The following is an 89,980-nucleotide window of genomic DNA, read 5'->3' on the forward strand; positions in this document are numbered from 1 at the left end:
GCATGGGAATGGGCGAACACGCGAAAAGGGTATGCCAGAGTAGCAAGTTCATTCATCATGTGTAGAGCGATTCCTAATAAAGTTCTAGAGAAAAGAGGATTCCTAGCAATGGAAACCCTCTATAAAAACAATTCTATATAAAATATACTGAACCGCCGTATACGGAACCGTACGTACGGTGGTGTGAGAGGACGATAAATAAAATAATTATTTATCTCCTACTCGATTATAGGTGAATTATATAAAAATGGTTTCATCAAAGAAATGAGATACAACATCAAACCCTTGGGTGAAAGCTTGATATCTATATTTTATAACGATATAATGTAGCTATATAAATCAGATTTATAAAGGAGAAAGTATATGGCCAAAACAGCATGGATTTTTTCATACAAAATTAAAAAGAATGTAACAGAAAGTGAGTTTACTGAGAAAACACAAAAGTTACATGATGAAGTGATTTCTAAAGCAAAGGGTTTTATATCTTGGGAACATTATGTACAGGATAATACATGGACAGATTTTGTTCTCTGGGAGAGCGTTGAGGATGCCAATCATGCGACAACCGTAGGACACGGCCATGAAGTAACGAAAGACTTTTATGCTTGTATTCAAATGGCTACTTGTAGAGCTTTGATTTCAAAGTTTGTTAAAAAGTATTAGTACTTTACAAAGTAGCGTTAGATAAAGGAGATTACATGTTTGTTATAAGACAAGCTATACCCAGTGAATTAAACAAAGTTAGAAAGTTTTATCATTCATTGATAGATGAAATGCAAACTTCAAGATATTCACCTGGATGGAAGAAAGACATTTATCCAGATTTTTTGTTATTGAAAAATTCGATTGAAAATAGAGAACTTTATATTGGTGAATTAGATGATGATATTGTATCAGTTATGATCATAAATCAGGAAGCCAATGAAGGCTATCAAACAATTCAATGGACATCAAATATTGAATCAAAGGAAGTATACGTGATTCATGCACTGGGTGTTCATCCTAAGCAATCAGGGAAAGGTTTCGCAAAAGCAATGATCGAAGAAGTGTTATCAATAGGAAAATGTAATGGGATCAAGGCGATTCGCCTTGATGTATTACAGGGAAATATTCCAGCAGAAAAGTTGTATGTCAGCATTGGGTTTAAATACATTGATATGATTGAGATGTATTATGAGGATACTGGATGGACAAATTATAAATTATATGAGTATGTCTTATGAGTAGGAGGCGATAGGGAAATGGATGTTTTATTAAATAGCACTGGCTATAAGATGTATCAAAAGAATATTGCTTATGCGAAAGGATGTTATGTATATGATAATGAAGGTAATAAATACCTTGATTTGGAGGCTGGAGTTTGGATACTACCGTTAGGACATTGTGATGAAGACATAAATAAAGCGATTCATCAACAGGTTGATACGATTGTTCACTGTGGTTATAAATATGGTCATCAAATTGCAGAAAAGTGCGCAGAGGAATTGTTAAATATTACAAATTGGAAGGACGGTAAATGCGTTTTTCTATCATCTGGAAGTGAAGCGGTAGAGTATGGGGTTCAACTTGCGAAAAATATACGTCCAAATAAAAAATGTGTTTGTTTGAAAGAACAATATCTATCTGCTTATGGGAATTGTATGCAAAAACCTAAACAAGAATGGGAATTTATTGAGTGGGATTATCGTGAGAATAAAAGTGTAGAGCAATACTATAAAGAAATATCCCTTCAAGTCGATTTTTCTAAAGTAGGAATATTTGTATTTGAACCAGGCAATAGTTCGGGTTTGGTTAAACTGCCTTCGAAGAACCTTGTGAGTGCACTTGGGATGTTATGTGTAGAAAATGATATTGTTATCGTGGTTGATGAGGTAACTTGTGGAATCGGGCGAACTGGGAAATGGTTTGGCTATATGCACTATGATTTGAAGCCACATGTGGTTGCTGTTGGCAAAGGTGTTGGAAATGGTTATCCAGTAAGTGCAGTTATCATTCATGGAGATACGGTGCTAGAAACTCAAAAAGTGGATTTTCATTATGCACAATCTCATCAAAACGATCCACTTGGGTGTAGAGTGGCCTATGAAGTTCTATCAAAAATCAAACGTGAACGATTGTTGGATAAATCAAATATTATGGCTTTTTATTTTATGAAAAAGTATAAAGAGTTACAACAAGACTATTCAATTATTGCAGAGATTAGGGGAATTGGATTGATGCAATGTATCGAATTGTCTAAGAGCATTTCTTCTCAAACAATGCTGGAAATAGAGAGAAGCTTGTTTGAGCTAGGGTTCATTATTGGAGTAAAGCCTAATGAAAGAGTGATTAGAACGTATTGTCCTTTGATTATAACAATGGATTTAATTGATGATTATATCATTGCTTTGCAAAAGGTTTTCGCATGTATCGCGATGCAATCATGAAGATATCAAGCATAACAAAGAAGTAGGTATAAGAATGAAGGACACCATTAGGTGTCCGTTTTTTTGCATGATATTAATTTCGTAATCTAAAAAAAAGACTGCCTTCCAGCAGTCGTGTTATCAAAAGATAACTGATCCAAGATTATTTCTTGAATTGAGGAAGGTAGTCTTTGTGTGCTTCCAGTAGTTCGTCAATTACAATGTTAGCTAATGCATCACTTGGACAGAGAGGATTCAAGTTTAGGGCAGTTATCGCAAGATTGCGGTCACCACGTATTGCGGCATCTACAACCATACGTTCAAATGATTTCATCATCTGGACATACCCATTAATTTGAACTTTAAGTTCACCAGTAGCCAGCGGCTTAGGGCCGTCCGCTGTGATACGGCATGCAACTTCTACCGCACTGTCATCTGGTAAGTTAGAAATAGCTCCATTGTTTCTTACATCTACATACTGGATGTCTCCGCTGTCATTATAGATGGACTGTATTAGATTGCAGGCAGCATCTGAATACTTGGCACCTCCACGTTGTTCCAACTGTTTTGGTTTCACATCCAAATCTTTATGACTGTAAAGTTCGAAGAGTTCTTCCTCTACTTTACTTACGACTTCACCACGAACCTTACCTTCTTTAAATTGTTCCAACTCTTCATTGAGTTGTTCTTGTGTAAAGAAATAGTAATTGTGATATGGGCAAGGAATCGCGTGTAATCCACGGATGAAGGAAGGTGAATATGGTAAAGATACAAAATTTTTCATAGCGATTGTGTCTTCTTCAGTTACATTGGCATAGCGTTCTACTGCTTCATCAATTACAGATACTCCATCAACAAAGACATCTGTTGCAAATATAAAGTGATTAACTCCCTGTAACTCCAACGTTACGCGGGATTCCTCTACTTGGAAAATATTTGCTAATCCGGCAACCATGTTGACTGGTACATTACATAATCCAATCGCTTTTTTGAAGTTTGTATAACGAAGGACAGCCTCCGTTACCATTCCAGCTGGATTTGTAAAGTTGATCAACCATGCATCAGGACACAACTCCTCCATATCTTTTACAATATCAAGAATGACTGGTATTGTGCGAAATGCTTTAAACATTCCTCCAGCACCATTTGTTTCCTGACCTATCATACCATGGCTCAATGGAATTCTTTCGTCTTCCACACGAGCAGGCAAGCGACCGATACGCATTTGCGTAGTAACAAAGTCAGCATCCTTTAATGCTTCTCTGCGATCATAGCTTAGAATGACTTTCATTGGGACACCAGCTTTGGCTACCATTCGTTGCGCTAAAGCTCCAACGGTTTCCAACTTTTGACGTCCTTCCTCAATATCAACTAACCACAATTCGCGAACAGGTAGTGTATCATAACGTTTTATGAACCCTTCTACCAATTCTGGTGTGTAACTGCTCCCACCACCAATCGTTACGATCTTAACTGCATCTTTCTTCATATAATACCTCCTTCTGCTTGGTCTAATGAAAATATAAAGTGGTCTAGACCTTTCTGGAACAACCATATATTTACATAAATGGTCTATACCAATTCTAGCACACGTTTGAAAGCGTGTCCATAATTTTGATAAAAATAAATATTTTTCGTATGTATAAATAAAAAAGTATCAAAAAAGCCTTTATTTATCTTGCTATATTATATATAGGGAGTTGGATGCTTAGTTTTTAAAACGAAATTATGTGAAAGAAAAAAAATAAAAGAAAACGGTTGCATTTTTAGAAATACATGGTATCATAAGTGTATAAAGTGGTATATACCAACTGGAAAGGAGGAATGAAGATGGTTAAAGTTCTGCTAGTTTGTTCTGCCGGAATGTCTACCAGCTTGATGGTGAACAAAATGAAAGACTCTGCGACAAAAAAAGGTTTAGAAGCCGAAATTTGGGCAGTTGCTGATGCGGAAGCGGCTAATAATATTGGAAAAGCTGATATTCTTATGCTAGGACCACAGGTTCGTTTCTTAGAATCAAAAATGAAGACATTGGCCGGTTCTAAACCTGTTACAGTCATCGACATGCAGGCATATGGACAGATGAATGGGGAAAAAGTTTTAGAGCAGGCGCTTAAGCTTCTAGGAATCGAATAAAGTTCCGAATTTAAATTATTGAAAGAAAAACACGTGAAAGGAAAGAAAAAAATTATGAACGGATTTATGAATTGGATGGAAAAGCACTTTATGCCAATCGCTGCCAAAATTGGTAGTCAGAAGCATTTAGTAGCTATCCGTGATGGATTTATCTCTATCATGCCAGTAACAATGGTAGGTAGTTTCGCAGTATTATTAAACGTATTCTTCCGTGATTTACCAAATACATGGTGGGGTGAAGGAAACAGTTTTACAACAGCAATGACGCAGGTCATTAACGTAAATGGTAACGTATACTTTGGTTCAATCGTTATCTTAGGTTTATGTTTCACATTTGCATTAGGTTATCACTTAGCAAAATCTTACGATGTTAACCCAATCGCAGGTGGTGTTGTAGCATTCGCTTCCGTTGTGGCTTGTATGAGTCAAGGTGTTACAGCTTCATTTAATATGACAAACATTGCACCAGATGTTGCAAAAGCATTAACCGATGCAGGTTTAACTGTAGGTGCGGCAAATGATGCAGGTGTTAGTGCAATTGGTGGCGTTGGAACATGGGGTAACTTAGGAAGTAGCTATACAGGTGCTGCCGGATTATTTACTTGCTTGATTGTTGGACTTTTATCTTCAATGATCTACATCAAACTGATGATTAAAAAAATTACTATCAAATTACCAGACACAGTACCTCCAGCAGTAAGCAACGCGTTTGCAGCAATCATACCAGGGATTATTGCAATCTACGTTTTCGGTATTATTACGCAGCTTTGTGTAGTATCTACTGGATTATATCCAAATGATTTAATCTTGAAATATATTCAACAACCAATGTTGGAAATGTCTCAAGGATTCTTCAGTGTAATCTTAATCGTATTCTTAGTTCAATTATTCTGGTTCTTTGGTCTTCACGGATCAAATGTTATGGCACCAATTATCGAAGGTATCTATACACCAGCATTACTTGACAACTTAGATGTATTCAACAAAACACATTCTACAGAGACTATGAAATATGTTTGGACTCGTGGATCATTTGATGCTTACGCTCAAATGGGTGGTTCAGGGGTTACCTTAGGTCTTATCATCGCAATCTTCTTATTCTCTAAACGTGATGATTCTAAAGCAGTTGCTAAATTAGCTGCACCAATGGGTGTATTCAACATCAATGAGCCTATCATCTTCGGTATGCCAATCGTGTTGAACCCAGTATACATTATTCCTTGGTTATTAGTTCCACCAGTATGTGCTGCCATCGCTTATGGTTTCACAGTTGCTGGAATTATTCCTCCAGTATTCGTACAAGTTCCTTGGGTTATGCCAGTAGGATTCTATGCTTGGATGGGAACAGGTGGAAACATCATGGCTGCATTAGTATCTATCTTATGTTTGGGAGTTTCATTCTTACTATGGACACCATTCGTAATGTTAGCAAACAGAATGCAAGCAAAAGAAGAAGCTGCTGCTGATGCAGTTGCTGAATAAGCAAAAACAATAAGCAGGGAGAGGGTTGTCCTTCTCCCGCTTTTTAAAAAAAGGAGATCAAGATATGGAAGGTATTGAATTAATTTGTTTCCAAATCATTTCAAGTGTTGGAATGGCAAGAGGAAGCTATATCGAAGCTATGGATTTAGCTACAGAAGGCAAATTTGATGAAGCAGAAGCGAAAATCAAAGAAGGTGAAGATTACTTCACAGAAGGTCATGCTGCACATGCAAAATTGATCCAAAAAGAAGCATCTGGTGAGAAAACAGAAATCGTATTATTACTGTTACATGCGGAAGATCAATTGATGAGTGCAGAAACCTTTAAAATTTTAGCAGAAAAATTTATTGCATTAAATAAAAAAATTGAAGCAAAATAAAAGGAATAAAAGAAAGAGGTAAATATTATGGAAAAATGGGGCAATTGGCAAGTTTTTTTAATCGGAATCGGATTCTTATTCATCGTCTTATCTCCAGTGTCATCAAGTAATGTTACACAACAAATGATTATGATTATCGGTGGTTTGGTAATTGTTCTTATTGGAGTTATCATTATGAAAAAGGCTATGAAAAAGGAAAGGAGAAAGAATGGGAAATGGTAACATTCGCTAAGGATTTCTTTTTTGGAAGTGCAACAAGCTCTACGCAGAGTGAAGGTGCACATACACCAGAAGATAAAGGAAAAGACATTTGGGATCTTTGGTATGAAGAAGAACCTTTTAAGTTTCATGATGAGATAGGTCCACAAGACACATCTACATTTTATAAAAATTATAAAGAGGATATCCAATTACTAAAGGAAACAGGACATAATTCTTTTCGTACATCTATTTCTTGGTCACGTATGTTTCCAAAGGGATTTGGTGAGGTTAACCAAAAAGCCGTTACTTTCTATACATCTGTATTTAAAGAACTAAAAGAAAATGGGATTGAACCATTTGTAAATCTGTTCCACTTTGATATGCCTGTAGAAATGCAGACGATTGGAGGATGGGAAAGTCGCGAGGTAGTAGATCATTATCGTGCGTATGCAAAAACATGTTTTACTTTGTTTGGAGATGTCGTAAAACATTGGTTTACATTCAATGAACCAATCGTACACGTAGAGTGTGGATATTTACAGTGCTATCATTATCCTTGTGTTGTAGATCCAAAAGCTGCTGTTCAAGTAGCTTATCATACAGCTTTAGCTAGTGCATTAGCAATCCAAGAATATCATGCATTAAAACAAGGTGGAAAGATTGGAATCGTGTTGAATTTAACACCAGCATATCCTAGAAGTTCACATCCAGCAGATGTGAAAGCAGCCACAATCGCAGAGCTTTTTGCGAATAAGAGCTTTCTAGATCCATCTGTAAAAGGAAAATATGATCCAATGCTGATTGATATCATTAAAAAACATGATATAATGCCTACATACACGAAAGAAGATATGGATATTATCGCAAATAATACTGTAGATTTCTTAGGAGTAAACTATTACCAGCCAGTACGCGTCTGTGCAAAAGCAGATATGCCAAATCCAGATGCACCATTTATGCCAACCTATTACTTTGATCCTTATGTAATGCCAGGAAGAAAAATGAATCCATATCGTGGATGGGAAATCTATCCTAGAGGGATTTATGACATCGCAATCAACATCAAAGAAAACTATGGAAACATCGAATGGATGATTACTGAAAATGGTATGGGTGTAGAGAATGAAGACCGTTTTAAAGTAAATGGGCAAATTCAAGATGATTATCGTATAGAATTTTATAAAGACCATTTAAGATGGTTAGCAAAAGGAATTGAAGAAGGAAGTAACTGCATCGGCTATCACGTGTGGACGTTTATCGACTGCTGGAGTTGGTTGAATGCATATAAGAATCGTTATGGTTTTGTGGAGTTAGATTTAAAGACACAAAAACGTACGATCAAAAAATCAGGTTACTGGTTTAAAGAAGTAGTAGAGAATCACGGTTTTGAATAAATAAACGCTTGAGAAAAAGGAGAGATTAACAATGGTAGTAGTTCAAGAAAAACTATATGTGAGTGCAGAGGACTTTTTTAACTGTGTTGCAGAATCTGTTGCATACGATATAGCAGACATCACTGGGAAAAGAACACGTGTAAGTCAAATTCATAAAGGTTTTACTTATACAAAGGTTATGAAAAATAAAGTGAAACGTAAAGGTGATGTAAAAGTAACCATTACAGAATGGAATCCACCTCATGATTATAGTGCGATATTTGATTCTGTTACTGGACAAAACACGTTATCTTATAAAGTTGAAGATTTAGAAGATGGCTACATTGGAGTTACTTATAAAGAAGATTTTATGGGTACTACAAAGAGTAAAGACTTGAACTTCAAACTTGTCAATCTATTCTATAAGAAAAAAGCGACAAAAAGAGCAGTAAAACTTCTTCGTGCAATTGAAAAATATGTACAAGAAGAAAAAAGTAGAAAAGAAATTGAGAAAGAACAAGAACAAACAACTGCAATCGAAAATGACTAAGATTTATGCGTAAAGCATGAAACTCAAAGGAGGCTAATCATGGCTAGATTAGGAATTTCACTTTATCCAGAGCATTCGACTTTGGAAAAAGACAAGGCTTATGTAACACAAGCAGCGAACTATGGATTTAAACGTATCTTTACTTGCTTGTTAAGCGTTGAAAAAGAACGAGAAGAAATCTTAGCAGAATTTCGTGAATTGATTGATCATGCACATTCCTATGGAATGGAAGTGATATTGGATGTTGCCCCATTTGTCTTTGATAAATTGAGAATATCTTATGATGATCTTTCATTTTTTGAAGAAATGCATGCGGATGGAATTCGTTTAGATGAAGGTTTTGACAGTCTTAAAGAAGCAATGATGACATACAATCCTCAAAACCTTAAAATAGAAATCAACGCAAGTTTAGGAACAAAATACTTAGATAACATTATGAGTCATTATCCAAAACTGGATAACATTATCACATGTCATAATTTCTATCCACAACGTTATAGTGGAATTAGTTATGAACATTTTGAGAAATGCAGTCAGGATATCAAGAATTTGAATATTAAAGTAGCAGCATTTATTTCTTCGCAAGAATCTGGGACATTTGGTCCTTGGGCGGTGAATGAAGGCTTGTGTACTTTGGAAATACACCGCGATTTACCAATTGATGTAGCTGCAAGACATTTATTTGCGACTCGTCTAGTAGATGATGTAATCATTGCGAACTGTTATGCAAGTGAAGAAGAATTAGCGACACTTTCTAAAATAGATCCAGGAAAGCTGACCTTCAAAATCGATTATGAAGCAGAATTACATTCTACAGAAGAAAAGATATTATTTGAACACCCTCACTTTGTCAGGGGAGACATGAGTGAGTATATGGCAAGAAGCACGATGCCTCGTGTGACCTATGTCAATGAAAGTGTTCCACCAAAAAATACACGTGATCTTAAAAGAGGGGATGTGGTAATCGTTAACGACAATTACCTACGTTATAAGGGTGAAGTGCACATTGTATTGAAAGATATGCCGAATGATGGAAGAAAGAATGTTATTGGGCATATTCCAGAAAATGAAACCATGTTGTTGGATTATATCAAACCATGGAAAACATTTGGTTTCATGCGCTAAACATTCTATTTAAGAGGAGGTGAATGATTTTGGCTGTCCCTAGATACTTAGAAATCAAACAACAGATCAATGAAGAAATTCAAGGGAAACCAGTGAATTCACCAATCGCCTCTGAACGCGATCTTGCGGTAAAATACGATGCGAGTCGTATGACTGTAAGAAATGCAGTTAACGAATTAGTTGAGGAAGGCGTCCTTTATCGTGACAAAAATAAAGGAACGTTCGTCGCAGATCAAAAACTTATCAAGAAAAATACCGCAACTGAAATACTTCAAAATAATGAATCTACGGACTACAATATTATTTATTTCAGCTTAAAGAATGCGGAAGATGCTGCGCCCTATTTGGATATCAGTTCTGATGAACAAATCTTGCGTATCGTTCGATTGAATAAAGTGGAAGGTCGTCCTCTGAGTGTTGAAGAAGTCTACTTCATTAGAAGTTTATATCGTGATGAGGATGTAAACGATCTTCGTAGTCTTCTAGATATTGATGCTTTAATTGAACAAGGTACGGTTACACAGCGATTTCACGCAGTGATTGTACCAGCACAGTACGCAAATCTATTGCATTTAAAGATTACTGTACCAGTCATTATGATTGAAAGCATCATACGTAGTAAGAATGGGAAACCATTGGTATTTATTAGAGCTTACAATAACCCTTTCGAGAAAACGATAGAAATAACTACTTAGTGCTTGAATACAAGCACTTTTTTAAAAAATATGAGGAGCAACGCGAATACATCTATCATCCACAGAGAAAATCTTGTATAATATGAATATTACGCAGGAGGTAAAAGTAATGGAAAAAACATTATTAGAAAAATATACAACCACATTTGGATGTCGTTTTACACGCTCTCAAAAGAAGAAATTTTTGAGTGCATTGCATGAAGATATGTCCGCATTAGGCTATTCATCAGAGATGATTCTTGGGAAGAAATTAGTTTCTAGATCAAATTCTTATTTATTTGGAAACTTGAAACAAGCGAAGACACTCATCGTGGTTCCTTATGATACACCAGAAAAAAAGTTTTGGAATAAGGTTCTTTATTTCCCGATGGATGGAACGAAAACGGCAAGTAAGACAATGATGGCTACGTATGTTCCTTTATTGATTGTATTTGCTTTTGTATTTGTTGGAGTATATCTAGTTCAACCAAGACTAACATCCAACATCGCGAACTTTTCATTATCACTCGTTATGTTTATATTAACATTTACTTTGGTATATATGATGTTGCATGGTTTTCGAAACAAAAACAACTTTAATAGAAACTCCGCAAGTATTGCGGCAGTTGTAGAAATTGCCAGAAAATTGGATAAAGATGAACGAAGAAAGGTTGCCTTTTTGTTCACAGATAAGAATAAGTTGCATTTTCTAGGGGCGGATTCTAGTATGAAGTATTTCACTGAAAATGGAAAAAATCCAAATCTTATTTGTTTTGATTGTATTGCTAATGGTTCACAAACACGCATCGGATACAATCCACAAAATCGTAAACTAGCTGCTGATATCGTGAAGCATTTTCCACAAAAGAAACATACTGTAGAAACTGTTAAATTAAGCGAAGATATGCGTATGCAATCTGCGATGTCTTTCTTTAAAAAAGCTGTTTTAATCTCTTCAGGTGAAGTTGATAAAGATGGAAATCTATATGTTTTAGGTACTGGAACGGGGAAAGATACAGTGATTGACGAGAAAAAGCTTGATGAAATTACAGAAATGATGGTACGTTATTTACATAATGAAAAATAATGGATAGGAGGAAAGAAACATGATTCGTAAGATATTTTCACTTTTACATAATAAAATTGTGATTATAGGCGTGCTGATTTTAATTCAGCTCGTTGTATTTCTTGAAATTGTGTTTCAGTTAAGCGAGTACTTCGTCTGGATATATTTCATATTAATAGCATTAAGTTTTTGTATGAGCGTATATATTATCAATAAAAATGATAATCCTACCTATAAGATAGCATGGGTATTGTTGATTATGGGATTACCTGTTTTTGGTGGATTGATTTATCTGCTGTTTGGTGGTCAAAAAGTACCAAAAGAACTACGGAAAAGAGATACAGAAGCAATCAGTATTTATCAAGAGATTGCTTGGCAGAATGCAGAAATCATGGCAGAATTGGAAAAAGAAAACCCAATTGCGCATAAACAAGCTAACTACTTATGGAAGAATGCCATCTTTCCTATTTATAATCATACAGAGACGACGTTCTTTCCTTTAGGTGAAGATAAATTTGACGCAATGATTGAAGAATTGAAAAAAGCTGAGAAGTTTATTTTTATGGAATATTTTATTATAGCTCCAGGGTATATGTGGGATACAATTTTGGATGTTTTAGTAGAAAAGGTGAAACAAGGAGTAGAAGTACGTGTTATGTATGATGACTTTGGTTGTATTACCTATCTTCCTACGGACTATTACAAAATATTGTTAAATTTGGGCATCAAAGCAAAAGTATTTAATCCTATTAAGCCCCGTTTAGCAATTCAGATGAACAATCGAGACCATCGTAAAATCTTGGTGGTAGATGGTAAAGTGGCGATGACAGGAGGAGTTAATCTTGCGGATGAATACATCAATCGTAAGAAACGCTTTGGTCATTGGAAAGATTGTAGTGTAATGATCAAAGGTGAGGCAGTTTGGAACTTTACCTTGATGTTTCTACAATTTTGGAACTACGATGAAAAAGAAAAAGATGATGTCTATACCTATAAAGCGGATGTAAAAGAGTTCGTGGATATTCAAAATGATGGATATGTACAACCTTATAGTGATAGTCCAACAGATGAAGAAAATGTTGGAGAGTACACACACATCAATATGATCAATGGAGCTTCCAAGTATGTGTATGCAAGTACCCCTTACTTGGTCATTGATAATGAAATGAAGACAGCTTTATTATTAGCGGCAAAAAATGGAATCGATGTACGAATTCTCGTGCCTCATATTCCAGATAAGTGGTACGTGTTTGAATTAACACGTTCCAATTATAAAGATTTGATCGAAGGTGGAGTTCGTATTTATGAATATACACCAGGATTTGTACATAGCAAAACCTTTGTGGTGGACGATGAAATGGCAATTGTGGGAACTGTCAATATGGATTATCGTTCGTATTATTTACACTATGAATGTGGTGTTTGGTTTTACAAGAGCAAAGTGGTTATGGATGTGAAAAAGGATTATATGGAAACGCTGGAAAAAAGTCATTTGGTGACAATGGAAGAGTGTTGCAATGTTTCACTACGAGTGAAAATAATGCGTGCTGTCCTAAATTTATTCTCGCCAATGATGTAAGAACCTCGAAGGGGGATTCCATATGGGACTTAAACATGAAATGTATATTACGCTGTTTCAAGATTTTTCGATTACCTACCAAGATGAAACTATTCATTTAAATGATTATCTATCGAAACATACTTCAAACTTGTTAGAGGTACTCATTCTACATCATGGGAAAAGCGTTTCAAAAGAAAAACTCATAGATATCCTATGGGACAATAACGATAACCCTGATAGTGCATTGAAGTTTCATATATGTAGGTTGAGAAAGATTTTAAAGAACATTCCATTATTTAGCACATTAGATTTGATAAAGACGGATAAGAATGGATATTGTTTTCATCCAAATATGTTATGGGATAGTGATTGTCATCAATTTGAAGAATTACATCATACCCTCGCAATGAAACAACAATATCAAGCATGTGATTATCAAAACATTAGAGAATTGTTCTTATTATATAAAGGAAAGTTATATTATAGTGGTAGTATTGTGTGGTTTTTACAAAAAGAAGAACAATATCGTTGTAGTTTCTTACGCTACATTGCGCCTGTTTGTGAATATTGTTTAAAGGATTCTCGCTATGATGATGTGAAAGCTTTAACATCAAAGGCGATGTCGTTAGAACCTAGCAATGAAGATATATATTACTACCAAATTCTTGCGTATGTGAAAGAGGGAAATCTTGCACAAGCAAATGAATATTACCACAAAGCTACAAATCTATTAGTATATGTATATGAATTAGAGCTTTCAAAACGAATGAGAGACCTTCATAAAGAGATTATCGATTGTAATGAACAAAAGATAGAACCAGAACAAATCATGATGTACTATCAACAACGTACATTTGAGAATGGAGCTTTCTATTGTACAACAACAATTTTTGACTCAATCTTTGAACAACGGTTAAGAGATGCCAAACGAATGCATACACAGTACTATTTGTATGTGTTTGAAATCGATACAAAAGATTCCTCATATACCGATGAGTATATGCAAAAATTAAAAACAACAATGATCAAAACACTAAGAAGTGGGGATGTATTCACAAAAGTGAATCGGTCTCAATATATCGCTTTACTCGTTTGTCCAACAAAAGAAATTGCGTTTGATATAGCCCAGAGGGTATGCAATGCATTTCGTACAAAGGTAAAGAAAAACGATGTTCGTATACATTATCATTTACAACAAGTGAACACAAAAAATGTCTAGTCTTCAAGATAGATATTTTTTATTTTATTTTGACAAAAACTAACCATTTTCTAATTTTCTAACCGTATAATGTAATATGGACGTGGTATAGACCATGTAAGAATTAATAGAAAGTGGAGGGAGAATATATGAAAAAGAAATTTTTACAATTTCTAATTATCTTAGCGATGAGTGTACAACTATTACCAGATGCCTTTGTACGTATAATCGCAGAAGATACGAGCATTATTCATAACGAATATGTAACTGTGCAAACAGAAAATGCACCTGATGCAACTTTGAATGATACAACACAATTACCAGAAGGTGTTGCAATATTGCATATGAATATTCAGTTAGAGAATCAAATGAAGGAAGAGAAGTATCTTGTTTTTCAAGGGAATAAACAACCAGGGAAATTGAGTGTAAGTGCACTTGATGGTTATAAAATAGAATCTATAACAATAGATGATAAAGTTTATGAAAATGAATCTATTCTTTTTGACTATGAAGCAGGAATGTTAGATAAGAAGGTAACCATTCATGTTGTTAAAATAGAAAATGAAACATCTGATATAAAACAACCAACTTTAGATGACGCTAAAAAAGAAAGTATAAGTAAGAAAAACGATACAAAGAGTATGTCATACCCTTATACTCCAGATGGAGCTAATTATCAAATCGTAAGTGGTAATGGTACGTCTACAGATCCATATTTTATTGATATAACAGTTGCGGATATCTATTTACCAGGAGATGCAGCAATTACAGATACTTTGAATAATAATAATAGCGATCAAGACGATCGTTTTCGCTATACCTTTGATGAGAAGTATGATTATATTTATGAAGCTATGTTAAACATGGGAGGAGATGGATATACTCTATTACGTACGTATGGAATAAACGGTTTTGAAAATGGAAAAGTATATAAAGTAATAGACCCAATGGCAGGAAGCTCTCTTGTATATGTAGACAAAGGAGCACTTGCATCAGCTATTGTAACGTATGATAGTGTGAACACACATAAAAAAGATGGATTAAAAAATAAATGGCAACTACATTATGCTCACTATACGGATGCTATGAAAGTTAATATTCATTATGTATTAGATGGAAAAGAGCATGATGAAATGACACGTGCCATGAAAATTAAAAGTGGCAACAATACAGTTAATGATTTAAACTTGTTAAATGAAATTAAATTGAACGGGACCTCCTATAGTTATGATAAAACCAGCTTTTCAATAAATGGAGAGGGTATCAAAGAGTTTAATGTTACTAACAATAAGCTAGATTTATATATTCATTACTCTCAAAGAATAAATGTAGTTTTTAATCCTAATGGAGGCTATTTCAAAGATAATCAATCCTCTCAAGAGAGGTCTTTTGAAATAGGTAAGGGTGGTAAGGTGTTGGATACAATACCGGATGCTACAAAGAAATATGGATTGCTCAATTATAAATTTTTAGGATGGTATACTGATAAAAATGTGAAATATGAAGAAGGTATGACGTTTCTTGCCAATACAGTGTTCTATGCAAAATATGTTGAGCCTTTTAAATTAACTCTTACTGTTAAAAATGGAGATGCCGTTTATGATGGGAAATCTCATGGATTAGGGGAAAAAGTATCCGAAAATGCGAGTGGATTTGAATATTCAAGTGATGGTGGTGAGACATGGACTAAAAAAGCTCCATCTTATAGTCAAGTTTTATATAATGATGAAAATAAAGTAACTTCATATCCTGTAAAAGTTAGAGCTTATTTTGATTACTTTTTAGGAAAGGATTATTCAAATATTGTAGATGCAAATATCACGATTTCTCCTCGTCCTCTTGAAATTAAAGCAGCTTCTGAGGAATTTACCTATAATGGAGAACCACAGAAAAATAGTAACTATTCTTATACTTTATTTGATGAAAAGGAGCAAACTGGTTTATTAGAAAACCAAATAATAGAATCTGTAAAAGTAAAGGGTGTTGTTACAAATGTTGGAGAAAAGGTAGACAATGTAGCAAGTGATGCTATTATAAAAACAAAAGAAGGCTCCCTAGATACAACCAAAAATTATGATATTACGTATGTAAATGGAATATTAAGTGTAAAACCTGCATCATACGATAAGAACACAGTAACAGTGAAACCATCGACAGAAGTATATGATGGAGAAAAGCATACCGTAGGAGAAGTAGAAACATCAGTTAAAGATGCGGAAGTATACTATTCTGTTGATGGTAAAGAGTGGTCAAAAGAAAAACCAACCTTTACTGAAAAAGGAGATTATACTGTATATGTTCAAGCTAGAGATAAGAACTATCATGATTCAAAGGTATTTGAAGCTAAGGTATCAATCACAGCCCGCCCAATCACTATTACAGCAGATAGTGAAGAACGTGATTATAATGGCATAGCATTGACATCAAACAAATACACCGTATCCAAAGATGGCTTAGTAAAAGGACAAGAAATTGGATCTGTAGAAGTGGTTGGTTCTATTACAAATGTAGGAACAGCTGAAAACACTGCTAAAAATGCACGTATTGTATTTGGAAAAGATGATACAACAGATAACTATAAGATTAAATATGTAAATGGGATTCTAAAAATCACTCCAGCAGAAGCAAGTAAAAATGCAGTAACTGTAGTTGCAGGTACAGCAACTTATGATGGAGAGAAGCATGGCTTAAAAAAGGTTTCTTCACTTATAGAAAAAGGAACTACATTCTATTATGCAACAAAAGCGGATGCTAAGCCAGAAGAGTGGACTACAAATGCACCACAATATGTAAATGCAGGAACTTATCCTGTATTCGTAAAGGCAGTAAATCCAAATTATAAGACAACAGAGCCTGTGGAAAGTAGTATTGTCATTAACAAAAAAGAAATACAAATTAAACCTAAATCAGCAACTAAAGTATATGGAGAAGAAGATCCAAAATTAGAGGCAAGTGTAGAAGGATTAGTTAAAGAAGACAAAGCAACCTATACTATCGTAAGAGATACGGGCGAAGATGTAAAAGAGTATACAATTGAAATTCAAAATGCAAAAGCAAGTGCAAACTATACGATTAAAACGGATACAGCAATTTTCAAAATCACTCCAGCAGAAGCAAGTAAAAATGCAGTAACTGTAGTCGCAGGTACAGCAACTTATGATGGAGAGAAGCATGGCTTAAAAAAGGTTTCTTCACTTATAGAAAAAGGAACTATATTCTATTACGCAACAAAAGCGGATGCTGAGCCAGAAGAGTGGACTACAAATGCACCACAATATGTAAATGCAGGAACTTATCCTGTATTCGTAAAGGCAGTAAATCCAAACTATAAGACAGCAGATCCAGTAGAAAGTAGTATTGTCATCAATAAAAAAGAAATACAAATTAAACCTAAATCAGCAACTAAAGTATATGGAGAAGAAGATCCAAAATTAGAGGCAAGTGTAGAAGGATTAGTTAAAGAAGACAAAGCAACCTATTCTATCGTAAGAGATACGGGAGAAGATGTAAAAGAGTATACAATTGAAATTCAAAATGCAAAAGCAAGTGCAAACTATACGATTAAAACGGATACAGCAATTTTCAAAATCACTCCAGCAGAAGCAAGCAAAAATGCAGTAACTGTAGTCGCAGGTACAGCAACTTATGATGGAGAGAAGCATGGCTTAAAAAAGGTTTCTTCACTTATAGAAAAAGGAACTACATTCTATTACGCAACAAAAGCGGATGTTAAGCCAGAAGAGTGGACTACAAATGCACCACAATATGTAAATGCAGGAACTTATCCTGTATTCGTAAAGGCAGTAAATCCAAATTATAAGACAGCAGACCCAGTAGAAAGTAGCATTGTCATTGATAAAAAAGTTGTGACTATTCAGCCTATAGAAACATCTAAGATATTTGGTGAAAAAGACAAAGAATTGATAGCTCAAGTAACTGGTATGGTGCAAGGCGATACTATTGCATATGAAGTGAAAAGAGATGCAGGTGAAAATGCTGGTAAGTATACAATTCATATCAAAAATGTAGCAATCAGCGATAACTATACTGTGGACACAAAAACATCGACATTCACTATTCACAAAGCAAGTGCAGATGGAAATCGAATCTTCGTTAAAAATGTAAATAAGGTATACGATGGAGAGAAACTTAAAGCACAAGAAGCAAAAGCATTAGAAGGAAGCAAAATTGAATACAGCATTGATGAAGGAACAACTTGGAAGGAAGCCATTCCAACACGCACAAATGCAGGAAAAACAATCGTTCAAGTTCGTGCAACACATCCAAACTTTAAGGAATCCATAGCAACTGAAGAAATTGTTATTACAAAATGCATCGCAACAATTCAAGCAAATCCAGCTCAAAAAGTATATAAAGAAAGTGAACCAACACTTAGCGCAAAACTAAAAAATGTGGTAAGTGGAGAAGAAGCACAATTTGAATATACAGTAGAAAGAAAAACTGGAGAAAATGTAGGAACTTATGATATCACAGTAACAAATGTGAAGGAATTAGGGAACTATGAAATTAAAACAGAAGGTGCTAAATTTACAATCAACAAAGCATCAAATGATACAAACAAAGTTTCAGTAGAAGATACAAAAGCTACGTATGATGGAGAAGATCATACTGTAGGCAAAGTAGAAACCACAGTTGATGGCGCAAAAGTATATTACTCATTAAATGGTAAAAAATGGTCACAAGAGAAACCACAATTTATCGAAGCAGGAGAATATACAGTTTATGTACAAGCGAAAGATGATAATTATGAGGATTCTGCAGTAATCAAATCAAAAGTAAATATCGCAAAACGTGATATGACTATTACTGCATCAAGTTCTAAACGTGCATACAACAAAGAAGCGTTAACTAGTAAAGAATACGGTGTATCCAAAGATGGTTTAGTAAAAGGTCAAGAAATTGGATCGATTGAAGTAGTTGGTTCTATTACAAATGTAGGAACAGCGAAAAATGTTGTTAAGGATGCACGCATTGTATTTGGAAAAGAAGATACAACAAATAACTATAAAATCCATTATGTAGAAGGATTATTAGAAGTTGTAAAAGCATCAAATGATACAAACAAAGTATCAGTAGAAGATACAAAAGCTACGTATGATGGAGAAAATCATACTGTAGGCAAAGTAGAAACTACAGTTGATGGCGCAAAAGTATATTACTCATTAGATGGTAAAGAATGGTCACAAGAGAAACCACAATTTATCGAAGCAGGAGAATATACAGTTTATGTACAAGCGAAAGATGATAATTATGAGGATTCTACAGTAATCAAATCAAAAGTAACTATCGCAAAACGTGATGTGACTATTACTGCATCAAGTTCTAAACGTGCATACAACAAAGAAGCGTTAACTAGTAAAGAATACGGTGTATCCAAAGATGGTTTAGTAAAAGGTCAAGAAATTGGATCGATTGAAGTAGTTGGTTCTATTACAAATGTAGGAACAGCGAAAAATGTCGTTAAGGATGCACGCATTGTATTTGGAAAAGAAGATACAACAAATAACTATAAAATCCATTATGTAGAAGGATTATTAGAAGTTGTAAAAGCATCAAATGATACAAACAAAGTATCAGTAGAAGATACAAAAGCTACGTATGATGGAGAAAATCATACTGTAGGAAAAGTAGAAACTACAGTTGATGGCGCAAAAGTATATTACTCATTAGATGGTAAAGAATGGTTACAAGAGAAGCCACAATTTATCGAAGCAGGAGAATATACAGTTTATGTACAAGCGAAAGATGATAATTATGAGGATTCTGCAGTAATCAAATCAAAAGTAAATATCGCAAAACGTGATGTGACTATTACTGCATCAAGTTCTAAACGTGCATACAACAAAGAAGCGTTAACTAGTAAAGAATACAGTGTATCCAAAGATGGTTTAGTAAAAGGTCAAGAAATTGAATCTATAGAAGTAGTTGGTTCTATTACAAATGTAGGAACAGCGAAAAATGTCGTTAAGGATGCACGCATTGTATTTGGAAAAGAAGATACAACGAAAAACTATGAAATCCATTATGTTGAAGGATTATTAGAAGTTGTAAAAGCATCAAATGATTCAAACAAAGTATCAGTAGAAGATACAAAAGCTACGTATGATGGAGAAGATCATACCGTAGGAAAAGTAGAAACTACAGTGGAAAACAGTGAAGTTCTATATTCAAAAGATGGTAAAGAATGGTCTAAAAATATTCCATCCTTTACTGAGGCGGGGACTTATGAAATATATTTAAAAGCAGTAAATGAAAATTTTCAAGATTCAGAAGTATTTACAGGACATGTAGTAATTGCAAAACGAGCTATTACAGTCACTGCCCAAAGTGCCTCTAAGGTATTTGATAATGTAGCACTTGTTCAACCTGGTTATACTCTTTCTGAAAATGCTTTAGTAAAAGAGCAAACGATGGAAGTTGAAATAACGGGTTCACAACAAGCGGTTGGTACAAGTGAAAACAAAGTTAGCAAAATTACAGTTTTTGCGGGTGCGAGTGATAAAACAAGCAACTATGAAATTCAAACCATATCAGGAATATTGCGTGTAACTGCGACTATTACACCAGTTACTCCAATTCCTCAATTACCGCTGACTCCACCATTTATTCCAGGCGTTGTTGTGGTGAATCCTGAGGTACAAGTACCAAATAATACGACTCCAAAAACCGATGGGAAGGAAGTTGTGAAGAAAAAAGAAACTCCAAAAGCTGCGGATAAGGGAACATGGGCATTATTAAATCTATTATTAGCAGGGGGAACATTAGTTCTAGCAATATTCCTTTTAGTATCAAAACGAAAGAAAGAAGACGAGGAAGAGGAAGAAGGAAAAGATCATATTATTTACACACGTAAAACATGGTTGAAACTTACTTCTAGCGTCATCGCAATACTTTCTGTAATTGTATTCTGTGTTACAGAAGACATCACGCTAAAAATGGTGTTTGTGGATACATGGACATTATGGATGGTAGTATTCTTCATTGTTCAAGTAGGTACTTTCTACTTCGGAAGAAAGTGGAAAGAAGAGGCTGCTAAACAGGAAGACTATATAGTAGAATAACGTAAAGAACAGCGAAAGCTGTTCTTTTTCGATACATAGGTGTAGTTAAAAATAAAGGATGAATTATAAGATAATGAGAAGATGGATTTTTGATGAAAAAAGGATGAAACGTAGAGATTTATGTTTCTTTTGATTATTCTTTACGATTGAAGTAAGAAATAGTATAATATTAACATTGAGGTGCTTAGATTATGAGTGATAAAATAGGATTAATATGTGAAGGTGGAGGGACTAAAGCTGCATATACTTGTGGTGTTCTTCAATGCTTCCTTGATGAGAATATAACATTTCCGTATACGACTGGTATTAGTGCTGGTGCGGAGGTATTGTTACCATTTGTTTCTGGACAAAGAGAAAGACTTAGAATTACAGGGGTAGACTCTGCAAGTGATCCTAAGGCGATAGGATTATATCCATTGTTTACCGAACGTGGCGTGTTTGGAATTCATCATGTATGTAAATACATAGAAAAACATGCACCACTTGATTACAAGGCATTTATGGAGAATCCAACGCAACTAGATATTGGTGTTTATAACATGAAAACCAATGCTATTGAATATTTTCCAAAGGAAAGTTTTGACCCTGAAGAACAGCGCTTGATGCGTGCTTCATGTTCTTTGTTTTTATTAACAAGACCTGTGGAGTTTCAAGGGCAAAAATATATGGATGCCGGATTGATCGATATGATTCCAATCGAACAAAGCATACGCCAAGGTATGGAGAAGCATGTATTCATTTCTACAAAGGAAGAGAATTATGTGCGTAAACCTGCCGCAAGTTGGCAAATTAAATTAGCACGTTTGATGTATCCTGGAAATAAAGAGGTGCGAGATAATTTGCGTATTCGTCATTTGAATTATGAAAAACAATGGGGGATTATACAGAAACTTGAAAAAGAAGGTAAAGCTTTGGTGTTAAGACCAAGTGCAGATTATGGCGTAACACGCTATACACAAGATAAGGAATTATTACAACGATGGTTTGACTTGGGGTATGAAGATACAAAGAAACGTATTCCAATGATTAAAGAATTCATGAAGAGTGAATAGAAGAAAGAATACATGAAGGTTGTTCATGTAGGATATAGTAGAATAAAAATGGCTTTCTCCCGCTGGATGAAAGCCTTTCTGCCATAAGGAGGTCTTTATGGAACTTACATTAGAGAATTTTACAAATGAAGAGATACTTCATTTTATAGGAAATGCAAAAAGTAAGCCTGATGAACAAATGATGAAAGAAATCGAGGATATGAAACAAAAAGTGATTGCTTTATCGATGCCTCGTTTTATGTATCGTGAATTTGCATGGGAAAATCAACAACTGATAGGGGCAGAGGTTGTACTAAGTGGAGACGATATTAAGAGGCTTTTAAAAAAGAGTCATCATTGTCTTTTGTTGGCAGTCACATTAGGAATCAGTATTGAGAAAGAAATGCGAAGATTACAACTAGTAGACATGGGGAAAGCACTTATCTTTGATTGTTGTGCGAATGCTGCTATCGAACATGTTTGTGATCAGTTGCAACAGCAGTTAGAAATAGAATATAAGAAAAAAGGAAACTATCTAACAGATCGTTATTCTTGTGGATATGGAGATTTGCCTATCACTATTCAAAAGGATTTATTGAATGTTTTAGAGACATCAAAGAAAATAGGGTTATATGTGAACGAAAGTTCTGTTTTACATCCTATGAAAAGTGTGACAGCGATTATTGGGATTGCGGATGAACCACAACCTGCTATGTTAAGAGGATGTGGGTATTGTTCATTACGTGATCGATGTGAATTTCGTAAAGGAGGAACAACATGTGGAAGTGAAAACTAGAGAGATTATATTTTTAGATGGGGCAATGGGAACGATGTTGCAGGCACGAGGGTTGAAACCAGGAGAAATTCCTGAGATTTTTGGACTTCAACACCCTGAGATTATAAAAGAAATACACAAGACTTATATCGATGCAGGAAGTGAAATCATTTATACCAATACATTTGGGGCGAATATAAAAAAACTTTCGAAGACAGGATATAGTGTTCAAGAAGTTATTTCTGCGGCTGTTTTACAGGCAAAATCTGTAGCGCAAGAACATACGAAGGTAGCACTTGATATAGGACCCATAGGAGAGATGTTGGAACCTAATGGCTATCTAGCATTTGAAGAAGCGTACGATATCTTTAAGGAACAAGTATTAGCTGGTCAAGAAGCAGGTGCAGATCTTGTTGTATTTGAAACAATGAGTGATTTATATGAAGTTAAGGCAGCCATTTTAGCTGCGAAAGAGAATACGAATTTGCCTATTTTTGTGACCATGAGTTTTGAGGCAGATCATCGTACATTTACTGGGTGTACGGTCGCAAGTTTTGCCTTACTTGCACAAAGATTAGGAGTAGATGCAATTGGAATCAATTGTTCATTAGGACCTGTTGAAATTTTACCAATAGCTCAAGAAATGGCGCAATATACAACGTTGCCTTTGATCATTAAGGCGAACGCAGGATTGCCTGATCCTAAGACGAATCTCTATGATATTGATGCGTCACAGTTTGCTTCTTTATTAGAAGGGTTTACAAACTTGCCGATACAATATGTTGGAGGATGTTGTGGAACAACACCTGAGTTTATCAAAGAGTTAAAGAAACACTTAAAGATATCAAAATTCAATATGGTTGAGAATACGAAATCGTATGCATGTACACCAACGAAATGTTTAGATATTCAACATGTTCAAGTCATTGGGGAAAGAATCAATCCAACTGGAAACAAGCGAATGAAACAGGCATTGTTGGAACATGATTTAGATACCGTGTTGTCCATTGCGATGGAACAAGTAAATGCAGGGGCAGATATTTTAGATGTTAATGTTGGGTTGCCTGGTATTGATGAGTTGGCTATGATGGTTGCGGTGATTAAAGAACTTCAAACCATTGTAGATTTACCATTACAAATCGATTCTACAAATCCAGAAGTGATTGAAGCGGCACTTAGAGTTTATAATGGTATACCAATTGTGAACTCCATCAATGGAGAAATGGAAGTGATGGAACGTATTCTTCCTTCTATCAAGAAGTATGGTGCGAATGTTGTTGGGTTAACTATGGATGAACAAGGAATACCTGAACAAGTAGATGGACGTTTTGAAGTTGGAAAACGTATTATCGAAGTTGCAAAATCATATGGCATTGAAAAGAACAGAGTATTTTTAGATTGTTTAACACTGACTGTATCTGCACAACAAGAAGGTGCACTACAAACACTTTCTACACTTGAGCGAATACGTGATGAACTTGGCGTACATACCGTGTTGGGGGTATCTAATATTTCTTTTGGATTGCCTAGACGTATGGTGTTAAACCAAAACTTTTTAACTATGGCAATGCAATCCGGATTGAATATGCCAATTATGAATCCTAATCAAGAAGCTATGATGGACGCGGTTCGTGCATATCGAGTATTATATGGAATCGATCAACATTCAGAAAAATATATTGCACATTATAGTGAAGCGAAAGAAACAACCCAAGTTGTACAAAGCGAGCATATGAGTATTCAAGAGGCAATTGGACGTGGATTAAAAGAAGAAACAAGGAAGATGACAATTGAACTCTTACAAAAGGAAACTGCATTACATATTGTCGATCATTATTTGATTCCTGCTTTGGATATTGTTGGAAAACGATATGAAAAGAAGGAGATTTATTTGCCTCAGTTAATCAATGCCGCAACCGCATCCCAGATGGCATTTGAAGAAATTAAGAAGTTCATGTCCGCAAAAGGGGAAAAGACGATATCCAAAGGAAAAATCATTTTGGCTACTGTAAAAGGGGATGTACATGATATTGGAAAGAATATCGTAAAAGTTGTTTTAGAGAATTATGGATATGATGTGATTGATTTAGGTAAAGATGTACCTATCGAAAAAGTGGTGGAAACGGCAATAAAAGAACAAGTCTATTTGATAGGTCTTAGCGCGTTGATGACAACTACCTTGCCTGCGATGAAGGATACTATAGAGGCACTTCATCAAGCGGGACATGATTGTAAAATCATGGTAGGTGGTGCTGTTGTTAGTGAGGAATATGCACAAGAGATACATGCAGATTATTACGCAAAAGATGCGAAGGAAAGTGCAGATATTGCGAAGGAGGTGTTTGGATGATAAAAGATAAAGATGGATTCTTGTTTGATGGTGCATTTGGAACCTATTATGCGTCTTTATATGATGGAGATATTAACTGTGAACTCGCAAACATTAAGCATCCACAACGTGTTCTAGAGATTCATCAAGAATATATTCGTGCAGGTGCCCAAGCAATAAAAACAAATACGTTTAATGCGAATCCTGCCAAATTAGAATGCAGTATGGAAGAAATACAAAACATTATTATTGAAGGATATCGATTGGCAAAGGAAGCTGTAAAGGGACATGATTGTAAAGTGTTTGCGGATATAGGACCTTGTCTTGAACAGAAACAGTTTTCGATGTTTGAACAATTGAAAGTTATTGTAGATATCTTTTTGAAGGAAGGGGCAACCCATTTCCTATTTGAAACTTTTCCAAATGATAAAGGTTTAAAAGAAATTGCACAGTATATAAAGACACAATGTGAATACAGTAAGATTATTACATCCTTTGCGGTGAGTGCAGATGGATATACGCAACAAGGTTTATCAGGAAATAAATTGATAAAAAATATGGTGGAGTGCGAACATGTAGATGCTTATGGATACAACTGTGTATGTGGTCCTATGCATTTACGTAGACTGTTACAAACACTAGATCGTAGTAAGCCAATCTTAATCATGCCAAATGCAGGTTATCCTACCATTATGGCAAATCGTACTTTTTTCAGAGATAGTAGCACGTATTTTGCGAATGAAATGCAGGCGATTGTAGAAGATGGAGCGAGTATTGTTGGGGGATGTTGTGGTACAACACCTGTGTATATTGAAAAGATTGCGCAACTGCTTAAGCATCATAGCGAAGCACGTAGTCAAGTTTCAAGTTCAAATGAACCAATGGTGAAAATGACACAAGAACTAAATCCCTTACATGAGAAGATGAAAAAAGGGAAACATATTATAGCGGTTGAATTTGATCCTCCTAATAATTGTGATATTGAAAAGTTTATGAATAACGCAGAATATTTGCGCGAACAAGGTATCGATGCGATTACCATTGCGGATTGTCCCATTGCACGTGCACGTGTTGATAGTTCCATGTTAGCCGCAAAATTACGAAGAGAAATGAATATGACAGTCATTCCACATATGACATGTAGAGATCGTAATATTAATGCGACTAAGGCATTGTTGTATGGTTTAGGTATTGAGGGAATACATAATGTACTTGTAGTTACAGGAGATCCAGTTCCTAGTGCAGATCGTGCAGAGGTAAAGGGTGTATTTAGTTTTAATTCTCAAATATTAGCAAGTTATATCAAAGACTTAAACGATACCATCTTTCCTCATCCATTCTTGATTTATGGCGCACTAAATGTAAATGCCACAAATTTTGCACAAGAGCTTGCGAAGGCAAAGCGCAAAGAAGAACATGGAGTAGATGTATTTATGACCCAACCCGTGCTATCAAAAAGAGCGCTAGAAAATATAAAGGTAGCCAAACAAGAGTTGAAAGGAAAAATCTTAGGGGGAATCATTCCAGTTGTATCCCATCGAAATGCAGTCTATATGAACAATGAGATTTCTGGAATTGATGTAGATGAAAACTATATTGCAATGTATGAGGGAAAGACAAGAGAAGAAGCAAGTGAACTTGCGGTATCCCTGTCTTGCGATATGGTGGATCAGCTTATGGGGATTGTGGATGGATATTATTTAATTACGCCATTCAATCGTGTGGAAATCATTTCACAAATCGTCGAGCATATTCAAAAAAGTGATGAACTTGTCAGATAAGGAGAAATATTATGACACAGAAAACATTTATGATGTTAAAACCAGATGCTTTTGCTTCTAATAATGCACAATCCGTACTCAATGATTTAGAAAAAGCAGGACTACATATTGTAAGGGGACAAAAACTAGAAGTTAATATGGAAATTATGAAGACTTTGATGGAACACTATTCTGGTGTGATCGATTCTATGGATAAGGGATTTAATTTCCCAGGAAAATTGTTTAATTCGTTTTATTATGAGGGTCCACATCATATTATGCCAATGGAAATTGCATATGATGGAAGTGAGGATATTATCGAATATAGTAGAGCGCTTGTGGGAAAAACAAATCCACAAGATGCTGCAGAAGGAACGATTCGCCATTTATATAGTGATGATAACTATGATAAGGCAACTGCAGGAGTACGTCTAGTAAACAATGTTATACACGCCTCTGATTCCCATGAGAGTGCACAAAGAGAATTAGAAATTTGGGAAGCTTATTTGAAATAAGGATGTATATGAAAAGAACTAGCGATTTTGCTAGTTCTTTCTTATCTTATTTGTTGGATACCCATTTACCATAAATTCCACAAGGTAATACCGTGTTTGATTTTGTAATAGGAAGTCCAATTTCACCTGCAACGATATCTCCATTTGGAAATTTCTTTTGGATTGTCGCATGTAACAAGTTTTGTAAAGCAGTTGGAGGGAAGCCTGTTGTATAAGAATTTACTAGGAAGAATAGGGGATCATCATCCAAAATATCGATACAAGCAGATATAAGTGGATATAGTTGTTCTTCAATTTTCCAAATTTCTCCATTCGGTCCTCTTCCATAACTTGGTGGATCCATAATGATTGCGTGGTATGTACGTCCACGTCTTTTTTCTCTTGCGACAAACTTTAATACATCATCTACAATAAAACGTATTTTCTTATCTTCTAGATGAGAGAGTTCCATGTTTTCTTTTGCCCAAGAAACCATGCCCTTACTAGCATCTACGTGTACAACTTCACTTGCCCCTGCATATGCACAAGCCATAGTTGCTCCACCTGTATAGGCAAATAAATTCAATACACGAATTTCTCGATTGGCATGTTCAATCTTATCCATCATGAAATCCCAGTTCGCAGCCTGTTCAGGAAATAAACCAGTATGCTTAAATCCAGTAGGAGATACTTTGAAGCGAAGCTCTTTGTAAGAGATAGTCCAGCTTTCTTTAAATTTCTTTTTATATTCCCATTGACCACCACCACTTTTGGAACGATGGTAATGTGCATGTGGGTTTTTCCAATCATTGTCAACCTCATCGATTGGCCAAATAACCGCTGGATCAGGTCGTCTTAAAATGATATCCTTCCATCTTTCTAACTTTTCACCATTGCCTCCGTCAAGGCATTCATAATCTTTCCAATTGCTCGCTACTTGATTCATACTATTCACTCCTGTCATTGGATACTATTATAACATGATTTCACATAGTATATAAATGAGTTTGATGATAAAAAAGGAAGAAACTATGGTAAAATAGAAGAAAATATACTGTAGAGGAGGATACAGACATGACAAATAAATTGTATGATAATTGTTTCACTACGGAACTTAGTACAAAGGTTGTGAAAGTAGAAGAAGAAAACGGTTGTTATTGGCATGCGTGCAAGGACACTATCTTTTATAAAGAAGGCGGTGGAATGGCGAGTGACATTGGCATGATCAATGAACACATGGTGCTTGATTTAAAGTATAAAGATGGGTATTTGTGGCACTTGTTGGATGTGGAATTAGAAGGCAATGTATTTATGAGTGTCAATCTTCATGAGCGTTTCCGTAAATGCCAAGTGCATACAGCACAGCATTTAATCAGTGCGGTTTTGGGAAATGTGTACAAGGTAAACACATTAGCTCATCATACTGGCGATGATGAAAATGATATTGAATTTGATTTTGAAGAATTTACAGATAAAATGGCATTTGAATTACAGGTATTATGTAATGGATTGATTCGTGATGATTTAGAAGTTACTGTACAGTATCCTACCCCAAGTGAAGCAAAAAGACTTGCGATAAAAGGGGATGTAAATCGTGATGATGTAAGAGTTGTACGTATTGGGGCATTGGATTATAATCTTTGCGGATGTCTTCATGTACCTTCTCTTCGTTACTTACAGATGTTGTATATTTCTGGGTTTGAGAAAACTACGAATGGTTATAAGGTAAAATACTTAGTTGGGGATCAATTTTTGGATTGTGTAAGTCGCCGTTATCAAGTATTAGATGAAGTGAGTCGTACATTAGCAGTTCCTCATTTATACGTTGGTACGGGAGTAAATCGCATCATCAATGAGAATAAACAGCTGAATAGAGATGTGGTTGTATGGAAACAAAAATATTATGAAATGTTTGGTCGTGAACTAGCAGAGAGTGATGAAGAAGTTATTGTACAAGGTTTTGATGATATTGACGTCAAATCTTTAGCAGCAATGGCACAATTTATTACTAGTAACTACAAAAAAGCAGTTATTTTTGTTGCGAAGGTATATGATAATGTTCATGTCGTGGTTGCGAGCAATAAAGAATTGGCTTTTGATTCAGAAAAGACATTCAAAGAAATTTCAGAGAAATATCATCTAAGAGGTGGAGGAAACAAACAACTTTCACAGGGTGGTGGCATATATAATGAAGAAATTCTTACATTTGTCAAAACATATTCTGTATCTTAAAGGACTAGATTAGTTTTTATATAATAAATGGAGGATTGGTTTCTGTATTTCTATAGGAATTGATCCTTTTATTTTAGGAAAAGTTATGGATTTTTATAATCTTGAATAAGAAGACAATAATGTTTCTTAAATTGCAGGAGAAGTAAAGAAAATAAAGCAAAAGTATAGTATAATAACGAGGAGGTGATTTTGTGTCGTTTTTAGATAAATTAAATAAGCATCAATTAGAGGCAGTTACATGTACAAATCAGCATTTGCGTATCATCGCAGGAGCAGGTAGTGGTAAGACAAGAGTAGTAACGACCAGAATCGCATACCTGATTGAAGAATGTCATATTTACCCGAATAAAGTTTTGGCAATCACCTTTACAAATAAGGCTGCCAAAGAAATGAAGGAACGTGTAGAAGCATTCCTTGGGGATATTGCACATGCGGTCAACATATCGACGATTCACTCTTTTTGTGTACGTCTTCTTCGTGAAGATATTTTAACGTTAGGATATCCCCGTAACTTTACAATTCTTGATTCAGATGATCAAAAAAGTATTTTAAAAGATGCGTATAAACAACTACATATAGAAGTTAAGTCATATAGTTATAATAGTATGTTAGGTTATATTAGTGCGAATAAAACAAATTTTATAGACGCAACGATGGCGAAAGCAAGCGCAGGACATTGGGAGGGTGAAAAGATTAAAGCCGATGTATATGCGTTCTATGAGAAGCGTCTCAAAGAAATGTATGCACTAGACTTTGATGATCTTTTGATTTTTGCGTATCGTATTTTAAATGGAAATGAAGAAGTACGCGCAAAATGGCAACGTCGTTTTTCCTATCTGCATGTAGATGAGTTTCAGGATGTGGATGCTTTACAATACAATATTATCAAGTTGTTGGTAAAAGAAGACAGCTATTTATGTGTTGTAGGAGATCCCGATCAAACCATCTATACATGGCGTGGTGCCCAAGTAGACATCATTATGAATTTTGAAAAAGATTTTCCAAATAGTAGGACAGTTGTTTTAAATGAAAACTATCGTTCTACACAACCAATCTTGAACGCAGCGAACGCATTGATTAAGAATAATAAAAATCGTATTGATAAAGATTTATTTACACAAATTGAAAGTGACGATAAAATTATACATTTTACTGCGATGGATGACTATAATGAACCAGTATGGGTAGCTAGTAAGATTCTTACGATGAACCATAATGGTGTGAACTATCATGATATGGCAATTTTATATCGCTCCAATTACCTATCAAGAGCACTAGAAAAAGCACTCTTGGATTTCCATATTCCATATCGTATATATGGAGGGATCCGTTTCTATGATCGAGCGGAAATCAAAGATGCATTGAGTTACCTAAGATTATTAGCACCTAAAACGGAAGACGATGAAAAAGAATTATATAAGAATCTAGCAGTAAAACGGGTTATCAATTCGCCAAAGCGAGGCATTGGCGCAAAATCAATTGAATCCATTGAAGAAGAAGCATTGCGACAAGATACAAATATGTATGAAATCTTGAAGAGTGCAGATATTGGAAAAGGGAAAGCAAAACAAAGCATTCTAGAATTTGTACGAGTAATTGAAGAATGTCGTGCTATAAATGAAGCGATAAGCATTGATCAATTATTGACAAAGGTATTAGAAGACAGCGGATATTTAGAGATGCTTCGTGAAGATAAAGAAATCGAACGTTTAGAAAATATAAAGGAACTTATATCAGATATTTCCAACTATGTGGAAACAAATCCAGAAGGTACATTGAATGACTATCTTCAGGAAATATCCTTATATACAGACAAAGAAGATTTAAGTGATGGACAATTCGTACAATTGATGACCATTCATGCCGCAAAGGGATTAGAGTTTGATAATGTATTTGTATACAGCTTATGCGAAGGAATTTTCCCAAATGAAAAGTCCATTGCGGAAGGTGGACATGAAGCATTAGAAGAAGAGCGAAGACTTGCATATGTTGCCTTTACACGTGCGAAAAAACAATTATACTTATCGGATTCTTATGGGTATAGTTATGTACTTGATAAGTTAAAAACAACATCGCGCTTTATCAAGGAAATACCAGAAGATTGTATGTTGGATGTAGGCGCAAAACCAAAGAATACTTTTTCATCCGATGTGGATACCTTTAGTGGAAGTGATTTTATATCACAAAGTACAACTTTCCAAAGAGATACTACGCAAAAATTCCACACTCAAAAGCCACAAGTTTCAAAAGAAGATACACAAGAGGATATACCTGTTAAGAAAAAGGGTAAAATACGTAAAGGGGATTTAGTTACACACGAGATATTCGGTGATGGTGTAGTTATTAAACTGGAAGATGATTTAGCAGTCATTGCTTTTGATAAAAAATATGGAATACGAAAAATTGTTACCAGTCATCCTTCCCTAACAAAAAAATAGGAGGTCTCTATGAGTCAACAAAGAATTTTAGAATTACGCAGAATATTAGATCGTTTTGCCTATGAATATTACGTATTAGATAAACCAAGTGTAAATGATCAAGAATACGATCGTTATTATCAAGAATTGGTTCAACTAGAAGAAGAATTTCCACAATATCAAGACCCTAACAGTATTACACAACGAGTAGGTGGAGTAGTCCTTGATGGTTTTGTTAAGGTACCACATAAGAGTCAAATGTTATCGTTAGGAAATGCGTTTAACTTCGAAGATTTAAAGGCGTTTGATGAACGTGTACGTGCAGTTGTGCCACATGTGGAATATGTTGTGGAATTAAAGATGGATGGATTAGCAATTTCTTTACACTACCATGATGGACGTTTCGTACAAGCATTAACGCGAGGGGATGGAGTGATTGGAGAAGATGTAAGTTCCAATGTACGTACAATTCCTTCTATTCCAATGCATATTGATATCATGGGAGATGTCGAAGTTCGTGGTGAAGTGTATATGCCTAAGAGTAGCTTTGAGGCATTAAATATAGAACGAGAAAAAAAGGGTGAAGAACTCTTTGCGAACCCAAGAAATGCCGCTGCAGGAAGTATTCGACAGTTGGATAGTTCCATTGCCGCAAGTCGAAAATTAGATGCCTATCTTTATTACTTTGAAGATGCGTTAAGCTTTGGTATTCAAAGTCATGAAGAAGCACTTAAAACCATGGAGAAGATGCACATCAAAGTAAATCCACTACGTAAAGTAACTTCTACCATTGAAGAAGTATGGGAGTTTATTCAAGAAATGAGTGAACAACGAAATACACTACCTTATGAAATTGATGGAATGGTTATCAAAGTAAATAATATTTCTTCATGGAGTACCTTAGGTACAACAGTAAAAGTTCCACGTTATGCCATTGCCTATAAATTTCCTGCAGAAGAAGTGATTACAAAATTATTAGATATTGTAGTTACCGTAGGAAGAACAGGTAGAATTACACCCAATGCAGTGTTGGAACCTGTTCGAGTGGCTGGTACAACTGTAAGTGCAGCGCAGTTACATAATGAAGATATGATCAAAGAAAAAGATATACGTATTCATGATGATGTAGTTGTACGTAAAGCCGGAGATATCATTCCCGAAGTTGTACGTCCACTCATTGAAAGACGAGATGGTACACAAGGTGTCTATCATTTTCCAACCCATTGTCCAATTTGTGACAGTGCGTTGGTACGTTTTCCAGAAGAATCTGCCCATTATTGTATTAATCAAGATTGTCCCGCAAGAGTTGTGGAGAGTATGATTCATTTCGCATCTAGAGACGCCATGAATATAGATACCTTGGGTGATAAGAAAATAGAATTTTTTCATAAACAAGGCTTGTTAAATACAATCGAAGATATATATCATTTACAGGACCATAAAGAAGATATTTTACAAATGGAAGGATTCCAAGAAAAATCCTATCAGAAAATGGTAGATGCGATAGAACTAAGCAAAAATAATCCTCTTGAAGATATGATGTATGGTTTAGGAATTCGACAAGTTGGAAAGAAAGCTGCGAAGATTCTAGCAAAGCGCTTCTTACACATTGATGCATTGATGAGTGCCTCTATAGAAGAACTTAAAATTATCAAAGATATTGGTGAAATAACCGCACAAAGCATTGTTGCTTTCTTTGCTCAACCCCAAAACATAGAACTCATTCAACACTTAAAAGAATATGGTTTACGTATGGACAGTGAAAAAGAAGAAGTGCGTGAAAGTATTTTTACAAATAAAACTGTGGTATTAACAGGAACTTTGACACAATTAACGAGAAATGATGCCAAAGATATGTTAGAATCATTAGGAGCGAATGTGAGTGGCTCTGTTTCAAAGAAGACAGATATTGTTATATATGGAGAATCTGCGGGCAGTAAGCTTACGAAGGCAAGAGAATTGAATATTTTAACGATGGATGAGGAAACCTTTATGAAAGAGGTGAAAGGTAATGAAGAATAAAGTAAAAACCTTAGGTTGTTTACTGATGTGCGCTTCCCTATTCGTAATAGGGGGCTGTAAAGATGACACAGAGAGTAAAAAAGGAGAAACATTAAAAGCGGTAAATGAGAATGATTATGCCTCTTATATGCCATATCAACCAAGTGATGCAGCACAAAAGCACGCAAGTGTATCCACTGATTTAACACAAACATTTAATATTGGAAATCAATTGATGGAACTTAGCAAGGAACACTTTTCACCAGATACGTACACATTTCGTGAAAGTGAATACTTAGATTATGATACTTTGGATGCATATTCGGGCGGATCGGGATTATTAGGAAGATTTAACAAAGAAAACAATCCCTATGGTATGAATCCGGTGGTAGGTACAGCTTTTCCTGCGGAAGATGGCGGAGAAGTGAAAATTGATAGTACCGATGTATTGTTATTGGATATATATGAATTTGATTGGTATAAAGGAGATGAAATTAAAGGCATATCCTTAGCTTTCGTATTGAATGATAAAATTGGAGATGCGATTAATCCCTCTACTGTGAAAAAAGAAAAACTTCAAATTTATGCAGAAGAAACTGCACGAAAAACTGTAGAGTACTTGCGTAAGAAAGTTCCTGCAGTTGGACAAAATCTACCAATTTATGTAGCATTATACAATACCTCTTCTACTGATGAGACATTGCCTGGCTCTTTCTTTAGCGATGTATATTATAAATCAAAGGTAGATGGAACTTTCCAATCTATCAATGAACAATGGGTATTATTTCCAACAGAGGCTGCAACTACTTTAGATGGAACAACGGCAACAAGCTTTTCACGCTTTAAAGCTGCATTTAAAGATAAGATGCCATATGATGTAGCCATTGTAGGAAAAGGGCATTATTTGAATAATGCGATCGATAAATTAGAAATCACTGTTACCTTGCATGCACGAAGCAGTGGAGAAGTGAAATCCGCAATACAGATGATCAATGATAAGTTGTCCTTATTTGCGACAAACTTTGAAATCACAGTGGATATAAATAGTGATACTACTCATGCAGCAGTTATCAAAAGAGAAAAAGGTTCAAGTAGCACAACCGTAATTACATTAGTATAAGGAGGCAACGAATGGAAAACTTTAGTACAGAGTATTTTAAAAAACTGGCAAATGGTATCATGTTTGATATCAATGATCAAGAAGCAGAAGAATTAAAAGAAGAATTCAAAGTATTGTTAGATCAAATTGATGTGTTGAATGAAATTCCAACAGATGGGGTAGAAGAAATGGTATATCCTTTTGAATTAGAAACATCATTTTTACGCAGTGATGAAGTCGATCGCGTAATTTCACAAGAAGATGCATTGGCAAATGTGAAGAGCGTAAAAGCAGGACATGTACATGTACCTAAGGTGGTGAAGTAAGATGGATATTAAAACAGCAAATAAATTGAATGTGAATGAGCGTATCGCAAAAAGTATTGAACAAATGAAGGCATCTCAACCAAACCTGAATGCAGTTGTGAACTTTATCGATACACAAGAACAAATAAAAGAATTAGACTCTATAGATAAAGATGCTTTATTGTATGGAGTGCCTGTGGTATTAAAAGATAACATCAATACAGCAGGAATACCAACCACTGCATCATCACGTATATTAAACAATTACGTGCCTATTTATAATGCACATATCGTAGATAAATTAAAGGCTGCTGGAGCAATCTTTGTGGCGAAAGCAAGTATGGATGAATTAGGTATGGGTGGTACTAATAAGAATGCTTATACTGGAAAAGTAAACAATCCCTGGGATACGACTCGTATCTCAGGCGGTTCTAGTGGAGGTAGTGCAGTTCTAGTCGCAAGTGGTGCTACACCGTTAGCTATTGGAACTGACACTGGAGATAGTATTCGTAAACCTGCTGCATATAATGGAATCATTGGGATGAAACCTACGTATGGTAGAATTTCTCGTTATGGTATCATTCCTTATGCATCTAGTCTTGATCATGTAGGGTATTTTACTACATCTATGAAAGATGCGGCAGTTGCTTTAGAAGTACTTGCAGGACGTGATGATCGTGATATGACAAGTTCTTATAAAGAAGTAGAAAACTATAGTGCAAATATCAACGCAGATATCAAGGGGAAAAAGATTGCGATTCTAGATAATGTACAAGTTGGAGTACGTAAAGAAATTCAAGAAAATTTTGATGATTTAATGGATAAACTAAAAGCACGTGGAGCTATCGTAGAACGTGTGAATATGGACGATAAACTGATGAGAGCACTATTGCCAACGTATTTTATTATTTCAAATGCAGAGGCAACAGCGAATCATTCTAATTTAGATGGTATCCGTTTTGGAATGCGTGAAGATGGTGAAAGCGTAGAAGATGTGATGATTCATTCTCGTACCAACGGGTTTTCATCTTATGTTCGTAAACGCTTTGTCATTGGAAGTTATTCCTTATTCGCAGAAAATCAGGATAAAATATTCCGTAAAGCACAAAAAGTTAGACGCTTAATTGTAGAAGAAGTAAACAAAGTGTTAAGTTCTTACGACGTTATCATTGCGAGTGCTAGTGGGGATATTGCGCCACTGAGTGAAGCGAGCAAAGATGCATCCTTAGATTCAAATGCTTTAGTTACAGAAAATCATATGGTTCTTGGTAACTTTAGTGGATACCCAAGTATCACTATACCAACTGGATTTGTAGAAGGTATGCCAATTGGTATTAATATGACTTCAAAAGCATTCGATGAACAAACATTGTTCAATATTGGTAGTGCAATTGAAGAAGAAACAGGACTAGTAGGAAACGATGTGGAGGTAGACGAATGAAATACGAAACAGTCATTGGGATTGAAATCCACTGTGAATTAAAGACAAAGACAAAAATGTTCTCTTCCGCTCCAACATCTTTCGGAGAAGTTGCGAACACTTGTGTAAATGAAATCGATTTAGGACACCCAGGTACATTACCTTGTGTAAATAAAGAAGCGTTGCGTTTGGCTATTTTAGCCGCAACAGCCTTGCATTGTGAAATTGATCCACTTGTGAAATTTGATCGTAAAAACTATTACTATTCAGATTTACCAAAAGGATTTCAGATTACACAACAATTTCATCCTATTGGATCAGGTGGAAGCATCACCATAGAAACAGAACAAGGAAAAAAAGAAATTCGAATCAATCGTATGCACATGGAAGAAGATACTGCAAAACAGTTTCACTCTGATGCAGGAACTCTTATCGACTTCAATCGTGCAGGGACTCCTCTTATAGAAATTGTAAGTGAACCAGATATTAGAAGTGGCGCAGAAGCTGCGGCTTACGTAGAAAAATTAAGAACAATGTTATATTATCTAGGCGTAAGTGATGTAAAAATGGAAGAAGGAAGTATGCGTTGTGATGTCAATGTATCCATACGACCGGTTGGTAGTGATGTATTTGGTACAAAAACAGAAGTGAAAAACTTGAACTCTATTTCCAATGTTCAAAAAGCAATTGATGCAGAAGTAGAGCGTCAAACTGCAGTATTAGAAAATGGAGAAAAAGTAATACAATCAACGCGTCGTTATGATGAAACCCAAAAGACGACTATCCTAATGCGTAAAAAAGAAGGAGATGTTGATTACAAGTTCTTTCCAGAACCAAACATTCCTCCGATTCGTATAGCAACTGATTGGATCAAAGAAATACAATCCACGATGTTGGAATTACCGGATGAGCGTAAAGCACGTTATCAAGAATCCTTTGGCTTAAATGATTACGATGCAGATGTATTGGTTGCCAATCGTGAACTTTCTGATTTTTTTGATGAAGTTGTGAAATTCACAGACAACTATAAGAAAGCAGCAAACTGGGTTATCGTTGAAGTTGTTGCTGCCTTAAACAAAGATAATATCAAAATCGTGGATAATCCTTGTAAAGCGCAACATCTAGCAAATATGATTAATATGGTAGATAAAGGGGAAATATCAGGTAAACAAGCGAAAGAAGTGTTTGAAGAAATCATGAAGGGAAAAGATCCGAAAACAGTAGTAGAAGAAAAAGGCATGAAGCAAATGAGTGATTCTTCTCAGTTATTGGATATTATTACGAGTGTGCTCGATAGTAATCCTCAATCCATTGAAGACTTTAAAAACGGAAAAGATCGTGCCGTTGGTTTCTTAGTAGGTCAGGTTATGAAAGCATCTAAGGGACAAGCAAATCCTGCGATGACGAATAAAATGATTCAAGAAGAGTTGAAAAAGCGTTAAGTTTACAAAATTGTAAGATGAAGAAACTTTATTTTTCCATGTTTTGTGTTATACTAAATAGTGTGTTATACTAATTTCATACGTGAAAAATAAGTGTTAGGAGTGCAATTATGAGCAAATTTAAAAACCTTAGTAAGAGCAGTAAAATATTATATACTGTAGCGGGAATTGTAATTCTAATCCCACTTGTTTTACTGATTTATATTTATTTTGGTGCAAAAGATAATGCTGGAAAACCAACCGTTGGAGATCGCTTTGAAGATTCATTGAATCCTGCGATTACCGAGAAACAATTAGGTGAGTTGAAAACAGCTTTAAAAATCGATGGTACTGAGAAAATAGAAATCAATTTAATCAGCGCAACATTACGCGTGAATATTGATACTGCAGATGATGCGAGTGCGGATACGATCACAAGCATTATGAATCAAGCATACGATAGTGTAAATAGTATATTACCAATAGAAACGTATTTCACAAACAATAAAAAATCAACAAAGATGTATGATGTGGAAATTAATGTTTATAACTATATCCCTGATGAAACAAAATCCGCGGATGGTCAAATATATATGATTAAGACAAAGACTGCGGCAGCATCAGAGCCAAATGTTTCCGTTCCAACAACTGCAAAGAATGAGGAAGTTGCGAAGAAACTGCTGGAAGAACAAGCAAACGCAGAAAAAGGGCAATAAGCCCTTTTTTATTCAGAGGTGAGAATATGAAAAAGAATGATAAAATAATTGCGGAATGTAGTGGATATACACATGATGGAAATGGTGTTGTCAAAGTAGATGGATTTCCTTTGTTTGTAAAAGGTATGTGCAAAGGGGAAACAGGAGAAATCATTGTCACTATGGTGAAGAAGACATATGGTTTTGGTAAACTTTGGCGCATCCTTAAGAAAAGTGAAGAGCGTGTAACACCATTATGTCCTATTGCGAAACAATGTGGTGGATGCCAACTTCAACATATGTCCTATAAAGAACAATTGCAATATAAAAAACAAAAGGTACAAGATGTCATCACTCGTATTGCGAAAGTAGATACAGTTGTAAACGACGTACTAGGAATGAAACATTACAGCAATTACCGCAACAAAGGCCAAGTTCCAGTTGGGTGTGTTGACAACAAGGTACTTACTGGTTTTTATCGTATTAATAGTAATACGATCGTAGATACAGACACTTGTATGATTCAAAGTGAACGCATCAATGAAGTATTAAAAGAAATGCGTACACTCTTAAGTAAATATCAAAATGCAAAATACTTCCGTCATCTCTTAATTAAGGATGGGTTTGCAACAGGTGAAGTTATGGTTGTGTGGATCGTACGTGCAAAGGATTTCCCACATCAAAAAGAAATGTGCAAAGACCTATGTGATGCACTCCCTTACATTAAGAGTGTAGTACTCAATCTAAACACACGAGAAGATAATGTAATTCTAGGGGAGAGAGAAACCCTTCTATTTGGAGAACCAACGATTACTGATAAAATACATGATCTAAAATTCCATATCTCTTCCAAATCCTTTTACCAAGTGAATCCAAAGCAAACAGAAGTCCTCTATGGTAAGGCTTTAGAATTTTGTGATTTAAAGGGAGATGAAACAATCATAGACTTATATTGTGGAGTTGGAACTATCTCTATGTTCCTTGCGCAAAAAGCTAAAAAAGTAATCGGTGTTGAGATTGTGGAAGCTGCGATTCGTGATGCGAAAAAGAATGCGGATTTAAACAATCTGAAAAACATTGATTTTGTATGTAGTGATGCATCAACGTATGCGGACATATTACAGAAACAAGGCTTACAACCTAATGTAGTGGTAGTAGATCCGCCAAGAAAAGGTTGTGATAAAGCAACACTTAGTAGCATTGTGAAAATGAATCCAGCAAAGATTATCTATGTATCCTGTGATCCTGCAACTTTAGCAAGGGATTTAAAATATTTGCATGCACAGAATTATTGTATCGATATCATTCAGCCTGTCGATATGTTCCCATTCAGTTTTCATGTGGAGAGCATCGTGAAATTAGTAAGGCAGAAATAGGGAAACAAATTGGAATTTGTGGGGTGATTATATCAAAAATTCGGCTAATGTCATTACATGTTCGCGTATTGTATTTGCAATTCTAATGGTTTGTTCTCCGGTTTATTCAGCTACTTTTTGGTTGTGCTATTTGTGGTGTGGCATTAGTGATATACTCGATGGTTTTCTTGCCCGAAAGTTTGGGCAACAAAGTGCAGTAGGAGCTAGATTAGATAGTATTGCCGATTTTGTTTTTGCGATTGCAATTCTAGTTGTTGTTGCAAAAAACATTCATCTCCCTATGTATCTATGGTGGTGCATTGTTACAATAACATTTCTACGGTTAATTAGTTATAGTATTGGTTTTTATAAGTATCGTACATTTTCATCGCTACATACTTTGATGAATAAAGTCACTGGTGCTTCTATCTTTACATTTCCGATACTCAATATTTGTTTTGGGCTTGATTTTGCAGCAATTATGATATGTATTGTGGCTTTTCTTTCTTCCCTTGAAGAAATGGCAATTATGATAAAATCAAAAGAATTAAACTGTGATATTAAAAGTATATTCATGTGATAACTTCCAGTTTGTTTAATAAAGAATAAGTTTAAAATGGAATAGGTGTTCTTCAATATTTTTTGATTGTAGCTAGAATGCATAATCAAAAAAGACGCATTTCTTCAATGGGATAAGTCCAATGATATAATGTCTAAAAGTAACATACAGTCCATGTGGAAAATGTTATACAATTATCTAGAGCTTAAGCCCGTAATTATGCGGGTTTTTTTAATACATATTAAGTTAAAATATCTATAATTACGCCCCTTAATCAAGGTTGTAGTAACTAGTACAGTATGATATGATAAACAATAGAAATAGGATTGTTGAGTATTATGAAACCATTTACGTTCTATGGTGTGAACTGTGCAAAAAGTATATGTCATCATTTGGACCCATGTGATACTGGTTGAAAATTCAAACGAATTATCAAAGGTAATCAAGAACACTTTTAAAGATTAGTTTTCTTTTTATGGTTTAACTAAGTTCAATAATCGTAGTTTAGCAACGCATCAATACGAAAGAATAGGGGATGAATTTTATGAAAAAATTCGCATAACAGATTGAAGAAATAATGAAAGAACGTTTTGGTAAAGATACAATTCTCGCGCTCGCAACGATAGACAATGAAAAGCCTTATGTACGAAGTGTAAATGCATATTATGAAGATGGTGCATTCTATGTTATTACGTATGCACTTTCTATCAAAATGAAACAGATAGAGAAGAACCCAATCGTTGCGATATCTGGAGAATGGTTTACGGCGCATGGAAAAGGAATTAACTTGGGTTATTATAAAAAGAGAGAGAATCAAGAGATTGCGGAAAAACTAAACGTTGTTTTCGCTGAATGGATAGGGAATGGACATAATGATTTTGATGATGAAAATACCATAATATTATGTATAGAATTAACGGATGGAGTGCTACTATCACATGGCACAAGATATGAATTATAGTACGTTAGATGAAAAATGAAAATTAAGAAATAGGTAAAAGTTTGATTTATACAAAGAGGGTGACCACAATGAATACAGAAGAAACTACAACATTTATAATTCTGCTTATTCTATCTCTATGTGCCTTTATTATTTGCTGTTATCAATTCAAAGGAAAAGGTTTTTTGTTCAATAATGAATATTTATATGCCTCTAAAAAAGAGCGAGCCATGATGAATAAAGATCAGCATTATAGACAATCTGCGATTTTATTCCTTTTCATAGGCATAGTATGTTTGCTTTTTATGGTGAAGATTTTATTTCATATTGAATGGCTATATGTACTTATCATGTTTATCATATTAGCAATTATTATATTTGTGGTTATATCTTTCATTCAGATTGAAAAAACAAAAGAATAATATGAAGATATAATTATTCCTAAGAGGAATCAAATATTGGAGGATAAAATGAATATATTTGGTAAAAAAACGATGCTAGCGATAAAAGTAAATCGTAATAGCGTTTGTATGGGTGATGATTGTGATGATCATCGTAAAACTTATAATATTGATGCTAAAACGACTGTTTCAGAATTTATCTATACACTTTCCAATTACCTTCCTCAAATGAAAAGTGTAATTTGGTCAGTTTGTTCTGAAGATGGAATTTGTGGCTACTTAATCACTGATGAAAAAGGAAAGGCAACAGTTGAATTGTGTGTAGAGGACACCGATATGGCTAAAGCAGGTATCAGTGAAATTATGTGTATTTACTATTATCCTTCAAAGTTTTCATATATATATGGAGAAACTGGAGAGCGGGTTAATCTTTATCCTGAATGTAACACTTTTTTAGAAAAGGTAAAAATGGCTTCTAAAACAATATTATAAGTATACGAAAACACAACTTCATAAAGCTAAAAGAAATAGAAAAGGAGAGCAGGTTATGCTTACGCATATAGGAACACAAACTTGAGAAACAGAAAGATTGATACTAAGAAAATTTATGAACGAGGATAGCATTTCGATGTTAGAACATTGGATTGCGGATGAAAAAATACAATCTATGTATGCAGAACCTGTATACACAACACAATCTGAAGTGAACAAACTTCTAGAAAAATATATAAAATCATACGAGATGAAGGATTATTATCGTTGGGCGATTATTTCAAAAGATACAATGGAGTGCATTGGTCAAATTGCGTATTTTCTAGTGGACAGTAAAAATCATTTTGCGGAGATTGAATATTGTATCGGTTCGAAGTTTTAAAAAATAGGATTAGCAACAGAAGCAACTCGTGCGATTATTGCATTTGGATTTCAACAAATAAACCTGCATAAAATACAGATTTGTCATAAATCTATAAATATGGCTTCAAAAAAAGTCATTGAAAAATGTGGCTTTACTTATGAGGGAACATTACGAGATTATTTTTATATTGATGGAAAATATGTAGATCGATTATTTTATTCCATTTTAAGGAGTGAGTATGTTCTATTGTGAGAGAACTATTTTTCACATCAGTTCAAAAATAAAAGGATTGACTTATGTAACCGTTTACCATATAATGGATTTATAAATAGGATAGTTATTGTTTAATTACAAGCTCGACCTGTTGAACCTCTGAATGCTATATATTTTGTTATATAGTTTTGTGTTTGACGGGTTTTTTGTTTGTAGAAGGGAGAAATTGCATGATATTTAAGAAGCGTTTAAATAATAATGTAGTACTTGCGGTAGATGAGCATAATGAAGAGCAGATAGTAACTGGGAAGGGCTTGGGTTTTCAAATGGAGCCTGGCGCGAAAATTGATGATGCAAAGATTGAAAAGATTTTTACGTTGAAGGATACAAGTGCTAGTCAAAGATTGCAGGAGTTATTTAAAACTATACCGTTGGAACATATCGTATTAGCAGAAGAAATTATTGCTTATGCGAAAATGCATATTTCTCAAGAGATAAATGAAAATGTAATCATTTCTTTATGTGACCATATTTATATGGCTGTAGAAAGAAAGAAACAAGACATAGAAGTAAAAAATATTATGTTATGGGATATACAGAAATTTTATCGTGATGAATATAAAGTTGGTGAATATGCTATTACCCTAATATACGAGAAGTTTCACGTACAACTAAATGATGATGAAGCAGGCTTTATAGCATTACATCTAGTAAATGCACAAATGGATGTGAAAACGAAATCTGTAAAGGAAATCACGAAAGTAATGCAGGATATCGAGAAAATAGTAAGGATACGATTTTCCATCAACATTGATGTAGACTCCGTATACTATTATCGATTTATTACACATCTTAAATTCTTTGCGGAACGAGTTTTTTCTGGAAAGATGTATGAAGGTGGAGATGTAGAAAGTATGCTCTCTTTGGTAAGGACAAAATATCCCAAAGAGTGTGACTGTGTTGAACGGATAGGTGAATATTTGAAAGAAAAATATGAGTATGTATTGAGTGATGAAGAAATACTTTACTTAAGTATTCATATTTCTCGCATTGTACAGGTAAGTAAATAGTAGTGATGAAACCAAGAGAGGAGTGAGGTGTTGGAAAGTCTAATTGATTTTGTAGTACAAGGATAGTTACATTAAGTTGGCTCGACCTTCAAATTGAAAATGGAGGAAACTAAAATGAAAAAATATCAAGCTTTAGCAAATGAAATTGTAAAACATGTAGGTGGAAAAGAAAATGTAGTATCCCTTACACACTGTATCACTCGTTTAAGATTTAAATTGAAAGATGAATCAATTGCACAAGATGAAGTGTTACAAAATATGGATGGTGTTGTGACAGTTATGAAAAGTGGTGGGCAATATCAAGTGGTCATTGGGAATCATGTACCTGATGTTTACGAAGAGGTGTTACCTTTACTAGATATCGACGAAAAGAGAGAAGATACATCAAAGAAAAAGCAAAGAGTGCTTGATCGTTTTATTGATGTCATTTCTGGGATTTTTCAACCAATTTTAGGAATCATGGCTGCTTGTGGTATGATCAAAGGATTTAACATACTATTTGTAACAATTGGTTTGTATAGTGATACATGTGGAGGTTATCAAATATTGAATGCAATAGGAGATGGACTATTTACATTTTTACCGTTATTCTTAGGTTATACATCCGCAAAGAAGTTCGGTTTAAAGCCAATGCTTGGGTTGGTCATAGGTGCTATCTTATGCTATCCGGGTATTCAGAATTCTGCGTTGTCAGGTTCACTAGAACCAATGTACACGCTATTTAAAGGGACCGCGTTTGCGTCTGATGTATATATTGATTTCTTTGGAATTCCTTTGATTTCAATGGACTATACTTCCACAGTGATACCTGTTATATTTGTAGTTTATTTCGCTAGTAAATGTGAAAAATTCTTTAATCGTTATGTGCCAGATTTAATAAAGTTTTTCTTTGTGCCAATGTTAACGTTGATGGTGGCTTTACCAGTGGGATTCTTACTAATTGGACCTATTGCAACATTTGGTTCTAAAATTATCGCAGAGTTCATTTTGACCATTCGAAATTTCTCTCCACTACTAGCAGGAGCTATTGTTGGTCTTACTTGGCAAATACTTGTGATATTTGGATTACATTGGGGATTTATTCCAGTGTATTTGAACAATATGCTAATTTATGGATTTGATAATGTTATGATGCCGTTCTTTGCTTGTACCTTCGCAACATCAGCTGTAGTTGCCGCAATCTTTTTCAAGACCAAAGATCGCAAATTAAAAGAAATGTGTTTACCAAATTTTATTTCTGGTATCTTTGGAGTAACAGAGCCTGCTATTTATGGGATTTTAGTACCATTAAAGAAGCCGTTTATCATCAGTTGTATCGCTGGTGGAATTGGTGGTGCATTTTATGGGGCATTTAATTTCCGTAAATTCTCTACGGGAGGAATGGGGATCTTTGAATTTCCTGCAATGATGAACCCAGATGGGACTTTCGATAATTTAATTGTCGCAATTGTAGGTGTTGTAATTACAATGATTATTGCCTTTGTAATGATGTATGTAACATTCAAGGATAAAAATGAAATACAAAATCAAGAAGAAAAAAAGTTAAGTACAGTAGCTTCAACTACAAAGCCATTGATTGAAAATGCGAACATTGTTAGTCCGATATCTGGCACATTGATTCCTTTAGAAGAAATAGAGGATGGAGCATTCTCTTCAGGTGCATTAGGAAAAGGAATTGCGATCGAACCAAGTGAAGGAATTGTATATGCACCAGTGGATGGAGAGGTTATGACATTATTTCCAACACTTCATGCAGTTGGCATTGTTGCTGATGATGGAGTAGAGGTATTGATTCATATCGGTTTAGATACTGTTCAATTAGGTGGAAAAGGATTTACTTCGTTTGTACAACAAGGAGAGAAGGTAGTAAAAGGACAGAAACTTATCGAGTTTAATATGGAAGAAATAAAAGAAGCTGGGTTTATATTACAGACTCCGGTTGTAATTACAAATTCTTCTAATTATTTGGATGTATTATTTGAGAATAAAACACAAGTACTTAACGGTGAACCTTTGTTAAGTGTTCTGAAGTAGGTGAATGATATGGGATTTCCTAAGGATTTTTTATGGGGAGGTGCAACCGCAGCCAATCAATGTGAAGGCAGTTACGCGGAAGATGGAAGAGGATTAGCAAATGTGGATGTGTGTCCGCAGGGAGAAGATCGCTTTTCTATCATACAAGGACATAAAGAATGTTATACATGTGAAGAACACTATCATTATCCTTCCCATAAAGGGATAGATATGTATCATCACTATAAAGAGGACATTGCATTATTTGCACAGATGGGTTTTAAAGCATACCGTTTAAGTATTGCATGGACACGTATTTTTCCAAAGGGGAATGAAAAAGTTCCTAATGAAGCTGGCCTTTTGTTTTATGAAAGAATATTTAAAGAGTGTCAAAAATATCAAATAGAACCAATTGTAACCATTACTCATTTTGATTGTCCTATGTATTTAATTCGTTCCATAAAAGGATGGCGTGATCGAAAGATGATAGATTATTACTTAGATTTATGTAATGTTTTATTTACCCGATATAAAAAATATGTCACGCATTGGTTGACATTCAATGAAATTAATATGATTCTTCATGCTCCATTTATGGGAGCAGGCTTATTCTTTAAGGAACATGAAAATGAAACCGCAATAAAATATCAGGCTGCCCATCACGAACTAGTCGCAAGTGCTTTAGCAACTCGATTAGCACATGAAATTAATCCTGAAAATAAAGTGGGATGTATGTTTGCGGCTGGAAGTGCATATCCATATACTTGTAAACCAGAAGATGTATTAGAGGCATTACAGGTGGATCGAGAAAACTATTTCTTCATTGATGTACAATCTCGTGGTGAATATCCAAAGTATGCAATAAAAAAACTTACAAGAGAAGATTGTATGCCTATTTTTGAGGATGGAGATAAAGAAATATTAAAATCCAACACAGTAGATTTTGTAGCTTTCTCCTATTACAATAGTCGTTGTGTAGCTAAACATTCTAGTGCAGAGGATATTGTGGAAGGTAATTTGTTCGCGTCTGTTAAAAATCCATATGTTAGCTATAGTGATTGGGGTTGGCCAATTGATCCGTTGGGACTACGTATTACATTAAATCATGTATATGATCGTTATCAAAAGCCGCTATTTATCGTGGAAAATGGATTAGGTGCAGTAGACATACCTGATAAAGATGGGTATGTTGAAGATGATACACGTATTGCCTATTTAAGTGCACATATACAAGCTATGAAAGATGCGATAGAGTTAGATGGTGTTGATCTTATGGGGTATACAACTTGGGGACCAATTGATTTGGTAAGTGCTTCTACTGGGGAAATGAAGAAAAGATATGGATTTATATATGTGGACTATGACGATATGCAGAACGGTTCAGGTAGAAGAAGCAAGAAGAAATCCTTCGATTGGTACCGTAAAGTTATTCAAAGCAATGGAGAAGATTTAACTTTTTAAATAAGTAAAGGATCATATTCTATAAAATAGAGATGATCTTTTTTAAAATTTGAACACAAAGATAGGAGAGGTTCTAACAACATGTTATGATATTCATACAGGAGGTTATTTTTTATGGTATATGAAGTAGTCGATAAACATAGTATTGCATATTTATTTCATGGTTGGCAGGAAAGTCTTATCACTTCCTGTTTACAAGATTGTATGGGAAAAGCATACTGTGATGATGTACACCAACCTAAAAGTGCAATGATTATTGTAGATGTGTTTTGCTTTTTCGCAGGAAAGGTAAATGATGAACTCATACAAACTGCTTATCAAGATAAAGAGTTTATGATTCTCACACCTCAAAATGAAGAATGGGAAAAACAAATCATCCATATATGTAAGGATCAGGCGCATAAGGGTGTGCGTTATGCGATAAAGAAAGAGGGAAACATATTTAATAAGGAAACTCTTGTTCAATATGTAGAACGCTTACCAGAAGGTTATAGTTTGAAAATAATTGATAAAGAATTGTATCATCAAGTGATGAGTCAAGAATGGTCGAAAGATTTATGCTCCGTATTTCGTGATGTAGAAGAATATTTATCATTTGGACTTGGAGTAGTCGCAATAAAAGAAGATGAAGTTGTATCAGGAGCTTCTTCTTATGTGTATTATAAACGGGGTATTGAAATAGAAATAGACACAAGACGGGATGAAAGAAGAAAGGGATTGGCTTTCGCTTGTGCAGCAAATTTATTACTGCTTTGTATAGAAAAAGACTGGTACCCTAGTTGGGATGCACAGAATAAAAATTCAGTCGCTCTCGCAGAAAAATTAGGTTATCATTTTGATAAAGAATATGTTGTATATGAAGTATATAAATAAGGCATAGCTTGGAATCTGCTATACCTTATTTTTGTTCGCTTTATCAGCTTTTTTGTTTTCATACATCAACGCATCAATTTGATTGATAAACTCAAAGATACTGATTTGTGGTAAATATTTACCGATTCCAAAAGAGAAATCTAAATGTATTTTATTCATTTCAACACGAGCCTGTAGAATACCATCATTCACTTTTTCAAGATTATCTTTCTTAGAAAGGACTACGAATTCATCTCCACCAATACGATATAAGCTACAAGATGGAACATGTTTACTCATGATATTTGTAAATGTGATTAAGAATCGATCACCTGCGTCATGACCATAAGTGTCATTGATAACTTTCAAATCATTAATATCTAATAAAGCAATAATGCAAGATGAATGCGAGTGGATGCGATCCAAATCTTTCATATATACAGAACGATTATAGGCACTAGTGAGAGGATCTAGTATAGAATGATTAATATTCAATAACAGATAATACATCGGTAAGGATAGAGAAGCCGCAACCCATGAAAGAAAAAAATATCCAAAAATGATTTCCGTTATCATACCGAAGATAAGCAGAGTAATGACACTTGCAAGGAATAGCCTTTCAAATGATCTTCCTTTTAGCCTTTGTTTTCCTGTATAGAATATGAGTATACACATATAAAATATCGTAGTTAAGAAAGGCAAGAAAAAAAAGGGTCCTCGTCCATATGTGTTAATAGTACTAATGTCAAATACAAAACCACCCCATATGGAAATAAAACAAATGACTACATTTGCAATCAAAGGAATGTAAAGTGCATTGGAAGATTTTTTCGCAATCGCAATTTTATATAAAAATAATGGTACAAGAGGGCAAACTGCAAAGTTAATGAAACTTGTAATCCGTCTTACATACCAGATATTCCACAAGTTTTGAGATAAATAATCAATGCTAATTACAACGAGCATAAATAAAAATGTCAATGCAGATGCGACAAAGTAAGATTTTTGTTGCTTGTTAAATATAGGGTTATAAATAGCAAGTGCAAGAAAAATAAGTAATATCAAAAAAGGAAATAAGTTACTATACATAATGATGTCCATCTTGTACCTCCTTGTCATAGCCTTGCTATTTTATTATAACATATTTGTAAGAAGTGGTTACATGATAGGACGTATAAATTTTACTTTCATATGTGGGTAAGATAGGGTAAAATAGAACTAGAAATGCAATGCATGGAAAAGGATTTGGAGTATATATGAGTGAAAAAGATAAAATGTTACTGGGTCAATTATATGATGCTGGAGCGGATAAAGAATTAGTGAATGATCGTAGAAAGTGTAAGGATGTATGTTTTGCGTACAATAATTTATTACCTAGTGATTCAAAAAGGCATGATGAAATTCTTGAAGGATTGTTAAAGGAAAAAGGAGAAAGAGTGGAAATCATACAACCTTTTTGGTGTGATTATGGCTATAATATCACCCTTGGTCATGATGTGTTTATCAATCATAATTGTACAATTTTGGATTGTGCGCAAGTTGTGATAGGGAATCATGTATTTATCGCACCTGATTGTGGTATTCATACGGCGGGTCACCCCCAGGATATTGAACAACGTAATGCAGGTTTGGAGTATGCCTATCCAATAACCATTCAAGATAATGTATGGATTGGCGCAAATGTTACAATTTTACCAGGTGTTACAATTGGAAAAAACAGTGTGATTGGTGCAGGTGCTGTTGTTAATAAAGATATTCCTGAAGGTGTGATAGCTGTTGGAAATCCTTGCCGTGTATTAAAGAAGATAAAGGAGGAATCATAAATGTTCTATGAACAAGTAAAAGAGTCCACAGATTATCTAAAGAACCATATACAAGGCAGTGTGGATACGGGAATCGTACTAGGCAGTGGATTAGGTTCTTTAGTCGATGAAATGAGTGAGAAAATAATCATTCCATATAATGAAATTCCACATTTTCCAAAATCAAAATTGGAGGGTCATGCAGGAAATCTAGTATTTGGTGTTTTACAAGGACGTCATGTAGTGGCAATGCAGGGGCGTTTTCATTATTATGAAGGATTTACGATGAAAGAAGTTACGTATCCTATCTATGTTATGAAACTACTTGGGGTAAAGGAATTGATTGTGACAAATGCTTGTGGAGGTATCAATCAAAGTTTTCAACCAGGAGATTTAATGATCATTGAAGATTTTATCAATTCTGTTTGTGTGAATCCTTTGATTGGTGATAATGATGAACGATTTGGTCCACGTTTTCCAGATATGTCTGAACCCTATGCCAATCGCTTACGTGCACTTGCGAAAGATGTTGCACAAGAATTAGAGATACCCTTCCAGGAAGGCGTCTATACGTTCTTTCAAGGACCTTATTATGAAACGGCTGCAGAAATACGCTTTTATGCAAAAGGTGGCAGTGACGCGATAGGAATGTCTACTGTGCCAGAAACCATTGTCGCAAACTACCTAGGAATTGAAGTACTTGGTATCGCATGTATTACCAATATGGCAACTGGTATTTGTAAAGAGAAACATAGTCATGCAGGAGTATTAGAAACAGCAAATCGTGCAAGTGATCGATTGTGCAAATGGATCAAAGGTATACTTAAACAGCTTTCTTAAATAAAGAATGGAAGTGATACAATGGAACAAGAATCCTTATTTTATCATCAAGAATCCATGGAACCTTTAGCAAATCGACTTCGTCCAGAGACCCTAGAACATTATGTTGGACAAAAGCACCTTTTAGATAAAGGAAAAGTTTTATGGAATCTAATCGAAAAAGATCAAATATCTTCCATGATATTTTGGGGTCCACCAGGTGTTGGTAAAACTACCTTAGCAAGAATTATTGCAAATAAAACACAAGCGAAATTCATTAACTTTTCTGCGGTTACTAGTGGAATCAAGGAAATTAAAGAGGTAATGAAAGAAGCCCAAAGTGCTCGTGTCTTTGGAAGAAAGACAATTGTATTTGTGGATGAAATCCATCGTTTTAATAAGGCACAACAAGATGCTTTCTTACCTTATGTAGAACAAGGCAGTATCATCCTGATTGGCGCAACTACAGAAAACCCTAGCTTTGAAGTTAACTCAGCCCTTTTATCACGATGTAAAGTATTCGTATTAAAGGGTCTTCAACAAGAAGACTTAGTAGAATTATTAACCCATGCCCTACAAGATGAACGTGGATTTAAGGATCTAAATGTACATATTAACAAAGAAATGTTATCGCTCGTCGCATCCTTTGCGAACGGAGATGCACGAAGTGCCCTAAACACTTTAGAAATGCTGATCCTAAATGGAGAAGAACAAGAGGATGGCATTTATATCTCACAAGAAACATTAAAACAATGTATTTCTAAAAAATCTTTGTTGTATGATAAAACTGGTGAGGAACATTATAATATCATTTCAGCCCTTCATAAATCGATGCGTAACAGCGATGTCGATGCGGCAATCTATTGGCTAGCACGTATGATAGAAGCTGGAGAAGATCCTTTATATGTCGCAAGAAGACTCATTCGTTTTGCGAGTGAAGATATTGGTATGGCAGATAGTAGAGCACTCGAAATTTGTGTCGCTGTATATCAAAGTTGTCACTTCTTGGGAATGCCCGAATGCAACGTACACTTAACACATGCCGTTACGTATCTATCCTTAGCACCAAAATCCAACGCATTATATATGGCATATGGAGCCGCTAAAGAAGATGCTCTAAAGATGTTATCAGAACCAGTTCCTCTACAAATACGCAACGCTCCAACAAAGCTGATGAAAGAGCTACATTATGGAGAAGATTATCAATACGCGCACGATAGTGAAGACAAATTAACCAATATGCAGTGTATGCCAGATTCTTTGTTAAATCGCACCTATTATCATCCAACGACACAAGGTTCAGAGGCAAAAGTAACACAACGTCTTCAACAAATAAAAGAATGGAAAAAAACTCATCAAAAGTAAGATGGAAGGAGTACTACAACACTCCTTCTTTTTATATATTAAAAACACATAAAGATTTTATAAGGGGGCTTGTAAAAAATAGTCAATGCGTTAAAATGATATTGACCGTAGAGTTAAACCGACTTGGTCAATATAGGAGTTCGACTATGAATGAGAAATTTTTTAAACTATCAAATGAAAAGCGTACAAATATTATCAACGCCGCAATGGAAGTCTTTGGTAAGCATGAATATAAGCGTGCTGTTACGGATGAAATTGCCTCAAAAGCAGGTATTTCTAAAGGACTTCTCTTTTATTACTTTCACAATAAAAAAGAATTGTATATCTATGTTTGCCAATATTGTTTTGAGCTTATGAAAACGTTGGTAATCGATGAACACTTTGATGAAATCACAGACTTCTTCGACTTAATGACGTATGGAGCTAATAAGAAAGTAGAACTCTTGCATAAGCATCCAGCAATTATGGAGTTTGTAATGCGCGCATATTATTCAAAGAATGAATCGATCAGTGATGATGTGAATAAAGATGTACAGAGTGAATTGGGAAAAAGTTATGAAACCTATTTTAAAAACATTGATTTTTCTAAGTTTAAAGAAGATGTCGATCCACAATATATATTTCAAATGTTGGTATGGATGAGTGATGGCTATCTTCATGAATTGCAAAAAAGTAATCAACCAATTGATTTAGAACAGATTATGATAGACTTTAATAAGTGGAAAGAAATATTTCGTACCATCATATACAAGGAGGAGTTTGTATGAGTACAATCATTGAAATAAAAGATTTAACTAAGAGCTATGGGAAACATAGAGGAATTGAATATGTGAATTTAACGATTGAAAAGGGAGAAATATTTGGATTTATAGGACCGAATGGTGCAGGGAAGTCTACTACCATTCGTACCTTACTAGGACTGATTCATCCAACGAGTGGTACTGCAACAATTTTTGGAAAAGACTGTATTGCATGTCGTGATGAAAATGCGAAAAACATAGGATACTTACCAAGCGAAGTATTCTATTATGATCATATGAAAGTAAAAGATTTATTGGCATATTCCGCATCTTTCTATAAAAAAGATTGTAGTGCACGTATCAAAGAACTATGCGAATTATTAGAACTTGATGTAAATCGTAAAATAGAAGACTTATCTTATGGGAACCGTAAAAAAGTAGGAATTGTACAAGGGTTGTTGCATAGTCCAGAGCTTATTGTATTAGATGAGCCAACAAGCGGATTAGATCCCCTTATGCAAAATAAATTCTTTGAGCTTATTCGTAAAGAAAATGAAAAAGGAGTTACCATTTTCTTCTCTTCCCATATCCTTGGAGAAGTGCAAAAGATGTGTGATCGAGTAGGCATTATCAAAGATGGAAAAATACTAAAGATTGAAACGATGGAAAATTTACGTATGAACACATATAAACGAGTGGATGTTATGTGTAAAGAAGACTCCATTTCTCAGATACAGACATTAACTGGAGTTTCACAGTTTGTAAAGAATGAGGATCTATATTCCTTTATGTATAATGGAAACTTAAATGGATTATTGAAAGAACTTAGCAAACATACACTTGAAAACTTGGAAATACACGAACCTGATTTAGAAGATATCTTCATGCAGTACTATGAGGAGGAGCGTCTATGAATATCTTTCGCTTTGAATGCCGAAGATATTTCATATCCACTCTAATATGGGCATTGTCTTTAACGGTTTTTGGATATATATGCATACAATTATTTGTTTCATTTTCTTCCGATGTGAAGTTCTTTGAAACAATGTTGAATGCGTATTCACCAGAAATGCTAAAAGCATTTGGAGCACAGCTTTCTACCATTAAAACCTTGCCTGGATTTTATAGTTTTTGTTTTATGTATATCGTTGCGGCTGCGGCATTTCAATCTACGTACTTGGGATTACATGTGATCGGCAAGGAAATGAGTGGGAAATCAGCGGACTTTATATTTACAAAACCATGTACACGTCAAAAAATTCTTACATGTAAATTAGCTAGTATTCTTTTATGTTTGTTGTTAACGAATCTTATTTATAGTACTGGAAGCATAATAAGTGCGAGTCAAACAGGATTGCAGTTTGATACAGGTATGATGTGGATGTTGAACCTTTCTATGTTGTTAACACAGTTGTTGTTTATGGCTTTGGGATTTTTATTGGCTTGTGTGATGAAAAAGATTAAAACACCACTAGCTTTAACAACAGGAATTGTAAGTGCATTTTTCTTATTACAGATGGTAGTGAATTTAGAACCTGATGGAATCTTATCTTATGTATCCTTTCTAAGCTATGTTTCTGCCGATTCTATTGTCGCGAATCAGGGATTTGAAATAGTGAAATTAAGTATCTTAGTAATCCTAACCATCGCATTTTTATCTGCTGGATATCTCTTTTTCAAGCGTAGAGATATTCATGCATTGTAGGAGGTTTCTATGAATATAATTTTGAGAGAATGGAAATCGTATGTACGTCAAACTACGTATTGGATGATTGGTTTGTTTTTACTTCTATTTATTTCGTTTTATAAGATGGATGGGTTATCAAGTACACCAGGAGGAATTCAAACGATTCTAGAATCGTTACCTCCAGCGTTACAAGTATTCTTTGGATCAGCAAGTGATATGGGAACAGGGATTGGTATTTATCAAATGATTCACTTGTATTTAGCAATTGCCCTATCTTTGCATGCGGTGATTTTAGGAGCGCATATTTTTGCGAAAGAAGAACATGATAAAACTTTTGAGTTCTTATATGTGAAGGGTGTGAAAAGAATACGAATCCTTTGTGATAAGATTATCGCGGGCGTTGTGATTTTACTTGTATTAGATGTCGTATGTGTACTAGGTGTCTATATGTCTATTGCGATGATGAATATGAGTCTATCCTTTATGGATTTACTTCCTTATATGAGTGCACTTTATATGATGCAACTCTTCTTCTTTTCGATGTCGTTACTCATCAGTTTACTTATGAAGCAAAATCAAAAGGCAGGAGCGATTGGATGTGGTATTGTTTTTGTTATGTTTATGATTACGATGTATGGAAAAATGGGAGGAAAAGTAGAAGTACTTGATAAGTTATCCTTATTTCATTATACGGATGCTAGCTATATTCAAGGAAATGATATGTTTTCCATTCCAACCTTATGCATTGCAATACTAATATTGGTAGGATGTATAGGATCACAGTGGATTCATGAACGTAGAGATTTATTGTAAAGAATGTAAGGTATGACTTGGCAAGTCATACCTTTTTCTGTATCATATCAATATACAAAATATGTATAATTCGACAAATAGATACACGGATTACTTTTAATTATTCTATACTGGCGAATATTCCATAAAATTCCATTATAATTATGTCGAAGTTGGTGAGGAATTATGAAGAAAGTTACAGAAATCAATCTGACTGTAGGAAAAGCCATTCGTGATGGTCTACAGCACAAAAAGTTAACACAAGGGGATTTAGCAAACATTGTTGGTTCAACGCAACGTTCCATCTCATCTTATGTAAATGGAACTGCACAACCACCACTAGACATTTTAGTAAATATCTGTCGTGCATTGGAAATCAATCTCAATCAGATTTTACGTATTCCAGATTATGAAACGCCTTATCGTCTATTAACAGACCCTAAAGAAATCGCCTATCTGAAAATATTAAGCGGTATTCCAGATGAGCGAAAGGAAGAATATCTAGAGATTTTGTTAAGAATTCGCGGTTTACTGAAATAGTAAATCGCTTTTTTTTTGAAAATATGACGTACTGGTCTTTTTATATTATAAATCGTATTTACAAATCTTTCTCATGGTTTATACTATATATAGCAAAGGTTGGGATTAAGATGGAAGAAAAAGTACAAATAGAAGTAAATCAAGAAGAATATAGTATCATAGAATTTTATCGTCAGCTTCCTGAAGCTAAGCAAGATAAGTTCATGAAACTGTTATATTCCTTGCGCAAAGTCTTATTAGAAGAAAAAGATATATAAACTCTTTTAAAATGCCACAAGAACTGTTACAATAACTATAATTGATAAGCAGAGGTAATGTATATGAATGAAAAAGATATCATCGAAAGCATTGGCTATTGTGGACGCGTATGTGCCTTATGTAAGGACGCAAAGTATTGTGAAGGTTGTAAGTCGAGACATGCGACAAAGTCAAGACATGAGAATAGTGAAGGGTGTTACCAGTACCAATGTTGCCATAAAAAGGGTATACAAGGTTGTTGGGAATGTGATGATGCTCCTTGTGATAACGATATGTTTTCTACACAACGAAATTTACGTTATCGTGCATTCATAAGATTTGCGAAATATGAAGGTGTTGAAGAGCTTGGAAAGTGTGTATTTATCAACCAAGTAAGTGGTATTAAATATGGAGATGATAAGGATTATGATCATTTTCAAAAAGAGAGTGAAGTTGTTGGATTGTTAACGAAACATTATTTAGTAAATGATTGATATAAAGGCCATGGTTGTCATGGTCTTTTCTTTTGAATGAAAGAAAATGATATGATTACATAAATAATGAAAATATTTCATAAGAATGATTGACATTTTCATTAATAAGAGATAGTATATATACATATACAATGCAATGATAAGAAATAGTAGGAATATGGACATTCAAGAGAGTTTTCGGTTGGTGTAAGAAAACATGGTAAGTATTGTGAACACATCTTTGAGCAGTAAAGGCGAAATGAGTAGTCTTTATCGGAATCCCTGCACCCGTTATCGTGCTAGAGTATGATAGTACTCGAAGAGGTTGATATCGTGAGGTATCAATAAAATAAGGTGGAACCACGTAAGGTAACTTTCGTCCTTTGGATGGAAGTTTTTTTGTATATAAAGAGGAGGAAAACTTATGAAACAATTTCGTATACCAGAGGGTACAAGAGATTTAATTTTAACAGAAAGCAAGATGAAAAGAATACTAGAAAGACGCATTGAACAAGTCTTTGATAGTTATGGTTTCCAAGAAATCATTACACCATCCATTGAATACTATCAAACCTATCAAACGGGATTTGAAACAGTAAAAGATGAACAGATGTACAAATTCTTTGATCATAATGGAAGCATTCTTACATTGCGTATGGATATGACTGTACCTATTGCTCGTGTAGTTACTACAAAATTTAAAGATCAAAAGCCACCATTTCGTTTTCGTTATTGTGCAGATGTATTCAAAGTAAAAGAATACTTTGCTGGAAAACGTAATGAAGTTAGTGATTGTGGAGTAGAACTCATAGGACTAGAAGATTATGAAAGTGATTTAGAAATGCTTGTATGTGCATTGGAAGTCATGGATGCGATGAAACAGGATTCCTATACTCTAGAAATCGGTAATGTAAACTTTTTTATGCAAGCATGTAAAGACCTTTCTTTAGCAAATGATACAATAGAAACATTAGCCGATTTCATCGATCGAAAAAGTATGATAGAGCTAGAAGAATATTTGACATCTCTAGATCTTAACGAGGGAGATAAAACGTTCTTCTTACAGCTTCCTTGGCTATGTGGAGATGGTGCTATCTTAAAAGATGCGCAAGCCTATTGTTTCAATGAACATTTAAAGGCAATCTTAGAAAACCTGCAACTGATTGATGCTCAACTATGTGAACTTGGCTTTGAAGGAAAATTTACCTTTGATTTAGGAAAGGTTCCACATTTAAATTATTATAGTGGCATCATATTTGAAGGCTTTGTAGAAGGTATTGGAACATCCGTGTTAAGTGGAGGTCGTTACGATACTTTATTAGAAAAGTTTGGAGAAGCAATGCCTGCCATTGGGTTCTCCGTAAAGCTTGATTATGTATTGCCTGTACTTAAACTAGAAGATGATGAAAAAGAGACCGTGATATTATGTTATCCAGTCTCAAAGAAAGTGGAAGCACTTCGTTTAGCAAGTGAAATGCGGAAACATAGTCGTGTACAATTATTGACACAAGATCGAGAAGACATAGTCATGATCAAGGAGGAAAACGTATGAGTATATCTATAGCTCTAACAAAAGGTAGATTAGAAAAAGATACTGTTAAAATATTAGAGAAGAACGAATATGGTATTGCCTGCTTGAAAGATAAAGGAAGACAACTTGTATTTCAAGATTCTAAGAAGGACATTCGTTATTTCCTTGTGAAGGCAAACGATTGTATTACGTATGTTCAACATGGTGTCGCAGACATTGGTGTTGTTGGAAAAGATACTTTATTAGAAGGAGATAGTGATTACTATGAGATGTTAGATCTTGGAATTGGTAAATGTAAGTTTATCGTCGCAGGACTAAAAGATCAAAACCCATTTGATAAAGTAGGACATATTAAAATAGGAACGAAGTATCCACATATCGCAAAGAATTACTTTCTTGAAAAAGGATTGGATGTAGAATGTATCAAAATCGATGGTTCTGTAGAACTAGCTCCTATCTTGGGGTTATGCGATGGAATTGTCGATATTATGGAAACAGGCACAACCTTAAAAGAAAACGGGCTTGTTGTATTCGATACTGTGTGTGAAATTAGTGCACGAGTAATTGTGAATAAAGCGAGCTTTAAATTGAAGAGAAAAGAAATTATGGAGATTTTAGAAGATTTAAAGAAAGGGGCGTAAGGCATGTTAAGCAAGATGGATGTAAATGATGCGCTTGGATTAAGTGCATATCTAGAAAGTCGCAGTGAAGATGTCGATAGTGAACTGATTATGAACGTTAGCAAGATTCTTGCGGATGTGAAGAAAAATAAAGATGAAGCTCTCTTTCGGTATACAAAAATGTTTGATAAAATCAACTTAACAACCTTGCGAGTAAGTGATGAGGAAGTTAGACAAGCCGCATCGAAGGCCGATGCTTATTTTGTGGAGTGTATAAAGAAGGCTGCACAAAATATTGAGTTTTTCCATCATGCGCAAAAACAAAATGGCTATCATTTAGAAAAAGAAATGGGAATCTATCTTGGTCAACGTGTACTACCATTAGACAGTGTTGGTATTTATGTGCCAGGAGGTAGAGCGCAATATCCTTCAAGTGTTTTAATGAATGCAATTCCTGCACGTATTGCGGGTGTAAAGCGTATCGTTATGATTACACCACCTTCTGCAGATGGTAGTTTACATCCCAATATTGCGGCGGCGGCGTTGGTTGCGGGAGTGAGTGAAATCTATAAGGTAGGAGGAGCCCAATCGATTGGTGCACTTGCCTATGGAACACAGAGTATTGCGAAGGTAGATAAAATTGTTGGACCTGGAAATATCTTTGTCGCAACTGCGAAGAAGCTCGTCTTTGGAACGGTAGATATCGATATGATAGCGGGACCAAGTGAAATATTGGTGATCGCAGATGAAGGGGCAAATCCGAATTATATCGCAGCCGATTTATTATCACAGGCAGAACATGATCCTTTGGCAAGTTCAATCCTAGTTACTACAAGCGACACCCTTATCGATGAAGTAAATATAGCGTTGCGTAAGCAGTGTGATGTCTTACCAAAGAAAGAGATTGCGCAAGCATCCTTAAAAGATTATGGCAAGTCGATTCTTTGTAGTAGCATCGAAGAATGTATCGAAATTAGCAATGCCATAGCTCCAGAACACTTAGAACTTATGATACAAAATCCGAAACAGTATCTGGATCTAGTGAAACATGCAGGGAGTGTATTCCTTGGTTATCAAACATGTGAAAGTATTGGAGATTATTATGGTGGTACTAACCATGTGTTACCAACGAGTGGAACTGCACGTTTTTCCAGTGCATTGAGTGTAGATAGTTTTATTAAGAAATCAAGTTATCTTTACTATACAAAAGAAGCGTTAGATTGTTATGGGAATGATATCATTGAAATCGCCCAACAAGAAGAATTAGAAGCACATGCGAATGCAGTGAGAGTGAGGATGAAATCATGAAGGAAGTAGAAACTTACACAGCCAAGCAAACTGGCAACATCATGTTAAATGCAAACGAACTCTATCAAGATGTAAGTGTATCAATCAAAAAAGAAATCATGGAAGAACTAATGCAGGTTCCCTTTCATCGCTATCCAGATGAGCGCAATCAAGCATTGATTGAAGCCTATAGTAAAGTTATCAATATCCCTTGTGAAAATATTATGGCAGGGAATGGTTCCGATGAAATGTTAGGCTTGATGATTGGATATTTCCTTGGAAAAGATAAAACGTTATATACGTTAACACCAGACTTTTCTATGTATGACTATTATACGAGCATGCAGGAAGCAAATATCTTAAAGTTTAAATGTGAAGAAGATGGAAGTTTCAATATCCTAGATTTTATTGAACATGGACGCCGTAATAACGTTCATATGATCCTATTTTCGAATCCAAACAATCCAACAGGACACTACTTGGACAACGCATCATTGAAAGAAATTGTAGAAGCATTTCCTACAATTCCTGTTATCATCGATGAAGCGTATAGTGAATTCGCAAAGGAATCGATGGTTTCTTATATTGAACAATACCCAAACCTCTACGTTACTAGAACGTTATCAAAAGCATATGGTTTAGCTGGTGTACGTTTAGGATTCCTCATGGGAAATAGTACAAATATGAAAAAGCTTCGTACCAAGGGTGTTCCTTATAACATTAGTAGTATTGACCAAAAAATTGGTGAAGTCGTACTACGTTATGTTCAAGACTATCAAGAAACGCTCAAAGAAACTATTGCACAACGAGATGCATTCTATGAGAGAGTGAAAACTTTAAAACATGTTACTTTTTATCCATCTCAAGCAAATTATGTATATGGAAGAAGTAAACATAAAGAAGCATTGTTAAAAACGCTAGAAGACGCTGGAATCATCATTCGAACATATGCAAATGATACATTCCGTGTTACCATAGGTTCAAAGGAAGAAAACGCACAAGTATTACAGTTATTGATGGCGTTTGACAAGGAGGTTATCGCATGAGAACAAGTATGAAAAAACGTACGACAAAAGAAACAGATATTTCATGTACTATAAATTTAGACGGGGTAGGAACTGCGAACATAGATACAGGAATCGGGTTTTTCGATCATATGTTAACACTGTTTGCGTTTCATTCAAAAATGGATATCGATGTAGTTGCACGCGGTGATTTAGATGTGTGTGATCATCATACAGTAGAAGACTGTGGAATTCTTTTGGGTGAATGCTTAAAGGAAGCGTTGGGTGATAAAAAAGGAATCGAACGATACGGTTCTATGAATTTAGTAATGGATGAAACTTTGGCAAATGTATCCTTAGATATAAGTGGTAGAAGTTTCCTTGTGTACAACTGTGAATTGAAGCGTGAACAAATTGGAACCCTCTCTTGTGAAATGGTAGAAGAATTTCTTCGTGCGGTTGCCTTTCAAGCAGGAATTACCTTACATGTAAATGTATCCTATGGAACTAACGATCATCATAAAGTTGAAGCTATTTTTAAAGCTTTTGGGCGTGCATGGAAACAAGCGATTGCGATTACTTCCGATGAACTGCCTAGTACGAAAGGCGTACTATAATGATTGCGGTGATTGATTATGGGATGGGAAACTTACACAGTGTGATCAATGCATTAGAAAAGATTGGTGCACCTTGTGTATTAACAAACGATCCCAAAGTTTTAGAAGAAGCCGATAAGTTAATTCTTCCAGGCGTTGGCGCATTTCCAGATTGTATGAAGAACTTAGAAGCACATGGTTTGATAGAGGTACTTCATAAGGAAGTCATTGAAAAAAAGAAACCTTTATTAGGTATCTGTTTGGGGATGCAAGCTCTTTTTGAAGAGAGTGATGAAATACAACTTACAAAAGGACTTGGATTTTTACCTGGACGAATTGAAAAAATGGAAGATACAGAGGTAAAGATTCCACATATTGGCTGGAATTTATTAGAAGCAAATATGTACCATCCTATCTTTGATAGAATGTCCACATCGCCATTTATGTATTATGTACATTCTTATGTTGTACAAGGGTATGTAGATGCACATGTATTGGGATATTCACATTATGGTTCTTTAAAGATACCAGGGTTACTACGTAAAGATAATATATTAGGTGCACAGTTTCATCCTGAAAAAAGTGGAGAGGATGGACTTTCCATCTTAACCTATTTTAAGGAGGAGTTTGTATGATAATTTTACCTGCGATTGATATCTTGGATCAAAAGCCAGTACGTTTATACCAAGGAGACTACGCAAAACAAGAATGTGTAGGAGAGAGCATTTTAGAGATTGCGAAAACCTTTGAAGCAGAAGGCGCTGACTATCTACATATGGTAGATTTGGATGGAGCTAAAGAAGGGAAAAAAGTAAACCAAGCATGTATTGTGGAAGTCGCAAAGAAACTATCCATTCCGGTGGAAGTTGGTGGAGGTATCCGTTCTATGGAAGATGTAGATTTCTATATCGAACAAGGAATTGCACGTGTAATTCTTGGAACTGCGGCAATCGAAGATCAAAGTTTCTTAAAAGCAGCGATTGAAAAATATGGTGATAAGATTGCGGTTGGAATCGATTGTAAAGATGGCTACGCCTATGGACGTGGTTGGTTAGCAAGCAGTGAAAAGGAATATGTATCGTTCGCGAAAGAATTGGAAGCTATGGGTGTTTCTACCATTATAGTTACTGATATTTCAAAAGATGGTACGATGATGGGACCCAATGTAGAAATGCTACGTAATCTAAAACAAGAGGTTTCTATGAACATTGTTGCCTCTGGTGGTATTAAAGACATTCATCATATTAAGTTATTAAAACAACTGGATATTTATGGTGCCATTACAGGAAAAGCAATGTATGCGAAAACACTTTCTCTTCCTGAAGCAATTCAAACTTGTAGGGAGGATTAGTATGCATACAAAACGAATTATTCCCTGTCTTGATGTGAAGGATGGAAAAGTTGTAAAAGGTATCAATTTCGTTGGATTAAAAGAAGTTGGTGACCCTGTAGATTTAGCAAAATCGTATTATGAACAAGGAGCTGATGAACTTGTATTTCTAGATATTACTGCTACGCATGAACAACGAGATACGATGGTAAAAGTTGTGAATGCCGTTGCGAAAGAAATCTTCATACCCTTTACGGTAGGTGGAGGAATTCGTAGCGTTGAGGATATTCGAAAGATGTTGTTGGCTGGTGCGGATAAAGTATCCTTAAACTCCGCTGCTGTACACAATAAGGAATTGATCAAAGAAGGTGCAGATATGTTTGGCTCCCAGTGTATCGTTCTAGCAGTCGATGGAAAAAAACGTGAAGATGGAAGTGGTTGGAATGTCTTTATCAATGGTGGACGTTTAGATACAGGTATGGATGTACTTGCGTGGATTAAAGAAGGAGTTGCGTTGGGGGCTGGCGAAATTCTACTAACAAGTATGAATGCCGATGGAACCAAACAAGGCTTTGATATTGAACTGTGTAAAGTGGTTCGAGACATGGTGGATGTCCCTGTAATTGCAAGTGGAGGATGTGGTACATTACAACACTTCGCAGATGTATTTGAACAAGAGGCAAGTGATGCGGCTTTGGCGGCTAGTATGTTTCATTATGGAGAGGTTACCATACAAGAAGTGAAGAAGTATCTCCAAGAGAAGGGAGTACCAGTACGTTTATGATAGAAATAAATTTTAAAAAAGGGAATGGACTAGTTCCAGTCATTGTACAAGATTACCAAAGCAATGAAGTGCTTATGTTAGCCTATATGTCTAAACTCAGTTTGGATATGACCATACAAACAAAAAAAGCGACCTATTATAGTCGCAGTCGAAATCGATTATGGATCAAAGGTGAAACAAGTGGACATTATCAATATGTAAAAGACATTCGTGTAGATTGTGATAACGATACAATCTTATTAAAAGTAGAACAAGTAGGAGCTGCCTGTCATACAGGCCATATTACATGTTTCTACCGTAATATGGAGGGAGAAGAAGTATGCGAGAACTAGATGTATTATATGAAACGATTTTAGATCGTAAAATAAATGGTGAAGAGGGTTCCTATACATCTTATCTGTTTGAAAAAGGTTTGGATAAAATACTGAAAAAGGTTGGTGAGGAGTGTACAGAAGTCGTAATCGCCTCACTTACACAAACCAAAGAAGACCAAGTGAATGAAATTGGAGATTTGTTGTATCATTTAACAGTCCTTATGGTAGAAAAGGGAATTACGTTAGAAGATGTAAACGCAGAGCTAGAAAAACGTAGTAATAAAACGCATAATCTTAAAGCAGAGCGTAAACCAATTGAAAAACTATAGCCGATGATTCGGCTTTTTTCTTTGTAGAATAACACCTTTGATGAAAAATGATACATAATTTTCTGATACAATAGTAGTTGAAAAGAGGTGTCCTATGAAAAATCAAGAATGTATACATTCATTATTATCTTATATAGAAGAACATCTATATAAACCTCTCACCATAGAAGAGCTAGCGAAACAAGTGGGGTATTCCACCTATCACTTACATAAACTATTTACGGGAGCATTTGAAATGAGTATCCATACATATATCGTTAGAAGAAGATTGAGTGAAGCCGCGTATTTCTTGGTACAAAGTGATATGAGTATTATAGAAATCGCCTTACAAGCAGGATATGAATCCCAACAAGCATTCCATAAAGCATTCAAAGGATTGTATCATAAAACTCCTGCTAATTATCGAAAAAAAGGGAGCGGTTTTAAAGTACAAATGCCACTTACCTTATCAAATCCAACAACATTACCAACCTCCTATGAAATAGATGTCGTGGAGCTGGGGGCCTTAAAATTCGCTGGATTTCAAGGGGATTGCGCAAAAGGTTTTCAAGTGATCAGAAAATGCCATCATAATTTACATAAGTATAAAGATAATATTAGAACTAGAGTAAATACAGATTTTTATGTTGGTATCAATGATTATACAAACGCGAACTTTGATACAACACAACCTTCATTCCTCTATTTCACAGGGATACAAATACAAGAAGAACTTCAGAATTCAATGTTTTATATAAAGGATATTCCCGCATCTCGTTATCTTCGTTTTCGCTTCTACGCAAATCCGAAAAATTCCATGGAGCCCATAGCATATGCCATATATCACGAGTATCTTCCTTATACAACCTATTGTTGTAGTGAGCATTGTCCAATGGATATCATCTTTTATAAAGAAGTACATGGAAAAGAAAAGGAAGTAGAAATAGCTTATCTTGTAGGAATTGATTGAATAATTTCACATAACTTCTATAAAGTTTGTTATAATAAGCGTAGCTATGAAACTTTACGAGGAGGATGTTTATGAGTTTGAAAATCGAAAATTGGAAGTTGCTTGTATTATCTATTTTCTATGTTATATTTTCTATTTTATCCTATATGATTACAAGAGATCAGTTCTTGAACTTCTTTATGATTGCGGGTATTTTATTAGCGCTTGTAGGATTATTTCAAATCTTGGTGTATTTCTTCAAGAAAGAGTATATGAAACCCAATGAGTATAGTTTTGCGTTTGGTATTCTATATGCGATTGCAGGATTGATTGTTGCCAGTAAGCCTGATGTTATTGTGGATAATTATCCTATTGTCATCAGTGGACTGATCGTACTAGATAGTACCCTTCGTCTACAATATTCTATGAATCTATTCCGTTTACAAAATAGTCAATGGAAAGTAAATGCATTGTTGGCAGTGGTACCATTACTTCTTGGTATGGTGTTAATATTAGTCGATATGGAAGAAGGCTTCTTACATAATTATTTTAGTTTCTTATTGATTCTAGATGCAATCTCAAATTTCTATACGGTTATATATTACAAGAAGATTGTGAAAGAATTTAGTAGTAAGGGATATGATATGGTTAAAAATGAGGAACAAGAAATCCTTGATGTAGAAGAAGTAAAATAAAGAGCCAGGCAAGTCTGCCTGGTTTTATAATATAAAAAAACGTATGAATCTCATCATACGTTAATGAAACATATCTTTTTTCTTGAAAATCCAAGTTGCAATAAACATAGCAATCACAGCAACGATTGTTGGAAACCACCATTGCGGAATAGGAAGTCCTGCAACATTCATACCATAGAAACTAAAGATAATATTAGGAATCGCCATAACGATGGTAATGGCCGTTAAGATTTTCATTACGATGTTAAGGTTATTGGAAATAACAGAGGCAAAAGCATCCATAGTTCCAGATAATATATTAGAATAAATATTACACATCTCAATCGCCTGATGGATTTCAATTAATACATCTTCTAATAAATCCTGATCTTCTTCATATAGTTTTATCAAACGTCCTCGACTAATTTTATTCAACGTAACTTCATCTGTTTTTAATGAAGTAGAGAAATAAACGAGTGATTTTTCTAATCCTAACATTTGAATCAATTCTTTGTTTCTCATGGATTGATGTAACAAATGTTCTGTACGAGAAGATATACGGTCAATTTGACGTAGATAAATCAAGAAGCGTTGAGAAATGCGTAACAACAATAATAATAAAAATCTAGTTTTCATATCGGTGTTCATTCCACGAACTCTACCTCTTGCCATATCTTCTATGCTAAGGTTGTCGTATAAGGAAATTGTTATAATATACCCTTTCATAATCACAACACCAATTGGAAGTGTGGTATATAATAAGGTATTTTCTGTAATATTATCATCTTCTTCTGCACTAGGATAATCGACAATTACCAATGTTTGATTCACATCATCATCATAATCAATATGTGAGCTTTCTTCTTCATCCAGTGAAGATTTGATAAACTCTGGCACGATGCCAATATCATTGATAAGATAATCGATTTCTTCCGTAGTAGGGGAAACTGCGTTGATCCAACAACCATGTTGTGGCTCTTCTATTTTTTTTGTGACATTATCAAAGGTCTTGTAAAATTCAAGCATATTTTTACCTCCTTTTTACAGGAGATAACGTAGGTAGTCTCCTGTAAATTGATTTTGAATGATATGTTGACCCGCGGGCTCTGGAGACATGACCTACACCTTCTTTCTATTTGCTTGTTAATTATAACACAATCTGTTTTTTAGGGATATGGAAAGAAAGTAAAAAATGAAAAAAAGGAATCCATAATAGATTCCTAAGGGTTAAATTTTGCGTTCAAAGCGATTTTTACCATTTCTTTTGGCAAGGTATAGAGCTTCATCAGCTTTACTAAGTAAGTTTTTGTAGTGTGTGTTTAATTCTATACGAGGCATAGACGCACACCCTATAGAAATTTCAATCTTTGTATCTTCTAGTGCATGATAAATTTCATTGATGTAAGACTGTATTTGTTCGTCTTCTTTGTTAATCGCCACACATAGAAATTCGTCTCCTCCGTAACGATAAGGTATAATTTCATGATCTGCTTTTTCTATTAAAATTTCTCCGAGTGTATGTAAAGCCTCATCTCCATATAAATGGCCCAATGTATCGTTACACTCCTTGAAATTATCAATATCACACATGAGGATACTTATGGTATGAACGTTATTATTATTGAGAAGTTCTTTCATATCTTGTTCAAAAGAATTTCTATTTTTTAAACTAGTAACACTATCGTAGGTAGCACTTAATTGAAGGCTACTGTTTATCTTCATCATCTTATCCAATAAGAGTTGATCACGATAAGAGTCCGCTTTATCTTTTTTCATACGTTTTTCGCATTCTTCATTAACGATATAATACTTGTGATATAATTCTGCTAAATCATGTTCACTAGTGAATTTCTCAGTATACTTTATATAGTATTTCAATAAGAAAAGGTTTTCTTCTGTATTTTCAATTTTACATATCGATGCGAAAGTCTTCATTGCGTGTATTGCCTGTTCTTTTGTGCCGATGGTCATCATGAGAAGTAAGATGTCTTCGTAAATGGTATACATCAGATGTGCTTCCATGGATTCTTTCTCTAAAACTTGCATCGTTTTTTCAATGGATGCTAAAGCTTCCTTATCATTTCCTTGCATATGAAAAACGATTGCCTCTAGGCCCCAATACATGGCAGGATAGATACTTACTTCTTCCATTATCTTTAAATACTTTTTCGCATCCGTTAGATTATGTGTCTCTACGTAACATGTAATAATATTAGCAAGGATAATGGTTGAATTACGACGAAGGAAATGGGTCGCATATTGAGTCATTAGTTCATAGGATTCAATATAATAGTGAAGTGCTTCATGATAATCTTCGCATTGTTGAAAGACAAGAGCGATATTATTTAAAAGTCCAGCTTTGCGTTCATAATGATTAATTTCCTCACATATATGTAATGACTGGCAATAATAACTTATGGCAGTATGATAATCGGACATCATATTGTAATAGATTCCACATAGCATATATAACTGGGAAGTCTCTTCTTTATTATGTTCCACTTTATGAGCTAATGCTTCATACATGTATTTATGACAGTCTTTGTTATCACGTTTGGCGACAGAGTAGTCCAAAAGATATACATAAGCAATGTAAATCCCTTCATAATCCTGATTTTTACGGGAGTCATCCAAAAGCTGAAGGCAGAGCGTTTTTTCTTTTTCAAGATCTTGAAAGCGTGCATCTTTTAAATCAGTTTTAAACTGTTGGTAATTTGATTCCTCCATGGTGGAACCTCCTTTATCTGTGCTTTAGTAGTAGATAGATTCTTTTATCTTCTTACATACTTTTTGGCCAGCTAGTTTTTCGATTATAAGGAATGCAAAGTCTATAACTGCCGCTGCAGATCTTCCTGTAATTAGGTTCCCATCACTTACAGCGTATGTATCAATATATGTTCCTTGGAAATCTTCGTTCATAGATGTAAAGCATGTATAGTTCTTACCTTTTAGGTAACCAGCTCTACCAAGTATGGTAGGGGCAGCACAAATCGCAGCGACCATTTTATCTTTTTCTATGAATTCACGAAGGATATCCATTACTTGTTCATTTGACTCTAAACATTGATAGTGAGGGCCTCCTGGCAAAAACAACATGCCATATTGCGAAGTATCCACATTTGTTAAAGAATGCAAATTGCTTAAAGTGATATCTAAACGTCCAGTTGCCTGTACATTATCGATTGCATATACATCGATTTCAATACCTGCTCTTCTCAATAGGGCAATGGTACCTACTGCCTCTAATTCCTCAAAGCCATCACTCATAATACATAAAACTCTCATTTGAAAACACCTCTTTCTATATTTATTATACACCCATTTTTTGTGACTTGGAATTATTCCATAGAAGAAAAGAATATAGTAGTGTAATGGAGGTATATAATGGATAAGTTAATATATATGAATGAGGTAGCAAATTCTTTCGTATGGGGAAAATATATGATTTTGTTTTTATTGTTCATTGGGGCGTTGTTGATGATAAGAACACGGTTTCTTCCATTTTGTCATATGCGTTTGATCATAAAAAAGACATTGGGTTCGTTAGGGAAGAAATCTCATAAAGTAGGAGTGACTTCCTTTCAAGCGGTGTCTACCGCATTAGCAGGAACTCTTGGTGTGGGAAGTATTGTGGGAGTTGCGACTGCCATAACAATGGGTGGTTCTGGGGCTTTGTTTTGGATGTGTATCAGTGCGATTCTAGGTATGATGACCAAATATGGGGAAGTGGTGCTTGCGATCATCTATCGAGAAAAAACGCCAGAAGGATATTTAGGGGGACCGATGACAACCTTAGAAAAAGGATGTCGATTACCTTTTTTGGGAATTCTCTTTGCGTTATTTTGTATCTTTGCCTCTTTTGGTATTGGCAATGTAACGCCTGCCAATACCATCATGGAATCCATACAAGCATATCTTGATGTACCTACCTTGCTTGTAGGTCTTATGATTGCGGTTGTTGTTGCGTTGGTGATATTTGGAAAAGGCAATGCGATTATGCGCTTTAATGAAATAATGATTCCCCTAATCTCTATCGTATATATAGCTGCGTGCATATATTTGATCGCAATCAATGGGGATAAAATTATTTCTGTTTGTTGTTTGATATGGGAAGATGCTTGGAATCTTTCATCAGGAGTAGGAGGCGTAGGAGGGTTTGCGATTAGTCGTGCGATTCATTATGGGATTGCACGAGGTGTTTTTTCCAACGAGGCTGGTATGGGAAGTTCTCCTATATCACATGCAGCTGTTGCTGATGTGCATCCTGTAGAACAAGGGTTTTGGGGAATCTTTGAAGTATTCTTCGATACAATTGTGGTATGTGTACTTACAGGATTTATGATTTTAACGAGTGGTCTATATGAGAGTGGGTATGATGGAGTGGCCCTCACCATTCAATGTTTTGAACAAGGATTTGGTTCCATTGGTGGGATCCTTTTTGCGATTTCTATCTTATCATTTGCGATTCCATCCATTGTTGGTTGGTACTATTATGCAAGTGAATGTATCCGTTATTTATTTACTGGGAAATGGATGTTACATGTCTATCAATTCATATTTTTAGCGTTGTTAATCATTGGTCCACAGCTAGATTTAAACTTTGTTTGGAACGTTGCGGATACGTTAAATGGCTTTATGGCAATCCCTAATTTACTTTCTATTTTAATTTTGAACAAAGATGTGGTAAAATGTACGCAAGAATATATTGCCCAGTATAGGAGTGATTAAATGAAGGTTATCATTGCTTGTGACTCTTACAAGGGCTGTATGACATCCAAGGATGTCGCTATGCAGATAGAAGATGGAATCCATGAAGTAGATCCTACGATTGAAACCCTTTCCTATGTCATCGCAGATGGCGGAGAAGGAACCGTAGAAGCATTTTATGAAACAATGCATGGAGTAAAACAGCCAGTAAATACCACAGATGCATACGGAAAGAAAATTAAAAGCGAATACACAATCATTGAGGATGGTCAAACTGCTGTCATAGAAGTTGCCAATATTATTGGTTTAAACATGTATGAGCGAGAAAAGCGCACACCTTTTTTTGCGAGCAGTTATGGAGTAGGTACTGTTTTGTTAGACGCAGTGGAAAAAGGTTGTAAGAAGATTATTATAGGATTAGGAGGTAGTGCTACCAATGATGGTGGTATGGGACTTTTACAAAGTCTAGGTGCTAGATTTTATGATATGAACCATAAATACTTATCTCCACAGGCAATCAATCTTGAAAAGATACGATACATTGATTTTCATCGATTGAATGACTTGAAAGATATTGAGTTGATTGCGGCATGTGATGTGAAAAATCACCTATTAGGTGAAGAAGGTGCAACCTATATATTTGGTAAACAAAAAGGATTCTTTCCAAATCAACTAAAGAAAATTGATCAAGGAATGGAAAATTATCGTTTTCAAATTCAACGTTATACAAATATAGACATTAATTCTTTTGAAGGTGGAGGTGCCGCTGGTGGTATTGGCGCAGTGCTGATAGGCTTGTTGCATGCGACTATGCATCCAGGGATTGAATTGTTATTGAGCTATAGTGATATGGAAGAACAAATCAAAGACTGTGATTTGTTAATCACAGGAGAGGGACAAAGTGATCAACAGACTATGTTTGGAAAAGTTCCTGTTGGTATTTTGAATATGGCAAAAAAACATGAGAAACCATGTGTTTGTATTAGTGGGGCATTGGGTATCGGGTATCAGAATTTATATGATTTAGGGTTCATTGGAATCTATAGTATTGCGGATCGTGCAATGACTTTTCAACAAGCACTAGCAAATGCACCAGAAAAATTAAAGAATGCAACCTATGCAATCATGAAAACAATTTTGTATTATGCAAAGTAATCATGATTGTTTTTAATAATCTATGATGCGTAGAACATATCTATGAGTTGTAGGTAGGTACTTTGTGTATCTTCCTATATAATAGAAATAGAAAGAGGGTGTGTATATGGATAAATTTATATTTGCGAATAAAGTAATGGAATTACGAAAGAAACAAGGATTGACTCAACAACAACTTGCGGATAGATTACATGTTACAAATAAGGCAATCAGTCGTTGGGAAACGGGAGAAGGATTTCCTGACATCATGTTATTAAAACCCTTGAGTGAAGCACTTGGTATTAGCTGTGATGAATTGTTAAGTGAACACGTTAGCTATACAGATATTAAGAAAAGTGATATACAGAAATATATACCATATGGAGTAGCTGCATTATCATTGTTGTTCTATTATATTTTAGGTAAGCTTAGTGTGCCTTTTATCTTATCATTCTTTATATTGTTGGCAGGACTATGGGCATCTTGTTATTTAATGATTCATCATACAAATAAAGAGAAGTTACCTAGTCTTATTCGCTTTGATGCAGTGATGTTATATTTCCCAGTGGTATCCCTGTTTCAAACAATCACAATGATATGGTATCTCTTGAAACAAAGTGGATTTTCTCTACAAGGGTTATTTTTTAACTTCAATATGATAAATTATGGCTCAGATATTTTAGGTGATTCTATGGAGATGATTGACAATACTGTTCTCATTTATATATTTGGTTATATTGGTGCGCTTGTAAGTATCCTAGTTCTTTACCATTTGATGAAAAACTATAGCATTCAACATTATGAAATTGCATGGTATGGAATAAGGATAAACAAAAAAGATGGTAGTGGCTGTTTTAACCAGTTACAGGATTCCACAGAACGTAATGTAAAAAGAGTTTGTTATGTGCTGTGTGCAGTTGTCTTTCTAATGATCATCGCAACGATTATATATCAATACTTTTCTCTAATGAATTTACAGTTTATCCCTAACCAACTGGATGGGGGATATGGAAATCGTGAAGTTGCTATAGAAACTATGGCAGTTTGTAAACGGTATTTATATTTACTTGTTGGAGTAAGTGGAATTGTGCCATTGTTTGGACTTGTAAAATGTAAAAGGAAACTTATATATAAACTTGCACTTATATGGCTATGGGTATACTGTACTGGTATCATCTTCCTTACAACATTAGAGAAAGATATTTATGTAAAAGCTCCTATGTTGTGGATGATTGCGGGTATTGTGATTGTAGGAATGATTTGTGTGTATCGATTTCGAAGGAGGAACAAAAAAGTATAAATAAGAAGGTCTTATACAATCTTGAATTGTACAAGGCCTTTTTCGTATACATAAAATTAAATATTCGATATATGAAAACAATGATAAAATAAACATAGATATTTATACTTATTTGGTTGATGGTAATACTTCTATCCAAGATTGGAAAAAATCAATTTCTGTATCTGTGATTAAATATCTTCCGATGATTGAACCAATGCATTTTTGTTGAGTATGCAAATCATCAAGGATAGGTTGAATGTCTTCTTTCATAACCATTCGATCTTTGACTCTAATAAGGCAAGGAATATATGTAGCGTTCTTATTTTTTGTCCATAAAATATTCGAATCCTCGCATACTTGTTGTTGCGTTAGTCCATAGTGGTTTAAATGAAGATGTTGTTCATCAAATACGATTGCTAAAAGATTTTGATCGTTTAAGTATGCTTGAACTGTATCGTGTTTTTCCATATGAAGATGCTGGATTTGCGAGAAGGGAATAGGCGCATCTATCATGCTTTCTGTTGTTAAAGAGTCGTAGAGTTTAATGGATTCAATACGTCGAGATATTTTTTCTTGTATAGAATACAGTGCTTGTATTTGTGCTTCAATTGCATCATAAGATTGCGTTAGAAGTTGATGCTTTTCCGGAACAGATTGAAGATACAAGTTTTTTAAAGCTTTGATTGGAAGTTGTAAACTACGGTAAAAAGCGATATCACCAATCACAACCAACTCTTCTGTTGTATATTCACGATATTCGTTTTGTTCATTTCTTTTGGAACGGATAAGACCTTCTTTTTCCCAATAACGTAAAGTTGACTTAGGAATATCAAGCATTTTAGATACTTCTTTTAAAGAATATGTTTTCATAAAATCATCACCAAATATAGTATAACAAAAAAAATATAAAAAAATACATGAAACCGCTTTACATTAAAGTTACTTTAAGGTTTATAATGTGCATGAAGTCAGGAGGAACAGTATATGTTTACAAAATTTCAAAGCTTTTTAGAAAAGATGGTTGGACCATTGGCACAGAAGATGTCAGAGAATAAAACCATTCAATCTCTTACCAATGGGATGATGGCAGTATTGCCAGTTTCATTAGGTATCGCATTTATTGCCATTATAGGTAACTTTCCTTATGCCCCTTGGCAATCTTTATTACAGGATTTAGGTTTAACACAAATTATTCAAGATTTCATCAATATTACAAGTGGATTGTATGCTATTTATATCGTTGTAACAATCGCTTATGAAACCGCAAAAATAGAAGAAATCAATCCTATTACTGCGATTATTCTAAGTTTAGCATTCTTCTTAATCTTAGTTCCACAACATCAAGTGAATTTCGGTATGGAACCAAGTACTATGATCAAAACTTCTAGTATCGGTAGTGATGGTATATTTGTTGGGATGCTGGTAAGTTTATTAGTAACAAAATTTTATGGATACTTGATGAACAAGAATACTCTTGTGATCAAACTTCCATCTTCCGTTCCACCAATGGTAGCGGATTCTTTAAGCCCAACATTCGTGGCTATGATTATCTTCATATTAGCATTCATTATCAAAGCAGGGTTTGCCTTCACACCATACCATGATGCCATGACCTTTGTGAACACCTTGATTACAGCGCCTATTACAGCCGTGGGTTCATCTCCATTATCTGTTATTATTATCTTTACATTTGCGAACTTGTTATGGTTCTTTGGAATTCATCCAGCCGCAATCATCAATTTGTTCTATGCAGTTACAGCACCAATCTTTGTATACAACATCAATGCATTCTTAGCTGGTCAAACACAACCTTATTTAGAGTTTATGTTTATGTTAAGCATTATTATGGTTGGAGGAACAGGAAACACCATTGGACTTGCGATCAATATGATACGCGCAAAATCAGAGAAGTTCAAAGCATTACGCAAATTGGTATTAATTCCAAGTGTTTTCAATATCAATGAACCAATTATTTTCGGTGTTCCAATTATGTTAAATCCAATCTTCTTTATTCCATTGGTATCTTCTGTGGCAGTATCAGGGGCAGTCATTCATCTATTCTATTCAACAGGTTTCTTGAATTATATGGATCCTACAATCGAACTTCCATGGGTAATGCCACCTGTTGCACAACAATTTATTTATGGAGGAATCGCATTCGCAATAGTTATGGTTGTAGTTATCGTTGTATTAACATTGTTATATCTACCATTCTTTAAAATAGCAGACAAAAAGGCTTTAGAAGAAGAACTTGCGAATGCTGTGAGTGAGAATGAACATGAAACTATCGGATAAGTTTCTTTGGGGATGTGCGATATCTGCTCATCAAAGCGAAGGTGCTTATGATACGCATGGAAAAGGTTTAAATACAATGGATATGTTAGGGATCCACAAAGTTACAAAAGAAAGAAAAATATGTAAGGAAATTGATTCTAATTACTATTATCCAACACATGATGCCATTGACTTTTACCATCATTACAAAGAGGATATTGCTTTATGCGCAGAGATGGGTATGAAATGCTTTAGATTTTCCATCAATTGGTCAAGAATATATCCTCATGGGGATGAAGAAAGTCCTAATGAAGAAGGATTACAGTTTTATGATCATGTACTAGATGAACTAGAACGTTACGGTATCACACCTATGGTAACCATTTCTCATTTTGAAATACCTTTACACCTAGTAAATACCTATGGTTCTTGGAAAAACAGAGATATGATAACGTTTTATAAACGTTATTGTAAAACTTTGTTTGATCGATATAGCAAACGAGTAAGTTATTGGATTACCTTTAATGAAATAAATATCATTACGTATAAACCATATATGACAAGTGGTATAGAAACAAAGGATATGCAAGAGATTATGCAAATGGCACATCATCAACTCATCGCAAGTGCAGAAGTAACAAAGTATGCGCATATGATGTATCCACATATGAAAATTGGAATGATGTTGATGTATGGACCAACGTATCCTCATGATACTAATCCAATTCATATCTTAGAGGCAATGAGAGAAGACGAAGCATCCTTCTATTTCTCAGATGTACAAATACGAGGGATGTATTCTCAGAAATCTTTACAGTATTTACGTAGCATTGATGTTCAAATACAATTGGAAGAACACGATGAAAAAATATTGAAAGAAGGTTGCGTTGATTTTATGGCATTTAGTTACTATATGTCATGGACCACAAGCAATGAAAAAGTAAAGGGGAATATGTCCGAAGGTGGATATAATCCATTCTTAGAAAGCAGTGAATGGGGTTGGCAAATTGATCCTGTAGGCTTGCGCATTTCCTTGAATACGTTATATGAACGTTATCACATTCCTTTGTTTATAGTCGAAAATGGGTTAGGAATGCGAGATGAAATGAAAGAAGATAAGATCCATGATGATGTACGCATTTCCTATTTAAGAGATCATATACAACAAATGAAACTTGCCATACTTGAAGATCAAATTCCAGTGTTAGGATACACGTTATGGAGCTGTCTAGATTTGATAAGTGCAAGCAGTGGAGAAATGTCCAAACGCTATGGAATGATCTATGTAGACTTGGATGATGAAGGAATTGGCACAAGAAGAAGGATTAAAAAAGATAGCTTCCTTTGGTATCGCAACGTCATAGAGAGTAATGCTGAAATACTATAGAAAGGTTGAATTATGAAAAAAATAGTAGTTGCATGTTTAGCATTGTTATTGGGATTTACACCCACTATAACACATGCTAAAGAGCAAGAAGAAAACACATATAATGTAGTGATTGAAGGAGAAGACTGGGGACCAATGATTACAAAAGTAACATTGCCCTATGAAGATTCCTCGACACTACTTGCACAAGACTATGCAGTCTCTATTAAAAAAGGACATGTAGAAGGCAAAGATATGGTTTGGGATGAAAAAGATGCCACCATTCAAAAGGTTTACGTTTCAGATGAAAAAGGAATGGATACAAAGAAAGACCATTTGACTTTAGAGTTTGAGATTCATCCTACTTATGAGTATTTATCCCCATTCTATTTTGACTATGAAGCATTCGCAAACTCATGGGCAGAAATGGAATTGAAAATTTCATCAAAAGATGGAACTACTTGGACAAAGAAGGGCAAAGAATTTCGTTTAGGTGCAGATGAATTTGATATAGGAACACATGTCTATAAAGATGAAGTATTTGAAGATATCGAGTTGACTTATGCATCTTATGAACCAGAAAAGAAACAAGAAAAAACACCTTTGATTATTTGGCTGCATGGAATGGGAGAAGGTGGAACAGACCCAAATCTCGTACTGTTAGGCAACAATGTTACAAATCTTGTAGAGGATGAAATCCAATCTTACTATAATGGAGCTTATGTATTAGCCCCACAAACGCCAACATTTTGGTTGAATCAAGGCGATGGAAATATGACCAATGATGGTAGTAGTATGTATACAAGTGCCCTGATGTCACTGATTGAAGCATATGTAGAAAAACATCCAGATATTGATATGGAACGCATTTATATTGGAGGTTGTAGTAATGGTGGATATATGACCATGCGTATGGTGATTGATTATCCAGAATATTTTGCGGCAGCATTCCCAATTTGTGAAGCCTTATCAGATACATTTATTAGTGAAGAAGATATTATGAAAATTCGTCATATGCCTATTTGGTTTACACATGCCGTATACGATGAACTTGCCCCTGTTGATAAAACAGATATTCCTTTATACAAAAGATTGAAAGAAGCAGGAGCTAGCAATGTTCATTATACGATGTATGATGAAGTCATAGATGAGAGATATATGTTGGAAGATGGAAAGACACCTTATACTTATGACAGTCATTTCTCTTGGGTTTACACATTGAAGAATGATCCAAAAACTGATTTTGATGGAAAAAGTGTAACAGTTGATGGTAAAGAAGTAAGTATCTTTGAATGGTTGTCTCTACAAAAGAAACAACCTTCTAAATATGAGAAACCCTCAATTATGAAAACATATGGTAGTCTTTTCGCTGCGGCGGGTTTATGTCTCATAATTGTATTCGCTACAACTAGATTAGGAAAGAAAAAGAAAGAAGAGGAGTGCAAATGAAAAAAATAATACTTTTATGCAATGCCGGAATGTCCACAAGTCTTCTGGTGAACAAAATGAAGGAAGCAGCAGATAATAGTGGTTTTGCTTGTACAATTCAAGCACATCCTATATCTTCAGCGTCTGTTGTTGCGAAAGATGCAGATGTTATTCTATTAGGACCACAAGTAAGATTCGCGCTAGCGAAAGTACAAAAAGAATGCCCTAATATTCCATGTGTATCAATTGAACCTTCAGCATATGGAACAATGAATGGAGCTGCAGTAATCGAACAAGCTAGAAAGTTGGTTGAATAATGGAAGGTATGGAATTGTTATGTTTCCAATTGATTAGTGCTGCAGGTAGTGCAAGAAGTTTCTATATAGAAGCACTACAAGAGGCAAAAGTTGGACATATAGATGAAATGAACCAGTGTATTCAACAAGGTGATGAAGCATTCCTTGAAGGACATAAAGTCCATGGAGAACTCATCGCAAAAGAAGCAAATGGAGAAGCATGCCAAGTATCCTTATTATTGGTACATGCAGAAGATCAACTGATGAGTGCAGAAAGCTTTAAAATCTTAATTTTAGAACTCATCGAATTACACAATAAACAATAGTAATATAGGTAAAAGCACATCCTTGCGATAATACGAAAGGGTGTGCTTTTACTCATATATACATATTGAAATGACATGTGTTTTCCAAGGCGATATTACAATGGTGACAACAAAAAGCAATTGAAGGGAACCTACGCAGTGACTTCTTTTTTTCAATTATGAACATATTTTCATTTCTGTTTTTTTATGATTTAAATAGTTTACATTTAGAGGGGGTTGTCATATAATACGTATGAACAGATGTTCATATGTTGAAATGAGGCGAAGATGATGACAAAAGAAATGCCAGTATGTGGCGAACATAACGTACATGAGGATGTAGTAGAACGTATACAAAAGATGATGAGAAGTGAAGATGAATACAATCGTCTAGGAACATTATTTAAAATGTTTTCAGACCCTACTCGTCTAAAAATATTAAGTTTATTGTTTCAAGAGGAGTTGTGTGTTTGTGATATTTCATGTCTACTAGACATGAGTCAATCCGCAGTATCGCATCAATTGAGTGTATTGCGAGCGAGTCGATTGATCAAATACCGAAGAGAAGGAAAGAATATTTTTTATTCATTGGATGATGAACATATCCAAAAAATCTATGATGCTGGATTATCTCATATTTTAGAGTAAATTGTTCGTTTGTTGGAAAAAGAAGAAAGGATGCGATATATATGGAAAAGGTATATCTATTAGAAAATTTAGATTGTGCAAATTGCGCAATGAAAATAGAATCAAAGGTTGGTAAATTAAAGGGCGTACACCAGTCAAGTGTAGACTTTGTGCAAAAGAAAATGTATGTTACATTCGATGGTGATGTAGAAGAAGCAATTAAGGATATCGTGATAGCTTTAGAACCGGATGTAAACGTAGTGGATATTACAAAGAATAAAAAAGAACATCACGATCATGAGCATAGTCATTGTGGGTGTGGTCATGATCACGAAGAACATCATCCTGATCACTGTGCATGCGACCATGATGAACAACATGAACATGGAAAATGTTGTGGGCATAGTCATGAAGAACACGAGGAGCGTGTGATGACAGGAGCTCATAAGCTCTATATAAAAGGTTTGGATTGTGCAAATTGTGCGCATAAAATAGAACAACATGTTGCACATATGGAAAACGTAAAAGATGCTAGCTTGAACTTTTCCAATGGCGTACTATTTGTTGAATTAAAAGATCATACACTTGAAAAAGATAGTCTAGATAAGATTGCAAAGGCAGTCCTTACCTTGGAAGATGGCATAAGTGTAGAACGTGAGAAGACAACAGTAGAAGAAAAGAAGCATTCCTTATTTTCATTCTATGAGAACTGGCGTTTATATATGGGGATTTTATTATTTGCTATCGCCATTATGTTGGAGAAAGAAAGTTATTCTCTTTGGATTTTTATTGTCGCTTATATCTTTGCGGGTGGAAGAGTTGTATATATTGCGATCAAAAACATCTTACGAGGAGAAGTGTTTGATGAAAACTTCTTAATGAGTGTAGCGACTTTAGGTGCGTTCTTTGTACAGTCTTATAAAGAAGCAGTAGCCGTTATGATTTTTTATGAAGTGGGTGAAATGTTTCAATCTTATGCAGTTCAGAAATCTCGTACTTCCATTTCTTCCTTGATGAATATACGAGCAGATCATGCCAATAAGTTAGTCGATGGAAAAGAGATGGTTGTAGATCCACAAGAATTAAAAGTAAGTGATATCATCGTATTGAAACCAGGAGAACGTGTGCCAATGGATGGTGTTGTAATAGAAGGTATTGGTGCTATGGATACTTCTGCTTTAACAGGAGAGTCAATGCCAAGGGATGTTCAAGAAGGGGATGAAATCTTAGCAGGTGTAGTAAACTTGAACAGTGTTTTAAAAGTACGTGTTACAAAAGAGTATGGAGAATCCACCGTATCTCGTATTTTAGAACTAGTAGAGAATGCAAGTAGTAAAAAAGCACCAATGGAAAAATTCATTACAAAGTTTGCGAGAATCTATACTCCAGTCGTGGTTGGGTTGGCAGTCTTATTAGTCGTACTTCCAATGGTATTTATAAAGGATGCTGTGTTTTATGATTGGTTGTATCGTGCGTTAACCTTCCTTGTAGTTTCTTGTCCTTGTGCACTTGTTGTATCTATTCCATTAGGATTGTTTGCTGGAATTGGTGCGGCGAGTAAAAGAGGAATTTTGATTAAGGGTGGAAATTATTTAGAAGCCTTGCATAAGATTGATACCGTTGTTTTTGATAAAACAGGAACATTGACCAAAGGTGTATTTGCACTACGTGACATCTATGTACAAGACGCAACAAAAGAAGAAGTATTACAGTTAGCTGCATATGGTGAAAGTCATTCATCCCATCCAATTGCGTTATCTATTGCGAAAGCATATGGAAAAGAAATTGATACGACACGTTTATCACAATATGAAGAAATTGCTGGCCAGGGGATTCAAGTGAAGCTAGATGGAAGCATTGTCCTAGTAGGAAATCATAAGTTGATGAAAGCCAATCATATTGAATTTCAAGATACCAAAGAAACAGGAACGATTGTACATGTTGCGAAAGATCATGTATATATGGGTTACCTTTTAATCGATGATGTAGTAAAAGAAACAAGCAAACAAGCAATTCAAGATTTAAAGAAACTTGGTGTTTCTAAGACTGTGATGTTAAGTGGAGACCGTAAAGAGGTAGGAGAACATGTAGCTTCTATATTGGGGCTTGATGAAGTTTATATGCAATTATTGCCTGTAGATAAAGTAGAAAAAGTCGAAATGTTATTAGAACAAATGGATGAAGAACGTAAATTAGCATTTGTTGGGGATGGTATCAATGATGCCCCTGTACTTGCTAGGGCGGATATTGGCGTTGCCATGGGTGGTATCGGAAGTGATGCTGCGATTGAAGCTGCAGATGTGGTCTTGATGAAAGATGATCCTTCTTCTTTAGCAACTGCTATGAGCATCTCTAAAAAGACAATGCGTATCTTATGGCAAAACATTATTATATCACTCGGTGTAAAAGCAATTATCTTAATCTTTACTGCATTTGGATTTGCAAATATGTGGATGGGAGTCTTTGCGGATGTAGGGGTTACCTTATTAGCAGTTTTAAATTCTATGCGTGCATTAAAAGTTGAATAACGGAGATAATAAGGTTATAATAAAGCAGATTCAAACATAAAATAGAGGTGAACCCATGAAAAAAATAGCATTAACACTCTTCTGTTGCCTTATTGTGTTAACAGGATGTTCTTCCACAAAAGAAAAAGGTGGAAAAGTTTATGAAGTTACAGCAAGTGAGGCTGTTAAGAAAATTGAAAATAAAGAAAGCTTTGTTCTCATCGTTTCTTTAGATACATGTCCACACTGTGAAGATTTGAAAGAAGAATTAAAGAAAAACGTTGCAGATCAAGGGGTATCGTTTTATCGTGTAGAACTAAAATCAGAAGATACGACTACACTGTATAGTGATATCGATATGCTAGAGAAGCATCTCACAAACCCATCTAAGATTCCTCATATTTACATTATTGAAAATGGAAAAGAGAAAAAGGAGTCTGAAGGATATGATGCTGAAAATCCTGATGAATTTTGGAATTTTATAGAAGAAAATGTCTAAGAGTATACCAAATTAAAGAACGAAGTAAGAGAATAGATGAACCTCATTTATTCTCTTATTTTATACAAATGAAACATACATGTATCAAAATGATGATTAAAAATGAAAGATATTATGAAAATAAATTAAGGTGTTGATAAATTGTTTCATAAACAGTATAATATATGGGTAAGTATGTTTTTAACATAGCTATTTTAGAAAGTGATGTGTAAGAATGAAGAATTGGCAAGAGGTGTATGCGAGCGCAAAACAGCGCTGTGAAAAGTGCAGATGCTGTCCTGTTTGTAATGGCGCCGCATGTCGAGGGGAAACTCCTGGACCTGGTGGTAAAGGGAGTGGGAGCGCATTTGTTCGAAATGTGGATATGTTAAAGAATATCTTTATTACAATGGATACAATCAGTGATAATACAGAGATTACCACAACTGCAGATTTTTTTGGTCATTCTGTTTCACTTCCTGTGTATGGGGCACCAATCAGTGGCATCAAGCAGAATTATGGAGCTGACCTTGATGATTTAATGTATACGAAACAACTTGTAGAAGGTTGTTTACAAGCTGGTACGTTGGCATTTACAGGAGATGGTAAGGACGATGAATTATTTTGTGGTCCAATGAGAATTGTGAAAGAGAATCAAGGATATGGCATTCCTACGATCAAACCTTGGAGTGGTGATGGTATGAAATGGCGAATCGATCTTGCGGCTGAAGGAAATGCACTTGCCATCGCTTCTGATATAGATGCGAGTGGTTTGATTAACCTTAGAGACAGTGCTACTCCAGTTGGATTTAAAAATGTAGAAGAGTTAAAAGAATTAAAACGTATGTCTAGTGTACCAGTTATTTTAAAAGGTATCCTGAGTGTAAAAGGTGCAATGAAAGCACTAGAAGCAGGCGTTGATGGTATCATAGTCTCTAATCATGGAGGACGTGTACTAGATGATTGCTTATCGGGTATTGAAGTCTTGGAAGAAATCGTACAAGCTGTGAATGGACGCATGAAAGTGTTTGTTGATGGAGGATTTCGTACAGGAAATGATGTATTTAAAGCTTTGGCCTTAGGTGCCGATGGTGTATTGATTGGACGTCCTGTATCACAAGCTGTGATTGGGGATGGAAGTGATGGCATCAAGACATATATGGAGAAAATACAGTTAGAACTAAAGGAAACAATGGCAATGGCTGGATGCAAATGCATACAAGACATTGGCAGAGAACATGTAATAGTAAAATTCTAAAGGAGGAACAAATATGAATTCATTCGAAAATAATGCTTTTTTCTGGCAGAAGCTAGATACCCTGTTTTTATCATCAAAATTGGTGGTAGATCGTCCTAGAAATTCAAGTCACTACAAATACAGTAACCTTGTATACCCAGTGGACTATGGATATCTAAACGATACAACGGGATCTGATCAATCTCCAATTGATGTGTTCAGAGGTAGTGAAAAATCTACATTAGTACAATCGATTGTAGTAAGTGCAGATATTTTAAAGAAAGATTGTGAAGTAAAATTAGTGATTGGGTGCAGTGAAGAAGAAGAAAACGATATTCTTGAATTCTTGAATCAGACCGAATTCCAAAAAGCAGTATTACTAAGAAGAGGGAATGAAGTTCCTGAATGGGCACAAAACGATTAAGAGGCTGTAACGAATAAGAAACAGCCATAACATAAAAAAACACGTCAATCTCATAAGAGGAAGACGTGTTTTTTTGGTATAATTTAACTATGGAAAACAACAATGTGTTAGAGTCAAATTATCCGTATCTCAACAATATGGATTATACTACACAACAGATGATTTTACCACTAGATTTAGGAAAAAAGTTAAATTCTTCAGATCCAGTGTTCAGTTTTCTTAAAGTGATGGAAGGAGTCAATTGGAATAAATACCTGCATGCATGTAAAACAGATATTCGCTTCATGTATCTCATGAATGAAGAACAACCTTCTCATATGGCCATTCAACGTTTCATTAATCACTATATGAAAGATTCAGTTGAAAACATATTTAAAGACATTTTCACTTCCATCTGTTCACTGGATATAGTAGACACTGATGTCATGTATATCGATGGAACAAAAATAGAAGCAAACGCAAATAAGTTTACATTCATATGGAAGAAGACCGCAATAAAGACTAGAGACAAAACGTTTATGCGATTAAATTTTATGATTTCAAAGCTTTCTGAGTATATTGAATGTGCTAGCATGTATGAATGGACACCAGAAGAAATACAGTCTTTGATTGACAAGCTTACAAAGGTAATTGAAAAACAAGGAATACAATTTGTTTATGGAAAAGGTAAGCATAAAACACCATTACAAAGGCTTTATGATGATTTGATTAAATATAAAGGTATTCTTGAAAACTGTATGGAACGAATCAATCTATGTGGACCTGATAGAAATAGCTGTTCAAAAACAGACCATGATGCGACGATGATGCATATGAAAGAAGATTATTACATGAAAACAGGAATCTTTAAAGCAGGATACAATGCACAGATTTCTGTAAGTGATGAATACATAAGTTATGCATGTGTGTTTCAGGATCGAGCAGACCAGAAAACGCTCATGAAGTTTTTAGAACGATATCGAGCATTGTATGCATCATATCCAAAAACGGTTGTGGCAGATGCAGGATATGGAAGTTATGATAATTATTTTTATTGTCTAGAACATAATATAGAAGCGTATATCAAATATACAATGTACAGTAAAGAAAAAGAAACAAAGTATCAAAAGAGAAAATACCTCAAAGCAAATTGGGAACAAAACGAATATGGTCAAAGAATATGTCCAGCAGGTCATGTATTCACATACGAAGAAGAACATGAGGATAAACGCTCTAAGTATCCGCGAATTAACCAAAAGCATAGTTGCGGGAAATGTAGTGAATGCGAACGAAAGGACGAATGTACAAAGTCAAAAGGAGATCGGAGTATCACGGTTAATCCAATCCTAGAAGAATTTGAAAAGACAGCAAAAGAAAACCTTGATAGTGAACAAGGGATACAATATCGAGTACAGAGATCGATTCAAACAGAAGGAGCATTTGGAGTCATAAAAGAGAATAATCAATATGACCGATTTCATAGAAGAAACATTAAAAATGTAGAAATGGAGTTTCAATTGGTGTGTATAGGGTTCAATCTTATGAAATATCATAATAAAAAGAATCGTCAAAAACTACAGTCTTAAAGTTTTCCACAATAGAAGTATTTTTCTTATACCCTTTTTTAAGCTTAATAAGCTTATTTTAACCTATATGACTCATATATATGAAAAAAAGAGGTCGTAACCTCCTAGGCATCATCTGAATTTCCAAATGTGTCTATTTCGTTACAGCCTCTTTTTTTTCTGGAATTTTTAAGGCATGACTCTCCTTATACTTTCATATAGTGATGAAAGGAGGGGTTGTTATGAAGAAAATCCTATGGTGTATGTGTATTTGTCTTTTTTTGTGTGGATGTCAATCATCATTTGGTTCTATCAAAGAAGGAACCTTAGATATGGAAGGTTTTAGTGAAAGAATAGAAGAACAAATAGAAAAAAATAATTGGAGAATGGGACTTTTCAATGAAGAAGCTTGGAGTAAACGCAAAGTGGAACAAGAATATCATATGGATATGACCAAAATAGAAGATTGTTTAATTAAAAGCTCCTTAATAGAAGCGCAGTTTGTTGAGATAGCGTTCTTTAAAGCAGATCAACAATATGATTCTATGATCAAAGATTCCATTCGATACCGATTACAAAAACTATCCTCAGCCTATGCAAATTATGTACAAGATACAACAAAAAAATTATCTCAATACAAACAGGGAAGAATTGGAAAATATTATTACTTTATTCTTGGTGAAGATTGCAAAAAGGTGGTAAACTATATACGTAACAGTGAATAAAGCTTATGAATGGGTGATTTTATGGATAAATTAAAGAACATATATCAAGAATTTACATCCTTTGAGGGAAGTCTTTTTCGATACTCGTTATCGTTTTCTTTGATGTTGGCACTCGCCCCCTCTTTGTTGTTGTTTGCGATGCTTTTTCGATATGCTTATTTACCAATCGAAATTATCTTGAATTTTGTTGTGAACTTCTTACCAGATACCAGTGTCACTACATTGGATAAAATCTTTGTGTTCTTTTCCGATAAAGATTATAGTATTGTTTCCTTTATTGTAACCGTCAGTGTTTCATTCTATCTAGCTTCTCGTAGTATATTCTCATTCCTCTTAATCAGCGCATCTCATGAGGAAGTAGATGTACCGAAATGGTCCATCCGTGTGAAATCCATTATGTTGTTTATTCTATCCACCGCCTTTTTAATTGTTGGTGTGTTTCTCGCAACTCGCTTTTCCAAGTTTCTACCCGTGATATCCGCAAGTTTTATGCTTTTATTTTTTACTGGATTGTACCGTACCCTTAGCTTTCGTAAACGCAACTGGGGATTTGGTATGATTGGCGGTATGTTTTCAACGATTTGTATCATGGCATTGGCTGCCCTATTCGTAAACATTGTACAAACCTTTACTTCTTATAATGATATCTATGGACCCTTAGCAGCTTTAGTAACCTTATTATTGGCCATTTACTTAATCTCATGTATTGTATACTTAGGGTTTTGTTTAAACATTGTATTTGAAGATGAATACCAAAACGAATCGAAATTACCACTTAAAAATGAAAGATTCTTTATGTATTGTCAAAAACTAACAGATTCTATAAAAGCACGCTTCTTTAAGTAAAATCCATCAAACATTGGTCTTCACAAAAGTGATAAAGTACGTTACTATATAGAAGAATAAAAGAATGAGATGAGGAAATCGTATGCGTAAGAATAAATTAGAAATTATTACGATTGTATTATATATCGTAGGAGGCATGTTTTTTATAGGATACTTATTTACACAAGAGGTCATTATGATGGCAATTGGTGCTTTGTTTTTGTGTTATGGTAGTATGATGCAAAACAAAAAAGTAAAAGATGATAAAAAATAAGACGATGTAGAGGTATTCTTAGGAATATCTCTATTTTTATAAAACTATGCTTGCTATCTATTTCATATCCTGTATGATATACTAGGAAGTAGTAAAAATGTACGAAAAGTGAGGTTGTTTATGAAATTAACAATAAAGAAAACAGGAATTAATGGAGAAGGAATAGGATATCTTGATCGAACTCCTGTATTTATACCAGGTGCTTTAATGGATGAAGAAGTAGACGTACGTATTATAGAACGTCAAAGTCGTTATGCAACGGCAGAAGTAAATTATATAGTAAAGAAGAGCAAGGATCGTATTGAGCCAAAATGTAAGATTCAACATGCATGTGGTGGATGTCCTTTGATGATTGCTAAATATCCAGCACAATTACAATATAAGCGAGAAATACTGAAACAATCTTTGATTAAGTATGCGCAAGTAGATCCTAGAAGAATCGGGAAAGTTCTTGCGAGTGAACAAGTATTTGAATATCGTAATCAATTTAAAATGCCATGTGCTTTAAATGATTACGGGGAAATATCTAGTGGTTTATATATGCCAAATTCCAATTATTTTATTGAGATAAAAAAATGTTGGGTACATGAATCAGGATTGGAACGTACACGTAGAGATGTTATGGATATCCTTATGGAATATGGAATAGAACCTTACGAATTCCATGAGAAAAAGGGAATTCGCTCTGTTGTAATACGTGGGTTCGATGAAAAATATCAATGTACACTTGTGACTGGAAATGATGACATAGATACTCGTGCAATCGATCAAATTATGCGTATTAAGGGAATGTGTAGCCTATGGCAAAGTATCCATACCATAAAAAAATCACCAGATGTGTTCGGTCCTAAAATGATCTTTTTGGCAGGAGAAAGACTATTACCTTTAGAATTGGATGGTTTACATCTACAAGTATCTCCACGCTCTTTCTTCCAGCTAAATAGCTTACAAGCGGTACAATTATATCGTACGATTGCTTCCATGGTAGAGGGTCATAAAGGACTCATCGTTGAAGCCTATAGTGGTATTGGTGCCATCTCCTTGTATCTAAAGGACAAAGCAGATGAAATTATAGGAATTGAAACTATTAAGGACGCTGTAATAAATGCAAATGCAAATGCGAAGTTGAATGGATGTGAGCATGTATCCTTCCTTTGTGATGATGCCGCAAATAAATTAACGTATATCTCAAAGAAACGTAGTATTGATGTTCTTGTTGTCGATCCTCCAAGAAGTGGATTAGATGATGCAATGTTAGATTGTATCCTTAAAAGTAAGATCAAAGATATTATTTATGTATCTTGTAATCCAGCAACCCTAGGTAAAAATATCGCAGTGCTATCTTCTAGATACAAAGTAGAAAGAGTACAGCCTTTAGATATCTTCCCACATACACAACACGTGGAAAGTATTGTCTTACTTAAAAGATTAAAGTGATAAAATGAAATGCACTCCATAGTTTGTTTATCAACTAATAGGAGCGCATTTTTATTTGGTGAAGTTTATTCAATCGTATGAGTTCCCATTGGTGATAATCACAAATATGTTTATAATTCGTGTTAAAAAGCAATGCTATTAGGATATCCATTTCAAATGAATAGGGGCCTCAAATATAAGTTGTTTTGTAGGAAACTTTTATTGTGGTAAAGTGAAAATGTAAATTCCACAATAAGTATAGAAGAATTAGTACGTGGAATTTATTCTTACAAAAACTTCAATTCAGCTGAACAAGCAAGATTTGGAGTTTTTTTTATAGCCCATTTT

At 34.9% G+C, this 89,980-nt stretch carries 84 protein-coding genes, 1 pseudogene and 1 other annotated feature; of the genes and pseudogenes, 78 read left to right on the forward strand and 7 right to left on the reverse strand.

What is annotated here, in order from left to right:
* Window positions 1-363 precede the first annotated feature (363 nt).
* Genes ACWG0P_RS07635 through ACWG0P_RS07645 form a run of 3 tightly spaced genes read left to right on the forward strand, consistent with a single transcriptional unit; the run spans window position 364 to window position 2,426 of the window.
* Entirely contained in the window at window positions 364-663 is a 300-nt protein-coding gene (locus ACWG0P_RS07635; protein ID WP_455801218.1) for a hypothetical protein, read from the forward strand.
* 35 nt (window positions 664-698) lie between these two features.
* Window positions 699-1,223 carry a GNAT family N-acetyltransferase gene (locus ACWG0P_RS07640; protein WP_455801219.1) on the forward strand — a complete coding sequence of 175 codons (525 nt, stop codon included), beginning with the start codon at window positions 699-701 and terminating at the stop codon, window positions 1,221-1,223.
* A gap of 18 nt (window positions 1,224-1,241) precedes the next feature.
* Window positions 1,242-2,426: an aminotransferase class III-fold pyridoxal phosphate-dependent enzyme gene (locus tag ACWG0P_RS07645; RefSeq protein ID WP_455801220.1), complete on the forward strand. Its 1,185-nt coding sequence runs from the start codon at window positions 1,242-1,244 to the stop codon at window positions 2,424-2,426.
* A 142-nt stretch (window positions 2,427-2,568) separates the two neighbouring features.
* Here ACWG0P_RS07645 and ACWG0P_RS07650 read toward each other — a convergent pair whose 3' ends face one another.
* Window positions 2,569-3,894: a 6-phospho-beta-glucosidase gene (locus ACWG0P_RS07650; RefSeq protein ID WP_455801221.1), complete on the reverse strand. Its 1,326-nt coding sequence runs from the start codon at window positions 3,892-3,894 to the stop codon at window positions 2,569-2,571.
* A gap of 341 nt (window positions 3,895-4,235) precedes the next feature.
* Here ACWG0P_RS07650 and ACWG0P_RS07655 point away from each other — a divergent pair, with 341 nt between their 5' ends.
* The 17 genes from ACWG0P_RS07655 (at window position 4,236) to ACWG0P_RS07735 (ending at window position 27,642) form a co-directional block, all read left to right on the forward strand.
* Window positions 4,236-4,541, forward strand: coding sequence for a PTS sugar transporter subunit IIB (locus tag ACWG0P_RS07655; protein WP_455801222.1), 306 nt, complete (start codon window positions 4,236-4,238; stop codon window positions 4,539-4,541).
* Between the two features lie 54 nt (window positions 4,542-4,595).
* On the forward strand, window positions 4,596-6,023 hold the full coding sequence (locus ACWG0P_RS07660) for a PTS sugar transporter subunit IIC (RefSeq protein WP_455801223.1): 1,428 nt from the start codon (window positions 4,596-4,598) through the stop codon (window positions 6,021-6,023).
* 64 nt (window positions 6,024-6,087) lie between these two features.
* Complete coding sequence (locus tag ACWG0P_RS07665; RefSeq protein WP_455790453.1) at window positions 6,088-6,402, forward strand: PTS lactose/cellobiose transporter subunit IIA; 315 nt, start codon at window positions 6,088-6,090, stop codon at window positions 6,400-6,402.
* A 27-nt stretch (window positions 6,403-6,429) separates the two neighbouring features.
* Window positions 6,430-6,624: a DUF1420 family protein gene (locus ACWG0P_RS07670; RefSeq protein ID WP_455790455.1), complete on the forward strand. Its 195-nt coding sequence runs from the start codon at window positions 6,430-6,432 to the stop codon at window positions 6,622-6,624.
* Window positions 6,618-7,997 carry a glycoside hydrolase family 1 protein gene (locus tag ACWG0P_RS07675; RefSeq protein ID WP_455801224.1) on the forward strand — a complete coding sequence of 460 codons (1,380 nt, stop codon included), beginning with the start codon at window positions 6,618-6,620 and terminating at the stop codon, window positions 7,995-7,997. Before ACWG0P_RS07670 ends, ACWG0P_RS07675 begins: the two co-directional genes overlap by 7 nt.
* A gap of 31 nt (window positions 7,998-8,028) precedes the next feature.
* Complete coding sequence (locus ACWG0P_RS07680; RefSeq protein ID WP_455801225.1) at window positions 8,029-8,526, forward strand: DUF3284 domain-containing protein; 498 nt, start codon at window positions 8,029-8,031, stop codon at window positions 8,524-8,526.
* Between the two features lie 39 nt (window positions 8,527-8,565).
* Window positions 8,566-9,651 carry a DUF871 domain-containing protein gene (locus tag ACWG0P_RS07685; RefSeq protein ID WP_455801226.1) on the forward strand — a complete coding sequence of 362 codons (1,086 nt, stop codon included), beginning with the start codon at window positions 8,566-8,568 and terminating at the stop codon, window positions 9,649-9,651.
* Between the two features lie 23 nt (window positions 9,652-9,674).
* The gene (locus ACWG0P_RS07690; RefSeq protein WP_455790461.1) at window positions 9,675-10,346 is read left to right on the forward strand and encodes a GntR family transcriptional regulator; all 672 of its coding nucleotides are present in this window, start codon (window positions 9,675-9,677) and stop codon (window positions 10,344-10,346) included.
* Between the two features lie 109 nt (window positions 10,347-10,455).
* Complete coding sequence (locus ACWG0P_RS07695) at window positions 10,456-11,412, forward strand: hypothetical protein (RefSeq protein ID WP_455790462.1); 957 nt, start codon at window positions 10,456-10,458, stop codon at window positions 11,410-11,412.
* Between the two features lie 19 nt (window positions 11,413-11,431).
* Window positions 11,432-12,970, forward strand: coding sequence for a cardiolipin synthase (gene cls / locus ACWG0P_RS07700; protein WP_455801227.1), 1,539 nt, complete (start codon window positions 11,432-11,434; stop codon window positions 12,968-12,970).
* 22 nt (window positions 12,971-12,992) lie between these two features.
* Window positions 12,993-14,171 (forward strand): AfsR/SARP family transcriptional regulator, encoded by a 1,179-nt coding sequence (locus ACWG0P_RS07705; protein WP_455801228.1) that lies wholly within the window; start codon window positions 12,993-12,995, stop codon window positions 14,169-14,171.
* 128 nt (window positions 14,172-14,299) lie between these two features.
* A complete protein-coding gene (locus ACWG0P_RS07710) occupies window positions 14,300-21,232 on the forward strand; it encodes an MBG domain-containing protein (protein ID WP_455801229.1) in 6,933 nt (2,310 codons plus the stop codon).
* Between the two features lie 191 nt (window positions 21,233-21,423).
* On the forward strand, window positions 21,424-22,284 hold the full coding sequence (locus tag ACWG0P_RS07715; protein WP_455790469.1) for a patatin-like phospholipase family protein: 861 nt from the start codon (window positions 21,424-21,426) through the stop codon (window positions 22,282-22,284).
* Between the two features lie 97 nt (window positions 22,285-22,381).
* Window positions 22,382-23,059: a vitamin B12 dependent-methionine synthase activation domain-containing protein gene (locus ACWG0P_RS07720; protein ID WP_455801230.1), complete on the forward strand. Its 678-nt coding sequence runs from the start codon at window positions 22,382-22,384 to the stop codon at window positions 23,057-23,059.
* Complete coding sequence (locus tag ACWG0P_RS07725) at window positions 23,043-25,388, forward strand: homocysteine S-methyltransferase family protein (protein WP_455801231.1); 2,346 nt, start codon at window positions 23,043-23,045, stop codon at window positions 25,386-25,388. Before ACWG0P_RS07720 ends, ACWG0P_RS07725 begins: the two co-directional genes overlap by 17 nt.
* Window positions 25,385-27,148 carry a bifunctional homocysteine S-methyltransferase/methylenetetrahydrofolate reductase gene (locus tag ACWG0P_RS07730; RefSeq protein WP_455801232.1) on the forward strand — a complete coding sequence of 588 codons (1,764 nt, stop codon included), beginning with the start codon at window positions 25,385-25,387 and terminating at the stop codon, window positions 27,146-27,148. Before ACWG0P_RS07725 ends, ACWG0P_RS07730 begins: the two co-directional genes overlap by 4 nt.
* Before the next feature lie 11 nt (window positions 27,149-27,159).
* Window positions 27,160-27,642 carry a nucleoside-diphosphate kinase gene (locus ACWG0P_RS07735; RefSeq protein WP_455801233.1) on the forward strand — a complete coding sequence of 161 codons (483 nt, stop codon included), beginning with the start codon at window positions 27,160-27,162 and terminating at the stop codon, window positions 27,640-27,642.
* 46 nt (window positions 27,643-27,688) lie between these two features.
* Here ACWG0P_RS07735 and ACWG0P_RS07740 read toward each other — a convergent pair whose 3' ends face one another.
* On the reverse strand, window positions 27,689-28,567 hold the full coding sequence (locus ACWG0P_RS07740; RefSeq protein ID WP_455790477.1) for a class I SAM-dependent methyltransferase: 879 nt from the start codon (window positions 28,565-28,567) through the stop codon (window positions 27,689-27,691).
* A 128-nt stretch (window positions 28,568-28,695) separates the two neighbouring features.
* Here ACWG0P_RS07740 and ACWG0P_RS07745 point away from each other — a divergent pair, with 128 nt between their 5' ends.
* The 18 genes and pseudogenes from ACWG0P_RS07745 to ACWG0P_RS07830 all read left to right on the forward strand — a co-directional run bounded on the left by ACWG0P_RS07745 (window position 28,696) and on the right by ACWG0P_RS07830 (window position 48,952).
* Window positions 28,696-29,853, forward strand: coding sequence for a DHHA1 domain-containing protein (locus ACWG0P_RS07745; RefSeq protein WP_455801234.1), 1,158 nt, complete (start codon window positions 28,696-28,698; stop codon window positions 29,851-29,853).
* A 191-nt stretch (window positions 29,854-30,044) separates the two neighbouring features.
* Entirely contained in the window at window positions 30,045-32,291 is a 2,247-nt protein-coding gene (locus tag ACWG0P_RS07750; protein WP_455801235.1) for an ATP-dependent helicase, read from the forward strand.
* Window positions 32,292-32,300: 9 nt separating this feature from the next.
* Window positions 32,301-34,292 (forward strand): NAD-dependent DNA ligase LigA, encoded by a 1,992-nt coding sequence (ligA, locus tag ACWG0P_RS07755; RefSeq protein WP_455801236.1) that lies wholly within the window; start codon window positions 32,301-32,303, stop codon window positions 34,290-34,292.
* A complete protein-coding gene (locus tag ACWG0P_RS07760; protein WP_455801237.1) occupies window positions 34,282-35,391 on the forward strand; it encodes a CamS family sex pheromone protein in 1,110 nt (369 codons plus the stop codon). Before ligA ends, ACWG0P_RS07760 begins: the two co-directional genes overlap by 11 nt.
* A gap of 11 nt (window positions 35,392-35,402) precedes the next feature.
* On the forward strand, window positions 35,403-35,696 hold the full coding sequence (gatC, locus tag ACWG0P_RS07765) for an Asp-tRNA(Asn)/Glu-tRNA(Gln) amidotransferase subunit GatC (RefSeq protein WP_455801238.1): 294 nt from the start codon (window positions 35,403-35,405) through the stop codon (window positions 35,694-35,696).
* Window position 35,697: 1 nt separating this feature from the next.
* Window positions 35,698-37,116 carry an amidase gene (locus ACWG0P_RS07770; RefSeq protein ID WP_455801239.1) on the forward strand — a complete coding sequence of 473 codons (1,419 nt, stop codon included), beginning with the start codon at window positions 35,698-35,700 and terminating at the stop codon, window positions 37,114-37,116.
* Window positions 37,113-38,537, forward strand: a complete 1,425-nt coding sequence (gene gatB / locus ACWG0P_RS07775) for an Asp-tRNA(Asn)/Glu-tRNA(Gln) amidotransferase subunit GatB (RefSeq protein WP_455801240.1) — start codon at window positions 37,113-37,115, stop codon at window positions 38,535-38,537. The genes ACWG0P_RS07770 and gatB overlap by 4 nt, the downstream gene beginning before the upstream one ends.
* A 110-nt stretch (window positions 38,538-38,647) precedes the next feature.
* The gene (locus ACWG0P_RS07780; protein WP_455801241.1) at window positions 38,648-39,232 is read left to right on the forward strand and encodes a hypothetical protein; all 585 of its coding nucleotides are present in this window, start codon (window positions 38,648-38,650) and stop codon (window positions 39,230-39,232) included.
* Between the two features lie 26 nt (window positions 39,233-39,258).
* Entirely contained in the window at window positions 39,259-40,587 is a 1,329-nt protein-coding gene (gene rlmD, locus ACWG0P_RS07785; RefSeq protein ID WP_455801242.1) for a 23S rRNA (uracil(1939)-C(5))-methyltransferase RlmD, read from the forward strand.
* A gap of 16 nt (window positions 40,588-40,603) precedes the next feature.
* Window positions 40,604-41,146: a CDP-alcohol phosphatidyltransferase family protein gene (locus ACWG0P_RS07790; RefSeq protein ID WP_455801243.1), complete on the forward strand. Its 543-nt coding sequence runs from the start codon at window positions 40,604-40,606 to the stop codon at window positions 41,144-41,146.
* A gap of 556 nt (window positions 41,147-41,702) precedes the next feature.
* Window positions 41,703-42,086 (forward strand): pyridoxamine 5'-phosphate oxidase family protein, encoded by a 384-nt coding sequence (locus ACWG0P_RS07795; RefSeq protein WP_455801244.1) that lies wholly within the window; start codon window positions 41,703-41,705, stop codon window positions 42,084-42,086.
* 68 nt (window positions 42,087-42,154) lie between these two features.
* Window positions 42,155-42,487 carry a DUF3784 domain-containing protein gene (locus ACWG0P_RS07800; protein WP_455801245.1) on the forward strand — a complete coding sequence of 111 codons (333 nt, stop codon included), beginning with the start codon at window positions 42,155-42,157 and terminating at the stop codon, window positions 42,485-42,487.
* Window positions 42,488-42,535: 48 nt separating this feature from the next.
* Window positions 42,536-42,958, forward strand: coding sequence for a hypothetical protein (locus tag ACWG0P_RS07805; RefSeq protein WP_455801246.1), 423 nt, complete (start codon window positions 42,536-42,538; stop codon window positions 42,956-42,958).
* 97 nt (window positions 42,959-43,055) lie between these two features.
* Window positions 43,056-43,574: pseudogene (locus tag ACWG0P_RS07810) on the forward strand (GNAT family N-acetyltransferase).
* A gap of 191 nt (window positions 43,575-43,765) precedes the next feature.
* Window positions 43,766-44,605: a BglG family transcription antiterminator LicT gene (licT, locus tag ACWG0P_RS07815; protein ID WP_455801247.1), complete on the forward strand. Its 840-nt coding sequence runs from the start codon at window positions 43,766-43,768 to the stop codon at window positions 44,603-44,605.
* 114 nt (window positions 44,606-44,719) lie between these two features.
* On the forward strand, window positions 44,720-46,639 hold the full coding sequence (locus ACWG0P_RS07820) for a beta-glucoside-specific PTS transporter subunit IIABC (protein ID WP_455801248.1): 1,920 nt from the start codon (window positions 44,720-44,722) through the stop codon (window positions 46,637-46,639).
* A 9-nt stretch (window positions 46,640-46,648) separates the two neighbouring features.
* On the forward strand, window positions 46,649-48,079 hold the full coding sequence (locus ACWG0P_RS07825) for a 6-phospho-beta-glucosidase (protein WP_455801249.1): 1,431 nt from the start codon (window positions 46,649-46,651) through the stop codon (window positions 48,077-48,079).
* A 114-nt stretch (window positions 48,080-48,193) separates the two neighbouring features.
* Window positions 48,194-48,952 carry a GNAT family N-acetyltransferase gene (locus tag ACWG0P_RS07830; protein WP_455801250.1) on the forward strand — a complete coding sequence of 253 codons (759 nt, stop codon included), beginning with the start codon at window positions 48,194-48,196 and terminating at the stop codon, window positions 48,950-48,952.
* Between the two features lie 18 nt (window positions 48,953-48,970).
* Here the strand turns inward: ACWG0P_RS07830 and ACWG0P_RS07835 are convergent, their stop codons facing one another.
* Entirely contained in the window at window positions 48,971-50,032 is a 1,062-nt protein-coding gene (locus ACWG0P_RS07835) for a GGDEF domain-containing protein (protein WP_455801251.1), read from the reverse strand.
* 155 nt (window positions 50,033-50,187) lie between these two features.
* Here ACWG0P_RS07835 and ACWG0P_RS07840 point away from each other — a divergent pair, with 155 nt between their 5' ends.
* The 22 genes from ACWG0P_RS07840 (at window position 50,188) to ACWG0P_RS07945 (ending at window position 66,804) form a co-directional block, all read left to right on the forward strand.
* On the forward strand, window positions 50,188-50,754 hold the full coding sequence (locus ACWG0P_RS07840; RefSeq protein WP_455801252.1) for a sugar O-acetyltransferase: 567 nt from the start codon (window positions 50,188-50,190) through the stop codon (window positions 50,752-50,754).
* The gene (locus ACWG0P_RS07845; RefSeq protein ID WP_455801253.1) at window positions 50,755-51,573 is read left to right on the forward strand and encodes a purine-nucleoside phosphorylase; all 819 of its coding nucleotides are present in this window, start codon (window positions 50,755-50,757) and stop codon (window positions 51,571-51,573) included.
* 21 nt (window positions 51,574-51,594) lie between these two features.
* Window positions 51,595-52,917 (forward strand): replication-associated recombination protein A, encoded by a 1,323-nt coding sequence (locus tag ACWG0P_RS07850; RefSeq protein ID WP_455801254.1) that lies wholly within the window; start codon window positions 51,595-51,597, stop codon window positions 52,915-52,917.
* 146 nt (window positions 52,918-53,063) lie between these two features.
* On the forward strand, window positions 53,064-53,684 hold the full coding sequence (locus ACWG0P_RS07855) for a TetR/AcrR family transcriptional regulator (protein WP_455801255.1): 621 nt from the start codon (window positions 53,064-53,066) through the stop codon (window positions 53,682-53,684).
* Complete coding sequence (locus ACWG0P_RS07860) at window positions 53,681-54,571, forward strand: ABC transporter ATP-binding protein (protein WP_455801256.1); 891 nt, start codon at window positions 53,681-53,683, stop codon at window positions 54,569-54,571. Before ACWG0P_RS07855 ends, ACWG0P_RS07860 begins: the two co-directional genes overlap by 4 nt.
* Entirely contained in the window at window positions 54,568-55,362 is a 795-nt protein-coding gene (locus ACWG0P_RS07865) for an ABC transporter permease subunit (protein WP_455801257.1), read from the forward strand. The genes ACWG0P_RS07860 and ACWG0P_RS07865 overlap by 4 nt, the downstream gene beginning before the upstream one ends.
* 9 nt (window positions 55,363-55,371) lie before the next feature.
* A complete protein-coding gene (locus ACWG0P_RS07870; protein WP_455801258.1) occupies window positions 55,372-56,157 on the forward strand; it encodes an ABC transporter permease subunit in 786 nt (261 codons plus the stop codon).
* A gap of 165 nt (window positions 56,158-56,322) precedes the next feature.
* A complete protein-coding gene (locus ACWG0P_RS07875; protein WP_455790516.1) occupies window positions 56,323-56,676 on the forward strand; it encodes a helix-turn-helix domain-containing protein in 354 nt (117 codons plus the stop codon).
* Between the two features lie 110 nt (window positions 56,677-56,786).
* Entirely contained in the window at window positions 56,787-56,933 is a 147-nt protein-coding gene (locus ACWG0P_RS07880; protein WP_455790517.1) for a hypothetical protein, read from the forward strand.
* A 63-nt stretch (window positions 56,934-56,996) separates the two neighbouring features.
* Entirely contained in the window at window positions 56,997-57,407 is a 411-nt protein-coding gene (locus ACWG0P_RS07885; protein WP_455790518.1) for a DUF3795 domain-containing protein, read from the forward strand.
* Window positions 57,408-57,534: 127 nt separating this feature from the next.
* Window positions 57,535-57,773: a binding site (T-box leader), on the forward strand.
* Window positions 57,774-57,810: 37 nt separating this feature from the next.
* Window positions 57,811-58,938 (forward strand): ATP phosphoribosyltransferase regulatory subunit, encoded by a 1,128-nt coding sequence (gene hisZ / locus ACWG0P_RS07890; RefSeq protein ID WP_455801259.1) that lies wholly within the window; start codon window positions 57,811-57,813, stop codon window positions 58,936-58,938.
* Entirely contained in the window at window positions 58,935-59,558 is a 624-nt protein-coding gene (hisG, locus tag ACWG0P_RS07895) for an ATP phosphoribosyltransferase (RefSeq protein ID WP_455790522.1), read from the forward strand. Before hisZ ends, hisG begins: the two co-directional genes overlap by 4 nt.
* Window positions 59,559-59,561: 3 nt before the next feature.
* Complete coding sequence (gene hisD / locus ACWG0P_RS07900; protein ID WP_455801260.1) at window positions 59,562-60,845, forward strand: histidinol dehydrogenase; 1,284 nt, start codon at window positions 59,562-59,564, stop codon at window positions 60,843-60,845.
* Window positions 60,842-61,870 carry a pyridoxal phosphate-dependent aminotransferase gene (locus tag ACWG0P_RS07905; RefSeq protein WP_455801261.1) on the forward strand — a complete coding sequence of 343 codons (1,029 nt, stop codon included), beginning with the start codon at window positions 60,842-60,844 and terminating at the stop codon, window positions 61,868-61,870. Before hisD ends, ACWG0P_RS07905 begins: the two co-directional genes overlap by 4 nt.
* Window positions 61,867-62,445, forward strand: coding sequence for an imidazoleglycerol-phosphate dehydratase HisB (gene hisB, locus ACWG0P_RS07910; RefSeq protein ID WP_455801262.1), 579 nt, complete (start codon window positions 61,867-61,869; stop codon window positions 62,443-62,445). Before ACWG0P_RS07905 ends, hisB begins: the two co-directional genes overlap by 4 nt.
* Window positions 62,445-63,059 carry an imidazole glycerol phosphate synthase subunit HisH gene (hisH, locus tag ACWG0P_RS07915; protein WP_455801263.1) on the forward strand — a complete coding sequence of 205 codons (615 nt, stop codon included), beginning with the start codon at window positions 62,445-62,447 and terminating at the stop codon, window positions 63,057-63,059. Before hisB ends, hisH begins: the two co-directional genes overlap by 1 nt.
* The gene (gene hisA / locus ACWG0P_RS07920) at window positions 63,056-63,775 is read left to right on the forward strand and encodes a 1-(5-phosphoribosyl)-5-[(5-phosphoribosylamino)methylideneamino]imidazole-4-carboxamide isomerase (RefSeq protein ID WP_455801264.1); all 720 of its coding nucleotides are present in this window, start codon (window positions 63,056-63,058) and stop codon (window positions 63,773-63,775) included. Before hisH ends, hisA begins: the two co-directional genes overlap by 4 nt.
* Before the next feature lies 1 nt (window position 63,776).
* Window positions 63,777-64,538, forward strand: a complete 762-nt coding sequence (gene hisF / locus ACWG0P_RS07925) for an imidazole glycerol phosphate synthase subunit HisF (protein WP_455801265.1) — start codon at window positions 63,777-63,779, stop codon at window positions 64,536-64,538.
* Window positions 64,535-64,870, forward strand: coding sequence for a phosphoribosyl-AMP cyclohydrolase (gene hisI / locus ACWG0P_RS07930; protein ID WP_455801266.1), 336 nt, complete (start codon window positions 64,535-64,537; stop codon window positions 64,868-64,870). The genes hisF and hisI overlap by 4 nt, the downstream gene beginning before the upstream one ends.
* A complete protein-coding gene (gene hisE / locus ACWG0P_RS07935; RefSeq protein ID WP_455801267.1) occupies window positions 64,858-65,181 on the forward strand; it encodes a phosphoribosyl-ATP diphosphatase in 324 nt (107 codons plus the stop codon). The genes hisI and hisE overlap by 13 nt, the downstream gene beginning before the upstream one ends.
* A 94-nt stretch (window positions 65,182-65,275) precedes the next feature.
* Window positions 65,276-66,130 (forward strand): AraC family transcriptional regulator, encoded by an 855-nt coding sequence (locus tag ACWG0P_RS07940; protein ID WP_455801268.1) that lies wholly within the window; start codon window positions 65,276-65,278, stop codon window positions 66,128-66,130.
* Window positions 66,131-66,201: 71 nt separating this feature from the next.
* A complete protein-coding gene (locus ACWG0P_RS07945; RefSeq protein ID WP_455790536.1) occupies window positions 66,202-66,804 on the forward strand; it encodes a DUF308 domain-containing protein in 603 nt (200 codons plus the stop codon).
* 60 nt (window positions 66,805-66,864) lie between these two features.
* Here ACWG0P_RS07945 and ACWG0P_RS07950 read toward each other — a convergent pair whose 3' ends face one another.
* The 3 genes from ACWG0P_RS07950 to ACWG0P_RS07960 all read right to left on the reverse strand — a co-directional run bounded on the left by ACWG0P_RS07950 (window position 66,865) and on the right by ACWG0P_RS07960 (window position 70,068).
* Window positions 66,865-67,809 carry a magnesium transporter CorA family protein gene (locus ACWG0P_RS07950; RefSeq protein ID WP_455801269.1) on the reverse strand — a complete coding sequence of 315 codons (945 nt, stop codon included), beginning with the start codon at window positions 67,807-67,809 and terminating at the stop codon, window positions 66,865-66,867.
* Between the two features lie 201 nt (window positions 67,810-68,010).
* Window positions 68,011-69,510: a diguanylate cyclase gene (locus ACWG0P_RS07955; RefSeq protein ID WP_455801270.1), complete on the reverse strand. Its 1,500-nt coding sequence runs from the start codon at window positions 69,508-69,510 to the stop codon at window positions 68,011-68,013.
* Between the two features lie 24 nt (window positions 69,511-69,534).
* Window positions 69,535-70,068 carry a DJ-1 family glyoxalase III gene (locus tag ACWG0P_RS07960; RefSeq protein WP_455801271.1) on the reverse strand — a complete coding sequence of 178 codons (534 nt, stop codon included), beginning with the start codon at window positions 70,066-70,068 and terminating at the stop codon, window positions 69,535-69,537.
* Window positions 70,069-70,167: 99 nt separating this feature from the next.
* On the opposite strand from ACWG0P_RS07960, the gene ACWG0P_RS07965 reads away from it, so the two are divergent.
* The 3 genes from ACWG0P_RS07965 (at window position 70,168) to ACWG0P_RS07975 (ending at window position 73,924) form a co-directional block, all read left to right on the forward strand.
* Window positions 70,168-71,511, forward strand: a complete 1,344-nt coding sequence (locus ACWG0P_RS07965) for an alanine/glycine:cation symporter family protein (protein ID WP_455801272.1) — start codon at window positions 70,168-70,170, stop codon at window positions 71,509-71,511.
* Entirely contained in the window at window positions 71,512-72,645 is a 1,134-nt protein-coding gene (locus ACWG0P_RS07970) for a glycerate kinase family protein (RefSeq protein ID WP_455790546.1), read from the forward strand. It abuts the gene before it with no gap.
* A 106-nt stretch (window positions 72,646-72,751) separates the two neighbouring features.
* Complete coding sequence (locus ACWG0P_RS07975; RefSeq protein ID WP_455801273.1) at window positions 72,752-73,924, forward strand: helix-turn-helix domain-containing protein; 1,173 nt, start codon at window positions 72,752-72,754, stop codon at window positions 73,922-73,924.
* A 108-nt stretch (window positions 73,925-74,032) separates the two neighbouring features.
* Here the strand turns inward: ACWG0P_RS07975 and ACWG0P_RS07980 are convergent, their stop codons facing one another.
* Window positions 74,033-74,776, reverse strand: a complete 744-nt coding sequence (locus ACWG0P_RS07980; RefSeq protein WP_455801274.1) for a MerR family transcriptional regulator — start codon at window positions 74,774-74,776, stop codon at window positions 74,033-74,035.
* Between the two features lie 114 nt (window positions 74,777-74,890).
* On the opposite strand from ACWG0P_RS07980, the gene ACWG0P_RS07985 reads away from it, so the two are divergent.
* From ACWG0P_RS07985 to rlmD (ACWG0P_RS08055), 15 genes are all read left to right on the forward strand, one after another.
* On the forward strand, window positions 74,891-76,201 hold the full coding sequence (locus ACWG0P_RS07985; protein WP_455801275.1) for a PTS sugar transporter subunit IIC: 1,311 nt from the start codon (window positions 74,891-74,893) through the stop codon (window positions 76,199-76,201).
* Entirely contained in the window at window positions 76,185-77,567 is a 1,383-nt protein-coding gene (locus tag ACWG0P_RS07990) for a glycoside hydrolase family 1 protein (protein WP_455801276.1), read from the forward strand. The genes ACWG0P_RS07985 and ACWG0P_RS07990 overlap by 17 nt, the downstream gene beginning before the upstream one ends.
* 12 nt (window positions 77,568-77,579) lie before the next feature.
* Window positions 77,580-78,995, forward strand: coding sequence for a prolyl oligopeptidase family serine peptidase (locus ACWG0P_RS07995; protein ID WP_455801277.1), 1,416 nt, complete (start codon window positions 77,580-77,582; stop codon window positions 78,993-78,995).
* Window positions 78,992-79,291: a PTS sugar transporter subunit IIB gene (locus ACWG0P_RS08000; protein WP_455801278.1), complete on the forward strand. Its 300-nt coding sequence runs from the start codon at window positions 78,992-78,994 to the stop codon at window positions 79,289-79,291. The genes ACWG0P_RS07995 and ACWG0P_RS08000 overlap by 4 nt, the downstream gene beginning before the upstream one ends.
* Window positions 79,292-79,299: 8 nt before the next feature.
* Complete coding sequence (locus tag ACWG0P_RS08005) at window positions 79,300-79,596, forward strand: PTS lactose/cellobiose transporter subunit IIA (RefSeq protein ID WP_455801279.1); 297 nt, start codon at window positions 79,300-79,302, stop codon at window positions 79,594-79,596.
* A 267-nt stretch (window positions 79,597-79,863) separates the two neighbouring features.
* Window positions 79,864-80,223, forward strand: a complete 360-nt coding sequence (locus ACWG0P_RS08010) for an ArsR/SmtB family transcription factor (RefSeq protein ID WP_455790551.1) — start codon at window positions 79,864-79,866, stop codon at window positions 80,221-80,223.
* A gap of 41 nt (window positions 80,224-80,264) precedes the next feature.
* A complete protein-coding gene (locus ACWG0P_RS08015; RefSeq protein WP_455801280.1) occupies window positions 80,265-82,730 on the forward strand; it encodes a heavy metal translocating P-type ATPase in 2,466 nt (821 codons plus the stop codon).
* 55 nt (window positions 82,731-82,785) lie between these two features.
* Window positions 82,786-83,208: a hypothetical protein gene (locus tag ACWG0P_RS08020; protein WP_455801281.1), complete on the forward strand. Its 423-nt coding sequence runs from the start codon at window positions 82,786-82,788 to the stop codon at window positions 83,206-83,208.
* A 214-nt stretch (window positions 83,209-83,422) separates the two neighbouring features.
* Window positions 83,423-84,445 carry an alpha-hydroxy-acid oxidizing protein gene (locus tag ACWG0P_RS08025; protein ID WP_455801282.1) on the forward strand — a complete coding sequence of 341 codons (1,023 nt, stop codon included), beginning with the start codon at window positions 83,423-83,425 and terminating at the stop codon, window positions 84,443-84,445.
* 13 nt (window positions 84,446-84,458) lie between these two features.
* Window positions 84,459-84,848, forward strand: a complete 390-nt coding sequence (locus tag ACWG0P_RS08030) for an inorganic diphosphatase (RefSeq protein WP_455790557.1) — start codon at window positions 84,459-84,461, stop codon at window positions 84,846-84,848.
* An 89-nt stretch (window positions 84,849-84,937) separates the two neighbouring features.
* The gene (locus ACWG0P_RS08035) at window positions 84,938-86,413 is read left to right on the forward strand and encodes a transposase (protein ID WP_455801283.1); all 1,476 of its coding nucleotides are present in this window, start codon (window positions 84,938-84,940) and stop codon (window positions 86,411-86,413) included.
* Between the two features lie 221 nt (window positions 86,414-86,634).
* The gene (locus tag ACWG0P_RS08040) at window positions 86,635-87,117 is read left to right on the forward strand and encodes a DUF4358 domain-containing protein (protein ID WP_455801284.1); all 483 of its coding nucleotides are present in this window, start codon (window positions 86,635-86,637) and stop codon (window positions 87,115-87,117) included.
* Between the two features lie 21 nt (window positions 87,118-87,138).
* Window positions 87,139-87,963, forward strand: a complete 825-nt coding sequence (locus ACWG0P_RS08045; protein ID WP_455793347.1) for a YihY/virulence factor BrkB family protein — start codon at window positions 87,139-87,141, stop codon at window positions 87,961-87,963.
* An 82-nt stretch (window positions 87,964-88,045) separates the two neighbouring features.
* Entirely contained in the window at window positions 88,046-88,216 is a 171-nt protein-coding gene (locus ACWG0P_RS08050; RefSeq protein WP_455801285.1) for a hypothetical protein, read from the forward strand.
* Window positions 88,217-88,336: 120 nt separating this feature from the next.
* Entirely contained in the window at window positions 88,337-89,653 is a 1,317-nt protein-coding gene (rlmD, locus tag ACWG0P_RS08055; RefSeq protein WP_455801286.1) for a 23S rRNA (uracil(1939)-C(5))-methyltransferase RlmD, read from the forward strand.
* Window positions 89,654-89,980 lie beyond the last annotated feature (327 nt).

The organism is Amedibacillus sp. YH-ame6 (assembly GCF_053848845.1).

Excerpts from the sequence above, each read along its gene's own strand:
- ACWG0P_RS07635 (WP_455801218.1), top strand. The coding sequence starts at position 364 with ATGGCCAAAACAGCATGGATTTTTTCATACAAAATTAAAAAGAATGTA.
- ACWG0P_RS07640 (WP_455801219.1), top strand. The coding sequence starts at position 699 with ATGTTTGTTATAAGACAAGCTATACCCAGTGAATTAAACAAAGTTAGA.
- ACWG0P_RS07645 (WP_455801220.1), top strand. The coding sequence starts at position 1,242 with ATGGATGTTTTATTAAATAGCACTGGCTATAAGATGTATCAAAAGAAT.
- ACWG0P_RS07650 (WP_455801221.1), bottom strand. The coding sequence starts at position 3,894 with ATGAAGAAAGATGCAGTTAAGATCGTAACGATTGGTGGTGGGAGCAGT.
- ACWG0P_RS07655 (WP_455801222.1), top strand. The coding sequence starts at position 4,236 with ATGGTTAAAGTTCTGCTAGTTTGTTCTGCCGGAATGTCTACCAGCTTG.
- ACWG0P_RS07660 (WP_455801223.1), top strand. The coding sequence starts at position 4,596 with ATGAACGGATTTATGAATTGGATGGAAAAGCACTTTATGCCAATCGCT.
- ACWG0P_RS07665 (WP_455790453.1), top strand. The coding sequence starts at position 6,088 with ATGGAAGGTATTGAATTAATTTGTTTCCAAATCATTTCAAGTGTTGGA.
- ACWG0P_RS07670 (WP_455790455.1), top strand. The coding sequence starts at position 6,430 with ATGGAAAAATGGGGCAATTGGCAAGTTTTTTTAATCGGAATCGGATTC.
- ACWG0P_RS07675 (WP_455801224.1), top strand. The coding sequence starts at position 6,618 with ATGGTAACATTCGCTAAGGATTTCTTTTTTGGAAGTGCAACAAGCTCT.
- ACWG0P_RS07680 (WP_455801225.1), top strand. The coding sequence starts at position 8,029 with ATGGTAGTAGTTCAAGAAAAACTATATGTGAGTGCAGAGGACTTTTTT.
- ACWG0P_RS07685 (WP_455801226.1), top strand. The coding sequence starts at position 8,566 with ATGGCTAGATTAGGAATTTCACTTTATCCAGAGCATTCGACTTTGGAA.
- ACWG0P_RS07690 (WP_455790461.1), top strand. The coding sequence starts at position 9,675 with ATGATTTTGGCTGTCCCTAGATACTTAGAAATCAAACAACAGATCAAT.
- ACWG0P_RS07695 (WP_455790462.1), top strand. The coding sequence starts at position 10,456 with ATGGAAAAAACATTATTAGAAAAATATACAACCACATTTGGATGTCGT.
- cls (WP_455801227.1), top strand. The coding sequence starts at position 11,432 with ATGATTCGTAAGATATTTTCACTTTTACATAATAAAATTGTGATTATA.
- ACWG0P_RS07705 (WP_455801228.1), top strand. The coding sequence starts at position 12,993 with ATGGGACTTAAACATGAAATGTATATTACGCTGTTTCAAGATTTTTCG.
- ACWG0P_RS07710 (WP_455801229.1), top strand. The coding sequence starts at position 14,300 with ATGAAAAAGAAATTTTTACAATTTCTAATTATCTTAGCGATGAGTGTA.
- ACWG0P_RS07715 (WP_455790469.1), top strand. The coding sequence starts at position 21,424 with ATGAGTGATAAAATAGGATTAATATGTGAAGGTGGAGGGACTAAAGCT.
- ACWG0P_RS07720 (WP_455801230.1), top strand. The coding sequence starts at position 22,382 with ATGGAACTTACATTAGAGAATTTTACAAATGAAGAGATACTTCATTTT.
- ACWG0P_RS07730 (WP_455801232.1), top strand. The coding sequence starts at position 25,385 with ATGATAAAAGATAAAGATGGATTCTTGTTTGATGGTGCATTTGGAACC.
- ACWG0P_RS07735 (WP_455801233.1), top strand. The coding sequence starts at position 27,160 with ATGACACAGAAAACATTTATGATGTTAAAACCAGATGCTTTTGCTTCT.
- ACWG0P_RS07740 (WP_455790477.1), bottom strand. The coding sequence starts at position 28,567 with ATGAATCAAGTAGCGAGCAATTGGAAAGATTATGAATGCCTTGACGGA.
- ACWG0P_RS07745 (WP_455801234.1), top strand. The coding sequence starts at position 28,696 with ATGACAAATAAATTGTATGATAATTGTTTCACTACGGAACTTAGTACA.
- ligA (WP_455801236.1), top strand. The coding sequence starts at position 32,301 with ATGAGTCAACAAAGAATTTTAGAATTACGCAGAATATTAGATCGTTTT.
- ACWG0P_RS07760 (WP_455801237.1), top strand. The coding sequence starts at position 34,282 with ATGAAGAATAAAGTAAAAACCTTAGGTTGTTTACTGATGTGCGCTTCC.
- gatC (WP_455801238.1), top strand. The coding sequence starts at position 35,403 with ATGGAAAACTTTAGTACAGAGTATTTTAAAAAACTGGCAAATGGTATC.
- ACWG0P_RS07770 (WP_455801239.1), top strand. The coding sequence starts at position 35,698 with ATGGATATTAAAACAGCAAATAAATTGAATGTGAATGAGCGTATCGCA.
- gatB (WP_455801240.1), top strand. The coding sequence starts at position 37,113 with ATGAAATACGAAACAGTCATTGGGATTGAAATCCACTGTGAATTAAAG.
- ACWG0P_RS07780 (WP_455801241.1), top strand. The coding sequence starts at position 38,648 with ATGAGCAAATTTAAAAACCTTAGTAAGAGCAGTAAAATATTATATACT.
- rlmD (WP_455801242.1), top strand. The coding sequence starts at position 39,259 with ATGAAAAAGAATGATAAAATAATTGCGGAATGTAGTGGATATACACAT.
- ACWG0P_RS07795 (WP_455801244.1), top strand. The coding sequence starts at position 41,703 with ATGAAAGAACGTTTTGGTAAAGATACAATTCTCGCGCTCGCAACGATA.
- ACWG0P_RS07800 (WP_455801245.1), top strand. The coding sequence starts at position 42,155 with ATGAATACAGAAGAAACTACAACATTTATAATTCTGCTTATTCTATCT.
- ACWG0P_RS07805 (WP_455801246.1), top strand. The coding sequence starts at position 42,536 with ATGAATATATTTGGTAAAAAAACGATGCTAGCGATAAAAGTAAATCGT.
- licT (WP_455801247.1), top strand. The coding sequence starts at position 43,766 with ATGATATTTAAGAAGCGTTTAAATAATAATGTAGTACTTGCGGTAGAT.
- ACWG0P_RS07820 (WP_455801248.1), top strand. The coding sequence starts at position 44,720 with ATGAAAAAATATCAAGCTTTAGCAAATGAAATTGTAAAACATGTAGGT.
- ACWG0P_RS07825 (WP_455801249.1), top strand. The coding sequence starts at position 46,649 with ATGGGATTTCCTAAGGATTTTTTATGGGGAGGTGCAACCGCAGCCAAT.
- ACWG0P_RS07830 (WP_455801250.1), top strand. The coding sequence starts at position 48,194 with ATGGTATATGAAGTAGTCGATAAACATAGTATTGCATATTTATTTCAT.
- ACWG0P_RS07835 (WP_455801251.1), bottom strand. The coding sequence starts at position 50,032 with ATGGACATCATTATGTATAGTAACTTATTTCCTTTTTTGATATTACTT.
- ACWG0P_RS07840 (WP_455801252.1), top strand. The coding sequence starts at position 50,188 with ATGAGTGAAAAAGATAAAATGTTACTGGGTCAATTATATGATGCTGGA.
- ACWG0P_RS07845 (WP_455801253.1), top strand. The coding sequence starts at position 50,755 with ATGTTCTATGAACAAGTAAAAGAGTCCACAGATTATCTAAAGAACCAT.
- ACWG0P_RS07850 (WP_455801254.1), top strand. The coding sequence starts at position 51,595 with ATGGAACAAGAATCCTTATTTTATCATCAAGAATCCATGGAACCTTTA.
- ACWG0P_RS07855 (WP_455801255.1), top strand. The coding sequence starts at position 53,064 with ATGAATGAGAAATTTTTTAAACTATCAAATGAAAAGCGTACAAATATT.
- ACWG0P_RS07860 (WP_455801256.1), top strand. The coding sequence starts at position 53,681 with ATGAGTACAATCATTGAAATAAAAGATTTAACTAAGAGCTATGGGAAA.
- ACWG0P_RS07865 (WP_455801257.1), top strand. The coding sequence starts at position 54,568 with ATGAATATCTTTCGCTTTGAATGCCGAAGATATTTCATATCCACTCTA.
- ACWG0P_RS07870 (WP_455801258.1), top strand. The coding sequence starts at position 55,372 with ATGAATATAATTTTGAGAGAATGGAAATCGTATGTACGTCAAACTACG.
- ACWG0P_RS07875 (WP_455790516.1), top strand. The coding sequence starts at position 56,323 with ATGAAGAAAGTTACAGAAATCAATCTGACTGTAGGAAAAGCCATTCGT.
- ACWG0P_RS07880 (WP_455790517.1), top strand. The coding sequence starts at position 56,787 with ATGGAAGAAAAAGTACAAATAGAAGTAAATCAAGAAGAATATAGTATC.
- ACWG0P_RS07885 (WP_455790518.1), top strand. The coding sequence starts at position 56,997 with ATGAATGAAAAAGATATCATCGAAAGCATTGGCTATTGTGGACGCGTA.
- hisZ (WP_455801259.1), top strand. The coding sequence starts at position 57,811 with ATGAAACAATTTCGTATACCAGAGGGTACAAGAGATTTAATTTTAACA.
- hisG (WP_455790522.1), top strand. The coding sequence starts at position 58,935 with ATGAGTATATCTATAGCTCTAACAAAAGGTAGATTAGAAAAAGATACT.
- hisD (WP_455801260.1), top strand. The coding sequence starts at position 59,562 with ATGTTAAGCAAGATGGATGTAAATGATGCGCTTGGATTAAGTGCATAT.
- ACWG0P_RS07905 (WP_455801261.1), top strand. The coding sequence starts at position 60,842 with ATGAAGGAAGTAGAAACTTACACAGCCAAGCAAACTGGCAACATCATG.
- hisB (WP_455801262.1), top strand. The coding sequence starts at position 61,867 with ATGAGAACAAGTATGAAAAAACGTACGACAAAAGAAACAGATATTTCA.
- hisH (WP_455801263.1), top strand. The coding sequence starts at position 62,445 with ATGATTGCGGTGATTGATTATGGGATGGGAAACTTACACAGTGTGATC.
- hisA (WP_455801264.1), top strand. The coding sequence starts at position 63,056 with ATGATAATTTTACCTGCGATTGATATCTTGGATCAAAAGCCAGTACGT.
- hisF (WP_455801265.1), top strand. The coding sequence starts at position 63,777 with ATGCATACAAAACGAATTATTCCCTGTCTTGATGTGAAGGATGGAAAA.
- hisI (WP_455801266.1), top strand. The coding sequence starts at position 64,535 with ATGATAGAAATAAATTTTAAAAAAGGGAATGGACTAGTTCCAGTCATT.
- hisE (WP_455801267.1), top strand. The coding sequence starts at position 64,858 with ATGCGAGAACTAGATGTATTATATGAAACGATTTTAGATCGTAAAATA.
- ACWG0P_RS07940 (WP_455801268.1), top strand. The coding sequence starts at position 65,276 with ATGAAAAATCAAGAATGTATACATTCATTATTATCTTATATAGAAGAA.
- ACWG0P_RS07945 (WP_455790536.1), top strand. The coding sequence starts at position 66,202 with ATGAGTTTGAAAATCGAAAATTGGAAGTTGCTTGTATTATCTATTTTC.
- ACWG0P_RS07950 (WP_455801269.1), bottom strand. The coding sequence starts at position 67,809 with ATGCTTGAATTTTACAAGACCTTTGATAATGTCACAAAAAAAATAGAA.
- ACWG0P_RS07955 (WP_455801270.1), bottom strand. The coding sequence starts at position 69,510 with ATGGAGGAATCAAATTACCAACAGTTTAAAACTGATTTAAAAGATGCA.
- ACWG0P_RS07960 (WP_455801271.1), bottom strand. The coding sequence starts at position 70,068 with ATGAGAGTTTTATGTATTATGAGTGATGGCTTTGAGGAATTAGAGGCA.
- ACWG0P_RS07965 (WP_455801272.1), top strand. The coding sequence starts at position 70,168 with ATGGATAAGTTAATATATATGAATGAGGTAGCAAATTCTTTCGTATGG.
- ACWG0P_RS07970 (WP_455790546.1), top strand. The coding sequence starts at position 71,512 with ATGAAGGTTATCATTGCTTGTGACTCTTACAAGGGCTGTATGACATCC.
- ACWG0P_RS07975 (WP_455801273.1), top strand. The coding sequence starts at position 72,752 with ATGGATAAATTTATATTTGCGAATAAAGTAATGGAATTACGAAAGAAA.
- ACWG0P_RS07980 (WP_455801274.1), bottom strand. The coding sequence starts at position 74,776 with ATGAAAACATATTCTTTAAAAGAAGTATCTAAAATGCTTGATATTCCT.
- ACWG0P_RS07985 (WP_455801275.1), top strand. The coding sequence starts at position 74,891 with ATGTTTACAAAATTTCAAAGCTTTTTAGAAAAGATGGTTGGACCATTG.
- ACWG0P_RS07990 (WP_455801276.1), top strand. The coding sequence starts at position 76,185 with ATGAAACTATCGGATAAGTTTCTTTGGGGATGTGCGATATCTGCTCAT.
- ACWG0P_RS07995 (WP_455801277.1), top strand. The coding sequence starts at position 77,580 with ATGAAAAAAATAGTAGTTGCATGTTTAGCATTGTTATTGGGATTTACA.
- ACWG0P_RS08000 (WP_455801278.1), top strand. The coding sequence starts at position 78,992 with ATGAAAAAAATAATACTTTTATGCAATGCCGGAATGTCCACAAGTCTT.
- ACWG0P_RS08005 (WP_455801279.1), top strand. The coding sequence starts at position 79,300 with ATGGAATTGTTATGTTTCCAATTGATTAGTGCTGCAGGTAGTGCAAGA.
- ACWG0P_RS08010 (WP_455790551.1), top strand. The coding sequence starts at position 79,864 with ATGATGACAAAAGAAATGCCAGTATGTGGCGAACATAACGTACATGAG.
- ACWG0P_RS08015 (WP_455801280.1), top strand. The coding sequence starts at position 80,265 with ATGGAAAAGGTATATCTATTAGAAAATTTAGATTGTGCAAATTGCGCA.
- ACWG0P_RS08020 (WP_455801281.1), top strand. The coding sequence starts at position 82,786 with ATGAAAAAAATAGCATTAACACTCTTCTGTTGCCTTATTGTGTTAACA.
- ACWG0P_RS08025 (WP_455801282.1), top strand. The coding sequence starts at position 83,423 with ATGAAGAATTGGCAAGAGGTGTATGCGAGCGCAAAACAGCGCTGTGAA.
- ACWG0P_RS08030 (WP_455790557.1), top strand. The coding sequence starts at position 84,459 with ATGAATTCATTCGAAAATAATGCTTTTTTCTGGCAGAAGCTAGATACC.
- ACWG0P_RS08035 (WP_455801283.1), top strand. The coding sequence starts at position 84,938 with ATGGAAAACAACAATGTGTTAGAGTCAAATTATCCGTATCTCAACAAT.
- ACWG0P_RS08040 (WP_455801284.1), top strand. The coding sequence starts at position 86,635 with ATGAAGAAAATCCTATGGTGTATGTGTATTTGTCTTTTTTTGTGTGGA.
- ACWG0P_RS08045 (WP_455793347.1), top strand. The coding sequence starts at position 87,139 with ATGGATAAATTAAAGAACATATATCAAGAATTTACATCCTTTGAGGGA.
- ACWG0P_RS08050 (WP_455801285.1), top strand. The coding sequence starts at position 88,046 with ATGCGTAAGAATAAATTAGAAATTATTACGATTGTATTATATATCGTA.
- rlmD (WP_455801286.1), top strand. The coding sequence starts at position 88,337 with ATGAAATTAACAATAAAGAAAACAGGAATTAATGGAGAAGGAATAGGA.